Here is a 115,343-nt window from a genome sequence, read left to right on the forward strand (position 1 = left end):
TTGAAACAAACTGGCGAGAACATAAATGTTCTCTATTTTTAAAAAATCACATCATCCATTTGTTCAGTTTTCAAAGAACTTATTAACTTCTGCAAGCAAACACTTTCGTTTGTCACAAGAAATTTATTATATCATCCATTCGCTATCGATGTCAACTATTTTTTCGAGTTGATATGAAGCTTAGAATTGTGTAAGTCACTTGCTTGAAGCGACATTTAATAATTTAACATGATATTCGACATATTGCAAGCTTTTTTTCAAAAAAATATCTTCTACTTTTACACTTCATAATAGAGCCTTTGTCTATCCATTCCCTATCACTCCCCTTATAATGAAACAATATCGAACCTAACCTATAAAAGGAGGAGAATTCTTGAAAGACTGGCTAACCAGATTAACTAAGGGCTATGGGCGCAAGCTAGCTTCTATCCATTATTGGAACGCTTGGATTGTTGTTGTGTTATCACTTAGCGGTGTGATATTGCTTGGTGGATTCTGGAGAGAGCTGCTCGGCGAAGGTCGCGTGTGGCTTAAATGGCTTCATGTAGGTGTCGGCCTAATTCTCCTGATCCCCGTATTCTACTACCTTCTACTTATAAAGAAACATTGGAAACAACTCAAAGGAAAACCCTGGCAAAAATTCAATGTTGTATTTGTTCTTACACTACTAATCGGCTGGATTGGTTCAGGCGTCGTACTTTGGCAAATTAGAATGTTCGGACCTACATGGGCCAATTCCGCTCTTATTGTACATGATTTACTCACGTGGATTGGGTTACCGTATATTATCTATCACGCTATTACACGTACTGGGTGGCTCAAACAATCCGGAAAAAGATCTGTGAAAATTGGTGATGAACAGCACCATCAGACTCCTGGTTCCTATCAACCTCTTTACACACGCCGTGAATTCATTCGTTCCGCTATTGGAATTGGAATCGCTGTAACCGTTGGTCCTTCATTCTTAAAATGGGTAGGTCGCGGTCTAGGTGTAGGTCAAACTATGAATGATGTCATTAGCGCTAATCCCAATGAACTAGTTCCTGCACCACAGCCTGCCGTATCCTCTTTGCCTCCTATAGGTGGTGGTGCCAAAGGTGATTTCAGAGTATATAGTGTTACACCTATTCCGTCTTTCAATAACAGCAACTGGTCGTTTACGATTGATGGCTTAGTCGATCGTCCTATGACTTGGAATTGGGAGCAATTTGTTGCATTAAGTCGTACTGTCCAAGTTAGTGATTTCCATTGCGTTACCGGATGGTCCGTATACAACAATACTTGGGAAGGTATTCCCCTCAAGACTTTTTTGAAAGAAGCTGGCGTTAAGCCTGAAACTACCACAATGAAATTCTATTCTGGTGATGGCATATATACAGATTCACTCACCCTAAAACAAGCTCAGATGGATGATGTACTTGTCGCGGTTCTTCATGACGGTGAAGTTATTACAGCTGATTTAGGAGGACCTATTCGCCTGATCGTACCTCGCATGTATGCATATAAATCAGTTAAATGGTTGAATCGAATTGAGCTGATCCAAGGAGATCATATAGGGTATTGGGAAGAACGAGGTTACGACAAGGATGCTTGGGTGTCCAAATCGAATAGAACAGCCTATTGATACGTTCGTCATTATGTTATTAAAAAATGCAGTAGCCTCGTCTTCCAGAGGCTACTGCATTTATATTGTAAGATCAAATCTCCAATAATCGGATAAACTCATCCTCATCTTCGATGACTTGAATACCAAGCTTCTGTGCTTTGGCAAGTTTACTGCCTGCTTTCTCTCCGGCAATGACAATATCCGTCTTGGCAGATACACTACCTGTGACTTTTGCACCAAGTGCTACTAACTTGTCTGCTGCTTCATCACGACTTAACTTGTGTAATGTTCCTGTCAATACGATCGTCTTACCACTGAAGAAGGAGTCTGTACTCACAACTCGCGGAGCTTCCGGTGCTTTCGCTTGAACGCCCAACGTCAGCATTCGCTCAATCCCCGCTTGCATACGAGGATCTGCAAAGAAACTCACAATACTCTCAGCTACGATTCCACCAACGTCCGGTAAACCCACTAACTCCTCTACCGTCGCGGCCATAACAGCATTAAGATCACGATAATGATCGGCCAACATTCGGGTTGTCGCTTTGCCCGTATTCGGAATACCTAATGCAAAGAGGAATGAAGCAAGATCACGTTCTTTACTCTTCTCTAATGCTTGCAAGAGATTATTCGCCTTTTTCTCTCCGAAACGATCTAACTTAACGAGATCCTCAAAAGTTAAGGAGTACAGATCCGCAGGCTCGCGCACATCTAATTCTGTGTTCAATAGTTCAGCTGTCATCCCACTAAATGTATCAATATCCATCGCGTCTCTTGAGGCAAAATGAGTAATGCGTCCAATTAATTGCGGTTTACAATTAAGGCTATCATAACAGAATAAATGCGCACCCTTCTGTTCTAATGGAAATCCACATGAGGGACAGTGGGTTGGGAACACTATCTCTTCCCCGTCATTCTCATCGGGCACCTTGCCGAGAATCTCCGGAATAACGTCATTAGACCTGCGGATAAATACCCGCGCACCTAACGCGTGCTTCAAGTTCTTACGTTCAATATCTCCGATATTATTCAATGTGCAGTTCTGTACCGTCACGCCTGCAAGCTCAACAGCTTCTACCCGAGCTACAGGTGTGATTTTACCCGATAAACATATTTTTAATTGCAGACTTTTGTTTAAAACAGACATCTAGATTAAGGTTTTTTATTATACACGCAATTAAATATTTCGGCGTAGCAGAGCCGCGGGGTTAATGAGTGAGTGCCATAACTTTAGAGAGCTATCAATTGAAGGATGATACTCCGTCTACCAGTTTTACTATTGTTTCCGTCTGTACAGCGATGTGACAGCAAACTCCTATGCTCTTTAGAATTTTCATCTGTCCTAGCATTCACACTAACTTGATGTTTCCATCGGTCTTAAAGCCACGCATGTAGTTTTGGCGATTTGGCTAAGGTGCCCCTAACATTGTATCAACGCTCAGGAGATGTTTTTGCAAAAATAACCTGTCTGGATCCATGTCTGTCCCATTTCATTGTGTTGGATATAAATTTGGCGGTGATTACTTTTCCTCCGCCGATCTGAATATCGTAGTCGTTACGTTTGAACGATACGTCCATGCTCGCCATGAACAGTATGCTTCCTTCTTTCTTAATCGACTTTTTAACAACGCCTTTTGCAGTCGTCACATCTTTTTGAACGACCTTCCCCGGGTTATAGTCCATAACTTTAACGATGGCGGTTGATTCCGGCGTTAATATGGCGGTAGCTTGAAACATATTGACCCCTCCACTTTTTTATATGTTGATTCATTATATCTGTCTTGTGTTACCGTAGACTCTTGTACGTCTGTAATCTCTAAATTCGATTTGAAATCTCTAAACGATTGATTAACCCTCGCCATGAAGTACCCACCTCTATACAGAAATAACTTTAGGAGCCGTGTATGAATAAAATCCTCGTGAGAAGTTTTCCAACAAGGACTTTGCCGATGCTTTCGGATAACTTAATCTACGAATTTTATCTCACAGTGAACCCCACAGTGTACTCTTGTACAAATGTCGAAGCTTTTAGCGAGTATGTGTCCAATAATTCATCAATTTTCTTGGTGTCACTGAACGAGCCATGAGCTGCTAGTGCCTTAGCAAAACCGTGTACTTTTGACTTCAGCAACTCTAACTTTTCAGTGTTAATAATTCTAATATAGCGATTAGGAGATGAAGCGTACTCGAAAACTATATGTGGATGAATCATGACTGGTGTAAACCGACAAGAACTATCATACTTCTCTTCAAACCATTCAATTGAGCCATTCAACTGGTTACAGTCATGCTTATTTATAGTTGGAGCTGTAGCCCCATTCTTACATTCAATAACAAGGTACTCAAGGTTACCGACTTCCCATAATACATCTGGACCTTTTTTGAACTCAGCTTCTGGTCTTTGTGCAGAAAAGCCCAGATAGAATGCAAGTTCTTTACATGCTTCTTCAAATACTGGTGCCGATTCAGGCTTGAAAATCAGCTGCTCTAGCAACTTATTTATACCTAAGATGTACTTGTTCGAATTGTTGTTATACTTTTGCGTAAGGAAGCCTGATGCCTGTACAGCCTGACTACCAATGAATCGTTGTAATTTGGAATATTGGATGCCCTCCAAAGGATGAAGAACAAGGTGATTATCATTAACTGCGGATTTCAAGGTTACATGTGATTCTTGCTGATCATAGAAGTACAGATATTCAGCTAATTGTTGCTTCAGATAACCCCTGCTCTTTAATTCTGTAGTGGCATTTACCGTTTCGTTAATTAGTTGAACTGACTTGTGGTAGTCCCGTATTAGCGCAGCATTAAATGCCTCGCGCTGCTTCTTGATCACTGGGTTAACCTTAAAGGAAGCATCATATTTAAGATGCACTAGTACCCCTTTGCTTTTGGAGATCCAAGATGTGTTTCTCATTAAGCTATAATTTATTACATCTTTAAGATCCCCAATATTTACTCCCCTGACTTGTGCAGCTATCTGGTCGGAAAGCTTGATTTGAGCTTTAGTCGCAGGAGTAAATTTATCCATTGCTCCATCCACATAAAGATGATTAATAAGTGTTCGTCCCATTAAGAATACAACACAATAATCGTCCTTAGAACGAATACCTCTGCCCATTCCTTGTTCAATTCTCTGGATAACTTTTGATAGGCTATCATCTGTTCCAAATAGAATTCCTTGCTCAATTTTATCGATCTTCCTACGAACATCTGGTAACCCATCGATGACCAAAATCTCGCAGGCTTCCTTGGCTAAATCAATTCCATCATATTTATTTACCATAACAACAAGACCTACATGACCATTTTTCAGCTTAGTTATACCTTCTTGTAGGTTTGAAGCCGTGAGGAGTAAATCACAACTGTCTCTCCAGAAATTCGATCGGTATTTGGAAGGAACAATTACCACTACATTATGTTTTTTGGATTCTTCCTTCAAAAAGTCTTTGATATCCTCATCCTTAATATCAGGGTTTAATTCCTGAGGAATCAAAATCATTCTGTCGCCAATATCGTCTGAAGATTGAGGTGTGATTGCAGCCTTTATCTCATCAGCATTGATATTAAAATGAGAAACTAATATGCTGTCATCAGCCAGTGTAGCGCTCATAAAAATTTTCCTTTTACAATCTACAAAACTAGGTATTGAGTTGATAGGCACACACTTAGGAGAGATTTCTATTTTATCGCTCCCGAAAATACAACTGCACTGAGATAAGCAGTTTTTCAGTAACTGCCACGAAAATCTCAGTGAATCATAATTCTTGTCCGCTTTTCCTTTTCTAGAATTTTCCTCCTCAATTCTAAATGCCTCATACAAAATTCCTGTCACATCTTTGATGTTGTCTTGCCAAGACCAGAATGGAACTAACATATTAACAGTAGGGCTCTCGGCTTCTAATTCCAAAATACCTGTATCAGACTGCTCAGCTAAAGCGCTTTTGAAGGTTGTAAATAGTTTTTCATAGACTTCAGTTGAATAAGGTATTTCCATTGTGAACTGTGACTCAGTGATATCTAAGCAAGCATGGGCATCATCGATAATAATACTGCCGATCGGTATCTTGTTTTCGAGAACCCCAAATGCCGATTTGCCGTTAAAGAGCTTGTAAACATTAATAACTAATATTGCTTGCCCCTTCTTAAAACGAATACTTTCTTGATCATTCGTGACTTCAATACCCAATTTTTTTGCCTCATCAAAAACCTGAGATACTAAATAAGGGTCGGGTACAATATAAACAGCAGGACCTTTCCCTTCATTCAGACAACTTTTCAAGATTAGTAGACCAACAACGGTCTTTCCGCTTCCAGTGTTCATTTTGATTACGTTGTACTGATTAGTCCTGGCATCAAACCATTTATTCCATACTTCTGTCTGAACATCTCGTGGATAATTATAGATCGGGTCTTTTTTTGGCAGCACACTGAAAATCTCACGAGGATTTAGGACTGTATCGGCAGAGTTATCTCCGTCAAGCATATCGAAATTAATCTTCATTTTATTGACCTCCAAGTAAGTAATTTATCAAATTCAAGTGACATTACAACTAGAAACAATAGTAGCCAATAAAATAACTGCGGAAATCATCTGTATCAGTGTGTCATTTCTACATCGATCCTAACTGACTCTTCCGAACCTCTATTTCATGCTTACGCTCAGCCAATATCTGTTCAACAGTGGCATCCTTCTGAACAAGAGACAGCCCCTTTTGCTGTTTACGCTTTTTAGTTCCATCGATATCGAACAACTTGTACTGTTGTCTTTGCTCTGGATAGAGGACAAAGGCGACATGCTCTCCTGTTGATGCAAGTCCCATGCGGCTTAAGCGACTTTGTGTGAATAAATGGTCGGGAACCTCTTCAGGCAAATAGCGCTTTATAGATTCATCGGTCATAATTCTCCATTCCTTTCTGAACCGCATTGATATTCATCTTATCCAATATAGAATTGCACTTTATACTTTCCATATTACGAGGGAGCAATTTTATACTGACCTAAACTGAACTCTCGAACCTCAATCGCTGGATACCTTGCCGTCAATATACTGTAGGAATACCCTTGAGAGGTTAATCACAAGTCTCGCTTCACCTTCACCTAAAATCTCATCATTAGGGTGGGAATATGTCTTATTATTTCTAAGGTCATTGATTTTATCTATAACCTTTCCAATAGTACCTACTACTTGATTTATTGGAGTATGGTACTCTTTAACATCGACATTAAATTTAGGGTGATGCAACTTAATTTCACTCCAGTAATCTTGAATCTTAGGGTGCGACCCCAAGACTTCTAATTCAAAAGCCGTGCAGATCTCTTTCATGTACCCATGGAGTGCGGTATGCGCTCTATCCACTGCGCTCCCTAGAGAGTGATTTGAAATCAACGTCTGACATTGATCAAGACATTCTTCGACAAACTTAAAATTATAGATCAAACCTGGACTTTCAATTAGTCCGTTATCTCGTAGTAATTGATAATCAACAATGGTAAACCCGTCTTTACGCAATGACTCATATAATTTTGGATATTTGACTTGAAATGATTCAGATTCATCTGAATACTCACTAGCCCACTGCACCTTTTTTAACTCTTGATTTATTAAGTCAGTGATAACCTCTTTTACTAAAATGACACTAGTAGTGTGCTTAATTAAATACTCTGTGATGTTATTAATACGATCTCTAATTGAAGCTCCCGTAGCAACATCTTCAAGTTCATGTGTGAGGGCAAATTGATGAATCTCCTTATGCATTGTAAATGGGGCTAAATTCATCGTCTCTACTATAGTCGTTCTTGAAATCTGATATTGTGGATTCATAGAGCCTCCTGACACATTTGGTAACATTATCCTACAATCTTATCCCATTAGGTCAAAAGGCTCAATAGGAACTATGCGAATAGGTATTCACATATTCTACGGCAATAAAAAAGATTCGACTCTACGAAAGAGATCGAACCCTTTAATAATGGCTAAGCTTGCGGTCTTTGCGGGAACTTACTTACTTACTTACTGATGATACTTGCCGATTATTTTTGAGCGATACTGTCACATCTCATTTATTCTTTCAACACCATCAATATTAAGCACTCCACACGCATCAAGTACGTATACTTAACCTCCTACATAAATATTCAACATCTACGTATCAACCCTTAACACATACTTCTGCTTTACCGCTAGTTGTGGTACCGTTCAGCACGACTAATATAGATCTATTTTTCTTGTTCATACTAGTCCTTCAAGGAACTCAACAACATGGTTCTGTTTTATTAACAAGGTGGCCTCAAAGATTATTCCAATGCTCTCCGCCGCCGAAAAATTCACAAGATTATCATATAGAATAAATCGACTTTTTTCCGGAGCAATATGGACATTTTGAACCTTTCACCCTTCGTTCCATTGGAGCAAGCCAACTATGTCCTTTTTTGCATTTCCACCAGATTGTTTTACTGGAACCTTCTGAAATTGAATTTATATTTATCCCACCGTTTTTATCATGATCATATTCGATTAATAGTATTGGATACTTGTTGAATACTGAGTCTTCTTCTGATATTCTTACCCCTGAACAGTAAGGGCATAATTTTCTTATAGTCATTTTTCCAATAGCTTCTTCCCATTCATGCTTTCCGCAATTCCAATTAACCTCTATATTGCTATGTGGGAAAAAATTTTCCGGCTTTAAATTGCCATTCGCCTCATAATCCCAATAACTTGCCGCTCCCGGCTCTAATGCTTTAAAACTATTCTTATCAGGGATGACAGCAGTGTTATTACAGAATGGACACTTTCTTTTATAACTAACCCTTTCACATATACTGTTATTCCATTCATGTCCTTCTTTACATTGCCACCAGACTTTTTTGTTACTCTTTTCTTTAAATTCATAAGGTTTTAATTTACCATTATTTATAAGGTGCCATTCAGAAGCTAGGTCCTTATGTAAAGTTTCAAAGTCGTTTTCGCCCCTAATCGGTAATCTACCAGAACAGTATGGGCATCCACATCCGCTAGCCCTTGAGTATATTATGGCTTCCCATTCATGACCCTTGTCACATTTCCACCATACTTTTTTAGAAGATCCTCGCTTAGTCATCTGCGGTTTAAAATGCCCATTTTTTGTAGGATGCCATTCCTTTGCCAAAAGAAGGTCTGTGGTTGCAAAATCGTTTTCACCAACTATCGCTACATGGCCAGTACAATAGATACAACCACGATCACGAACTGTCCTATTTCTAACCAATTCTTGCCATTCGTGGCCTTTTTTGCATTTCCACCAAACGGGAACCGGATACCTTACATATATTTCTTTCAAAGGAACTGCATTCTTCTCTTTATTATACTCGTTGGATATATTCGGGTAATCATTTACTATATATTTTCTTGAACTCATGTTAGACTCCTATATACTTTTAATTCTGTTTATTAACTCATAACTTATTTTATCATCTTCAATATTAGGGAAGGTATCTTTTACTACCTCTATGATGTCAGCATCGATATCTGAAATCACCCTATCCTCAGTTAGTTCAACGCCATTATCTACAAAAACACCATTTTTCTTTAATATATTTTCAGCTTCCCTATCCCACAAAATATGTGTCAGATCGTCTTGCTGCTTCATTTTTATGGTTAATTCCTGTATCTTTTGTTTTTGTTCAACCAACATTTCTTTAGAAGCATCCATGCCTTTTTGATAATCAGTATATTTTTCTATAACTTCTTTATTCACTCTTCTTATTTCTGTATCTTTTTCTTGAACCCGAGTTTTTAATTTTAAATTTTCTTTAATAAGCTCTGTATTTGCATTTGACATATCTTCAAGCAAAACATTAAGGTTATATAACGCAACCTTCAAATCATCCTTTTTCATAGATAGATAACTGTTTATATCAATTTGCGTAAAAACAGATTTTGTAAATGATATTTTTTTATCAGACACCCCTGTTATTCTCGCATTCAGACCCTCTAAGTATTTTTTTGCTTCTGGATCCCTATTAATAACATAGTACTTGAAATTGGGTAATTCCAATTCATCATTCACGTATTTAGCTATTTTAGAGGCGTTTAATAAAATTGTTCCTCCCGTATAAGCCAAATAAGAATCAATTATGTTCTTTATTTCTTCGGTCACATAAGCTTTAGGTCTTCCCATTTTATTTATCATGTAGTGCCCCTCTCTACCAGTTCTTCAACATACGCATTTAGTAGATTTTCAACACTCGCCTTTAATTGATTTTTTAAAATCACATATTCATCCGTATTTCTATATTCCTTTTCAGAAGATATCCATCTTTTAAGCCTTTTCAATTTTTCTTCCACTTTTAGTTCCTGTTTTTTTATCAATTCTTTTCGGTTCTTATTACCTTGAAAATAATTGCAAATCTCACAAATGCCCGCAACCGCATAGCAATCTTCCATATTACCTTGAGTAAATAATGGTGAAAAGCATTTCCCTTGGTCAACTTCAACGGATTTTGTTAATTCGCCTCCACGTAGTATAAAATCCTGGCCGTTACCAGTTACTGATTCAAGAATAATTTCTTTTCTTTTTGACAACTCAAATAAGCTGTACGCCTTACATCTTATAAGGTTTTTCATGTTACCTGAATAGTGAAATATCATATCTACATTTTCGTGACCTGTAATTTCTTTTGCCATAAGAATATTTGCTCCGTTAAGAAGCATATTCTGCATTGCTATATGTCTAGAATCACCTAATGAAATTTTTACTATTTCATTGACTTTTAATTTATATACCTCTCCAACAAAATTTGTCTCTTTTAATTTATCTTTTGGAATTACTCTGTAGTTATAGTCTTTCTCGATAACATCACAATAAAAAACATCTAACAGTCTAGAAAAATGTTTTGTGTGAAAGAAACCATAATCTTTAAGCTTGTTATTTGCATTTACATATACTTCATTTACAAACAATGAATCTATGTTTGATTCTTTATAACCTTTTACCAGCTTTTTGTAATCCAAAATCATTGCTGCTATTTCATTCGAAACAGCATAATCATAAATCTTATAATCTTCATTTATCTTATAGGTTATATTTCTATTTCTACTAGCGTTACCTTTCATTTTTGATCTTCTTATTTTAAAATACTGGACCCCATTTTCGCCCACTACACATTCTTTTGGTGTTAAGGTAAACTCAGTCACTCGCACCGGAAGTATCATGGTGATATTCCACCATAAATAAATCGGGTAAAAGAATACTTTGTTATCGTTAGTCGCATTGCTCTTCCAATACTCTTCCAGTAATCTTCCAAATAAAAAATAACTCTGATACTCTGCTAATTCTCTTCTTTTTACATAATTATATTTATATCTTTCTTCCTCAAGGAGGATATCTTCCGAGGCAAAAGGCATTAATTCAATAAAATCTTGAATTCCTGTTTTAAATAGTAAATTGCGCTTTTTAGGGATTTTTGTTAAACATTCTGTATTGTATAACAACTCTTTAATGTTAAACACCAGTTCTTGCAAAGTGCCTATAATGTACTGCCCTAAACAAAAACTAATATAGCATTTAAAAACTTCTTTAAATTCTGTTACAGAATAATGATTCATATACTTTTTGACATACACTTCATCGAAACTAAAATCTAAAGTAACCAAATCCTTTTCATCAGATAGAATCCATGCATCATCGTTAAACTCAGTTTGTATAACACCATCATTTTGATAGATTTTAAATTTTTCCAAAGCTATATTCTTTTCTTCAGTGCCTATTGTCGAAACCACTTTATGCCGGTTAATATTTTTATTTTTAGTGATTAATGCTAACATCGCTTTTAATCCTCTCCCAAGAAAAGTCTTTGATATTCAGTTATATCCTGTTTATAGATATACTTCATTGACGCTAAAATTTCATAGGCAGCAGGATACAACTTGTTTTCCAGAATCGCCTTCCATTTCAATCTTTCAGCTTTTGTCTTCGCATTTCCAAATTTCATTCTATCCACTTTTATTTCATTATGAAGATCACTCAGGAATGTTTTTAAATACATTTCCGAACCACAACCTATACAATGTTCCCTATTAGGCATGTTACACTCTTCTCCAAATGCCTTCCTAATGCAATATACATCTTCATTCTTCCCTACGCATTTACCGTCAGCAATTTCCTTCAATGCATTTTCCACAATCTCTGTTGCATTTTCATCATTTATGTACATAATTATTTCCGATATTGTCTGTTTTGCTTTAAATTCGACTTTTTCGTCTGTTTGCAGAAGCAACTCTATTTCATGTGGTATCATCCCAAGCTCTTTTATGGTTTCTGTTTGTTTGTCTATATGTTTTTTTTCGAATTCATTATTATACAAAGCACTACAAAGTAAATAAGGGACAAAACTACAAACACCCCGTTCAAAAAGAATTCTCGTAATATCGTCAACAGAATACCCGTCCATCTTTGCTTTGAGATATTTTGATGTTACTTCTGGTAATGAGCGTAAGCCTCCCTTATGGCTTCTAGCATATGATGCTAATAAATAACCATTGTTATTATTTTTGTCTCCGCTTTCCATGATTCTTTCCATATATGCCTTATTTGCTTTTCTGTTTGATATTAATCTTCCGGCAAATAAACTATTATATTCTATTCCAAACAAGGCAACAGCGTACTTGACATTATTAGGGTGCCGGCATATTTGATTTCCCTTTCCTTCTAATATCGAATGTGCTTCGCATAATGCTAGAAGCATACCAATTGTTGATTTTAAACCTTCAGGAATATACATCTTTAAATTAGGTGAGTTCTGATACCTTTTTGTTTTTCGTGGTTTTTGATTTTCAAACCCCACTCTTACTACTAATTCATTAACATACGGAAACCAAGTTGTTTCATTATAATCATGATCTTTGACCATTCTAATTATTTCTTCCGGCTCAACGTTTAAAGTTATATGAGGAATGTTATTTACAATATCTGCTGAACGCCAAGCGCAAACATAATGCATCGCATGATATAACCACGTTGTTGCTACAGGTTTACTATCTGATGCTTTAATCAACATATCTTTTTCTTTCCAATATTCTTCGTTAAAAACTATATATGCTAATTTTAAATAAACAGCATCATCATATGCACTATTATCTCTTTTTACTGCACCTACATGTCCATCGAACTGGTTAATAATAGAGAAAGAGCATGTTTCCGTTTGGCTAATATTAAATATAAGTTTTGAGAATAATATGTTTGCATTCTTTGTAATATTATCTGCTGCAAACTCCATATATGTAGTGATTTCATCATCGTTAAATTGACTTATTTCTTTTTTACAAGTTAATCTTAAAAAATTTGCTAATTCATTAATGCCGTTCTCCATGTTGGCTGAGATATTCTTCGCAAGTTTGATCAATGCTGTCTTAGTTTTATGATTACTACAAAAGAAATCATCTTCTAGAGTAATTCTTAATTTCTCATCTTTTGTTTTATTATATAATTTTAATTTTAAAACTATGTTGCTTTTGAATTGTTCTTTATCGTCCTTATTTATATAAAATACTATTGGACTATATGTTTTTGAAATTAGTCTGTGTCTTACCTTAATCCCGAAATAATTCAACCCTGTAAAAAACGAATGAAGTTCACTGTATTTCGCTTGACTCTCTTCACTTGTAAAATCAACCGTTATGTCATCATTTTCGCTGATACATTCTGCTATAACATCCTTTAAGCCAATCATTGATTTATCTAATCTGTCGGCTTCTTCAAAATCCACTTTAGACATATAAGCCACATTCTGATACTTGATAATACTGATTCGCATTGCCTTCATATTACGCTTTAATGTTGCTGCAGAAATCCCAAAATGTGCCGATGACATATTTATTGAAATACAACCAGTTCCATCAATCATTTTATAATCCATAGAATTCTTCCTTATTAATAGCGTTTATAATATCATTTCCAACCTCTTCACTTGCTTTTTCATAAAGACGCATTACTTCCCCCTTATTTTGTAAATATGCATAAGCCGTTTCAAGAGAAGAATCACCACGCCAGAAAGCAATTCCGTTTATATCTTCACCATTTAATACGAGCTGTACTGTAAACCAATGCCTAAATGCGTGTAACCCCCAATTGCTCTCATTAAGCATCATGCCAAATACTTTTAGTTCAATATCGTCGGATCTAAGTAGTTCAGGAAGAACAATTTCTCGCATTATATTAACAATCTTTTTACAGTATGACTGTTTAGAAATAGCCATTCTTTTCCCTGTTTTTGCATTTATGCTATTATTAACAAACAACGGAGCTTCTGGCTCTAAGTATTTTCCATTTATCATTTTTAAGTGCTCTTCATATGCTTCTTGTATTACTTCAAGGAAAATCGGATAGATAGTTTGTTTGCGTTTAATTTTAATTTTACCAGTTTTCTTCCCATCACTTCTTAATACATATTCCTTACTTAAATCAACTTCATAACTTATAAATTCTCCATTTTCTTTTACATAGCGGATTCCATTAGGGTAAATACTATTCGCTCTACGAATATTTACTATTTCACCTTCTCTAATCCCTGCACAAAGCTGAAACAAAACGGCTAATACCAACTCCGGCTCTTCTCGTTTTACAGCTCTTAGAAGGATAGGTATCGCTTTCTGTGGAATATCTCTTAATAAACCTTTACTCGAATTCCCTAAATATTTTGCCGGTATCTCATATTCCCAAACAGCTCTGCTTCTCTTTTTACCTATCAATTTATTTGCATTAGTAGATTCTACTAAAACCTTTTTAACATAAAAGTGCTCATCATAATCAGATCTTTTTTCTTTTAGATTCTTCATGAAATGACAAATAGCATATCTCTCTTTTTCAACAGATTGTCTACTTGGGTAATCCCCCATGGAATTTTTCGTCTTAGAATATTCATTCAAATAATCTACAGCGGATTGAAACGTTATATCTGTAATCCTATTTGCGTTATATCTGCCATAATGTTTAAAAAGAGCATATGTAAGAAAATTGCATACTCTTCTGACAGAATCATTATCAATATAATAAGCGTGTTTAGACCCATTAACCGCACCAACATACTTATGATAATCGGTCAATCTAATCATTCTTCTATTAAGTTGTATTGAAATTAAGGACCATTCATATTTTGCTCCGTCTTCTTCTATCCAAGTGTATTGATAAGGAGTAAACTTCAAATGATCTGATATTTGGATCTTTTTCATCATATAAATCACTTTCCTCCCTCTATATACAGGGTTCCAAGCAGAATCACCTATTGATTGCCTTCCCTTATGGCCTACCTGCTTTGCAATGGCAGGATATCTTGAATGATCATTTCATCAAAAGCTTGTCTTCAACTCTTCTCCCCGTTTATTGAACAATCCTCCTATTCCCAACAGCTGAATCAAAATATTGGCATGCTTAACCACTTCATAGCAATCAATATAGCATTTATAATATCTCAAGGTAGTCTATTTCCATTCTGACAAATCTACAAAACAGTTGCAAGTATTTCCAGATGGAAATGACCTCTTCAAACAATTCAAACCCACGTCGCTGATACCTTTCCATAAGTACAAGTTCTATAATCATAACTTGATTTCGATTCTATCGTTTCATTAAAAGATAATCTTCTTATAGCATTTCTGATTAATTTGCGTTCCATAATTACTGTCCCTTTCGATAATTCGTTTTGTAGATCCCCTTGCAGTTCGGCTTCCGGCTCTTCCAAGTAACCTTTCAAAATATTATAGAGTCAATTTCGGAAATACTGCGTTCTAGGTTTTCAAAGAACAGAATAAGTTGAACGTGAAGTCTACACCATAATTCATAATTACTGAACTTGTTCTAAATGCATATAACATATTGGCTAATGTTTATGATAAAAAGAAGGAATGTAATACAAAGCAAGAACGTTACCTGTCATCGGAAAAACTCTTGATAGAAAAATAACTATAATAATTAAAAACAAAAAAGAGCCTACCCTATCATTAGAAAACCCATCCCAACTAGGACAAATATCAACAAAATAAACAATAAAGCATTCCACAGTCTTCCAAACTGTACCTTTCACGACTATCCTTCACGGAAAAGTTTGCGGCTATACAGGTAACACACTCCTACAGGATGATATAAGGGGTTCCGTTTATATTGTGGGAGTTGTTTAGCAGAAGTTGAAGAATATGCTCTAAGCAAAGAGTGACTAGACATAAAGACGCACCGCTGGGAGTAGCTCCTGCCGGTGCGTCTTTATCATAAAATTATACTAAATCAGTCATTTAACATCTGGGCTTTCAGGTCAATAGATAAACTTCTGGAGCCACCCATCCCCTTCAGGTATTTAAATGGGCCGTTAGCTGACCAGTCCATAGATACGCGTGTGACAAATTTATTAATAGCACTTAAATCAATTTGTTTCGTATTCTTAGAGATACATTTTAATAAGACCTCAGAACCTGCGATAGACAGCGCATCTAAACATACGATGTGTGTCAAACGATAGTTCTTGTAATCATCCCACTCCTGTTGAAATGAGTTCTTAATACTGTCAAAGTAGGTTATTGCGATCGCAAGTTTTTGTTCCTTTGACATACTCGATAACCGATAATCCGTCGTCAAAAGGTGAAGTGTTTTGTAGACATTTTGTAAGGTCACATGACGACCTTTAGTACGTTTTCCGATAATACTCCCTATACTGTAGAACGGGCTCTCTTTGCGGACCATAAGCTCTGTAGCGACCCAACTAATGTCATCTGAATCGCGACGTAAATACTTGCTCAGTGACGTCCCAATACCTTTAGCCTTAGTATTGATTGTGTCGAATAGCTTAATTTCTTCGTCTTCGTCTAAGTTATGAAAAGCTAGAAAAGGCACATTCAACTCAGAATTTGTTTCTTTAATATATTTTTCAATACCTCCCATACGGTGCTGGCCATCCATCAACGAGGCCCTTCTTTTACACAGAAGTCTACCAAATGAAGATCGTTCACGATCATAACTAATGAATTCCCAATTAGATCCGGCATTTAATAATATCGGTGTGAAGAGAGCATTCTCTCCATTGGATAAATACCTCGCAAAGTCATCACATCGTTTCATATCAACTGGCCTTTGGTATCCCTTTCCTAGCGGCAAATCATATGGTTTGACATAGATTAATTGAAGCCCTACAGAGGCAGGAAAATGACTTTGATATATCACTTTACCACGCATTTTGCATTGGATAACATTTTCAATTACCATCTGACTGGGAAGTGTATTCATGGTACCAACTCCTTAATTAGTGAATGCGACTAGAATAATATATATCTTATAAGATATATATTCAAATGGTTATATATGCTATGAGTATATGTAACTCTTCCAACCACTTACCTATTCTAAGTATAAGGTGGTGGTTTCTTGCTTAGTTTGGCATCTCATGTTGGAAGAAATATTAGTAGAGCACGTAAATTACGAGGAATAACTCAAGAACAATTAGGGGAGATGGTAGGACAGCCACAATCATATATCAGCAGAATCGAACGTGGAGAAAAAAACCTCTCTCTTGAGACACTTGAGAAAATTAGTAACTCTCTCGGTGTCGATCCAGATAGATTATTGATTCGATTTCAGCGAGAACCGAGCAAATTACAAGCCGAAAGAGAGGCACTTGTTGATAAGATTGTTGCTTCGCTTCGAGATCGAAAAACTAAAGAGTTAAAGATCATTGCTAATTTAGTGACCGATGTGCTTAAAGCAATTGATAGCAAAGACTAAAAGATCTATCTTTATTTGTTCTTAAGGACGTTTTCATCCATTCTACTCGTGTGCTAAGATTCGGGCACAGTAAATCAAATGCTCTTACAGTTGAAGATTTCCTTGTTGTTTTCAACACAAAAATCCCCGCCTAATGGACTGGCGGGGCAGGTATGGTATGGAGATCTAAATTTATTTCATCGCTTCAAATACGAGAGCACCTCGTCAAATGCGGTAAATACAATCTGATTATCCCCTTCTTCGATTATTAATTGATCCTGGTCAGAATTATACACAACTTCCATTCCCTCATTATTTTTGTTGACTTTCATTTAGTTATAGATATCAATGTAGAAAGAAAATAAAGTACTAGACTGGATATCTCAGTCCTAAGCGGATTTTTGAATTATAAAACCGTTAGTTCTCGTGAAAAAAGTATTAGACTTGCCCCAACTATAAAAACAGCGGTAGCCGTGGACGAGAACATAAAGTCCTAGACTACCACTGTTTTATTGTGCTAACGTGTCCCGTTAGTCTAATAAGTTTATTTTCTATCATTTACAAAACAACCTACTATTGAAATGATTAAACCAACAAATGAAATTCCAAGATCAAGCGCTATTTCTTCACTCAATATCATTGCAATGCCAAAAAGGATGATTGCAATTCCTAAAAGAATAATTTTCATAAACTGCCTCCTCTTTCATCAATCAAAACCGTTTTATTTTTATACTACTATATCAATTTGAATAATATTTGTAGAGTTTTATTTGTTAAATTATTCTGCCCGTTTGTTGAGCAAACGGCAGCCGATATTCGACTGCCGTTAAGTTCCTTTATATTGAGCTATCGTGTCCCGTTTGCTTAATCATCCGATCTCTCATCAAGTTATTTAACTATAATCTTCGCGTCATTGTACACGACCGTTTCCATCAGTGCAAAAGAGCTATCAGGTCCCGTATAGGTTGCTACGTGTACGAGTCACTTTTCTTATACTTCATATCTGTAAATCTTGGTCCTGCAACAAACCCAAGCCTTTGGTATAAGTGTTCTGCTGGATTTCCAATTAAAATATGTAGTTTTATAACCGGCGTAATCGAATATGCCGCTGTTATAGAGTATTTTATCATAGCTTGCGCAAGTCCTTTTCCACGGTATTCCGGTAGTACAAACACATCATTTATACCTGAAAAATTGTTAACTATCTCCGGATATACACCTGCAATACAGCCGCCTATAATTCTGCCTGTGCTTTTTTCCTTTGCTACCACTACTTGATTAAGTGTATTAGTTGCTGTGTACCATTCGAAACAATTTCTTATTGTTTTATTAATTTCTTCAATACTTTCTTCCCCAAAGACTTCATATGCTATTCCACCAAGAAATGAATTCCTGAGGGCTCTAGCCATTTCTGCTATATCGCTTTCTTTTGGCGTTTCGAGGAAATAGCAATCATCAAGTGAGTAGCTTAATTTGTCGGTCGGTCGGCACATAATTTGTCTCGGTCGCCAAATTTCTGCACCGAGACTCATTAATATATCAACATTTTCTGTAAGTATACCTTTTAATAGGATTTCCCCTTCTGAGCTCATAGCTTCTCCTTGCAGCAATAACAACTTCCAAAATAATCTTCTGTCACAAAAAGGTGCAATTAGAAAAGGAAACATGATTACATTAGGAGCAATAATCGCACCACCCACTTTTTCTCCATCACAATACAAAAAATAACAATCTTCAGACCATTTTGTATCATTTAGCCGAGCATTCCAGTCGTACCACATCTCGATATCTGCTTGTGAATATATGGTTTGATATACAGCAAACAAGTTCTTGTTTGCTTTTACAAAATAATGATTTTTCATTTACGATCCTCATTTCAAAAATATTTTTGCAAGTACATTATTCCATAAAAAAACAACCTCAGTATAATCTTTATCTGCAATTTCTCGTATCTTAATTTCCATACTCGCCCCCCCATTAATAGAAACATTCGAACAAAGGATTCGACAATTGATGAAGCAATCCTGCCTTAGCGCAACGCGGCTGCCGATCTATGCCGGCAGCCGCGTTTTAGTTATTTATTAAGCTATAGTTGCCCGTTAGTTGAAAGACAGGTGAAACAGGTTCATTGATACATGAATAATATATATATTTAATAAATAGGAGGCTCCTATTCTGTAGTATTGGAGCCTCCTATTGTTATACATTTGTTAAACCTATATACAATATTTGAAATAGAAAAAATGTTAAAAAATAGTCGGCACCATTCCCCCATCCATACGGATCGGAGAACCTTTAAATGCGGATGCATAAGGACTACATACAAATGTAGTTAGTCTACCTACTTCAATAGGCTTGATAAATCGCTGTATTTCAGATTGAGGTAGGTTTGTAGTCATAAATTCTTTCTCTTTTTCTGAAAAAGTCATATCTTCATTAGGATACAAACCCTCAATTATTTGATGTACATTTTCAGAGAGTGTTGGTCCTGGCATGATCGTATTAACTGTAACTTCTGTTCCTATTGTTAATTTAGATAAGCTTTTTGACAATGATAATAGCATTGATTTTGTCATACAATACTGAGGCATTTGTCCTGAAGGCATAATTGCTTCTTCACTCGCAATAAAGATAATGCGGCCATAATCATTTTTCAACATTTTAGGTAAATAAAATTTAGATAATCCATTTGCAGCAAGAACATTAGTACGGAAGTATTTTTCCCATACTTCATCGTCAACGTCCTCATATTTCATAATTTCATAGATACCCATATTGTTAACTAAAATATCAATATTGGGGTATTTTTCAAATAAAGCTTCTCTTTGCCCAATATCCACAATATCGGCTGTAGCATTTTGAGGAGAGGTAGCCGGGAAATCTGACTTAATCTCATTTACAATTCGTTCTACCTCTCCATAATTTCGTCCATTAATTAGTACATTAACACCTTCTTTAGCAAGTTCTATGGCGATTGCTTTACCTATACCTTTCGTTGATCCTGTAACTAAAGCTGTTTTATTGTTTAATCCCATATCCATAATAAATTTCTCCTTTTAATTTACTTATTCATTCATGGCAAGCTGATTAGGAGTCATTTTTAAAACAGTCTTGTGCTCCGGATAGTGATTATGTTACCTTATCTGGATTGTTCAGTAACTAGTACATTACGCCAAATCTCTTGTTTAACACGCCAAATAATAAAACTAAAGTCAAATACTAACTCTCTGTAGAATTGATTAGGTTGAGAAATCTATTAATGAAAAGTCGGCATTCCTAACCGTCCTTCGGATATCGAGTTTGTACCTAAATGTTCATTACGCCAATTTGAAGGAGTATCACCTTCCCAAAGGCGGAAGGCGCGGTAGAACGAGTTCTGGTCTTCATATCCAATCAAGAAAGCCACTTCTTTAATATCGAGCGAGGGGTCTGCCAAGTACTCTCGTGCCTGCTCATGTCTAGATTGTGTCAACAGATGATTGAAGCTCGTCTTCTCGTCAGTAAGCCGGCGCTGCAAGGTACGATCGCTCATACCCAACTCCTTCGCGACAGCCTGAATGTCGGGGCGCCCTCCTGTGAGGCTCCGTTTTATGATCCATTTGACCATCTCGGTATTTGAGCAGCTGCACTGCTGTTCATCCAACGATCGGTCCAGAACGGGAGTCAGGATCTCCAGCAACTCTTCGTTGTACGAGACAAAGGGACGGTCCAGATCTTTTCGATGTAGCGTCAACCGGTTACACTTTGCACCAATCCGGATACGGCAGCCGAAATATGCTTCAAGGGCTTGTACATCGCCCATTGAGTGCGAAAATTCGACTAACCGCGCCGTCAAAGGTTGACCTGTGCCCCGGCGCCCAAGCTCCAGAAGACATGCCAGCGTGATACCAACCAGCATCGGCGGACCGGATTGCTCGGTATCCAGCCATTCCAGTTCGATTGTACAGTGCTCGCCATCCTCGGTGATACGTAAGCTTTCGGGGGGGCACAATTGTTTGTACCGAGCCATTCGGCTTAGAGCGTCCCGGTAGTCCCGAGCGTGGTAAGTCGCTAAGATGGTCGGTGGGTACTGCGCTGTTTCAAAGACGGTCACAAGATTGATGATCCCTTTGGCAGTGTCACCAATGAGATCGGAATAAGCCTGCCAGATCGCGAAATATTGGGCGGTGGTGACTACTGGTTCAGTAATAATGGTGAGCGGCAGTTGTGCTTTACGAGCTACGTCGTGGGCGGCAATCCCTAATTGACGTAATCCTGCCCAAAATCCTGGCGGGATTTTAATACGGTTAGAGGTATGAGACTTCATACATATGGACCTCCTTTAGCTACTTACATATTCATTTGGTTGTGATTGGCTGCCCTTCCTTGTTGATGGGACAGCTATTATAATACCTCTCCAATGTCGCTCTGTAACTAGCAGAAGGTGACATTTCACTTGCCATTTACACCGAATCTTAAGTACACATAAGAATACACTTAAGTTCGTTAAGGTGTCTACATTAACGTAATAAGCTGCGAAGCATCATTAAAAAAATCATAACTAAAACTAAGTTTTTTGATCGTCCGTTCAGCCTAATCTGCCCATTAGTTATAACAAACAAACAGCCACAATAGCCGGCTGCCTCTATGTCAATATTAAGTTATTGTTTCTCGTTTGTATCGGAGTCCGAAAATTGAAAGCACTGTTACAAATAAGCAGACAATTAAGAATAATATCCGTAAGTCGTAAGCACTCATTATAAAAATTCCTAATTGTTCGAAGGTCCTGAATTAGGGCCCCTACTGTATGGGGGTAGACAGATAGTATGCGGTATCGGCAATTAAGATTGTTCCGATTAGTAGAGAGGAATTTAAAGTGGCACTTTCTTCATTTCGTATCTCCTCTATCAGTGCTTACTTCCTTAAGGCTAAAACAACTTACAATTCTTAGTCAGTGTTGCGTTATCCTGCCCGTTAGCTCAATCGAAGTCGAATTAGCATTCCATTATTTTTTTTCATATCCCTGAACTTTGCCTATAACATTACCAAAGGGAAGTAGACCATATATCTGACTGTCAATACTTCTCCACCAAGTATCACCCATGACAAATAGATGACTATCTGGTACTTTGAACTTCTCCATATCCATATTAAAGTAATCCTTCATGGTTTTCTGACATGATTCGTTGCATTCAGCTGCTCCTGGCTGATTGACTGTCTTAAAATACTCTTCTTCATCCTGTCCCCAACTTAAAGCCTTTCCATAAAACGTATTTAACTTTTTTTCATTCACAAAAATCTGACCTTTTTTTATTTGCACAACTTCACCAGCGAGAGCAATCACCCGCGAGATGTTTTGTTCAGGCGGATTTAAACGCGGATATTTACTCTTATCAATTGCGGGTGTTTTGTAATAAACCACTTCACCACGTTTAAATTCATTTTGAATGAAATAGTTGGGATCAACCACAAGCTTCCCTTTCTCCTGCGAGTCGTATTCTAGGTTACGACGGGACATTCCGTCGTTATTGTTCTGAACAAGAATTGAGTCCTGAATTTTTTCTACTATCGCTGGAGACTCCTGAGTAGAATGGTCAGTAATATTTTGCTCTTCGCAACCAACAATCAACAAAATGAAGAACACACTAAATATCATTTTTAACCACATTACTAATCCCCCTTCAAGTGTTCTTCTGCCATGATACTTGTTGTAGATATAAACGGATTAAACCCCACATAGTTGCACTAAACTGCCCGTTAGCTCAATGCTCCCCCAGTACAATCCCTTATTGTTTCACTTCCATTCTTTATATTTCCTTTGGAACTCAAATCTCTTTAGCACAATGATTCAGCGTACGCGGATTCTTGGTGCTACTCTTCGCTTATAAACATGATGAAGAGTAGCTTAGTGAATTAGTCTTGATGTTTATAAGCCAACTTCGAGCGACCTACACTTCTTCAAATACGTCCCGTTAAAAATCTTGGGGCCTTTCCCGGGTTCGCTTTAGATCTAGGGATGATGAACCGAGGGATTATATTCAATACGTTGTTTAAACCATCTAACTCAAGCCAAGCTTACATGTCTCATGTATGCTTGGCTAAAAAGGCAACCTACAGGGTCACCTGTACTTTTAGTACTATTATGTATTCAAACTAGTTATTGTAGTGTTATCAACCGATTTACATTCACAATATCCTCAAAGGGAACCCATACCAATCCATCTACAGTTCGAATTTTCACTCGAGTCGAATCAATGGACAGTTCAGCTACGCCTGTTAGCGTATCTCCATCCTGGAATGTTAAGACAACTCTCTGAGATACAATGCAGCTATATAATTCTTCGATCATGATCAGATCCACTCCTTAATTCCATTTAGTTTAAGAACCCTAAATCACTATGAATTTCTAAATGATTATCCTGTTATATTTGACACAGCTGCACACTATTCCTACTCTTTAAAAACGACTAATACATGTAGCCATCGTCTAGATATAATAAGAGCCACCGTTATATTACTTCTCTAATGAAACTACTTAGACGATTTCTTCCCTTTAATACTATAGTCATATACCGAATTGGTTACTTCATTGAAAAATTCTATGATCATCTTGCAAGATGCCTCCAATGTTTCTTTCATGGCTTTCTCTTCATGATCAGTTGTATCTTTTTTGAATGCCGGATTGCTAAATATTTGTTCTCCCGTCTCAAAACTAAGTTCACTAATTGGATTAATATGTTTACTGTGCTTATTCATATTATTTATGTCTCTAATATATGGGTAGATTGCTCTTTTATTCTTCCCTATCGTTCTCGTTATATTTTTCATGAAATGATTTGATACTATTTTTTTCCTAACCACTGCAAAATTCAAATTGTTAGGAAGGTGATCAGGAAATAAAGCTGTATGTAGAAAATGTGCATAGGTATCAAAGAAACTGTGAACTGTTCCATAGAAGTTTAACGTTATTTTGCTCATAAATAATTCCGCCGGTAGCTCCGTATAATAATAGTCTATTTTTAATACACTTGAAGGAATTTCAAATGGATTTCCCTCCTCGAATTCCTTTCGCCATATTCTATTTTTATGATTGAGTTCATTTTGTACATAGTAATAAGAATTTAAATCCATAATAGAAAAAAATACTTTTTCCTGTGCAGTTTTTAAATACTCGATTGTTTCAGAGGTCCATATTTGTTGCCACTCATCTAAAACTTTAAGAGAGAAACTGTATTGTTCATTCAATTTCTACATGCCCCTTTCTAGTTGGGTGTAAACTCAAATCGCCATTTGTTCCTACGATGTCAATGAAGAATTGTATCCAATGGCTTTTTACCGTAGCGAGCTTTCCGCAAGATTTCACAGCTGATAATCTCACGATCGTCTTCCATCCATAAATTCCTAGTTTTATTTCACCATAGAACGTAACTACCCTTAACTTCAACAAAAACAGCAGCCGTTTACAAACTATCCTGCACGTTAGCTTAATCAAGCAGCGGCAGTCTACTATTTTGTTTCCGAGTCTACTACTTTATTTTTGAGTCTAGAATTATATTTTATTCTGACACTCAACGCCCCAATTTTTAATATAATAAACCTTAATGCCAGGAGTTTTCTGGATCAGTATTTTATGATACAGAGCGCAAGTGTTATACTCCTTACAGTAGCCCGCTGTTGTCGTGGTGTTAAGCAATAATAATCCTCTCGTTTCTCCATCGATTGAATTTTTGCGTTCCGCATCCCTTATTTATTAAATTCGAACATTAAAATATTTTCGCCAATCTTGAATCGAAAAGAACCAGACAGCAAGAAAAATAAGTTCCCAACTAACTGGTTCTATTTTGTTATACTGCTTTTGCTTCATTATCGAGATTTTCTAAATTCTCATAGATTTTTTTCACTATTAAAGAATCAAATTCATACATCTCTTCCTCTTCATGAGTACCTTTATTGAGGTAATTCCATGCAGTTTGATTTGTTGTTTCAAGGCCAGTTAAGTAGTCGTATATTTCTATAATCCGATCAAACTTAACGCTCCCTTCCTTTTTCTTCAGATTTTTAATGAACTTCGAGAGCCCCTGAGAGGTGGACATAGTATCCGGCAAACCTTTAGGTTTTCGAATTTGTACTGTGATTTGTGCATTGTATGTCCTTCCCAGTCTACTCCATAATAAACTGTTAATATTCTCAAGTGCACCTCTACAATAGCGTAGACAGTCTCGTCTCTGTGACCGATCAAGAAAATGCTTCGCATTAGTCAAATAATGTGATGTTGAGATATTATCAGTCCTAAGTATTCTCTTCTCTGGAGGTAGAAACGTGATTCTTGTTATTAATTTATCATACTGCCGTTTTCCTACTTGGTTTTCCAAATCCTTAATAAATTCTTCGGCATGTGATGTAAGAATTATCTGTTTATTATTTAAAAGTTGACTATTTACAAGGACCTCTCTTATACCACCGCGATGGTCATCATCTATTGCATTGACTACATCATCAAAAATAATAATATTAATATTATCCCTTACGATCTTAGACAAAAGTAAAGACAACCCAAGACATCTTACATGCCCTTCACTTAATACGTGTAATGCATCAACAGCTTTGGTCGGATTATCTTTGAAATATGCTGTAATTCTATCCTCCGGTTTCGTTGGTAACTCAATCTTCTCAAGTAATTCAAAATCAGAATCATGCTTGTTGATTTCATTATAAAAATCTCTAGTAAGCTCATTCATGTTAGATATTAACTTACCTGGTAGTTCAAGGTTATATCTTTTAAGTTTAGCTAAAAGTGATTTATAAGCATCAACAAACTCCTTATTAATTGCAACCTGTTGTTTTTCTATTTCCACTTCGCGCAACAATGTTTCATTGCTCTTATCAAATTCCTGTAGCTTTACTTGTGCATCACTTATTAATTTCTTGTATGTACTTTCTTGAGTTTGTATGTTTTTAATTTTATCAGAAAGACCTTTTAAGTGTTTCTTTTCTTCATGAAGTGTATTTTTCTTCTCGGAAGAGTTTTTATACTCTAAATTTTTAAAATTGAGCAACTGCTCCAATACTTCGAGCGATTCATTATTTCGCTTCACTTCATTAATTAGTGCCTCTATATCAATGACTTTGTTCTTTATATTACTTTGCTTCAATTCTTGATATAGTAAATGTTGGGTAAAATCAAACTGCACTGACGCACTAAGCTCTTTTGCAAATTTAATCTTAACCCCAATATCACTTATAAGCCTTGTTGTTTTGGACACAATTTCCTCTGAAATTAATTCTATCCTTTCCTCCAATTGTGCTAATTTACCTAATTCAGATAGCTTTTCTGCTGCATGATTAAATGGATTTTTTACAACTAGATCAATGGGAGTTAGGCATGCTGGACATTTGTCTTCGGATATACTTTTCAGTTCTTTTAAAGCTGAGAATAGTTGCTTAAAGCTAATCTGATCTTTTGATTTATCCAAAACCTCTTTGAGTTGGTTGTACTCCTTTAAAGCAAGTAAAATCTCTTCATAATTTTCTGTAATATATTTCAGTCCATTACTTTCATAATGAACATGACTAATGTTTTGAATTTCTTCATCAATTTCGAATAACCGTCCATTTTTTTCGGAGGTACCATGAAGATACACATCAATTTCTTCAAAAGTCATTTCTAACTTACTTTCTTTTATAAAAAGATCTCTTTCACTTTGTAGTTTGATGACATTATTATTGTTTGTGTCAATACTTGCTCTATCTGCATCTATTTCTTTAGTTTTTTGAGCCAGCTCTTTATATTTAACCCCTTCTAATACGTTCGTATTAATATAATTTTCGATGTTTTCTGTAAATCCAGAGACATACTGATTAAGATCTTCTAGCCCTAGTAAAGTCGACAACATCTGCGTTTGATTTGAAGGTGTATTTGCAGATATTCTAGCGAATCCATCGATTCTGTTTTTTTCAATAAAGCAAAAATGATAGGAGTTTGGCGATGCTGATACTTCAATTTCGGCATCATTTTTATCTATTACTGTAAGCTTAGGTTTTTGCCCTTTACCAGTAGCAACGTTAACGATATATTTGTTTGAGTCATATCTTTTTGATTCCGCCTCACTTATATATCCTAACAATGAATATTCTAATGCCTCACAAAAACTAGTCTTTCCAGATCCGTTAGTTCCATAAATAAGTGTGTACTGTTTAGTAAAATCATGAAAAAATTGATTAGAAAAACCTCTAAAGTTTTCGATTTCAATTTTCTTTAGCTGCTTAATTGGAAAAGTTGCCCCCTCCCAGTTATTGCCTGTTATAACAAGCTCAGGCGATATATTTCCCCAGTAATTTGTGAGAAGGTCTTTAAACAACTTTGCTCGTCTATTCCCACCTGCTGTACCAACTTCAGCAATACTATCGAAATTCTTAATGATCAAATTTATTAATTTAATTTCATCAGGTGTATAAAGCTTGGAGTCATTACTAAGAGTGAAATTTTGAAAATCATTCTTTAGCTTAAGATTTTTACTCAACTGGTTCACGCTCCAATTCGGAAAATATTGTATTTATTTGTCATGCTTTCATTATACAACTGCTTTTAAGAAACATCTATCAATAAGAGAACAGGGAATCACGATGTTTAGTCCGGTCTGCACTTATCCCGTGCAGGATAATGCCCTTCGCTCTTAACAGCGTCTAACGCCCTTCCTATGGCTTTGTAGGCGCTGTTTGATTCTGGACTTCCCTCGACATCTGAATCTGCAAGGGAATACGCCCATCTGGGATTCACTGAAACTCTACTGCTTGTTTAGCGGCCATTGCCACTTGTAAAGCGTGAGGATTCGCCATACCAATGTCTTCTGCAGAATAGACAACACATGACTTACAATATACTTTATGTATACACCGCTATCCAGTAGCCTTGCTATATAAAGAAAATAAAGTACTAGACTGGTGCTATTGATTTAACACGGTTTATTGATTACAGAATCCCAGGTATTGAGTAATAAATACTAGACTGAATGTATAACTAATCAATTTTGGACATAGGAATCAGAAACAAGTGTTAGACTGTTCGAATCGGTGTCCCGATAGTAAAAAGCCCAGCTTTATCTGTAAGCACACCAAAAACGTGATCTCTAGCTGTTCAAGCCGTCCGCCGTCACGAGTGGCGGCGATCGATATAAGCTAAGCCAAGCAAGCTTGAGCTGCAGCTGCTAAAGCCGGCTGTTGTCACATGCCCGATCATTTTCGTGCCCGCTCATAATATTTGATGAAACTTATGCCACCTAATATAAAAGCAGCGACCCTTAGGGATTTCCCTTTAAGATCGCTGTCTATTCATTGCCATTAGTCGTAGTATGAACTCCACTTGTTAAATGCAAACATGATTTTATCCTCAAGTGACATTACCTTATTACAATCAATACCATCTGTATAGTTTCTTGCACCTTCAAATACAGGATGTAGATTAACCTTATCCCTATATATAGTAATATCTACATAATCGCAAGAAAATTCATCTTGATTTAAGTTACCGAAACTTAGCCTCTGTTCTGGTTTCTTTCCTATACTTCTGTCCTTATCATCCTTGTAAACAGAAACCCGATATGCGAACCTAGCTAAGTTTTTATTTCTACCACCAGTGATGTAGTCTATTACCCTTGACATTTCATAAATTTGCGAGAAATCCATGTTATACTCCTTCCGTATGGTTCATTTTCTTGTTTCATTACAGAGAAACATAAGCGGCATTTCAAGCATAATGTCTATTATAGAATTAAGATTTTTATACTTGTAAATACCCATAAAATTCTAAGGGGATGTGTTGTAAGTAGAACTTCAAAATGACTTTATCTCAACTCATCGTTTAAAGGTACAATGACTTCATCTAACATTTTTCTCCACTGACGCTTCATTTCCGGTCCATATTTTAATGGTTTAACATCTGGATGTAATGCTTTAAACTTATCGAATTGCTTGCTGTCAATGATTCCCCCGATATTCGGAATAGGCTCTGCTCCGATCACATATTGAATAGCAGATGAATGTAGCTCTCTTTCATCTACAAACCAAGTATTCGCAAATTCTTCAATCGCTTGATTATAGGATTCAGTGAAAAAGCGCCGTTTCACTACAAAAGTATCTTCCTCTGAATCTATTTCTTTGGTATCAATAGCGTTCAGGATCGCACGGTATACTTCTTTAACAATTTCCGACTTTTTTAGCTTTTGAAGTGCTTTTTCGATCTCGTCACGGATATTCTGATTATTGGCAGAGTATGTTTCTAATAATCGGTCAATATAGGTGGAGTCAATATCATAGATCTTAATTGCATTTTCTCCATAGAATTCAATATCCGAGAAATTTGGTCCTTCTGGATTGTCTCCTTCATCGACTAGCGATCCCTTGACCGTGTTGTACACGCCAATATATTCTTCTAAGATTTTCACCTGTTCCTGAAGTACTTTTGATTTCTCCATTTCATCGTTGTAATCATCATATGTAACTAATGCTTCATAGGAATTATTTAACTCTTGAAAGGCTTTCACAAATTCAATCCGAGTTTCGAGCGGAGAGTGCTCGTTAATGTCGGTTGGATTTGACAGCAGTTTTTCCAATGTTTTGTGAGCCTTTTGGAAGCGTTTCTTCGATTTATCATACGTTGGATACACAAGGTTGGATTCCTCTTGTGCTTGAGAATATAACTTTGTTGCTTTCTCTACATTTTGCTCTATTGTTAAAGGTTTTCGGAACGTTACAATTAATCCTTTTGTCTTTCCGGGATAGGTACGATTGGTCCGAGAAAAGGCTTGAATCAAATTGGCATAACTTAAATTCCGATCCACAAATAATGTTTGAATCGTGGGTGCATCGAATCCCGTCAATAAGCGATCTACGACAATGACCAGATCAATTTGTTTCCCGAATACTTTAAATTCAGCTTTTTTACGAGCTAAACGATTGTTGATATCACCATTATATCGTTCAATATCTTCTATCGACCAGGCCGTGTGATAATAATTGTTATAATCCTTGATAATGCCTTTCATCTCATCTTCAATTTGTGTGGAATTCTCTACGTTTTCTTGCATCGAATAGGTGACGGCAATCCGAGGGAAGTGCGGATCTTTAATCGTACGTCCCGTTCGAATCGGATGTCCAGCGAACACTCTCGCCAGCCATTCTGGATCTTTGGTCATTTCCTTAATTGCCTGATAGTAGCGTTTTGCCATATCAATGGAACTTGTTGTTAAGATAGCAGACTTTTGCGGGCGACCGTTTTGAAAATCAAATTTGATATAGGCGTTATCCGGTCGAAATATCTTATGGATGACTTTTTGAATATGATTATCACTTTCGAAAGTAGAGGGTTCAAGATAGGCTTCCTTCTTTATTCCATCCATTTGATCGATCATATCGTTAATTTCATCTGCAGTACAATTGGTGTATTTGTCATCTAGAAGAAGTTGATTGTGAATGTGATTATTTAATGATATGGTTTCAATCGTATTCTCATGCTCTACTTGGAATCCCAATACCGCCCCATCATCCAAGGCATTCTTAATGGTATAAGTATGCAAAGCTTCTCCATATTGATCACGAGTGGTGCGAGCTAATTGGCCTTTAGCTTGTTTCTTATTCTCATCACATATCGGAGTGCCTGTAAATCCAAACCATGTAGATTTCGGAAAAAAACCCTTGATCTCTTTCATTCCTTCAGCACTTAACGCTCGATGGCACTCATCTACAACAAAGACAATATGTTGGCCCAATAATTTCTTGAAACGTTGGGTGCCTTTTTGTCCCTCTTGCTTTTGGGCATAGCGCAAGGCAGCTTCTAATTTTTGACGAGTGGTAATAATCACTGTGTTGGAATTGGCTTCAGATAATAGAGTATTACTCAGCTCCTTTGCACTTCCGGTTCCGATAATCAAGCTGTTAGACTTGGCATTACCAGAAGAAATACCTGTATTAAACTCGGAAGCAAATTTGGTGAATTCTGTCGTGGTTTGATTATCTAAGTCTTTTCGGTCAATGATCATAATGGTACGATCTACACCTGGTTTGCGAGCCAATAACTTAGTAGAGACAAAGCTTGTCAAAGTTTTCCCTGAACCCGTCGCATGCCACACATGTCCGGATTCATGTTTCATGGCAGATGTAAACAAGGCTTCAATTGCATGAATTTGATAAGGCTGTAATACCATTAGGGTTCTGTTGTCCTGATCCTCACTAACGATCGTATAATTAGCAATCAAGCGATGTGCATCTGGAATATTTAAAACCTGTTTCACAAATTCATAAAGATTTTCTACTTTTCGATTGTCCGTTGTCCGCCAACTAAAGACAAGTTTCTTATGCATGTCTTTGGGCATCGTATTAGCAAAATAGCGTGTCGTTTGTTCGTTGGAAATGACAAATACCTGAAGAGCAGAAAAAATATTATTTCTGAACATCCCTTCTTCTGCATATTTCTTAATTTGATTGTAGGCTTGGAATACACCGTCTTTGGCACGGACTTGCTTCAATTCAATTTGAACAATGGGTAACCCATTGATTAAGAGTGTCACGTCGAAGCGGCGATCACGATCATCAACGTTTGCCTTTTTTTTCGCAATCTGATGAACAACTTCATATGTAGAGATTCCGCCACCAATGTCCTGATTGGAATATAGCACTAAAGATATCGAACCTAAAGATACATCTTCACGTTCAATCGTAATCCGGGCAATTCCATTCTCCCCTTTGAGCCATCGGGCGGCATCAAAGGGGGTCTTTGTTTTTAATAATAATTCTGTTTTAATCGTGTCAAACTCTTTATCAGAAATAGGAAGATCTCCGATTTCTGATAAGTTATTTTGCGTAATTTTTTGACGTAAGTTCTTCCATAGGTCTTCTTCTGATTTTAAATCCGGACGATAATTCCACTGATTACGACCTTCTCCTAACACTTCAATTAAGCGACGTTCCATTTCAGCTTCATCATCATGTGGTATCTTTGTCATGTTTCCACCTCTCTTCTATTCGCTTATACAAACATCTTTTGTAGGAATGCTTTTTTCGTTTCTTTTAAGGCTTCTAATTCGCGTTGATGAAGAGCTATAATGTCATCTAGTTGTTTGAGAAATCCTCCTATCTTCACTTGTTCATCTTTATTAGTAGGCAAAGATATAATTAAATCTTTTACTATAGAACCCGATAGATTTCCTTGTCCACCTTGTAAATAGGTATTAACAATTGTATTTTTTTGTTTCTTAAGCCATTGGGCAATAAAGAATGAATCATGACCGAATTTAGGTTTTATTACTAATATCGCTTGATTGATAGCACCATCGATTTTTGATATACCAATTTCTCCACTAGTAGCACCATACAATGCATACAGAATATCACCTTTTTTCACCATTTTTGCTGATGAGTTATTAAAGCCATCTTCTGTTATGCATAGTTCTGTGTGTTCTGAATTAATCTCTGCTGACCTGATAAAAGGAATGTTTCCATTATAATATAATTTATTTCCTACACTTGGTGTTCCACCTGAATAAGATTCAGTGATATCTCCCAACTTTTGCCGCTCCCATTCTCCGGTAAATTCCGGGAAACGAATCTCGGGCAAGAAATCCCCTTCTATTGGGAACATTTTTTGTAAGAATCCCAGTTTTGTTTGTTTGAGGATGGTTAGTTCTTGCTGATGAAGAGTGATCGTTTCGTCTAGTTTTTTGAAAAAGTTACTGATTTTTTCTTGTTCCACTTGTTGTTTGGGCAATGATGTTGGAGTATCTTTCGCTTGCTCAATGGTATAATGAGAGATTGTTCCAATATGCGTAATACTTGAAATATATTTACGTAATTGAGGTGTCACAAAATAAGAGTATAGGAAGTACCCATCAATTTTATTAGCACTTTTAAGCCATATCAAATCAGCATCTTTAAAATATAATGGCTCTAGATCTGCTACAAGGTAAGGAATCCCGATAGATCCTCCACCTGTTATTAAAATATCCCCTGGTTGCACAGTTCCAGATTTTTTAGAAAGCTCGTCGTATAAACTATATGAAATAAATGCTGGTGTATTTTTCTTTCCATTAAAGTTAGACACTACATCACTTGATCTAAAAAAACGTACACCAGATGTTGTCCATTCATTTTTGTGAACTCGAGCTGCAGAAGATATTTCAATTAGTTCTCCCAACTTACGCTCTTCCCAATCTCCAGTAAATCCCGCAAATCGAATCTCTGGTGTACGTTTATTTCCCACGATTAAACACCTCTAATGCACCAATAATCCATTCTGCGTTTTCTTCATCAAATTGCAGTGAAGACATCATCTCATATATGCTAGATTCTAGTTCTTCTTTTTCTTTTCGAATATCTTGAATGGTTGAGCCAATATCAGCCATATCCACAGTCGCCTCTTCCGCAAAGTTATCCACATATCGAGGGATGTTCAAATTGAATTCATTTTCTTTGATTTCATCAAAGGAAGCCAAATGGGCATATTTCTCAACTTTTTCACGCTTCATATACGTTTCGACTGTCTTATCAATATTTTCTTTGGAAAGTTTATTTTGGTTTTTTCCTTTAGTAAACTCCTTACTTGCATCAATAAATAACACATCACGAGTGGTACGATTCTTTTTCAAGATGATGACTGTTGTTGGAATGGATGTCCCAAAGAATAAGTTTGCTGGCATGCCAATTACGGCATATATACTGCCATCTTCTAATAATTTCTTCCGAATCACACCTTCAGCTGCTCCACGGAACAGCACTCCGTGCGGTAAGACGATCGCCATCGTTCCCGAATCCTTCAAATGATAGAACCCGTGTAAAAGAAAAGCAAAGTCTGCTTTGGATTGTGGCGCTAACCTCCCGTAACGATTGAACCGAGAATCATCTAAGAATGTATCGTCTGCAGACCATTTTGCAGAGTATGGTGGATTCATCAGAACCGAATCAAAGGTATAAGGCTCATCTGTCGGCCAATCTTTGTTCAAGGTATCCCCGTTGCGCAAACGTATATCTTCTTTATTAACACCATGCAAGATCAGGTTCATCTTCGCCAAATTATAGGTTGTTGTATTCAGTTCTTGTCCGTGATACTTTACACTATCTGGATGGTTAATATAGTTTCGAATATTCAACATCAAGGAACCTGAACCCATAGTGGAGTCAAATACGCTAAACAATTTTTTGTCTTCTTGACCGATTGCGGCAATACGCGCCATCATGTCAGAAACTTCATGAGGTGTATAGAATTCACCAGCTTTCTTCCCAGCCTCTGAAGCAAATTGACCAATCAAGAATTCGTAGGCATCTCCAATGATATCGCCATTATGACCAATGACATCGATATCATTTAATTTCTTCAGGACTTCTGTAATGGTAATGTTCCTCTGTGGGTCATCCGAACCCAATTTTTTGGATGTCAAATCTACATCATCAAATAATCCGTTAAATTGATCATATTTGGTAGATAAATAGTTAAAGGCTCTTATCAAGTCATTCAACTGAAACGTATTTTGTTTGGCTTGATTGGTTAATTCATTGAATAAATACTCTGGTCTAATATCATAGCCCAATGTATCCACTAACGTTTCAATTAAGTCTTTTTCCACATCTTTATCATCCAATAAATCCTTATATAATTGATTTTGTTTTTCTTGTGTGTTGTATTCTTCCAACGATTCATCGGCTATTTCAACTACTTTTTCTAATAACTTATCAGATAAATACTTGTAAAAGATCAATCCCAACAAGTAGTTTTTGTATTCCGATGCATCCATCTTGCTTCGTAAGTTGTCTGCGGCACTAAATAATTTCAAGTTTAATTCAGCCATGTTTCGTTCCTCACTCTTTCTATAATTGGTCTAATTGCTTCAATACCTCTAAGTAAAGTTGCTCTTCAAGTTCTGCTTGTTTCTTCGCCAAAGATTGACGCTTTCTCAAAAAGAAATACGCCTTTCCAATCATCCGTTGTTTTTCAATGCCTGGTAGCATGATTTCCAACTCTTTCAAAAGAGCCGGAGTTAATTTGGGTATAGTACTTCCCTGCATGGAAATTGCCATTTGTTTTTTCATTGAGTATGATTCATTTAGTGCATAGCATAAATATCTTCTATCCAATTGATCATGTTCAATAACGAGTTTCGCAAAATTTTGATTTATGATCTTTCCTTGGTTTGAGTCACTTACGATCCCAGCCTTAGAACTAACAAAGCTGAACACAACATCTCCAACACTGCTCAAATAGCCTTCTTGATGATTTGAATTTCCAATATAAGAGCTAGCTTGTGAGTCCAGAAATGAGCCATCCAAATCATTTATTAAATCCTCATATGAATAGGCAAGTAAAGTTAGATCATTTTTCTTACTTCCTCTGGACAGGTTTCTTCCGATTTTAACCGTTATAATATCTTCAAGTTTCATACACTGTCCTCTTCAAAGTATTTATTAAAATTCACTTCTATTCACCTGCTGTTGAAGCATATCACTCTGAAAAAAACCAGTCAATAATTCATATGTAATTTTCACGAATTACACGTAATGATATTAGATGACTATTATGTCCCGTTAATTTTAGGGCGTGTACTCAAATCCTACTTGAGCCAGACTCGATAGTTATAATGTATCAATTATTCACTAAATCCCACTTATATCCACTTGTATCCCCTTGCCCTTATATTCATTCTGTATCACAAATCAACTCGCATAATCCTCATTACGTATCATTCCGACCGGAGTGTGACCTACCCAGCTCTATGGCTCGAACGATGTAAATGCAGGCTCCTGTAAACTCTTCTGCAAAAAAGTAGCCTCTGCTTGTGATACGGTTCAGCTTATTACAATTAAACTAATCTACCCGTTAGTTTGAAACCCTCATTGCGCATATGTACGAAAAAGGACCGGGGATGCTTTCCCTCGGTCCTCACTTGCACGGTGCTTCCGCTACAGATCAATATTATAACTTTGTGGTAATGTTTTTCAACAACAATACTCACATTCCCACCAAGACTTTATTTCCGGCTTCGGTGCCAGCCCCGTTAGCATATTACTGTTGATCACTTATGCGCGCTTGAACGTCGGATCCCACTCAACATACCTCTTATCCGACAGGCTGCGGAGAGCGTGCCGTACTTGTCTGTCCCTCCCGCCTGCCGACCACCCTCGTAAGTATCGCCATGTCCAAGATCGCCGCATTCTCCCGGTTGTGTTCCATAGGATCCACAGCACCTTACGCCCATTATCATCTAGCACGAATGATCACCAGTTCCAGGGCCAGAACATTATCTATCAGGAAAGTAGGAAGCGTAGCAGTGCGCTTTGATCAGATTACCCTGGATGGATAGAACTCGGATAATGCGCTTGGTAATCTTCTTATCCGATCTACATATATCATGTTGATGGTGCGGCCGATGCATTTTTCGATTTGGTTCATCTAACCAACCCCAAAAAGGAACATCCATTCTCATTATAAACTTGAACAGGTTTGTTCCGACGGTCGTTCGCAATCGCATGCATCCTAGAAATTTTCGACCCGAATTCGCTGAATGCCATTGCCTGCAGGATGAATGCAGTCTATTGCGATTGTCCGCAGAAATTAAAGGCTGCCCTTTAAGGATGGTAGCCGTTGTTATCTCGCCGGCTAAGCACTTATTCAAGTAACGTTCCCTATATCACCAAAAAAGGTGTGTTTCCTTATGCAAACACACCAAGCTCTTGATTCCCGTATTTATTTACTGTACCATCTTGTTGAATTCTTCTTCGTCAATTATTTTAACGCCTAAATCCTCTGCTTTTGTTAATTTACTTCCTGCTTCTTCTCCCGCAAGGACAAATGACGTTTTCTTGGAAACGCTACCCGATACTTTGCCACCGTGCATTTGTATTAATCGCGCAGCTTCGTCTCTCTTTAGATTTGGCAGCGTTCCGGTAATAACAAATGTTTTCCCAGTAAATCTGTCGTCTTTGCTTTTATCTGATACTTTTGATTTGGTATTAACACCAGCCTTTTTCAGTTTATCAATTAAGGCTCCCGTGCTGTTAAGACTAAAGAAATTCAAAACACTATTGGCAACCGTCTCACCAAAATCCGGTAACATAATTAATTGATCGTAGGTAGCGTTATTAATTTCGTCTATATCTGCAAAATTAGAAGTCAACGCCCTTGCTGTTTGCTTTCCTACATTCTTTATTCCGAATCCTGTAATTAGCTGGTCCAAATCATTTTCTTTTGATTTATCAATAGCATTTAGAAGGTTATCAACCGACTTTTCCCGTCCAACTATCCCTTTCTCAATTAGCACATCCCGATATTCCTTGAGGTGATAAATATCTGCGATATTTTTTATATATCCTTCAGACATGAGAGAATCGACTGAACTTGGCCCAAACCCTTCTATATCCATCGCAACTTTGGAAGCAAAATATGTGATACCCCTGATCAATTGGGCTAAGCATTCGTTCCCACCACAACGAGTATCCGCACCATTGTCATCTCTCACGGTTGGAGAATTACATATTGGACATGTGTCGGGGATCATGTACTTGATTGCATTGGTTGGTCTTTTTTCAGGAACACTTCTGATTACCTCGGGAATGATGTCACCGGCCTTTTGAATGACAACGGTGTCACCAATTCTTATATCCTTAGCATCTATATAGTCTTGATTATGCAAGGATGCTTTTGAAACAGTAGTACCTGCCAATTTGACAGGCGTTAATATGGCTAAAGGAGCTAATCTGCCAGTACGCCCTACTTGTACTTTGATGTCTTCTACAACGGTCTCCTTTTGTTCTGGAGGATATTTAAAGGCAATTGCCCATCTGGGAACTTTGCTAGTGCTGCCTAATACTCTTCTATCGTCTAAATTATCAACCTTTACAACCGCTCCATCTATGCCAAATGGCAATTTCCATCTTTTTTCTCCAATTGCTGAAATACTTTCCCAAACCTCATCTGCATTTGAGCAAATTTCATAGTCAGGTACAACTGGGAACCCTAGTGAATTTAACCATTCAAATGATTCGGCATGGGAGGCAAACTCTCTACCTTCTGATATTTCAAGATTAAAGACAAAAATATCAAGGTTTCGTTCCCTAACAATATATGGGTCTAATTGCCTTAGGGATCCTGCCGCTAAATTCCTCGCTGTTTTGTAAGTTTTCCCGCCGATCTCTTGTTGATTTTGCATTATCTTTTCAAATGCTTCATTTGACATGTAGACCTCCCCTCGAACTTCTACATAGGGTAAGGCCGTAGGGATTGTTTCAGGTATGGATTTAATTTCCAATAAATTTTCATAAACCGATTCGCCTTCTTCACCATTGCCTCTGGTAATACCTTCTACTAACTTTCCTTCTCGGTATCTTATCAAAACCGACAAACCGTCAATTTTCAACTCAACTACAAATTTTGGATTAGGAATTTGGGACTTGACCTTCTCCACAAAGGCATAAATTTCATCTTTGGTAAATGCGTCCTGAAGACTTATAACCGGAACATCATGTCTTACTTTTCTAAGCTCACGCTTTACCGCGCCCCCCACTTTTTTTGTAGGGGAATCAGAACTATTGATTTCCGGATATTGTGCTTCAAGTTTTTTTAATTCATTAGAAAGTTGGTCATATTCATAATCAGTAATTTCTTGCTGATCCAAATCATAGTACTTTTCATTGTGGTATTTTACCTGTGATCTTAAATTCTCAATCTGTTCTTTCACATTCATAATAATCACACCCCCACTTTCTTAAACAAAAGTCATCGTAGAAAAGGTATATATTTCGTTCATTTCGTTTACTTCCACATTGTATTAAACAAAAGTATCAACTGCCTTTATTAACTATATTATTTCAATAATTACACGGTTAATAACTTTTGTTTGTTAAAATATACTTATTGCCGGTACGTCCTACTTCCCAAGAGACAGATTCCAACACCGTAGTTGTCTCTTCAGCTTCAAACTTGTATGCAACGGCCCAACGAGGAAATTTATCAGTGTACCCAAGCACACCTCTTGTTTCCATATCGACAACCTTGATAACCGCTCCATCAATGAGATAATCCAGACCCGAACGACTTTCCACAATCTTGGCCAACTCTTCCGTTACATCATCGAAATTCTCGAAATACGTAATAAATGGGTTGACCTTAAATTGATTCTTTCGTAAAAAGTCCATCATCTCCCGATGATTTGCAAACATGTTCGCATCGCTATAACCTACATTGTAGAAATACGCACTTAATCGACGTGAGGCAGTAGCCTTCGGGTTCAAGTTACGAAGCGCACCCGCTGCTGCGTTACGTGCATTCTTAAGCGGCTCTGCTGCCGTTAGATTGTAGTTACTCAAAACAGATAAATTCATAATCCCTTCACCTTGGACTTCAATCGTGCCTTCAGAGAATGGAATCGTAAGTGGTACAGACTTGATCGTCTTGACTTGAGCAAGGATACCTTCACCAACAACACCATTACCACGGGTCGCTGCCTGAACTAATCTTCCGTCCTGATAAGTCAGATTAAGCGTTAATCCGTCGAACTTCAGTTCAACCGCGTAACATGGATTAGGTAACGGATTATCTGGATTCTTACTGTTATAATCCGTAACTAATTTGATCACACGGTTATTCCAATTACGAAGTTGGTCGATATTCTGAGCTTTATCCAGACTCCAGAGCGGTGAGAGGTGACGATGAGGCTCAAAGCCTCGTAGCAACTCCCCTCCTACTCGCTGTGTTGGAGAATCAGGAAGCATTATGCCACTATCCTTCTCAAGTTGAACCAACTGATCGTACAGAAGGTCATACTCCTTATCGCTTACGAGAGGTGTGTCCATCGTATAGTAATGATAATTATACTTGTTAAGCTCAGCTACGAGCTGCTCCATGGTATGCATTGAATCCATGCGGGCGTATCCCTCCGTCATTCAATTGAAATTCGCTCTATTCTATTTACTCTACTTTGGTAATCGGTGCAAATCCCGCTAACAGGCGCTTCACTCCAACAGGTGCCGGGAAAGCTATTTGTAACTCCGTATCATTCCCACTACCTTTTATTGAAACGATGACACCAACGCCCCATTTACCATGGGAGACCTTATCCCCTGCTTTGAGAGAAGCTGGATCAGCAGCACTTCCTGCTGCTACGGTATTGGCCTTCATCGAAGTGGTTACTGTTACGCGACTCTGTGGAGATGACGCCGAAGCAGTAGATCCACCTTTGCCGAAATTACTACCTCCACTGCTACCTAAACTACGGCCTCCATACGAACCACCACTATTGCCATTTCGCTGATAGCGGTCACGATCGCGAGTCATCACGGTGTCTTCCTTAAGCTCGTCTGGAATCTCTTCTAGAAAACGAGATGGTTTATTCGCTGTCGTCCGTCCGAACAAGGTACGCATTTGAGCACAAGAAAGGAATAACTGTTTCTCTGCTCGTGTGATACCCACATAAGCAAGGCGACGTTCCTCTTCAAGTTCATCATTATCAGTAAACGAACGGCTATGCGGGAACACTCCTTCTTCCATCCCGATAATGAAAACAACTGGGAACTCCAATCCCTTGGCACTATGCATCGTCATGAGGATGACGTTATCCTCTTCTTCCTCTGGATCATCATTCACACTATCGATGTCAGCAATTAATGCTAGATCTGTTAAGAACGAAACTAATGTTTTATCTTCATTATTCTTCTCAAACTCCTGCGTTACAGACAAGAACTCATCTATATTCTCTAGACGGGAACGCGACTCAAGGGTCTTCTCATTGTCGAGTTCAATACGGTATTTAGATAATTCAAGGATTTGTTCCGTTAGTTCAGTTACGGATAAGTATTCCACCATGCGGTGTAAAGATTCGATCATATCGTAGAATCCTACAAGTGCATCACGTGTACGTCCCGCAAATCCTAGGTCATCCACGTACTGCAATACACGGAAGATCGAAGTGCCACGCTCTGAAGCAGCAGCTGCAAGCTTCGCAACCGTCGTATCACCAATAGCTCTCTTCGGTACGTTAATAATTCTAGTTAAACTGATATCATCATCAGGATTGGATAAGAGCTTCAAGTATCCCAGTAGATCTTTAATTTCTTTACGATCATAGAACTTAATACCGCCCACAATCTGATATGGAATATCTGATTTGATCAGAATTTCCTCTATGACCCGAGACTGTGCGTTCGTACGGTACAGGATGGCATGATTCTGGTAAGATTGACCTTCTTTTATATTCTTACTAATCTCTGAAGTAACAAAATAACCTTCATCATGTTCTGAATTCGCACGATATACTTTAATCTTCGCGCCTTCCCCTTTATCCGTCCACAACTTCTTAGGTTTACGTCCTGTATTCAGGTTAATCACTTCGTTCGCAGCATTCAGAATGTTCGACGTTGAGCGATAGTTCTGCTCTAGGAATATCGTCTGTGCTTCCGGATAATCCTTCTCAAAGTTCAAGATATTGCTGATATCCGCACCGCGCCAGCGATAGATCGATTGATCACTATCTCCAACTACACAAATACGCTGATGCCCCTCTGCCAACATGCGACATAACATATACTGTGCACGGTTGGTATCTTGATATTCGTCAACGTGGATATACTGGAACTTTTTCTGATAGAAATCAAGCACTTCAGGTACATCCCTAAACAATTGAATGGTAGTCATAATAAGATCATCGAAATCTAGTGAGTTATTGAACTTGAGACGTCTTTGGTACATTTTATAAACCTTGGCTGCCAACTCTTCGAAATAATCCGAGGCCTTCTGTTCGAATTGGTCCGGTAATAGAAGTTCGTTCTTAGCAGAACTAATGATTGCCTGGATGGCTTTCGGTTCAAATTTCTTCGTATCCATGTTCAATTCCTTCATACAACCACGGATAACCGACAATTGATCTGTAGAATCAAGAATAGAGAAGCTTGATGAGAATCCAATCCGTTCAATATCTTTACGTAAAATACGAACACACATGGAGTGGAAAGTTGATACCCAAATGTCTCGTCCTTCTCGCCCAACAAGCTTCGATACCCGCTCCTGCATCTCACGTGCTGCTTTGTTGGTAAAAGTAATCGCCAGAATAGCCCATGGTGGTGCTTTACGCTCAGCAATAAGGTATGCGATCCGATGCGTTAACACACGCGTCTTTCCACTCCCCGCTCCTGCCATAATCAATAGCGGTTTCTCTGTAGCCAGAACCGCTTGTTGTTGCGGTGGATTAAGTCGTTTGATTCCTTCATGTATGTCAATAGGTTGCATGCGCACATGCTCCTTTCAAATATCTATATTGTGGTGGTGATTCAGGTCAAGACATTATTAAGTCGTTCACTTCACAGCTAATACAGTCTGTAATGCTTGCTCCAAATCCTCATAAATAATATTGCCTACAACAATCGTATCACTAACCGATGCTGCTTGCTTAGCTGTATTAAGGTCTTTAATTCCTCCGCCGTAGATCAATTGAGCGCTCGTTAGCTTCTGGTGTACGCCTCTAACCGTCTCCATATCACCGAAAGTACCACTGTATTCCAAGTACACGACTGGCAATGACATTAACCTGTCCGCAACTTGCGCATATGCAATCGTGCCTGATGTATCAAGTAATGTATTCGCCCCCGTAAGACGCGCCACTGCGGAGTCTGGATTCAGCACGATATAACCTTCGGTAACGAGTAGTTCCCAAGGAATCATATAGCCATAACGGTCAATCGCCTGCTGTTGGTGCCCTACAATCCAAGAAGGATCAGAACTATTAAGTACCATCGGTATCATATAGAGATCGAATCCTGGCACAATAGCTTCCATATCAGATACTTCTTGCACACAGGGCAATTCATAACTTCTTATACGAGACAATAGATCTACCGTATTCTCATAAGTTACTCCTGTAGAGCCTCCCACCATTATAGCATCCGTACCAGACAGACATACCCTATTTAGACTCTGATCATCTAAATTACGATCTGGATCGAGCTTAAATATATGCCTCCAAGACTTCAACATTTCCTTCAACCTTCATACCTCCACGCATCATCTTAAAGCTATAAATCTAGTCTATGATAGTGAGGGGGTAGTGTCAATCTGTTCGCATTGAATACGAACAATATATTTATGTTCAATAAACACAAGAAATATGCCAAAACTCCTGAAAGAGTAGGCATATTTCTTCTAACATCTTGAATCATGTTTATTTCGAACCCAGTAGATACCACTTATTCGCAGAGTTCAGGACTAGCTCAGATAGATCGTCCGTATAGAAACCATAGATGCCCATCTTCTCATACTTCTTCATGTCTGCGATGTCGTTAATCGTATGTACATACGTAACTACGCCTACTTTGTTAAGTTCTGAGACGAAACTTTTGCTCGTGCGATTCTCTGGCATCGTAACACCGGTAATCTTCTTATTCTTCGCAACGAAATCAATCACTTCTTGATCCGTATCTTTGGACGCATATAAAGTATAAATAATAGACGGGAACTCATATACTCCCTGCACTGTCTTTAGCATCGGCTGATCGTAAATTTGTGGAATAATTCTCTGGAGTAGCTTAGGGTTACGACGTTGCTCTGCTTCTTTTACCATTAAATTCAATATCTCCACCTGTTGCTGTTCTTTCGTATCTGTCACGATATAGATATCTGGATATTCCTCCATGAGATCTAGGATGTCACCCCAATCTAGCGGTTTCAATTTCCCTAAGATATCACTTTCTTTGAATTCCTTATGAGTCAGCGGAACTGCTTGACGATCTTCAGGAAGTTCCTCCTCTTGCTGAAGCTCCTTGGTCATAGATTGTGTCCATTCATGTCGAGCTACCACTTGATTATCCTCTGTCAAAAGAAGGTCGACTTCAAATACTCTATTCCCTTGCTCATAATTCGCTACAAAAGCCTCGTATGAATTCGTATACGCTTGATTCTGAATGCTGCCCATGGCATGTGAGATGAGTTTATAATCTGTGAAGTTGGAATGACTACTATCAGTACTAATATTTCTGCTACTTCCACTAGAATCTTCCGTAAAGGCAAAATACATAAGTAGCGTGGCCATTCCTATTAATATGACTACTGCAATTATTTTCCTCAAGAATATCAACAACCTTTGTAGTTATTAGCTTGCTGTGTGCTACATACTAAATACCCCGTTTTGTCTAAGATAAAACGGGGTATTGGTCATTTTGAGATATAACAAAGAGGGGTGTCCCCAAAGCCAATAAAGAATAGCTAGATATATCCTTTTTCTGTAGGAGAAAAATAGATGGTGTGGGCGGACGCTCCGAGGATGGATCGTTCCTCCAATCGCTGCGGTCTCCACATTTCTGGAATGAAACCGCATGGCGGTTGAAATTCAGAAATTCAAAATAGCAGGTCAAGGATAACCTCCTCGACCTGCTATTTTAAGAGAATATTTCTCTTTTTAGAAAATGAGGTGTCTCATTAGAAGATTAATCTACTTTTGGGTCAGCCCTTTCTGTTCTATTCGTTTTGTTGTATTACGATTAGTTGTGTGTGACAACCGCACCAGAACCGCCATACATGTCCAATTCACCCTCAAGCTCTAGCTTAAGAACGGTAACCTGTTCATGTGCATCTTCAGCTGTCATATGAATCCATGTGGTTCCAGGAATATTGAACCATGGTACGCCGCCATGAATTTCATGTGTCAGTTTTTTACCGGAATGAAGCACTGTAATGTCTTTAATGTTGTTCGATAATCCTTTGAGGCATAGACACTCCTTAGGATCATCATATACGAAGAGGTACAACGTTTTCTTGTCTTTAGAGATCGTGCTCCCGCCTAAGAAATATCGTGGCAATATCCCTTCATCCGTTTCGAACACTGCTTCTTCATGCGTTCCAATCCATTTGCCTAGTCCTAACAGAATAGCTTCTTCTCTAGGATCTACGGTCCCATCTTCCATAGGTCCGATATCGAGCAACATATTGCCCCCCATGGTGATACAATCACAGAACATCCGGATGATCTGATTCAATGATTTGAATTTCGTGTCTGTTGGTACATATCCCCAAGAGCTATTGATGGTTGTACAGAATTCCCACGGACCCTCGGGTCTTGTGATTGGAATACCTTGCTCAGGTGTTTTGTAATCACCATGACCTTGGAGACGTGAGTTAATGATAATGTCTGGATTGAATGATTGTAAGTATTGCTTGAACTCCGGAAGATTCCACTGCTTCGCACTTCTCTCCCAATCCCCGTCGAACCATAAGAGATCTACTTTACCGTAATCGGTTAAAATCTCTTGTAATTGATTGTTGTTGAATTCCAGGAATCTATTCCATTTCTCTTCATCTTGAACACCGTCTGTAGGCTCAGAGAATTTGTTAACTTTGCTTAAATCGTCAGGGACAATGCCATCTTGATAGACACTTGGATAGTCTGGATGAGACCAGTCGATTAGAGAGTAGTACATGCCAAGGTGAATGCCTTTTTTCGTAATCGCTTCGGCATATTCTTTAATGATATCCCGTTTAACCGGGGTACTCTTCACGACATTTAAATCGCTAAATTGTGTATCCCACAGGGCTACACCATCATGATGTTTGGTTGTAAGAACAGCATATTTCGCACCAGACTTTTCAATGAGATCTGCCCATTTGTCTGCATCGAATTTCGAGGCTGTAAAGCCGTCTAATTGTTTCATATAATCTTCGTAAGAGATCCCGCCATTATAGAACGACCACGATTCAGATATCCCGTTCACTGCATAAATACCATAGTGAATAAAAATCCCCAACTTCGCTTTTTCAAACCACTTGTCCATTGTCATCCTTCTCCCTTACTATTAAAGTCCTTTATGCATGGTATCAAGCAACTGATGCGTCTTGTCGCAACCGTATTCCCAGAACATCATTCCGGCCAAATTGTGATTCTTCACATACTCACATTTGTGCTCAAGCGATTCTTCGTCATCATAAGATATGAAGCTAGTCCCATTAAAAAGGAACGGTGCCTTCGCTTCTTCATCCCAATAACGGGTATACCCGTTTTTATTGATGTAATTGGCACTAAGGTCCGTGAAGTCCGGTCCATATCCTCCTGTACTTCCAGCCATTTGATGGAGACCATGATTAATATCAGGAACCTGCTGCCATACACGGGAGTAGAATGCTACGCCGATCACGATTTTCTCTCTAGGAACGCCAGCACGGACAAACATATTGATGGACGATTCCGTACTAATACGGAATAGATCCCCTGGTGATGTATGCAAGTTCGTATGGTGTCCCGTCAGAACCTGAAAACCTCCACGCATGTCGTATGTCATCAATTGCACAAAATCCAAATACTGCTGTACTTGATCCATCTCCGTGCCGTCTACATAATACTGATCGGCTCCTGCAGCGATCGTAAGTAAGTAATGACGTTCGTCCTGTGCGCCTTGAAGATCCAGCGCCTCCCGCATGGTCTTCAATAGTAATGTGAAGTTCTTCTTATCATCAGGGCTTGATTCAATGCCCGCTTCACCATAACAAGGATATTCCCAATCCAGATCAATTCCGTCGAATGGATAGTCGATCAGTACACGAACAGCCGAATTAGCCATTGCGACTCTGCCCTCCTCGGAAGAAGCAGCTTCGGAGAATCCGCCAGCACTCCATCCCCCAACGGACAATATTAAGTTAAGTTCGGGATGTTCATCTTTTATCTTTTGCAGCATATCCATATGCTTTATATGATCCGTAATGATCACATCATCCTTGACATGTCCAAATGCAACATTCAGATGGGTCAATTTCTTCAGGTCCTCCTGAGTCAAATCGGGAATCTTAGCGTCTACGACATAACCCGCTACAATATATGTTTGTTTCATTGTATTATTTCACTCCTGTTCATATTATGGTTTCGTACGCCGGAAAGGACCTGAAGAGCTTCCTTAGCAATACCCAGCTTATACCCGGACTCTGTATATCGGATGCGATCTTGTTCGTCTAGCACATAGACGTGTGGGAAACTAACTTCCCTCTCCTCGAAGTGTGGCATAAAGCCCTGTAGTGACTCATAAACGGAATCCTTAATGATCATGCTACCGGACGGCAGACTCGGATAACCCGAAGGATCAAACGATGCGTTCCATTTATCATCACCGACCACAAGAATGATTGGGGCGCCAATTTCTGAGTACCGCTCAGCGAGCTCGCAGATTTCGCGGATCAAATGTTTAGATGGCTCTCGCTCTGGTTCGATCCAAGCGATCAAAGCTCCCTTGCCCTTCGTACCCACTAGTTCTCCTAGTGTCTTATCGGTTCCGTCCGAAAGGGAGAATTTACTGTTCCTATCAACTGAACCAAGCACTGGAATATCAAGTTGAACATTGCGGAATGTCAGAGTCACATTTGTTTGTTCTCCGGCATTCACCTTAAAATAAGTACTGCGAATCTGCACCGTTCCATCCTTCAGACGTATAGCCGTTATCATTCGGTAAGACCCCTGCATAACTTCGAATGGCTCATCGTACACATCCAATTTACCGCTCGGGTAGATCAACGTTGTGTAGATGCCATTGTCTAATCGTGCAAAGGTGAAATTCACCGAATACGAAGCAACTGGGGCTCCTGATCCCGCTTCGGCATCCCGAATCAATTGCACTGTCCCATTATTCTTCTTCTCCGTATCATGATCCAACGCTTGCCCCAATAACGCATCCGCCCAACTGTCGCCAGTCAGATATTGCGGCTTCTGTTCACTCGGATGCAATCGTGCTGGGATTCCTAGGCTGCGACAGATGCTCACAAACATGATAGCAATAGAAGAATGATCACCCTTCTTCAACTGATAGGTACCAAGAGGTGTTGTTCTGCCTTTTAAATGGGACAAATCTTCTCTGAACTCCCATTCTTCATTAATTCGACGAACCAACTCAGACGGGTTGGCTCTATATATAACCGATTCAGATATGGTGAATTCACCTTGGAATACCCGCTTATAGGGTCCAATCATTTCAAATTGTACGCGCGGACAAAGGATATACTGAATAAAGATATCTTTCTGGAACTCTCCTTGTTGAGAGATGGATCCAATCAGATGATCATCCAATGTAACACGGAAAGTATCTATTAAATCTTTCTCTCTCAAGCTTTCTAGTAGAAGGAGCGGCCACTCACCATATTCAAGAGAGCGTTCCTCTAGGAAAGCAGCAATTTCGCGACTATTGCCGCGCGCTTTACGAATAACATCCCATACGCGCTCCGGTTCTAGTTCTAATTTACTGGCAAGCTCACACGCTTCTGACTCATTTAGAAATGTGTCTTCGTAGTTTTTACGGATCAACATTCCATTCTCAAGGCGGTCGTTATGCCGTTGCATCTCTTCCTCAGAGATCGGATCTGTTGCTTCACCCTCTCGTTCCGGCGGAGGGACCAGATCATAGTCTACTGATCCTTCTAGCTGCTGTGTCTGGTTAAGAACAACCTCGAAATTAGTACTATCTGCAACTGTTATTTTCTTTTCTCCCCATCGACCTGCATATACCGCACGAATAACCAAGTCACCAAATCCTGTCTTGAATGAGACCTCGCCCTGTTCATTGGTTGGCAGCACGACAATCGGTGATAATTCTGCCATATTGTACAGCTCAAAGTATACTTTGGCGCCTATAATCGGCTGTCCGATCTCATCCTTTACAAGAATCGTGATTATCTTCGTAGGTGCATAACCATCCAGGAGATTGATTTCTGTGTACCACTCGTCGGCAAGCGTGATATCCTCCGGACCAGGATAGTTCGAAGGAACGCGCGTATTGATCAACATCGCTCTACGCGTAGGTGGACTAAACCATCCTTGATTCAGTCTAACTTCCGGTTCACATGCACCGATGTATTCCCATTGTCCGTCAGCCCATGCCTCCACCCATGCATGATTATCATCACAATGCGCCCAGCGTGGGGTATAACACTGGCGGGCAGGAATGCCAATGCTTCGTAACGCAGAGACTGCAAGTGTCGATTCTTCGCCGCAGCGCCCTCGCGCGTTCCTCATCAGCGTTAGCGGTGAGATCGTACGAAAATCACTTCCGATATATGTTGCTTTCTCATGGCACCAATAATTCGTCTCTAGAATAGCCTCGGCCATCGACAAATTCGCCGTACGTTCTGCCAATTCATTAAATAAGATGCGCCGACAATCGTCGATACTCTCACTATTCACCCGGTACGGTAACACAAAATGGAGAAATAGATGGTCAGGAACCCGGTCTCCCCAAGGAACCTCATTGCGGATTTCCAACGTCTGGCGGACATGACTCAAGAATAATGAACCCTCATAATCGGCCATATCATTAATAGGCATATACGCATATAAGAATTTGAGTGCCCACGTCTCTTCTTCGGTTAGTTCCTGCTGAAATATATTGAACAACTGGACACTTTTAGATTGAGCAATAAGCTCCTTCTCGCGGAACTTACGCTCGATAAGCTCCATAGTTGTAACGTCCAATGAGAACACACTGGTTTGAATAGTCATTAGTCATTACTCCTTCCATAACTTTCCGTCTTCTCTGATATATAGAGTTGCAGTACCGTCGGATGACGGCGCTGAAATCTGAAATAATCTGCTAGTTAACTCGATTGTTGGTGTTATAATCCACGACTCGTCTCCCATCAACATCTTCACATCTGTAGTAAATTCACCATGCTCTGCGAAGAAATTCCGCTCGCGATAATAAAGTCTGCGTAACTCCCACTTCATTCGCTCATCCGGTGAAGGCACAAACTGTTCAGGACCTTCCTTATCGGCAAACACGACATAACCCCATAACTCTGGGTAATGCATATTAATAATCCCCATTGGAGACCACACCCAGTTATCCTCTGGGAAAGGCTTACCCGTGTCTGGATTCAGAATCTTTGTGTATTCGCCGTCCTTAACTTCTGTGCGCCACTGAACGCGGGAGAAATTCACGCGCCAGAATTCATCTTTTACCGGTCGACGTCCATCGGGAGAACACTCTCTCAAGCTAGTCCATGGCATAGCCACCTCAACACTCCATTTTCGATTATCCGCATCTGGACGATTCAACTCACCATCAATATGTACTGCCGTCTTAAGTCCATTAATATCCCAAGCGTTAACTGGTGGCCCACCATCGCGATATGGCTTAACTAGCATTAAATCCCATACCGTGTTCAACGCATTGACTTCGAATTCGTAATATTGGTGCGTATCCCCATCAGGATCAATGAAAATTTCAAAATCGTTATCATAAAAAATAACCGATTCTCGTTCCGTCAACGTAGCCCAAATCTGATCTTCTACCAATTCCGCTGCAAAGTAAAAATACTCATCGTCCCACATCATTTTCACCCGAGTTTGCTTCGTAGGCCTAGGCCGAAGATCCCCTTCAATATCAACGAAATCGTCAGTCCAATCAGCTTCAGTCCAGAACGACTTATCCACACGACCATCCAGAACAAGCGACTCGGTGGCACGTCTACAAATATAATGTTTCGGTGCATATTCAATGTTCGGTTCCATTACACTACTTAAATTCACGTAATTCCCTCCGGTGGCAAAAGAGTTATGATTGTAAACTATTAGTCATCCTACTCGTATTTGGTTAATTTTCTTGTTATCATATACTTAAGAAATTCAACATTTATTGGAAACTTCAGGAGGCTACATAGATGAAAATGAATTACTTCAAGTCCAAACTATTCTTAAAATACATCTTGTCCTACTTGTTCATTCTATTAATTCCTTTAGTCCTTATAACCGTATTCATCTATGAAAACGCTGTCAGCAATCTCAGAGCAGAAATTGAAAACTCTCATCTCAATCAATTAACACAAACTAAAAATATCATTGACGCCCGGATGAATGAAATGAGTGACGTCGCTACACGTATCTCTTACGACGAGAGACTTACTTCATATCGCGTACACGATCCCTATTTTGGTAGAGAAGCTATTCAAGCACTGGATCAATATAAAGCACCAAATTCCATCATCAGTGAAATATTCTTATACTTTCATAACAATGAGCAGATTTACTCTTCACAAGGTATGTCGAGTCTAGACGTGTTTACAGATAAGTACCGTTTCGATAATTGGACTGATAAAGATCTCAACCAAGATTTGAACAACGCCAAATTCCCAACGATGCGCCCAGCCGATCTCCTTAACCGTAACTCTTTTGAACAAACAATTCTGGCTTATCTTGTTCCGATTACACCCAACAGCCCTACCCCACATGCAACAGTCATGTACTTCATCAAAGAAGCTGAGTTGACAGGTTTAATCGATTCGATTCTAGGAAATTACCAAGGGCTCTCTTATATTTTTGATAATAATGGTCAAATTCTAACTGATAACCGTAATGGTGAATCGCTAACGAAGGCCGATGCTAACTCCTTATTTGGGCTATCACCAGGAATCCATAGCAAAACGTTAAACGGTAAGCGGCATTCCATCGTATCTGTTAAATCTGAAAATAACGGATGGACATATGTGACATTGATGCCTAGCTCTCAATTCTTCAGCAGTGTTCTACATGTTCGTAGTTTCATTATCATGTTGTTCTCTATCATTGTGCTCGTCGGTGCCGCTATTGCGATCATGTTCGCACGAATCCAATACCAACCGATATCCACTTTAGCGGAGTTCGCTTATGCTAACGCCAAACCAAACCGATCAGCTAACGAAGCTAGCCTGCAAGGCAACGAGCTTGAGCGAATTCGAACAGCGCTTCTAGATTACAGCTCGCGAGTAGACCTTCAAGAGCCCTATGCACGAAATCACTTTCTCTTTATGCTGTTGAAATACGGTAACGCTCAGAGTCAGACGCCAGAACTCTTAGAAACATTCGACCTTAAATTTGATAGAAATCACCACTTTGTAATGGTGATCATGTGGGGTTCACTTGAAGACGACCACAACAATAAACAAGACAGACTAGAAATCTTACAACTTCTTGCCCAGATGGAGATCCCTGACCTGGATGCCTATGCCTACAGCGTTGAACTCCCTCAACCGGATCAGCTCGCTCTCATTATCAGCTTCAACCTACATAGCGAGCTACAGGAATTCGTCCATGTCCAACATATTGTCGAAGCGATACGTGAAAATATCCTCGAAATGGTCAATGTCATTCCATCGATTGGTGTTGGGACCTGTTATTTGAGTCCTGATCATATTAATCAGTCCTTTATTGAGGCCTGTTCAGCATCCGAATTACGCATGTCAACCGATCATGGCACCGTCACTTTTTTCGAGAAGCTATCCTATACGTCTGACCAAACATTCTGGATCCCGGATAGTGAACTACTGAAGCTCTCGCAAAGCTTGAAACAAGGAAGTTATGATGTTGCGGCGCAAATTATCAGTCCTGCATTCCGTAATTTACATACACTTTCTGCACTACTTATACGCTGTATCTGCTTTGATATTCTGAATACGATGCTGAAGACCGCATCTGAACTCGGCAACGATAATGCGATGCAGGAAATGGCCCCTAATCTAATGTTCAATTCATTGGATGAATTAGAGCATAGTTTCTTAAATCTTGCTTCTCGGATCTGCGCTCAGGTTGAGCGTAATCAAACAAAGAAGGATCATTCCCTGATGGATCAGGTTATTGTATATATTGACAATCACTATATGGACCAAACGCTCAGCCTAGAGTCGATCTCCTTCGAGTTCGACATCTCACCTTCGCATGTCAGTCGTTCTTTCAAGGATAAGATGGGCGTAAACTTCATCCCATACATTTGGCAAAAAAGAATGGAAGAAGTTATGCACCAACTAACGATGACAAATGACCCGTTAAAAGACATTATTATGCGTGTTGGTTATCTCGATACACCTAACTTCATCCGTAAATTCAAAAAGGAAACCGGGTATACGCCTGGCCAATACCGTAAACTTCACAAAGAGAATGAACTTATTGAATCGACACCTGACCTTATTGAAGAATAACCGTGATGCAATCTAACCGGTCATCATGTGAGATGATCCGGTTAGAATTACTAATTGCATCTCATGGTTGGAGAGGTTTATGGGTTACTTCTCATTCCAACGGTCGTATGCAGCCTGATAAATTTCTACAATACGCTTACCGCCCATTTTTTCAACTTGTGCCTTGTATTTATCCCAATTAGCGACAGATTCTTGGCCTGTTACAAATTTCGCTTCCATTTGTTTAACATACGCATCCAGATCGGATCGCAAAGCAGAAGTCTCCTCTTGCTCTTCATTTGTTAAATAAACACTTGGGAATGGCGATTTGGCGATTGGAACTAACTTCTCTGCATTTTCCTTATCAAGCCATAGATCGAAATCACTTCTTAATCCGTTATAAATATCGATTCGATTCATACCTGGAGGAACGATACCATTATTCGGTGTGATTTTCCCACGATATTCATCACGATCCCCGCCGTCTGGAACCGGAAGCCATTCTTTTACGTGGTTCTCTTTGTCTGTATATTTCCAAAGAATGTTCTCTGGACCTTGTCCGAACATAGAAGCACCATCGTAACTGTATTGGTAATCCACCCAACGCATCGAAGCTTCTGGAGCCGGATTACTGCTAGTAATGGCAAAAGTTCCGTTCGTAGAAAGACCTGGATGTTTACCGTAAACAGGAGAATCAGCGACTTCACTCTTCACAAGTGTCATCAATGGATGGCTATCATTAGGCTCGCCTCCCAATGTAAAGCTAGGAAACCAATCGTTGAACAGTGCCAGTTGATTATCTTTCCCTTTAGCCTTCTTCTGGTCATTCGTCTGTGAGAACGTCTCGTGGTCGAGTAGATCCTCATTCCACAAACGATTCAAGAATGTTACATAACCTTTATATCCCTCTTCCATATATGGGTAGTGCACTTTGTCTTGTTTATCGACGTAAATATCCTCGTTATACATCCCCCAGAAACCGAAGAAGTACATGCGTAAATCGTCTAGCTTCACGGATGAAAGCGGAATTTCATCTTGCTTACCATTACCGTTTGGATCCTCTTCCTTAACACGCTTCAAATAGGTATATAACTCTTCTGTTGTCTTAGGTTCTGTTACATTAAGTGCTTTCAAGAACTTTCCGTTATACCACATCGGACCGCGATACCATACGGCAGACAAGTCGATGTTCGGCAACGCATAGATATGACCATCAGGCGTCGTAATTGACTTACGGATATCCGGATTTTCATCGAGAATTTTTTTGAGGTTAGGCGCGTAATTATCAATCAAATCTTCGAGTGGAACAAGTACACCCTGACCTCCGTATGTCACTTGTTCTGAAGGTTTAAGATCCGCTGCATAGAATATGTCTGGCAAATTACCACTAGCAAACACGAGGTTCTTCTTCGTTAAGAAACTGTCTTGTGTCGCATTATTGAATTCCATCTTGATACCTGATAATTTCTCCATTTCTTGAAGCGCAGGCATTTGCGTCCAATCTTGAATACCTAAGTCCTGCGACATCATCTTCAAGGTAAGAGGTTTGCTAACAATCGGGAAGCCCTCTTTACTCACGTCTGCAGCTGTGTTGGAAGTACCCGCTTCTTTTGAACCCTCATTCGATGCGCCACAAGCTGCTAATACGGACATGGACAAGCTGAGACATAACAACATAGCTGACGCTTTACGGATTTTTTTCATAACCTAATTCTCCCCTTTTAATATCATTAGTAGATAAGTTTAAGATTAGCCCTTAACGGAACCAATCATGACACCTTGTACAAAATAACGTTGAAGGAACGGATAAATTGCGATAATTGGTACCGTTGCTACGATAATGACTGCATATTTAACTAGTGCTGCGACTTCTGCCTTATTATTAAGTGCTAACGCCGTCGTAGCATCCATGGATCCTCCTGGTTGTGCAGACATTTCTTGCAGAACTAGAATTTGTCGCAAGATCAATTGTAGTGGGAATTTAGATTCGTCGTTCAAATAAATTAGAGCCGAGAAATAGCTATTCCAATTCCCTACACCGTAGAACAATCCCATAACGGCAATGATCGGCATCGACAACGGAAGAACGATCTGGAAGAACAGGCGCATATTCGTACATCCGTCGATCTGTGCGGCCTCTTGTAATTCATTTGGAATCGTAGACTGAAAGAACGTCCGAGATACAATGATATTCCAGATCGAAGCTGCCGATGGGATCACGATCGCCCATATGGTATCTACCATACCTAGATTTTTAATAAGTAGATAGCTCGGTACAAGACCTCCTCCAAAGAACATGGTGACCATGAACATACCCATGAAAAAGTTACGTCCAACAAAGTCCTTGCGACTCAAAGCATATGCCGCTGGCAACGTAACGATCAGATTGATCAACGTCCCTAACACGGTATACAGGATGGTATTCCCGTATCCTCTCCATATACTTGCGTTCTCGAATACTCTCTTGTAACCATCAAATGTAATACCTTTCGGCCATAGCCACATTTCACCGGAACTAACAAGTTTAGGATCACTAATGGAAGCACTAAGCATGTACACCACAGGATAAGCTACGATAATAAAAGCTAGAAACACATAAATATAGATACCAATAGCGAATAGCTTGTCTCGCCCTGTTTCTTTAACGGTGACAACCATTTACCCCACCCCCTTCTCTACCATAGACTGTTCTCATTGGTACGACGCACGATCTGGTTCACTGTAATTAATAGGAACGCGTTAACAACGGAGTTAAACAATCCTACTGCAGTAGAGAAACTATATTGTGCATCCACTAGTCCCGAGCGATATACGAATGTTGAAATAACGTCCGATGCTCCCATGTTTAGCGGATTCTGCAATAGTAGTATTTTTTCAAAGCCTACGCCTAGCAAACTACCCACATTCAGAATCAATAGTATCGTCATCGTTGGAACAATTACTGGAATGTTGATATATCTGATGCGCTGAAAGCGCGATGCTCCATCAATTATAGCTGCTTCATGTTGCTGAGGATCCACGCCGGACAAAGCTGCTAAATAAATAATCGTCCCCCAACCTGCACTCTGCCAAACACCAGAGAATACATACATCGTCTTAAACCATTTGGGGTCCGTCAAGAACTGAGGTGCGTCAAATCCCAACCATTCAATCAAGTGAACGACCATACCTGATGAAGGAGATAAGAATGTTATGATCATACCGCCCATGACAACGACGGAAATAAAGTGAGGCGCGTATGTAACGGTCTGAGCCAACTTCTTAAATGACCCGTTCTTCACCTCATTAAATGCTAGCGCCAGGATAATCGGAATTGGAAACCCGACAGCCAATTCGTACAGACTAATACTAAGCGTGTTCCATAGTAAATCCCAAAAATAATAAGAGTTAAAAAAGCGAGTGAAGTGACCAAATCCAATCCACGAACTTTCCGTAATACCTTTGGTAGGAACAAAGTTCTTAAAAGCAATCTGGATACCATACATCGGTCCATAATGAAAAATAAGGAAATACAAGAACGCTGGTGCAATGAATATATATAGTTCCCAGTTCTGAACTATCTTGTTCCAGCTCTTCTTCTTTTCCTTCTTCCCCTTAACTTTCGGGATCACGCTACTCGTGATGTTACTTTTTGTTTCCTGCATAGTATCACCCCTTCCTGATTCGGTAAGTGTTCCTCTGGCTATGTTACCGACGCTAATCATTAATTGATGTTAGCGCTTTCATATACAATACCTAGCAACAGCTACATTCGTAAATATGTCATTTTATATTACCTAAAAACCTTATAGGACGGGCATTATACGCTTATTGGTAGTTCTATAAACTATAGAAAACATGTGTAATTCTTGCTAAAAAGATGCGATTTATTCCTCTGCGCAAGTTTCACCTATCGTCCTCAACACAATCTGACGGGTCATTTACTACAGATTATTACTGAGAGATCAATATTGACATGTAAACGCTTTTAAAAAAGCGACTTAGAAATGAAGTTGAGACGTTTGAATGACTCAGAGGCGGTCAAGTTGATGGCACGTGATGCACGTGAGTCAGATTAGGCATCCCTATGTGAAAATGAAACAGCCAACCTTTCTGTTGTCTATTTGTACTAACGCACAAAAAAAATGCTCCTCAAGCAATAAGCTCGAGGAACATTCTCATAATTTCAACTTAGTAGGCATTGTTATTCTTAAATCCATTCTTAATTGTCTTCATGATGATTTTGACATCTAAAAGGATAGTCCAGTTCTCAATATAGAAAATATCGTGGTTAATCCGTTCTACGATAGAAGTATCTCCACGTAATCCCTCACTCTGCGCCAGACCCGTAATACCTGGACGAACATGATGTTTAACCATATATTTGGGAATCTCATCACGAAACTGTTCTACATAATAAGGACGTTCCGGTCTTGGCCCTACAACACTCATATGTCCCATCAACACATTAAAAAATTGGGGAAGCTCATCTAAGCTAGTCGAGCGTAGAAACGTACCGAATCGGGTTCGTCTCGGATCATTCTCAGTTGTCCATCCTGTATCCACTGTGCCCTCAGACTGGAACTTCATCGAACGGAATTTATACATCATGAAGTTACGGCGATTGAGTCCGACTCTTTCTTGCTTGAATATAATAGGACCTGAGGAGGTACACTTCACACCTATAGCAACGGCCAGCAAGACTGGCGAAGCCACAATAATAGCAAATAGCGCGAATATAATATCAAATAATCTCTTGAATAATCGATTACCCGCTACATCAAGTGGAATATCCCTAACATTAATCATAGGCATGCCTGCAAAATTATCAAAATAAGGTCTTGCTGGTAGGTAATCGAAAAAGTCCGGTATGATAAGTGTTCTTACACCTGCCCTCTCACAAAGGACGATGATATTCGTATACATAGAATGCGCGTCAAGTGGTAGAGCTAGTATGACTTCGTCTATGAGTTCTTGGCTCAATATGCCTTCAAGATCATCCAAATTTCCGAGAATGGGCTTATAATGTGCTCCATCGATATTATCCCAAACCTGATGATCATCTAAGAATCCTACAACCTCATAACCTAATTCTGGATACTGCTTCAGATTATTATAGAAGCGTTTGCCTAACGTACCCGCGCCCACGATCAATACGAATTGCCTATTGTAGCCCTTCTCACGAAAATGCTTAAGGGATGCTTTAAGAAAATACCGGTAAAGTATAATGAGCACAATATTAAATCCCAAATTGAATGCTAGATATACACGCGAAATATCAATTTCCTTAATAACAAATAAAATACTAATCAACATGAATAAACTGATGAAATGTATCTGTATGACCTTAATAAATTCATCTGCAAATCTTTTCTTCCTCTTAGGGGAATAAAGTGACAACACAATACCCGTTATGATAGCAATCACACCATAGGTTAAACTCCAGAGCAAATACGTCTCTATTGGGAGCGGTCTCTCATATGGAACCCAGCCGCTTTCGAATTTAAGCCACCATGCGAGTAGAAATGCTACTTGCACCATAACAAAGTCCGTTAAAATATATAACTGAGTTAGTAATCCCTGACTTCTACGAATCATAAGTTCACCTCCACCTGATTGTCTGTGGACTCCAAAACAGGCTTCGATCTAGTCAGCTTGTTCTTTAGTAACTCCATCGTAAATTTCAATCCAATCCCAGTATATATAACCATATTGATACCCCAAAAGTATTGGTCCTTGTAATGTTTACGGTGAAAAACAAACATAGCACGATGAAACTCATAAATAATGCGAGTTGGTCTGCGGCGAGCACTTCCACCTTTGTAATGGACAATAGAAGTACGAGGGTAATAATAAATTCCCCAACCTGCTTGCTTGATGCGATAACACCAATCAATATCTTCGCCATACATGAAGAATGTCTCATCTAGACCCCCGACCTGCTCGATCGTCTCACTTCTAACCATCATAAAGGCACCCACCAAACAATCCACAGGATACTCCTCATCAGGATCTAGATGCCCTAGTTGGTACTGATTGAACTTCGGATAATCCGGGAACAGTCTTGATATCCCGAATGCATAGTAAAAAGACGCCGATGGCGTTGGAAACCCACGTTTACATGCCTTATCGAGCGTTCCATCGGGTAGAATAACCTTACAACCCGATGCTCCTATGATGGGATTGTCATCCATAAATGAGACCATCGTCTGAAACGTATCCTCACGTATAATCGTATCGGAGTTAAGCAGCAAAACATATCGTCCTTTAGCTATAGCCAACCCTTGATTATTTGCCTTAGCAAATCCAGTATTATCATCATTAGCTATCATTGTAACTTGGGGATATTCTATGGAGATACTCTCAACTGATGAATCAACAGAGTGATTATCTATAATAATCACTTCAAAGGTGTAGCCCATCTTCGAAGCAAATACGGACTGCAGGCAGTCCAACGTCAGCTTGCATGTATTGTAATTTACAATCAAAATACTTAAATCCATAGAAATAGCACTTCCTGACAAATATAGAATCTCTCAGCATTATTATAACCTATCTAGGATAAAGGGGGAGATTTAGATTGTTATAACTTACCCGCTATATATACCATTTTAAAAACGATATTATCTATTGTGGATTGCCTATAAAAAGGTGTTTTCAGCGTATAGGCAACTCGTTTAAAAAGGCTTTGTTGTTGTGTTTTTAAAATTTCATCAATGTCATCGCACTGTTTATTCGTCATAAAATGTATATATACTGACATAAATTCCTTAGCTTGGTTACTAAGAATATAATGATTCTGTCCATTCAAAAATCTCAGCGATCGCTTTCTCCATTTACTGATCCACCCATCTGATAATCCGCCCAGTGCATTGGATTGGTGCTGACGATAAAGGATGCTAGGTTCCGGATCAAATACAATTTCTCCAAAAGCCGACACGACTAAATAAATCCACCAATCGTGCATAATTACGTTTTTCAAATTGTACGGAAGATTACTCTTCACAAGATTCATAGCTTCTTGATTTATAAGCATTGTACAACCCACACATACATTTTCTATTAATGCGTTATAGGGAGATAATAAATGCTGAGGTGGGCTTGGCCATATGCTTAAGGGAGCTAAATGCTCATCAACCATCTGTGTCGTTGAACAATACATTAAAGGCTGACCTTGCTGCATCTGATTAATAAGGAGTATCCCACTGATTAACTTGTTATTATTCCATACATCATCTTGGTCACAAAATGCATAATAATCGTATCCTGCTGAGGATCTGCTTATCAAATCAAAAAAACTTCCAACAACTCCAATATTCTCTTTCTCATATATACAAATTAGATTTGGATACTCCTCTTTGTATTTCTTTAATTTCATCATTGTACCATCGGTTGATCCATCATCACGGATTACAATATGGAGTTCAATGTCTACCTGTGAAAGCAAGCTCTTCATTTGTTCATCTATATATTTCTCACCATTAAATGTAGATAATAACACTTGGACTTTGAAGCGTTCCAACGTTATACCTCCTTCGTATTCAAAGCAGCAATCAATGTCTTATTATACCATTACCCCCAAGGAGAATTAGATGATTCCATACAAAGAAACTCCCGATCAATTCGACAATTGATCGGGAAACTCTAATCATCGTATTTATTTGGCAGTAGTTTCTATGAGGAAATGCTTCAACCCTTCTCGCCAAGGCTGTAAATCCTGAAACCCATTCGTTCGGATGGATAGATGATCCATGACCGAATTAGTAGGGCGGTGAGCTGGACGAGGGAATTCATCTGTCGAACAAGGTTCGGGCTCAGCAATAATGCTGATTCCTAACTTACGAGCCTCTTCAAAGATAGCCTGCGTGAACTCATACCATGTACATGCACCACTGTTGGAAGCATGGTACACACCGTACTTTTCAGTTGGCATAAGTTCTAATAAGAAGTTAGTCAGATCAACCGTATAGGTTGGAGAGCCTTTCTGATCGTGCACAACTTTTAGAGAACTCTTGTCTTGACCGAGACGCAACATTGTTTTGACAAAATTATTCCCATGCGCACCATATACCCAAGATGTCCTAACGATAAAATACCTCGAAGATAAGCTCTGTACTAACACCTCTCCTGCACGTTTTGACTTCCCATAAATGCTCTTGGGATTCGTATTATCATACTCTTGATATGAATCTTCACTAGTGCCATCAAATACATAATCCGTACTAATATAGATCAGTTTTGATCCATTACTTTCTGCAGCTACCGCTATATTCCTTGTGCCTACGGTATTTACTTTATAAGCTCCATCTATATCTGTCTCGGCCGCATCGACTGCTGTATAAGCTGCACAGTGAATGACCACATCGGGTTGAAACTGACCAATCAATTGATGGCATTGTGCTATATCCGTAATATCTAACTCTTTACGACCACATGCAAGCACATCGTGACCCTTGCTACACAATATAGTAACGACATCCGTTCCTAATTGACCTGTCGCTCCTGTTACAAGTGCCTTCATAGAGAATCTCCCAACCGTTCTCCATACTGAGTGATCTGATATTGTTGGTACTCACCCGATTGAATACGAGTCCACCATTCTTTGTTATTCAAATACCATTGAATTGTCTCTTTAATGCCCGTCTCGAAATTATGCTTTGGCTTCCAGCCCAACTCTTGTGCAAGCTTCGTTGGATCTATCCCATAGCGGCGATCATGTCCTAAGCGATCTTCAACATAAGTAATAAGAGATTCAGGTTTATTCAACTCATGTAGAATGGTCTTCACAATATGAAGATTCGTACGTTCATTGTTACCACCGATATTGTATACTTCACCAACACGTCCTTGATGAATGACAAGATCAATCGCACTACAATGATCTTCAACATAAAGCCAGTCGCGAATATTTAAACCATCACCGTATATAGGTAAGGCCTGATCACTCAATGCACGAGATATAATTAATGGAATCAGCTTCTCAGGGAATTGATAGGGTCCATAGTTATTAGAACATCGAGTAATATTCACAGGCAGACCGAATGTTTCATGATAAGCACGAACTAACAGATCCCCACCAGCCTTACTAGCGGAATATGGACTATTTGGTTCTAATGGCGTACTCTCCATAAATAGACCCGTCTCTCCAAGTGAACCATATACCTCATCCGTTGATACTTGTACATATTTCGTCACACCATATCTCTTAGAAGCATCAAGCAGCACTTGTGTACCCAACACATTGGTCTTCACAAATACTTCCGGCTCAAGGATACTTCGATCCACATGCGATTCCGCTGCAAAGTTCACAACCATATCAATACCTTGTTGGAATATTTGATCGATGGCCTGACTATCTGTAATGTCCGTTTTAACAAAAGAGTAGTTCGGATGATTCTCGATAGACTTAAGATTCTCTAAATTGCCTGCGTAGGTCAACGAATCAATGTTCACAACTTGGTAACTAGGATGTTCTCGCAACATATATATAACGAAATTACTTCCGATAAATCCGGCACCGCCAGTAACTAGTAGTTTCATAAAAAGATATACCCCCTACTCAAAATTAAGTTCCGCATCTTGAAGTAGCGGATGCCGTTGATCTTTGTCCGATAGGATCGGACTTGCTGTAGGCCAATCTATAGCAAGAGCAGGGTCGTTCCATAGTATGCCACGATCATTCTCCGGTGAGTAATACTCGTCTACTTTGTAGAGAACCTGTGTGTTGGGAACAAGCGTACAGAATCCATGGGCAAAGCCTTTGGGAACTAAGAGCTGTCGATGATTGTGTTCACTCAAGATGACACCGACCCATTGGCCGAAAGTGGGTGAGTTACGCCGAATATCTACGATCACGTCATAAATCGCACCGGTAAGCACACGGATCAGCTTAGTCTGAGCTTTGGGATTGAGCTGATAGTGAAGTCCGCGTAGAACACCAGGTTCTGCTGAGAGGGATTGGTTATCTTGAATAAAAGCGTAGTTAATCCCCTGTTCATGTAGGCTGGCCTCATTATAGCTCTCCATAAAAAAGCCCCGAGTGTCGCCATGGACAATCGGTTCAAGCAAGCTCGCACCTGATAATATTAGAGAAGTGACTTTCATAGCTTAGAGTTCCTCCCTATGTTCACAATTTTAATTTGCCGAATGCTTCTTCAAATATCAAACCCTGAGATAACTCGTTGGCTCGTGCTAATGAAGCGTGTGTTCCTGCATCCGTCCACCAACCTTGAAGGATATCAAATGAAAGTTCATTACGATTAATATAGGCATTATTAACATCTGTGATTTCCAATTCACCTCGACTAGAAGGTTTCAAGGTCTTAACGATATCAAACACCTTATGATCGAACATATAAATACCTGTAACTGCATAATCAGACTTCGGCTGTTCCGGCTTCTCTTCAATAGAAAGAATTCGCTCTCCTGCAATTTCAGCTACTCCAAATCGATTAGGATCTTGAACTTCTTGTATTAAGATCTTGGCGCCCTTCTTCTGCTCTTGAAATTTATGCACGTACGGAGTGATATCATCTTCAAAAACATTATCTCCTAGAATAACTACCATTTGATCTTCCCCAACAAAATGTTCTGCTAAATCCAGTGCTTGGGCAATACCTCCAGCTTCATCCTGCACTTTATAGGTAAAAGAAACGCCCATATCTCGACCACTACCAAGTAAGTTAACGACGTCACCCATATGTTCTTTACCAGTAACAATGAGAATGTCCTTAATGCTAGCTTGCTTAAGCTTATAGATTGAGTGAAAGATCATTGGATATTTACCGACGGGAAGAAGATGCTTATTAGTAACTTTGGTTAAAGGATAAAGGCGAGAGCCTGTACCACCTGCTAGGATTATACCTTTCATTATGACACCTCCATATCTTATTTGAATAACCTTTTTACTAATTGCCTAATTAAATATTATAACAAGTATATTCGTGATTACTTTTGCAACTATGAGATCAGTGAGTGTAGAAATAACAAGACCTCTACTCAGTACATGAGCCTTTAAATTAAGAGTTGAATTTTTATATTTGTCCACTCTTTGAATATGTTTCTTACATGGAGTTAAGCATATTTTGATGTGCTTTTTATCGATTAGGCATTCCGGTTTTCATGATAAGAGCAACCGGCACTACTATGCCTTACAGATACAAATATAGTTTCTGAAATCGTTCATTTGTACATTCGATTATCAGAAATTACCCATCGCATATTATGAAATATTCTGATTTACTTTTCCCAAAGTTTTTGTTCTGTTAATCCCCATATTATTTCCGTATATATTTGAAGATTCTCCAAGAGAGAAGTCTTCCCGTTCTTTCGTTAGATTCGGATTATACGCAGGGTCATTATTAAGAATGCTTGTCCAACGTCGTTTTACCCAATCGATTTCCTTCATGAAACGTTCCTGCTTCTCTGGAGTATCCTCATACCCTCTACTCTTCGATTCATGGTGATAAAGCTTTACATGAGGGAGCCAAACATTGTTATATCCTCTACTCCATACTTTAAGACAAAAATCAACATCATTAAATGCCACTTGTAACTCTTCTTCCAAACCACCAACCTCAATAAATACCTCTTTGCGAATCATTAAACATGCAGCAGTGACTGCTGTATAGTTAGAGACCACCTTTAACCTTCGGAAGTATCCCGGGTTTTCTCTTGGAAAATGTTTGTGGCTATGACCTGCAACACCCCCGAGGCCTAATACAACTCCACCATGCTGTAAAGAATTATCAGGGTAATACAAGCAAGCTCCTACTGCTCCGACCTCTGGACGAGTAGCTTGACCAACCATATCAGTCAACCAATTTTCAGATATTACTTCTACATCGTTGTTAAGAAGTAATAATAATTCACCATCCGCTTTAGTAACACCAAAGTTATTCAACTTAGAATAATTAAAAGGGATGTTTAAAGAGAATACTTTAAACCTTGTCTTCTCCATCTTCTCCCAATAACGATAAGCATCAAATGTGGCAGGATCATCACTATCGTTATCAATAATTATTATTTCAAAATTTCCATATGTTGTTTTTTCGAAGATTGATTTTAAACACTTTTGTAGAATCGACACCATATTTTTTGTTGGTATTATAATTGAAACCTTAGGATTCCCTACTGGTAAATACCTTGTTAAATAAATATTAGAATGGTCTTCTATCGATTCCACTGAAGCATTATTCCCCCTTCTTTCAATAGCATCCTTCAAAGCCTTAAGGCCCGAAACATGTGTATAATCTTTCGATGCCGTATCAGATGCGGTAGAGTTAGGAATTGCTCTCCAGTGATACAGTATTTTAGGAATATGATAAATATTATTAGTTAATTCAGAAACCCTTAACATTAAGTCATAATCCTGACTACCTTCGTAACCTATACGAAATCCCCCGAGTTGATCTACTATCGTTTTACGATACACTGTTAAGTGACATATGTACATTTGAGACATCAATAAATCCGGAGACCAATCCGGTTTGAAAAACGGAGAAAAACGCTCGCCCTCAATAGAGATTTTATCTTCATCACTATAAATAACATCAGCATCGGGACTTTTGTTTAACAAAAGTACATTTTCATATAAAGCATAACTTGTTAACTCGTCATCGTGATCTAATAGTGCAATAAATTCTCCGTTTGCAATTTCTATTGCAGAATTTGAGTTTTCAGAAATATGACCATTCGTTTTTCTGAAAACAACCTTTATACGAGAGTCGCTTTCAGCATACTCTATTAACACCTTGCTAATATGAGGTTTAGTTGAAGCATCATCAGATATACAAAGTTCCCAATTCCAATAAACCTGTGTTATAACTGAATCGATGCATTTCCTTAACCATACTTCATCGACATTATAAACAGGGAGGATAACTGATATTAACGGTTTATATTCAAATGACTCCATACTTTCCTTAGCTACTCTTATACTATTACTATTAATTCCATTTCGGGTCAGCCATTCATCATAACTATGAATAATATTTGTGTTTGTGGTTCCGCCCTGGACAGCCTCTATTTTTTGTCTCAACCCTTTTAAACCTTGAGATTTGTAAACACTAATAGCTTTGCGCATAAGTGTTCTTAATGTTCGGAAGTTAAATCCACGTTGTTTAACTGTATTTAGGAGTGATTCTAATAAAATATAATGTTTTGTAGTTTTCTTCATTTTTACATTTTCCAGTCTAAATTCAGCTTCCATTTCCCCAGGATCTAATCGCAGCTTCTTAATACCCACTGGGATATGAAATGTTGTTGAATACTTACTTTCTCCAGTAGAAATCGAAGCTAGATTCATACTTCTCTCTTCAGAAAACCCAGCGCCCTCGTCCCAATATAATTTAACTGGAATATTATTTGTACTATTTGAGTCCCATGATATCGTGTTCCATCCACCAAAAAATCTTCCTTCCAATACAAATGCGGGATCGACTCCAGTTGAAATCCATTTACCCTTCGCCTTCGTCAGATCTGATACTGGGATAATGTTCAGATTTGATTTAAAACCAAATAAACCAGCGAGCGCTGTATTAATTCGAATAAGTATGTCTACGATCTTCAATAGAATCCTCCTCACGGCTTATCTAGTTAGAGTTACTTACCTAGCATCTTCCTCATTCTAACGACAAATTTCCAAGCTTTTGAATCATAAATTTCTTTTATCTCAAGTTCTTTCGCCAACAACACAGTAGTTAACCTTTGCTGTTCATTTTCAGCAACTTTAATTCTTTCAGTTAAATACTCTACTGTAGCTTCCATTCCATTATTTATTACTCTTAAATGTTCCATCTCACTATGCAATTCTTCTAACCTCATTAATTGTTTCTTATAATCTTGATCAATAGCAATATTCTCATTTTCCTTACTTAATAACATATTAATAACCTGCTTAACAACCTCATCTTCAGAAAATTTAGATACGTCCAACTCTAATCTTGATATATATAATTCAGAACCTAGATTTAATATAATATTAGGGTCATCCTTCTCAAATAGATAAATATTAGATGCCTCATAATTGAAATTTCCTATTACTTCATATTCAATCAATTCATTACTAGTAGCTTCGAATAACTTAAGGTTTTCCACTTTATAGATACCACTATAATTAGAAGGATCTATTCTAATATTTTGAATTCCATTAATATTACGGAGGTCAATTGAAATATGCGTCGTTAATTCTTTATCTTTGAATTTATAACTCTGACTCTCCGATTCATTAAAACCTTGCCCAGAATCTAAAAATATTTGAATTTGGTCTTCACTAATTAAATTTCCCTCAATAATCTTATCCATCATTGAATATAAATTATAAAAAGTGCGTTCCATCATTTCGAGCTTTTTCAATATCGTTATAGGAACTTCTTTTGATACTTTTTCTTCTAACACATTGAGATTCCCGTTTTTATGCAATATAACTATTTTCCTATAAGATTCTTCCATGTAATCATAATCAAATAGATAAGAATTATAGAATTTGTCTATTTCTTGACGATAAAGCCCAAGCCTTGGATTATTTGCTGCAAAGAAGTGTATCCCCATTAACCTTTCCCAAATATCTAAACTCCCATGACCGATCATCTTATAACTTATATTTTTTGAATCAAGATAACTTGTAAGAATATCAGGTTTGGGGAGACCATTATCCATATGCTCTTCAAGCCATATAAAATTCTTATTAAATAGACTTTTATAGACTGTATTCACTCTTGATTCCGCATCTACCGTTTGTTGAGAATGAAATGGTGCAGTTATCACACAGATTTGAGAGCTTACACGGTATAACTCATCAATAAACTGATTTCTCTTCTCCTCTGGAATGTGTTCAAATACATCCAAGGCAACAATTACATCATACTCGTTATCTGAGAAACTCATATTAGTAGCGTCACCTAGAATATAATTTGGATCATCTATTAACTCTTCTGGTAGTTGAATATCTAAATAAGTAATGTTATCCAGAGGTAAGAACTTCTCTAAATTACGATGTTCATTTGCTCCTACCTCCAGAATACGAAATGTTTCACCATCTACTCTTAACTCATTGATAATATTCCGGACATTGTTATACCTTTGATATTGATCAAAGAGCGTATTAATCATTCCAGCACTTCCCATCTATGTTTCATATATACTAATCCTTCTGATATATATTTATTCGTAATATTAAAGTCCACAACATTCTCTTTGTAGTGAAGACATACTATGCCTTCATTATTAAATAAACCCACATCGATGCAGAAAGTTCCACTAAGCAATGGTAGGCTAGAAATAATATACTTCATTCTATGTCTACCTAATCTATTAGGAATATCAATCTTCTCTAAGTGAGTATTAGGTCCAAATATATATTTGCGGTCTGGCGTATAAATTGCGACACCTAATAATAAATCATCTATTAGATCATCATAAACTTCATATTCCACCTCAACTTCTAGTTCATCAAAGGTCCTAAAGCTATTCTTATTTAGTTTCACCTTTGTAATTGATGCTACTGTTTCGGGGTTACTTGGTTTCACAAAATCAGCTGATTGTGAGATTTCCGGTAGGTCTAGTTTAGTAGAAATATCAGTATTCACAGTATGCTCAGTATTATATTTCATGAAATCCTCATATAAATCAGCAATTTCAGATGATTCACCCGAGGCTTGCACTACACCATCCTTAAGCCATACTGCCTTATTACAGAACCTCTTCACCTGTTCAGTTGCATGGGATACAAACAATATTGTGGTTCCTTTACTTTTTAATTCCTTCATTTTATCAATACATTTTGTTTGAAAGCGTACATCTCCAACAGCGAGAGCCTCATCTACAATCAATATTTCTGGCTCTACATTAATAGAAACGGCAAAAGCCAACCTAGCAAACATACCACTAGAGTAAATTTTGACAGGTTGCTCAATAAATTCACCAATATCGGCAAATTCAATAATATTGTTCATTTTATTATCGATTTCTTCACGTGTAAATCCCATCATCAGACCATTTAGGTACACATTCTCTTTGCCACTATACTCCGGATTAAACCCTGCACCTAGTTCCAATATAGCTGATATTTTACCCTTAACTTGTATGCTTCCGCTTGAGGGAGATAAGACTCCTGTTATCAATTTTAATAATGTTGATTTCCCTGATCCATTCTTCCCTAGAATGCCAAGTGCATCACCTTTCTCAACATTAAATGAAATGCCATTTAGAGCTATAAACTCCTTATGATACATTTTATGAGTAGGAGAGATTGCTTCTTTTAGACGGTCTAAGGGTTTATCGTACAATTTATAGGATTTTACAACATCTTTTATTTCAATTATATCAACCAAGCTCTACCCCCCCTTTTTTCACCTCTTAAATGACATCTGCAAAATGAGGCTTCAACTTCTTAAAGCTTTTCACTCCAATTACAAGTGCAGTCGCACAAAACATCCAAAAGTAGAGCGTATAATAAGGATGATTCACAAAAGTCACCTGTTTAATGAAGGTATCTCTATACCCTTCCACAATATAGAACATTGGATTGAGTTTGAAAATATTAATCCAGAATCCAGAAATCATAGTGTATGACCACCCAATCGGTGTGAACCAAAATCCTATTTGCAATATTATTATTATTATTTGATTTAAATCTTTGAAAAATAGCACAACAGAAGATGTTAATAACGATACTGAAAAAACAAGCGCAATTGTACAAATCAAATAATAAATCAGTTGAACATTATAAATGTTCGGATAGTATCCGTACCCCGTATACATTACAAATATAAATACGATAAAGAACAAATGTACGAATAAGACCGATGTAATCTTAACCACAGGTAACAACTCAATCTTAAATACTACCTTCTTCACAAGATAACTATATTCTGAATACACATTTGTAGCACCCGATAAGGCTTCCGAAAAGAAAAACCATGGGATAATAGCAACTATAAACCATAAAATAAATGGAACTTCCGATACATTACCACTGCGTAATCCGATCTGAAATACAAACCAGTATGTAATAATAGTAAGCAAAGGCTGAATAAAACCCCAGACTACCCCCAAGTAGGAAGAAGCATATTTGGTTTTGAAATCATTTTTAGCTAGGCTGACAATCAGACTTCTTCCTCTATATATCTCTTTCAAAAATTTGTATACATCTTTGATCGAATTGATAATATACAAACTTACTAAAGTAGTTATAATACTAGAAAATGAAATCCAGATCGTATTAAACAAGCTATTACCCTGTATTGCTACTTTTAGATCGGGTTGAATATTTAAGATAACATATGGATCTTTATCAGCTACTCCTAACTCCAGTTCATCTTCTACCAGACTAATTGTCTTCACTTCATGTTGTTTAGTCATGATTTCATGGAGAGAAATGCCTACAGTGGAGTTTCCTATTAATTGTCCATCCCGGACTTTAACTATCGCATTCTGACTACCCAGATCCAACCTAAGAGAATATACGTCCTTAGGTAAATTATATTTAAAGGTTTTCCAAGTTCCGGACATATCATAAGCTTGGTGAATCGATTGCTCCTCTGTCCACTCCTGACCTTCCCCCGTAATATAAAATAACTGGTAGTCATCTAATTGATCCGAAATTAATTTGAATTGAAAACTTAAATTGGATTCACTCTTTTGATAGGACATAAAAATGTTAAAAAATAAACATACTAACATGAGTCCTATTACAGTAAGTATTGCTTTTTTAAATTTCATTACACGTACTCCTTCAATCCTAGTAACTTCATTTGGAGCTTCCATATACGTATTAGTGTTCTGTCTTATTTTGGTTCACTATGATAAAATATTGTTCATAATTACATATAAAGGAGATTATAAACTTGTCTAAACAAGTATACGGGAAACATTCCAAAGGGTCGAGTGTCGGCGTGAAGACACCTGTAATTTATTGGGTGTTAGTAGTCTCTATCATTCTATATTTAGCTTGGTCTCCATTTCAAGTGGCGTTATTCAATGGACAGATGCTTCAATTTGAGAAACCCTTGTTCTGGGCTGCTGCAATGGCGGCTGTAATTCTACTAATCTGTGGTACCAACTACTATAAGACTATCACATTGGAAGATCAAAGAGATTGGCTTGCTGTGTGGGTATTATTATTACCTATTACTTATATACTCGCACTCTTTGGTGCCGCTTCTCATTCAATGGCAATGAATATGGTCATTATTCAGTCGACTTATGCCGTGATGTTCATTGTAGGTTTATTCCTACTGAGAGATAAGTTTGCAAATGGAGTGATTCAGCTAGCAATTATGGCTATAGCCTATATTATTGTTGGTTTTGGACTACTGAATTGGTTCGGACAATGGAAATTCGCAGGAAAATTAATAGCCTGGTTCTCTAGCGGAATTGTGAATGGTAAGTATATAGATGCGGTAATGTCAGACTCTAACGGTCTACGTCTGACTTCAGTGTTTCAATATGCCAATACATACGCAGCATTTCTAATGGCATTCTTGTTCGCAGCAGTGTTCTTTCTCATTAAATCTCATAAGTGGTATGGCCAAATCATACACGGATTCATGTTAGTCCCCATTATCCTATCCATTCTCTTGACACTTTCACGTGGAGGATTGGTTATGCTTCCCGTGGTATTTGTTCTTCTACTATTATTCTTAAAACCTGCTAAACAGATTCTCTGGGTGGCCTACATCGGCATAGCCGGGATAGCTTCTCTAGCTATTTCGAAGAACGTGACTGATCTCGGATTACAATTGAATACGACATATGAAGGTGCGGCTGCTGCTAAGGGATGGGGATATTTACTTATTACATCTGCCATTGTTGCGTTACTATTATGGGCTATTCAAAAATTTATCGCTTCTCATCTAGAACGAGGTCTTACTTCTTGGTCTACTCGTAAAATGGCTAGCCTATGGATTCCAGTAGGATCCGTCGTTGTTGTCGGTTTGATTGCATTTCTCTTCATCGGAACCAGTGCTCGTAATATTCTCCCCGATAATGTAAGTACACGTCTAGGAAATATCAACTTCCAACAGCATAGTGTACTGGAACGTTTAACTTTTTATAAAGATGCTATGAAAGTTGTTAAAGATTATCCCGTCATGGGTGCAGGTGGTGGTGCTTGGGCAGTACTCTATGAGAAATATCAGAATAACCCGTATACTAGCCGTCAAGCGCATAACTTCTTCCTTCAATACCTGGTAGAGGTCGGTATCCTTGGATTTATCATCTTCATGTCATTTCTCATCTTTATATTCTATAAATATATTCGTGGTTATATAAGAGAGAATGAAGAAGGACGCGAATCTCATTTCTTATATCTTATTCTGACCTTATCTATTCTGTTGCATAGTATCTTGGATTTCAATATGAGTTATGTATTCATGGGTATTCTCGTATATCTTGGTCTTGGAGGTATGGCCGCTGTTATGGAGAGTAAGCCACTACGTTTCCAACATCTCCGCTTACGTGGGAGTGGCGTTAGTGCTCTTTATAGCTTAGTAGTCGGCATAGGTGCCATTGTAGTCTTGATTACTTCCATCCGATATGTTCAGGCAAGTGATGCTGGACTTGAGGCAAGAAAATTAGTCCAGACTAGTACATCCTTCGAAGAGATTAAGGAACCACTTGATAAAGACCTTAGCATCCGTAAGAGTCATCCAGATTCGACACTCCTGCTATCTTCTCTCTATCAACAAGTCTACTCGCAGACACAGAATGAGGACTTCTATCTTACAGGATACCAAATGATTGTTAAAGCACATGAAGATGAACCCTATAACAAGAATATCATCAACCATTTAATCAAGTTCCATTCATTAAAAGGCGAACAAGCACAAGCCTTCGATCTATTAGTAAATAATTCCAAGAACTTTAACTGGGATATAGAATGGTATGAACGGATTATCTCACAAGGGTTTGAATTGGGTACCGAGGCCCTAGGAAAAAAGGATATCGCCTCTAAAGACAAATTTTTCAATGCAGGTATTGAAGCATTCGATAAGGTACAAGCTGGACTTGTACATATAGCTACTCTACCGGAAGGGCAAATGGCTGGACGAGCATTCGCTAATACCCCTGCAATGATTCTAGACACGGGTAAAATGCAATATCTACTAAATCAACCAGATAAGGCCGCTGAAACACTGAAAATTGGACTACTGGAAGACTTAAGTGACCCCGTTAACCGTGAAATTGCAAGATGGTATATTGCTGCTCTCATAAAACAAGGCACAACGGATCAAGCCGTTTTTGATCGTCTAATCCTCCTTGATCCAACGGAGAAACAACAAGTCGATGCAATCGTACAAATGAACTTTTAAATATCATATTATTGAATTAAAACGGCTCCCCCCTTTACTGGATGGTAGCCGTTTTATGTAAATTCGAAAGAAGACGATCTCTCCCATGAGAGATCGTCTTCTTTGTGTAAGAATAATTAATCCTATGAATGTTCAATTTGATGAATCGTTTGCTTCATATACTGAAGTAATTTCTCTCTTAAATCATGATGCTGCAATGCATAATGGATCGTAGTCTCGATATACCCTAACTTCTCCCCTACGTCATGCCTTTGACCTTCAAAGTGATATGCGAGTACTCTTTCAATCTCACCTAGTCTAGCAATAGCATCCGTCAGCTGAATCTCACCGTTCACACCAGCATGTTGTTCGCCAAGCAATTCAAATATATGTGGTGTTAGTATATATCTCCCCATGATCGCTAAATTAGAGGGAGCATTGTCTTCTGTCGGTTTCTCTACCAATCTATTAGCTTGATATACCCGTTCTTCTATGGAAACTCCATCTACAATCCCGTATCTAGATACTTCATTCCATGGAACAGGTTGCACACCAACAACTGAGGACTGGTACTGTTCATATATATCAATCATTTGCTTAAGACAAGGTTGTCTCGATTCTACAATATCATCCCCAAGCAGGACAGCAAAAGGTTCATTTCCAATAAACTTACGGGCACACCAGATAGCATGGCCCAATCCCTTTGGTTCTTTCTGGCGAATATAGTGAATATCAGCTATTTCTGAAGACTTACGGACTTCACTTAGTAAATCCCACTTTTCCTGTGATTCGAGATTGTGCTCCAGTTCGAATGAATAGTCGAAATGATCCTCGATCGCCCGTTTCCCTTTCCCAGTGACGATAATGATATCCTCAATTCCGGAGGCAACTGCTTCCTCAACAATATACTGAATTGTCGGTTTATCCACAATCGGTAACATTTCTTTGGGCATCGCTTTCGTTGCAGGAAGGAATCTTGTTCCTAATCCCGCTGCTGGAATAATTGCTTTTCGGATTTTCATTAGCTCGAGTCTCCTAATCTAGCATTTATTAGAATGTCTATTATATTCCACTCACTTTGCAATAATTGTAACAAATAACGACATTGTCAGATAGTCTCTCATTTACGTTGTTAAGATCATCACATTATGATATGAATCGGCCAGATACTAAATTTAATAGTATTTCTGTACATTATCCTTATATTCCGTAAAAAAAGACAGCCCACCGTAGATAAACCTCGGTAAGCTGTCCTATTTTATAATGTCATCGTCTAATGAACGATTATCTATTTAACTAACTGTCCACGTGTTACGCCAAGTTGATTGGTTGCTTTCAGCGTACGCCATACTTGCGATCCGCTGATGTCTCCACGGAGTGCACGCTTATAGAGGTCAATGACTTCATGCACTTGCTCTGGCGTCTCTTCAAGAAACTCGATACGATACTGCGATACACCAAGCTCCATAAAGTTATCTAGATACTCAGCACCGGATTGCTCAACAGCATTGTAGACTGTATTGCGGCATCCTTCATCTACACGCACCGGATGAGACATTCCAATTCGATCTTGTAGCGATACGCTGTGATCTTCGCATGGACGTCCACAGTTCGTGAAGTCTGTCCCTTCACTTAGGAAGGTACAATACACACAGTGTTCCGTATGGAACATTGGCATATGCTGATGGATAACAATCTCCATCTTAGACGTGTTAGCACGTCCAAGCATGTCGACCATTTGCTGAATGTTCAGATCATACGATGGTGTGATGATATCACATCCAGCTTCGATGAACAGGTCAGCTGCCTTATGGTTGGCGATATTCAATGAGAAGTCACCAATAAGCTTCGGATGCACAGCATCAGGATGTTCTTGACGATAACGTAGATAGAAGTATAACGCACCTGTGTTGCGCACTAGCACAGCATCAGGCTGTAGGCGCAAAATGTTGTTGTGATAGCCATTCTCGCCAGGCATATGAATACGTGGCGTTGCTAGCGCAATCTTTTTACCTGCTGCACGAACAGCTTCCACTGCTGCTGGGAACTGCTTAATGAACTCAAAGTCCGCATAGATCATGCCAACGCCTGCATCTAGAGCAGCCTGAACCTGCGGCAGGCTGCGGCATAACGCTGTGAGCTCTGCTTCATCACGAGCCACAGGCTTCGATGCGCTTCGCGAAGCATCGCCGTACACCTCAATCGCCCGTTTCACGTATACGGGCGGCTTAGGACGTTCGCCAGCGAGCAATTCCACCGCACGGCGGCGGATGCTGTTCAGCTCACGCATAGGTACGATGACGTCGCCTTGTAGCTCGACATCAAGCTTCTCAAGCTGGAACACGGTTCCGCCTAGGCGTCCGAATTGTTCTTCCAGCAGAGCATAATCCATAGGACGCTTCTTCGCCGTTTCCAATTCCATCTCAGAATCGACCTGAACGATTGTCCCCTTCTGTACATCTGTCCACCATGTTGTGAGCAATCCACCTACATGACCTACGACCTTCACTTCTACAGGAAATACTCTGTATGGTTTCTCTGTCTCGTACGTCTGACGTAAACGCTTGTCGAGTGCAGGGTCATTCGTCTTCCAAATACGGTCTCCAACATTTAATCTTTGTAGATTAACGTCGTTACGTCCGGCTACGATATCGATAACCCAACCTTCTCCTGCTTCGCCTTCGATCTTCACACCTTTACGGCGGATATCATAGACGCGTCCGCCTTCTTCCTTCTTCGTCGGATCTCCAGCGTCGAACACAATCCCGTCACCACGCTTCAGCGGTGCATCAATTCGGCAGACTACGCCATCACGTAGAATTTGTTCCACTTTACCAAGATATACCCCACGGCTCTTAGGATACGTACCTTCCACTAGCTTCTTATTGTTCGTTCCATCTAAGAAACCATGTGTAAGACCACGCGAGAAACTTTGAGCAAGTTCACGAATTTCTTCCTTACTTGGTGGCGTAGAATCGCCTTCGAAGTAACGATCAATTGCTTTACGGTACTTACTAACTACGTTAGCTACATATTCAGGAGTCTTAAGACGTCCTTCTATTTTAAATGAAGTCACGCCCGCTTCGATCAATTCCGGCATGATATCAATAGCAGCTAGATCCTTAGGTGATAACAAGTAAGAAATATCCCCCATTGGCTTCTGGACACCATCAACCATCAAGTCATATGGTAGACGACAAGCTTGCGCACATTCCCCACGGTTCGCCGAACGTCCTCCCCACACTTCAGAAGTTAGACATTGTCCAGAATAAGAAACACAAAGTGCTCCATGCACGAATACTTCCATAGGTAGCTTCGCTTGCTCCCCAATCTTCTTAATCTGCTTCAGGTTATTTTCACGGCCTAATACAACACGTTCCATATCCCAAGGCTTCGTAAATTCAACCGCTTCTGGTGATGTAATCGTCATCTGAGTGGATCCATGAATCGGAAAGTCAGGTGATATCTCACGAATCATCTTCACTAGACCTAAATCTTGCACGATCGTGGCATCCACACCTGCATCCACACAAGCATCTATAAGTTCCTTAGCATCTGCTAACTCATTCTCAAATACTAGAATATTAAACGTTAGAAATCCCTTAACCCCATAACTGTGTAGAAACGCCATAATCTCCGGTAGCTCTTCCATACGGAAATTATTTGCGCGTGCACGTGCATTAAACTTTTCCACTCCGAAAAAGACTGCATCTGCTCCATTGGCTACCGCTGCTCTCATACAATCCCAATCACCGGCTGGCGCTAGTAACTCAACGTCTCCTCTTTGTATCCCTTGATTCTGCATCTATATCCTCCTAAACTGGCCTTAACGCCAGTTAACTTCTTCATTATGACTATGATGAAATGACCTTCAACTACAATACCTTAACAGCTATTATATCTTTAACTTATCTATTGTACCAAATATCACACTAACCTTCTACCTTTCCCATTCATTTCAAAAAAAAGAGCACCTCTTAAGGTTGCTCTCTTTCATAACTATTAATTTAGCTTCGTGAATGCGAAAGACTTCAATGCTTTCTCCAGTGCATCTTTCTGCACCTGTGTAGCATTAGCATCATTCAATGCGGTTGTCACCGTATACGTTATACCACTATTACTAAATAGTATCTGGGTACCCTCGTATGGGATACCATTTTTAACCTGATGCAACTTAAACACGGTTGCATTTACGCCTGCAAATGTCGTGTTCTCAATGCCTCGAATAATTAAATCTTTAGATTTCTTAGTGGCCTCATTATAATAGGCTCTTAACTGACTGACCGCCTCTTCGACAGAAGTATCTGGTTCAGCTGTTATCATAAAACGCCCACCGGTATATTGGTACTCTATTGGGGAACTCTCGAATCGATCTTTAATAGGTGTCCAGAATTGTGGTACATTCAATTTGAATTTATAAGCCTTTGAGGACTTCGTAATGATCTTTGATTTATCGATCAGATAAGTGTCTTCTTCCATTCTTCCGAATGTGTCGGAGACCACTTCATACTCAATATCAATGGACTTCATAATATCCTTGAAGTGAGCTAAGTCCGCCTTCTGATCCTCTGGCACTCCATACTCTGCATAGTATCGGAATCCATTCTTCTCTAACATCACTTCATATTCCGTTGTCCATCCATCACCATAATTGTATTGAACTTCATTAACGAGTGCCGAACTACCCGATATTATGATCGAATATGTATCCACTACTTTGTACGATTCGTTGACAAAAGATTCTCCTAGCCATTTCTTCATTTGTCCGCTCCATTGTTCCAAGCTTGATCCTTTAGGAGCTGAAGTTACATTTAGCTTAAGATAACTTCCATCTTCACTTTCGTAATACATATTCTCATTATCCATATCCCATCCAGCCGGTACATCTAGGGAAATACCATAATCCCCGTTATAGACGTTTCGCATACCATTTACTACACTAGACAAATCCTTGACTGCCTTGTCTTGCTTGTTGAAGTTTGTTCTAAATGAATTTAACAACGTTGAATATTTACTTACGTCTTTATAATTCTCCGCCATGAAGTCGGCAAGATATACTTCGTACAACTGTTCGTGATCATAATACCCCCGAACCTCCCAGATCGTACCATCGGAATCTTTTGTTACAATACGGGCATAAGGAACGGAAACTAATGCAAAAGATTCACGATCTAATACAACTTCCCCTGAATCCTTTGCATCTTCCACCAATTGTTGTAGGATATCATCTGCTTGAAGCTCCACTTCTTGTTTATTAGCATGAACTTCGATGTAATAGGATTCCTCAGCATCGTTGAACGCAGCGATGCTCTCATACCCTCCACCTTCCCCAATGATTAGACCCGCTGGGTAGTTCATCGTCCAATTGTAGTAACTATTCCCAAGCTTGGTCTTGCCTACATCACTATCAATATTCGTGTCATCCTCTACTACCTTATCCTCAGAAGATACTAATGAAATTACGATTTCTCCAACAGAACCCGTGCTAATCTTAGCCCCTATACCCTGGGCTACAAACCGTAACGGAACCATTAATGTATCTGATTTCATCGTAGGTGCTACATCTAATTTCACCTTTTTACCATCCACCCAAGCCAAATGACTATCCATAGTCATACTTAACGTGTGTGCCCCATACGTCACCTTCACTTGGTTTGATTTCTCAAGGCGAACTTGACTTTCAAAAGCCTTCTTAAACACACCTAATGGCACCATTGTCGTCAAATGATCTATGTAAGGTTTAGCAATAGCCACTTGTTGTCCATTAATGACCGCAACCGTACTCCCTACTTTGAGCTTTAATTCCAATGTAGTTGTATTCTCAGTATCTGCGAACACAGGAATTGTACCTGTTAGAAACATGAACAAACACATTGAGATGCACGCCCAGTAGCGGATTCGCATCTTCTTCATCTCTATCAAATCTCTTATCCCAAATATCATAGTTCGTAAGCCTCGCTTTCCTCATCAAGGATTAGACCTTGGCGACTCAGTACTAACTTACGGATAACAATATCCCCATCACTTTGCATTAATAGTTTAACAGTCTGACCGGGTAAGTACGCCTTGAACAACTCGTTAATATCCACTACAGAAGTCACCTTTATCCCGTTAATACTGTAGAGCACATCATTCTCATGTATGCCAGCTTTTTCAGCTTCTTTAGAAAGGATCTTAGTTACCGTCAATGGATCATCTGTAGGAAGACCGACAATAGCTGACCAACTTTCCTCAAGCGTAAGTCCGAGGCTTGGACGTTTCACTTCTCCATACTTCATCAATTGATTAATCACATATTGCACCGTATCCGCTGGAATAGAGAATCCCATATTCTCGACTCCAACTGCAGCGAATTTCATCGTATTAATACCCAATACTTCACCTTTCATATTGACTAGCGGTCCACCACTATTCCCGGGATTAATTGCAGTATCACTCTGGATTAAGCGGTACGATGCATTTACGCCTCGATTAAGTCCACTCACAACGCCTACCGTTGCCGAATTACGTAACGAGAACGAGACCGGAGTCCCGATTGCGATAACCTTCTCCCCAACTTCTGTATCTTGAATAGATTTAGCGAACTTCACCGGTACTAGACCGTTTGCCGTAATCTTCACTAGCGCGAGATCGCTTGTCTCATCCGTAAATATTTCTTTTATTTTGTAACTGTTTCCATCTGTTGTAACGACCGTAGCATTCTTTAGACCTTTAACGACATGAGCATTCGTTACAATCCATCCATTCGAACGAATGATTACACCTGTTCCATGTACTAGGTTATATCGGTCTGAATTACTATTCACCTGACTGACATCGCCTTTACCAATAATTCCAACGACCGATGGTGATACTTCCTTTACGATTTGAGGAACCAGATCTGTGCTTACTTTATTCGATACCTTGGCCGTACCTTGCTTGGCACTATGGGTTATCCCCTTTTGTTGCGCCTGGGCAGTGCCCACACCACTCATCAGTATAAGGCCACATAACAGCGCTATTGCACCGTTCTTCCCCACCCTATTCATGCTCTCCTCACCTAACCCTCTCATATCTATATAGATAGAACTAAAAACGAACCCTCATATACATGATTTTCTTTAGAAATGATCGAACTTGCAAGCGCAAGCTTTAGTTCAATCTATCTAGCTCTCTGTCTCCCCTAAAGGTCTCTCTAGTTGTTATATCATCATATTCATTTATGTAAGGAATATCCCAAATGTATCATACTATTTCAGCCCTAACAATTGCTAGAAGTCCTATATTTATTCAGTACTGTCCCCTTTAACTATAACAACACTTCACTAAATATACTGTCTTGGAAAATAGATTACACCTCCTCTTGAACACTACAAAAAAAGACGCCTTGATCCTGCATCGCAGTAAGGTGTCTTCGTTGGTGTTGCTTTCTTCTAAGTATTCTTGTGATCCTAGCCAATCCATCCTAATACCATAGCATAATCCGAGTATAGGAAGACCAATAAACTAACTACGCTAAACCCAATAGCGAATAGATTCTTTACAGGCTGTGTTACCAAACGGATAACCCCAATTAAAATTAAGATTGTAAAAATAATCATAAATATATCGAACGTATGGAACTTGGATACCACCTCAGCACCTTCTGCCAACAACATACAGTGTACCTCCCTCTATGAAACATAACGTCAATTTTTACCTATAATTATATGTTATCCTGCCGATCTATCTTATGCAAGCCCCGATTTAAGAAAAAAATGAATTTGTCACGGAATATTCTCTAAAAAGGAGGATTACTACCCTCCCTATATGATTTTATTCATTGTTTAGATGAACTCAAATTCATTTTCCCCACACAGGCTCCCGTAATCGTCAAATAGTCTCCACCTTGTTATAAGGCGGAGACTATTTAACACTTTAACACTTACCAAGCTTCTAGAGCATCGTGATCAACTACCTAAATATTTAATCGCTAGGCTTTATTCCTGCGCTAGGATAAATCAACATTAACTATATACTTCCATAGCTTTACTACGTGCTATATCACGTTCAAGCACAGGCTTTAAATACTTACCGGTATAAGATCCCTCTACTTTTATAAGCTGCTCTGGTGTACCTGTAGCTAGAATCGTACCCCCACCGCTACCGCCTTCCGGTCCTAGATCAATGAGGTAATCTGCCGTCTTAATGACGTCGAGATTGTGTTCAATGACAAGCACGGTCTCTCCAGAGTCAACTAATCGATGAAGAACAGTCAACAGTCGAGCGATATCATCTACATGAAGACCCGTCGTTGGTTCATCAAGAATATACAAAGTCTTACCCGTACTTCGACGGTATAGTTCTGAAGCTAGCTTGACACGTTGTGCCTCACCACCCGACAGTGTCGTTGCTGGTTGCCCCATCTTCACATAGCCAAGTCCAACGTCCAATATCGTCTGTAACTTGCGGTGAATACGTGGAATGTTCTTAAAGAATTCAGTAGCATCTTCAATGGTCATATCTAGCACTTCAGCAATGCTCTTATTCTTATATTTAACTTCCAAGGTTTCGCGGTTATAACGTTTACCCTTACATACCTCACAAGGTACATATACATCAGGTAGAAAGTGCATCTCTATCTTGATAATTCCATCACCACGACACGCTTCGCAGCGCCCGCCCTTCACATTAAAGCTGAATCGGCCTTTCTTATAGCCACGCATCTTCGCTTCGTTGGTCTGAGCATAAATATCACGGATGTCATCAAATACGCCCGTATACGTAGCTGGGTTAGATCTTGGTGTACGCCCGATAGGAGATTGGTCAATATCAACAACCTTCTCCAGATGTTCTAACCCCTTGATCTCCTTATGCTGACCAGGACGTACTTTGACCGCCCGATTCAATTCACGAGCTAGCTTCTTATAGAGAATTTCGTTGATAAGCGTAGACTTACCTGAACCTGATACACCCGTTACAGCAGTGAACACCCCTAGAGGTATCTTCACATTAAGGTTCTTCAGATTATTCTCTTTGGCACCCTTAATTTCCAACCAGCGGTCTTCAGGCTTACGCCGATTACTACTCACCGGTATAAATTTACGTCCACTTAAGTATTGTCCCGTCAGCGAGTCTGGATGGTCCATAATCTCTTGTGGTGTACCTTGAGCAATCACTTGACCCCCGTGAATTCCTGCACCTGGTCCGATATCAATAATATGATCTGCTGCCATCATCGTATCTTCATCATGCTCAACCACAATAAGTGTATTTCCCAAATCTCTCATATGCAAAAGCGTCGTTATTAATCGATCGTTATCACGTTGATGCAGACCTATACTTGGCTCATCTAGAATATAGAGGACACCCATCAAGCTAGAGCCAATCTGAGTAGCTAGACGAATACGCTGCGCTTCACCACCAGATAATGTTCCTGCTGCACGGCTCAAGGACAAATAGTCTAAGCCGACATTGACGAGGAACCCAAGTCTACTATCGATCTCCTTCAAGATCATCGTAGCAATGGCCGTCTCCTTTTCACTCAATACTAGACTATCGAATAGCTTCATCGCATCCCCGATCGAGAGACTGGTTACATCTGCGATGTTATGACTGTCTACTGTCACTGCCAATATTTCTTTCTTCAATCGATGACCTTTGCATACCTCACATGGCTTGGCACTCATGAATCCTTCAATGAACTCACGAATTCCTTCCGATGCTGTCTCACGATATCGACGTTCCAGATTCGGAATGATTCCTTCAAAGATCACTAGTGCTTCTTTACGATGTCCAAAGTCATTCTCGTATTTGAAGCGAACCTTTTGCTCTCCTGTCCCATGTAACAACTTGTCCATCTGATCTGGCTTCAGTTCACTGACTGGTACATCCTGTGGGATAGTGAAGTGTTCACACACCGATTTCAGAAATTGTGGATAATAGTTAGATGTACTTCCTGTCCAAGCTAAGAAGGCGCCATCCTCAATCGATTTATTCATATCTGGAATCAATAAGTCCTGATCGACAATCATCTTCACGCCAAGGCCATCACACTCCGTACAAGCCCCAAATGGACTATTGAACGAGAACATTCTTGGGGACAGCTCTTCCATACTGAATCCACAAATAGGACATGCGAAGTTCGAACTGAATCGCAGTTCTTCCTCGCCCATAACATCAACTAATAATTGTCCCCCTGATAATTTCAGTGCTGTCTCAATGGAATCCGCAAGTCTCGACTCCACATCCTCCTTGATGACAATACGGTCAACCACGACTTCAATCGTATGCTTCTTATTCTTCTCAAGTTCGATATCCTCCGACAAGTCTCGGAGTTCTCCATTCACACGCACGCGAACGAATCCCTGCTTACTAATGTCCGTAAACAGCGATTTATGTTCGCCTTTACGCCCAGAAATAACAGGTGCTAGAAGTTGTAACCTCGTCTTCTCAGGATATTGCATGATCCGATCCACCATCTGCTCCACAGTCTGAGATGTTATCTCAATGCCGTGAGTTGGGCAGTGAGGATGACCCACACGTGCAAATAACAACCGCAAATAATCATAAATCTCAGTCACTGTTCCCACGGTAGATCGAGGATTGCGACTCGTCGTCTTCTGATCGATCGAAATGGCAGGCGATAGACCTTCAATAGAATCTACATCTGGTTTCTCCATCTGACCTAGAAATTGACGTGCGTAAGCAGAAAGGGACTCTACATAACGCCGTTGGCCTTCCGCATAGATCGTGTCGAACGCCAAAGATGACTTTCCTGAGCCACTTAGTCCTGTCAACACGACAAAACGATTCCTCGGAATCGTAATATCAATATTCTTCAGATTATGGGCTCTAGCGCCCTTTATAATAATGTTCTCATTTGCCAACGGTTATCATCTCCTTATACTCTTACACATTTGAAAAGTGAACGATCATTATTACATCATTCATCTTATATCTATTTACTCTGCTTTCAGTTCTAATAAAGCATCACGCAGCTCCGCAGCTCTTTCGAACTGTAAGTTCTTCGCTGCTTCTTTCATCTCTATTTCAAGCCGCTGAATAACCGATTGACGGTCCTTCTTCGACATCTTCGATACATTTCCTGTGAGATAATCCGCTTTGGAGTCAGCTACCTTCGTAGCTTCAATGACATCTCTTACTCTCTTAACGATTGTCTGAGGTGTAATGCCATGTTGCTCATTATAAGCGATCTGAATCGTACGTCGACGCGACGTCTCATCAATGGCCTTACGCATGGAATCCGTAATCTTATCGCCATACATAATAACATAACCTTCTGAGTTACGCGCAGCTCTACCACTCGTCTGTATAAGCGATCTCTCCGAACGAAGGAACCCTTCTTTATCTGCATCCAATATCGCCACAAGCGATACCTCTGGTAAATCTAGACCTTCTCGTAATAAGTTAATACCTATTAATACATGAAAAGTACCTAGACGTAAATCTCGAAGAATAGACAAACGTTCCAACGTCTTTATATCGGAATGTAGATACCTGACCTTGATACCAATCTCCTTCAAATAATCCGTTAAATCCTCAGACATCTTCTTCGTAAGTGTCGTTACTAGCACTCGTTCATTACGTTCTATACGAAGTCTGATCTCCTCAATGAGGTTATCGATCTGCCCCTTGGTTGGTCTCACTTCAATAATAGGGTCTAGAAGACCTGTTGGACGAATAATTTGCTGTACCATCGTCGGGCAATGTTCAAGCTCATAAGGTCCCGGTGTAGCCGATACATATACGATCTGGCTAATCTTTTCTTCGAACTCCTCGAAGCGTAGCGGACGATTATCCAAAGCTGAAGGTAGTCGGAATCCGTGATCTACAAGCATGGTCTTCCGCGCACGGTCACCGTTATACATCCCCCGGATTTGAGGCAATGTGACATGCGACTCATCAATAACGACCAGCATATCTTCAGGGAAGTAATCCATTAATGTATACGGCGTAGCACCTGGTTCACGGAATGTTAGTGGTCCCGAATAGTTCTCAATCCCAGAACAGAAACCTACTTCATTCATCATCTCTATATCATAACGCGTGCGTTGCTCTAGTCGTTGTGCCTCCAATAGCTTTCCTTCCGACTTCAACACTGTCAGACGTTCTTCAAGCTCCCGTTCAATGTTAACGAGGGCAATCTTCATCGTTTCTTCTTTGGTTACAAAGTGAGAAGCTGGGAAGATTGCAATGTGATCTCTCTCGCCAACCAATTCACCTGTCAGCACATCAATCTCCGTTATACGTTCAATCTCATCGCCGAATAATTCAACTCGAAGCGCTTGCTCCCCTTTAGAAGCCGGGAAGATCTCGATGACATCCCCCCGTACACGGAAAGTACCACGCACAAAGTTCAGATCATTACGTTGATACTGAATATCCACAAGTCGACTCAAAATCTCTTGGCGAGACTTCTCCATTCCAACACGTAAGGAGAGCAGTAAGTCAGAATACTCACGTGGTGATCCAAGACCATAAATACACGAGACACTCGCTACAATAATCACATCGCGACGTTCGAACAATGAGCTCGTCGCTGAATGTCGAAGCTTATCAATTTCTTCATTTATGCTTGAATCCTTCTCAATGTACGTATCCGTTGAAGGTATATAGGCTTCAGGTTGAAAGTAATCGTAATAACTAACGAAATAATCAACCGAATTATTAGGGAAGAACTCCTTGAACTCAGCCGCAAGCTGTGCAGCCAAAGTCTTATTATGTGCAATCACAAGCGTTGGGCGGTTTACTTTATTGATCATCTGAGCAATGGTAAATGTCTTGCCGGTACCCGTTGCACCTAGCAAAGTTTGTTCTTTCTTACCATTCCTGATCCCCTCTACCAATTCCTTTATGGCTGTGGGCTGATCGCCTTGCGGAGAGTATTCCGATTCAAGCTCGAACTGCTTGTTACTAATCACAATATCACTCATTGCCCAATACCACCCTTATCATCTAAAATAGTTAAAGAATATGTCGAGAATTCCCGATATATAATACAAGGAATATTAACCTATATAAGAATATCTGTTCCCATTATTATACTCGGATCAGATAGGGTATGCAAATCCTAACATTTAGATCGGAGAGGAACACATCAATGGATATCGTTACAATATTAGGTATACTAGCCGGTCTTGCTGCACTCGTTGGAGGCTTCCTATGGGAAGGCGGACAAATCACAGGATTATTCCAATCGACCGCAGCACTTATCGTATTCGGTGGAACAGTTGCAGCTGTAGTCGTTAGTTATCCAGCTGCAAGGCTGAAGACAGTTCCCCAAGCCATACGTTATGCCTTTGTTCGACCAGACAATGACATGGAAGAATTAGTCGACGATATTGTCCAGATGGCAAATACTGCGCGGCGTAGTGGGGTACTCGCTCTCGAGCGAAAGGCACAACACCACTCCAATCTATTCCTCAGCGAAGGTATGCAGATGGTCGTAGATGGAACAGAACCTGCTCTTGTCAGACAAATTATGGAGATTGAAATAGATCGAGCTGAAATGAAACATGATGGGTATGCCAAAATATTCGAGTCTGCTGGTGGTTATGCACCTACGATGGGAATTATCGGTACAGTCATGGGACTCGTTCATGTCCTTGGTAGCCTATCAGATCCAACTGAATTGGGTCCTGCTATTGCTGTCGCTTTTATCGCTACACTTTACGGTGTCGCTAGTGCTAATCTTATCTTTTTGCCCATTGCATCCAAAATTAAATCGCGAAGTGCCGACGAAATTCAGAATATGGAACTTCTACTCCAAGGCATTCTTGCGATTCAGAACGGAGAACATCCTCACATTGTCCGCAAAAAGATTTCTTTCGACATGATGAGGACAACGGATATAATGCCTACTCCTTCCAAGAAGAAGGGGGTTCTTGATGAGACAACTGACTAGGAGGCCATCTCAGCGTCGAGGAAATAAGGCTGAACATAGCAGTCGGGATCGTTGGCTCATAACCTATGCAGATTTAATTACACTACTGCTAATATTCTTCGTTATGATGTATGCGATGAGCACCCTTGATAAGAATAAATATGATGATGTTACCGAGTCACTTCAACTTACATTCAAATCTGGTAATTCTATTCTAGAAGAAGGTTCTGGAATAACAGGTACCGCTGATAAATATACACATAAGAATCCTGACACTACAACCACGCTACCTGAGAAGGAATTAGCGCCTGATACACAGGTACAGACACAAGAACCACAAGCATTAACGGAACGTGAACTAGCCTTCAGACAGCAAGAACAAGAGCTGCAGGGTTTGATGTCGGTCATCTCGAAATATGTATCTGATAATCAATTGGATGATCAAATTTTCGTGGCAGATAAACCACAAGGAATCTCTATTACGCTTAGTGATCAATTCGTGTTCGATGCTGGTAGAGCAGACCTAAAGTCAGCTTCAGGTCCTGTACTAGCTAAGCTCGCAAGTCTTTTCAAGAATCTAGGCACTACGGTCAGTATCGAAGGTCACACGGATAATGTTCCAATTACGAACTCCTCTAAATATCAAGATAACTGGGAATTATCTGGGGCTCGCGCCTTATCTATTCTTCGATTCTTCCTAGAAAAAGAGAACCTTAATCCGGATGGATTCCAATATGCGGGTTATGCTGATACTCGTCCTGCAGGAGATAACTCAACAGCTCTGGGCCGTCAGAGTAATCGTCGTGTGCAAATTATTGTTCTTCGTCAACTGCAAGAGTAGTAAACAAAAATAGGGACAGCCATTAAATGGCTGTCCTTATCTTTATTCATGCAAACCTCCTTACACCCCAACCCCCGTATCACTTGGCCGTAGGATCGCAGATCCAATCGCGAGCAGGATGACTGCCATCAACCCTAAGATAGACAACGGTAGCCAGATATCCGCCAACTGCCCGCCCGAAGCTATTCTCTCAACGGATTCAATCACCCACTTTTGCGGTACGAAATTAGCTGCCTTTTGCATGTAATCCGGCATGAAGGATATTGGCCAGAAACATCCCCCTATCATGCAAGTTGGCGTAATAATCATATTATTAATCATACTGGCATTATTAGGATTGCGTACTATACCGGCCACAGTGCTGGCAATACCCATAGCCACCAACATGAAGGATCCTAAGATCAGGAAGTGTGTAAGGAATGGAATATTATATTCATATCCCAATACCCAACGACTCAAGGTCAGAATAATAATGATTTGTATAATCCCCACAATGAAACTTCCTATCATATGACCCATTGTGATTTGGTAAGACCTCACAGGTGCACTATATATACGGGCCATGGTTCTATTACGACGATCATCCAATATCATCCGAACGACACTCGTTACTAGTCCCATCATAAACATGATTGTAAATCCAGTCACATTCGTGAGTCCCGGCTTAGCATACAGATTATAATCTGTTTTCTCTGACTCAATAAGATGTTTACTTGCTTCTTGCAGACTCTTGCTAAAGACATCTAATTGAACGCCGGAGTCTAGCTTCATTACGCCTAGTCTCTCAGTTGTTCGTAACATTCTTTCAACGATAGTATTCATATTCATTGTGACCATAATCCCGGTTTCACCAGCCATTAGTTCATACATACGAATATCTTTCACATTTCCTTGAAGTAATTGTTCACTGAATCCTGACGGAATTAATATCCCCAGTGTTCCTTTTTTATTTAAAATAGCGTCCCTAAGTTCTTCCTCACCATTCAATGGTTTCAGAGCATAATTATCATTTCTAGATAATTCTTCGATAATATGTTGACCTGCAGGACCTGTATCTTGATTCACGTAAGGAATATTCACCTTAGCGTTACTATTCTGACCTAATAATGCTATCGCAGCCGTAACTACAACACATGGTAGAATGATAAACGCTATGAATCCTTTTCGGGTACCAATAATTCTTCTGACCATATTCAAAGCAATCGTTAAGCTATGCATGATATCCCACCTTTCGATAAACAATAGCTGTAAGCGCTAAAAGAGTAGCACAGATACCTGCCAACATACCGATACTTGAGATGATCTCAGATATATTCCCATGTAACATGATTTGAAGAATACTCTTCATTCCCCAATGATTCAACGTAAACTCTCCGATATTCTGAATAAATCCAACGGGAATAGGTATAAATCCTCCACTAAAAAAGGTCATGGTCACAATTAACACCTGCATGAAGTTATTAGCACTTGAACTCGATTTAGAAAGCAAGGATACGATTGCTGCGAAAGTCATAGAAGCAAATATCATTAACATGCAAGTTACCGCTAACAAGACTGGCTGTTGACCCCAATTTGTTCCGTATAGTACATAGGATACCGTAATAATAACAAGCGTCTGAGCCATAGCTACAATGCTACTTCCGATCATCTTACCTATTAGTATCTGAACGTGTGATATAGGCATAGACTGTAAGCGGTATAATGTGTGATTATCCCTCTCACTCAATAGACTATCACTAGCCGTGCCACCCGAATATAACAAGAACATGATCAACATCGCCACTGCAAAATACTGTGCCGCAGAATATGAAGTTGCTGTATCATTCAACTTACCTACTGAGACATATGAATGGGGATCGCTAGGTGAAGCAGAACTCACTGACACATCTTGCCTTAATCCCATCGAACTCGCGACAAACGTAACCGCTCGCCCGTGATTGATGTCATCTAGAAAGCTATCAAATACCGTTCCTGCAACCATATTAGCCGTTCTGTTACTCCCCAGCATCAACTGGAGCTTCGCTTCCTTTCCGCTCATCACTTGATGATCGAAATCAACAGGAACTGTAACGACAAAATCCACCTTTTGGGAACGCAACAGCCTCTCTGCTTCTTTCGATGTAGGTACATCTTGCACGATAATCATTTTCGCAATATCTGGGCTTTCTAAGAAGGTGTATAACTGAGAGGTCACCACCCCTCTATTCCCAACACTTTCTACCATCGCGACCTTCACAGGATCAAGCTCGGGAATCTTATCTCCGGAATTGAAGAAGGACGACAGAGCTGTGCCTAATATAAAGATCAATATCAGCGGCAACAAAAATAGGCTTATTATAACTGTACGTGCTCGAAGCATTCTCCTAAGTTCAAAGCACGCAATGATCCAAACGTTCATCTACTTTCACCCCCTAATCACGTAACTTGCGACCCGTTAGATTTAGAAACAGAGACTCAAGATCAGGCTCTTCACAAGCTAGCGACTGTAAAATCACATTATGCTTGGCACAGATGAATAGGATATCTTGCAATTCTTGCTGAGAAGAATCTACATACAACTCCATTACATCTTCATTAGACGATACTCTAGAAATTCTCGGATGAAGTCTCAACTCATCGATAACCGCATCAGTAATCTGGGTTGCTTTAATCACAATTTTCTCCACACTTGATACCCTTTCACGAAGTTCCTGCTGGGAACCACAAGCAATCACATGTCCTTGATCCATTATGGCGACCCGATCACTGATGGCAGCCACTTCTTCCATGTAATGACTCGTATAAATAATCGTCGATCCCATTTTATTCAGGGTTCTTACGGATTCAAGAATATGATTTCTCGATTGTGGATCAATACCTACCGTTGGTTCATCCATAATAATTAACTTCGGGTGATGCATGATCGCGCACGCAATGTTCAACCTTCTTTTCATCCCACCAGAGAATTTAGAAGGCATTTCCTTAGCACGATCTTGTAAGCCGACGAACTCCAATGCCTCCTCCACTCGCTCCTTCAACAACCTTCCTCGTAGTCCGTGTAACTTAGCAAAGAAAGCCACATTATCTGCCGCAGGCATCGTCTCATATAACGCTAGGTCTTGTGGAACAAGACCTATACGCTTCTTCACTTCGAGTGGTCGATCATTTACTGATATCCCGTCGACAGAAATACTACCGTGGTCTAATTTCATTAATCCACACATCATATTGATTGTTGTACTCTTCCCAGCCCCGTTAGGACCTAACAGACCAAATATTTCGCCTTCATGGATACTTAGATTTAAATGATCAACCGAAAGATTAGAACCGTATCGTTTCACTACATCTTTTATTTCTACAAATGCCATATGCATCACTCCCTCTAACTGCTTCTTGTTCCCTATTGTACTGAAGTCCAGCATACTTGAGAGGTACTAAAGGTCATAAGGTATAGGTGACAAAAGTCATCTCCTTCAGCCTCCTAGTCCTATGCTATAATTAATCCATATTATCCCATCAAACCTCTTAAAGGATGTTGTGTATCTTGTTCTCCTATCTAACTATTCTTCGCTATGGATTCATCTTCATCGCCAGTTTCAGCTCCATTTACATATACCGTTATGATAATTACGCTCAATTTATTGTAACTCTGTTACTCTATATGTTCCTTGTTGTATTAGATCGATTCATTCATAACCTCTCGGCCAAAAAGTTATTATTATGTATAGACATCATCTTCTCTGTCTGGCTCTGCTACACCTATGGTTATTTGATGTTATTTGTCTCGCTCTCTTCCCTGTTCGTTTATGTTTTCTTACCTCATCGTGGGACCCGTTGGCTCATGTTAAGTATCCATTTAATACTTCTAAATGCCTCGTTTCACCACGAGCAAGCTTTATGGATTATCTGCATCAATTCCACATTCATTCTAACTGCAGTTTTGTTATCATTACTGCAGTATTCTACGAAAAGTCATGGGGATCTCATCACACTCTATGACGAGCTTCGTAAGGAGCATTACGAACTAGATGAAACACGTAAACGGCTAGTAGAGTTTACTCATCAAGTCGAAGCTACTGCGCAATCAGGCGAGCGTGAGCGAATAGCTCGACACCTTCATGATCATATTGGTCATCGTCTAATTCGAGTCAAAATGATGATGGAGGCAGCCATTCAGATCATGCCTTCTAATTATCCAAGAGGCATGGACTTGATGAACCAAATTCGAGACCAACTGTCAGGTAGCATGGATGATATGCGTAACACTGTGAACAAGATGCGCCCTGCCACTTCTTTAACAGAAGAATACGCCATCGATCGTTTACTCGAGGAAACAGGACGTACAACAGGAATTCACACCAATCTTAAGATCAGAGGCATCCCAATTCCGTTGTATCCGAGCTTACAGATTGTATTATTCAAAAATGCCAAAGAAGCGGTTACGAATGCTCTACGGCATGGTAACGCTACATCTGTGGAAGTCATCCTCACCTATGACGATGGGGAAGTATGTATGGATGTAAGTAATACCGGCGAAATATCTCCGCTTTCGTCTGTGAATACGAGACAACAAGGAATGGGGCTAAGTGGCATGGAGGAACGTGTTAAGCTAGTTGGAGGACATATGCGTATTCAGTGGGAGTATCCATTTACTATTGTAACCACGCTCCCAGTGTACAATAAGAACGAAGTAGTATAGACCAAGGGGGATTTCAAAATTGATTTCTTTACTAATTGTTGATGATGATGAATTCATACGTGAAAGTCTAAGAGTATTGATGGCCATGGATGCTGAAATCGAAGTTGTAGGTTGTGCAACGCATGGTGCGGATGCAGTATATTTAATGCAATCGGGGTTACATGTCGACGTCGTGCTCATGGATATACGAATGCCAGTATGTGATGGTGTAGAAGGAACTAAACGGATTAAGGAGCAATTTCCTGATACTCGAGTGCTCATGCTGACGACCTTCGATGATGACGAATTTATTATTCAAGCGTTACAGAATGGAGCAAGTGGGTACTTACTCAAGAACATCCCTCCCGATCGTATTATTCATGGAATCAAAACCGTATACGATGGTGATATATTAATCCATCCAGATATCGCACGTAAACTCACAACTCTCCTTCGACCTGCGGCTCCTTCTCCTATACAGCGGTCCGAGAAGTCGTGTATTCATAAGTTAGAACAATACGGGCTAACCCCTATGGAACTAACGATTATCCGTCATATTTCAGAAGGTCTATCAAATAAAGAAATCGCCCAGACATGTTTCCTGAGCGAAGGTACGGTAAAGAATTATATTACAGACATCTTAAGTAAGTTGCAACTACGCGATAGAACACAAATTGCGATTCTATATCTTACTGATTCCATGAAATAAGAATATAAAAGATCAATACGCTATTTATCCCATGGATAACGTATAACTGGATCAGGAATATCCATATCTGTTGTTGCAGCTGTTTCAGCTAATGCAATCACTGCCTGCTTCGCCGGTTCAGGAGAAGCTACTTCGTTCCTTAATGAAGTCCGTTTAGTTGTGTTGAGTCTCATACGAATAATTTGATAAATGCTAATAGATCTCATGCTCGCCGTTACGGTAACTTTCTGATCAGGCGCTAGAATAACACCTAGTTGATGATGATCTCCGGCATAAATAGGACGTTGAAAATACTTACTCTCACCTGCTAAGTTCTGTACTTCTAACTTACAAAATGCAGGGTTCATACGTAAGCAGCTATGTAGCTGTTCTGTACTATTGATGAAGATTCCATTCACCTTCAACAAAGTCTCTCCAGGTACAATACCAAGTTCCTCCGCTGGGCTGTTAGGCACAACAGCAAGTACACGCATTCCTTTAGAAGGATGCACAAACACCGCATTTCGCTGTTGCTCTTCTAAGCGACTGAACCAGATCAATCCCTCATGCAACAAGCAGCTCGCAAGTGCTGCGACAATCATAAGTGGACTCCACCAAGCAGATACCAAGCTGAGTGCAAGAAGTACCACACTGTACAATAGGAGTCTCTTACATGTAATACTTGCTTTCTGATGTGGTAATAAGCTCTGCGTCATTTCACCAAATCCAATGACGACAGGGAGGGCTAACAGACTGAATCCTCCGCTCCAACCAGCGCCTCCTAGTAATGGCGTCCAAGGCAATACACTACCAGTCGTCTGGGCTGGGATGAGTAAGAACAGTGGTAGCACCCAGAAGGCTTGCATCTGATATCCGCCGACTATTTTCCCACGTTTACTTTCCACGAACAGTGGCATCGCAAATGAGGCTCCTTGCTTCTTCACCAGAATAGCCTCTGCTACATGTAGCACAGCTACCAGCGCAAGAAGAGATGGAATATCCATATCCCTTACAGTTCCAACAATGGTCCCCATGAACGATCCCGGCTGCCATTTTGGAAAGAAATCTACGATAAATTGTACTACACCTAATAACCCAATCGCATAAGCGAAACAAAAGTATCTCACGCGTAAGAATAGCAATGCCAGCGTCACAACCCAGATACATACAATCGCTTCTCGTGTTAATGATATCCCTAGAAAAGCAATCACTAGTGAAACACCAACGCCTGCCACTAGCCCTCCTATAAATGTACGCCAAGCTTGAAGTCCCCAACTATGTAACCTTACACTGAATAACTTCCGCTCCATAAGCACTTGTTGGCGATAAAATAACATAATAAACAGGATTGAAATATAATAAAAGGGCTGAATCAACAGCTGTAATAAACCATCAGTCACATTCCACAACAATTCTAAAGCTACATCCAAAGTTTCTTCACACTCCTCCAAGGCTAGACACAATATATACCGACCAATGCCTTAATGCCCAACTTCATTGATATATACATAGACAGAACCAGTTGGTGTCCTTTATGAAGCATACGCTTCTCCATATTCAGAAAAAAAAGAAGGCTAACGTTCAGCCTTCTACTTCTTCGACGCCATTGCCTTTATTTCCTTCTGTACTTCCGCAATCCCTTGTTTCAATTGCGTATCATTTAACGGATCTTGGATGTGTTTAATGAGCTCACTTTCCAAAGCTACCGCTGTCTTAGCATCAATAATCCCATTTGCCTTAAGCTTATTACTTGTCTGGAAGCTCTTGACGGATTTCTCAGTCGCTTGGTCAAAATACCCATCCGTTCGTCCCGGATTAAATCCAAGTCCGTTCAGCATGACTTGAGCACTCTTAACATCTTCACTGTTCATATTGTATTGTAGACTTTTTTCTTTGTTAATCGGAGCTACAGAGAAGAAAGCGGGCTGAGATACAGCAATATCTGGCTTAATGCCCTTCTCATGAATCCAAGTACCCTTAGGTGTAAGCCACTTAGCAATTGTAATCTTCAGTAAACTGCCATCACCCAATTGTTTATCAAAGCTCGTCTGAACTGTTCCCTTACCGAATGAATTCTCACCCATTAAGATCACACCAGCCGATTCCTGTAACGCTCCTGCCAATATCTCAGATGCGCTAGCAGACCCTTTATTCATTAGTAGCGTTATCGGATACGACTTACTCGATCCTTTGGATAAGCTCTTATCTCGCTTACCTTCTTTATTCTCCACCTGAACGATGAGTTCGCCTTGGGGTACGAATTGTTGCGCAATATCAATAACGACGGAGAGCACACCACCTGGATTATTCCGAACGTCTATAACAAGACCCTTCATCCCTTGCTTCTCCAATTTAGACAATTCCGCTTTGAAACGGTCGGCTGTATTTAAGGAGAATTGAGTGATCTCAATAATACCTACGCCATCTTTGTCCATACGAGCATTTACCGTTTCTAAATCTACATCATCTCGAACAATAGCGAATTCAATTGGCTCGGCCACACCTTCACGTTTGACTTTCACTTTAGCTGTTGTCCCTTTGACACCTCTAATCTTAGAAACAGCAACATTCAAGTCAAGACCTTCAAGAGACTCCCCATTTACGGAAAGGATCATATCCTGAGACCGGATACCAGCTTTCTCTGCAGGAGAACCCTTAATCGGTGATACGACGGTAACATTTCCTTCTTTCAAAGAGACTTCTGCACCAATCCCACTAAAAGACCCTTCAATCGACTCTTCAAATTGCTGAGCTGATTCTTGTCCCATATAAGTGGAATAAGGATCCGAAAGTGATTGCATCATTCCGTTAATCGCACCATCTACTAAGACGCTACGATCAATATCCTTATAATAATTCCCTTTGATAAGGTCGAGTGCCGTCCCAATTTTCTGAGCTTCTTCTTTCTTCAGACCTGCACTGGTTGTTATGCTTGCAAGTAAGCCTTCGCCGCTCACTGCCTGTCCTGCATAACTATTCCCATTACTCAAGAAAAACGTCAGTAGACTGCCACAAATCATGGCAGCGACCATCAGTAGTACGGCCGTACGTTTCTTTAACATCGCTAATGCTCACCGCCTTATTCTTGTCAGACTATTAGAAGCCTACCCAACCTAGTATATGTACGAATGGGTTGGAATATTTATAATCATAGCATGATTTAGATGTTATAGGTAAGGCATAGGATCAACCCTACTGCCATTGATACGCACTTCAAAATGTAAATGGGGTCCTGTGCTCTGGCCTGTGCTTCCAGACTCTGCAATTTTTTCCCCTTTGCTAACTCGGTCACCTACTTTTACATTGGTACCTCCATTACGAAGATGTCCATATAACGTCCACATGCCACCCCCATGATCAACGATAACAGCATTCCCATAACCACTGTACCACTCTGCCAAAATCACGGTTCCTGCTTCCGCTGAATGAACTGATGTTCCCTGCCCTACGGCAAAATCAACACCTGTATGCATCTTACCTACTTCACCCGTCACTGGATGTGTTCGTCTACCGAAACCTGAAGAAATACGTGCACTTCCTACTGGCATCAATAACGGACCTCCACTACCACTAAAGGATGCTACTGCATTACTAGTTACATTGGAAGACTTCTTAGCTGCCGCTGCCGCTTTTGCCGCCGCTGCTGCACGCTTCTTAGCAGCAGCCTTCGCTGCCTTAACGCGTGCCGTTTCCTCAGCTACTAACTTGTTCTTCTGCTGTAGTAGAGCTGATCGATTGCTCGCAAGCGCCACGAGCTTCTGCTCCTGATCTTCTGTTAACTCATCGGAGTGCTGAATTTCTTCATCATACATAGCAATCAAAGATTTCTTCTCCGCTTCTTTCGCGCTCAATATGCTCTTCTGTGACTCCATTTCAGAATAGAGACTTTCAGCCTTCGCATATTGTAATTCTAATTCACTCTGCTTCTCAACGACAGTCTCTTTGTCCTTCTTGTGTTCAACAAGTAAGTTCTGATCCTGATCAACAATCATCTTTAGAGAATCAGCTCGAACAAGGAAGTCACTAAAGCTACTGGAAGACATCAACACCTCAAGATAAGAAATAGACCCGTCCGTGTACATAAGTCTTACGCGAGATCCCAGCATAACTTCCCGAGAGGCAATCCGTTCTTCCGCAGCATCTAGTTCTGTCGCCGCTAATGTTAAACTTTCCTTGGTGTTGTGAAGTTGCTTCGAAATATCCGAAAGCTTACTCTTAACGGTATCTACTTGCATCATTACAGTCTGCAAATATTCTGTTGTTTTATTCTTATAGTGCTCCGCTTCCTTCTTGTCTGAAGAGGCTTTTTCCTGTTCTACTCTAGCAGCTTTCGCCTGTTGTTGTAACACTTTCAATTCATGTTCGATATCACTCACTGTTTTCTTCTTGGCATAACCATCCACAGGTTGAAATATGAAGGTCGCTACCATAATAACAGCTATTATAAGACTAAATTTTTTCAAATTGGGTTCGCCATCCTTTACTAAACTCTATTACGTATATATGTCGTCAACGTAGGCCATCAAAGAAGCTCGTGATTCTCAGCTATACCTTCAAAAATTTACGAATGGAAACGGTACTTCCCCAGATGCCAATCAAAATACCGATGGCTAATAACAAAACACTTAGATACATCCATATATCTGATAACGGAAGCAATACTATACCTAGTGTAATATCCCCGCTAAATGCCTTGAATAACTGATCGTAACCAAAGAGCAATAGCCCCACAGTGGTTAATGACCCAATCCCTCCGATAAGTGCACCTTCTATAAAGAAAGGCCAGCGGATGAAATAATTCGTCGCCCCCACTAATTTCATAATTCCAATCTCACGACGGCGCGCCAATATGGTGACTCTAATCGTATTCGATATTAAGAACATCGACATGATTCCAAGACCTATAACAAATATAAATCCTATGTTCCGTACAGCACGCGTAATCTTGAATAACTTCTCAACAGCGCCCTCACCGTACTTCACCTTCATGATCGGCTTTTCAGGATGACTCTCGTTAAGTCCAGTGACTTTGTCCGCAACATGGGCTACTGTTGTTGCCTCGACAACTTCCACCGACAATGTATCTGGTAGCGGATTATGATCTTTATCGAAACCTTCCAGTAATGCCTTACCATCTTCACCTAGGCTCTCACTGAATTCTTTCAATCCTTGCTCTTTAGATATAAAGGTAATCTTGCTAACCTCAGGCATAAGTCCAATCTCTGTCTGGATCTTTCCACGCATTTGCTCATTTACATCGAGATTCAAATATACCTTAATCTCAACTTGACTATCCACTTCATCCGCTAACTGATTCACATTTACAACCAACAAAATAAATACACCTAGCACGAAAAGAGAGACCACAATGGATGTAATGGAAGCAATGGACATCCAACCATTACGGAATACGTTCTTGCACCCTTCGCGCAGATGCCGCAAGAAGGTGTTAAAACTCATATCCATATTCCCCTCTCAACTGGTCTCTCACAATGTTCCCTTGCTCGATTGCAATAACACGTTTACGCATTTTATTCACGATATCTTTGTTATGAGTAGCCATCACGATGGTAGTCCCACGAAAGTTAATCTCGTCAAGTAACTGCATAATGCCCCATGAAGTCTCAGGATCTAAATTACCTGTAGGCTCGTCCGCAATAATAACAGCAGGGTTATTCACAATGGCTCTAGCGATCGCTATCCGTTGCTGTTCCCCACCTGAGAGTTGATCTGGCTCACGTCCAGCTTTATTCTTGAGTCCCACGAGATCCAATACTTCCATTACCCGCTTCTTGATTACTTTCTTCGGCGTTTCAATAACTTCCATAGCGAACGCAACATTCTCATAAGCTGTCATACGAGGAAGGAGTCTGAAATCCTGAAAAATAACACCGATATTACGGCGAACATAAGGAATTTTACGTGGCTTAAGCTTACCAATGTTAAATCCGTTTACTGATATTTGGCCTTTGGTGGGAACTTCTTCTCTATAGATAAGCTTCATAAACGTCGATTTACCTGCCCCAGAGGGACCAACAACATATACAAACTCATTACGGTCAATCTTTACGGTGACACCCTGTAGGGCATTCGTTCCATTCTTATATGTCTTCCATACATCTTGCATTTCTATCACATTATCACTTCCCAATTCCATAATCAGACAATATTATTTCGACATGTTCTAGCCATTTCCTTTAAAAAACTTTAAATTTCACCACTAATATTTATTGTAACAAATTTGTTACCTTTTGAGTACCCGAAATTATTCCATTTCCCTTACATATACATAGACAAGTGTAGTAATAACGACTAATAAGAAGTTAGAAAAGGTGTGACCTATGAAAAAAAATCAACTTAAACTAATCTTATCCATTATTCTACTGACTGTGTCCGTTTTATTTGGCTTATGTCATCTATATGTGAGCCAAAACACACTACCCCAAGGAGTAAAAATATCCGGTTGGGCTGTTGGAGGTATGAAAACGGATGTCGTACTGAAAGAACTCGAACTTAAGTTTCAACAGCTTGAACAGACACCACTTTATATCTCCGTGGAGAATCAAAAGTTATTAGATAAGGGATGGACACTCACTAACGCTGGTGTGCGATACGAGGCAGATACATTTCGTCTTGCTATCAGCAATTTAAAAGAAGGCAACTTATTTGCGCGTGTATCCTACCGTTGGCATTTCGAAAAGAGTTTTGCTATCACTCCACACTGGAATCCTACTCCTATGAAATTAAAATTTAATAAGTTGTGGGAGAAAGAGCGATTCGGTGTCCCTATCAATGCGACACGGCGAATTACAGCCGATGATCAAATTGTATATACACCTGAAGTGTCAGCATTGCGTCTAGACTGGGAGACCCTTACCAAACGTATGGTTTCTTTGATACCACAAGATTTCAAAGAAATAGTACATCCTGCAAGCCTTCCTCTTAAGATACAACTTCCTGTGATGATGGCGCATCCTGAAATTAGTGTTATCGATTTGAAAGCGGAAGGCATAGAACGCAAAATCATGGAATTCTCGACTTCTCTAGATTCCAGTAGTGAGGGCAGACTATTTAATGTGACTTCAGCAGCACAAGCGACCGATGGATTACTATTGAAACCTGGAGATGTGTTTGATTACGGCAAAATCATTGCCTTAGCGGAGGACAAATACGGATTCAAAGAAGCCCCTGTCATTCTTAATGGCAAACTGGTGCCAGGGATTGGCGGAGGTATATGCCAAGTATCCAGCACAATTTATAGTGCAGCGATTCGTACGGGGATGGATATTGTGGAACGCCGAAACCATTCTCTACCTGTTCGTTATTTGCCAAAAGGCCAAGATGCGACTTTCGCTACAGGATCGATCAATTTCCGTTTCAAGAATAATACCGGTAAATATCTGTTGATTCATGTTGCTGTTCAAGGCAGGATCCTCACAGTAAAGTTCTTTGGTACTTTCCCTGATCATATTACATATGACATTGAATCAATCACGGTAGAGACACTTACGCCCTCTCAGAAATATGTTCATAATTCAACACTTCCGGTTGGAAATCAAGAAGTCATCCAAATCGGAAAATCAGGTTATATCGTTGATACTTATCGGATTAAAAAAGTTGATGGTGTCGTCAAAGAACGTAAGCGAATCTCTCATGACACCTATCTCCCACAGAAGACGCTAATTGGCATCCATCCCGATAACCAGATGGATCAAGACACACCCCTCGTTCCTAAGGAAAAGTCTATTATTGAGGATGGTGTGAGTGGACCGAATTTTTAAACGATGTGGGAGATGCGTTGTATCCCCTTCCACCGCTGTTAAAACCGGGAAATAGGATTCGATTGGAGATGAAGGGAATTTCCCGGTTTTAAAGGCGTTCGCCTATCGGCGCTCCAGTGGACACAACACACCTTGGTAAGAGAAAAAATAAAAGGCAAGGTCAAGGGCAAGGTCAATGTCAAAGTAAAGAACAAATCCTATATAATGGTCGTTAATTGCACTGGAAAGACAAAAAACGGCGCTCCTACTCGGATCGTCGTCGTTTATCTTTATATGAGAGTATGAACATCTCTTAGCAAATGATTCCGAGCTGCTTGGCTTGCTGTTCGGTCAATATGAACTCCTCCGTAGGCCAAAATTCAGCCTCCTTATCTAAACCGAATAGGATGATGATATCATCCCAGATGCCTTTTTCTATAGCTTCCATTTGGGATATGATTACTTTCATAGCGTAAGCCTCTCCTTCGCTTGTTAATAACATCTTCACACAACTAAGTTATCTCACAACTCAGATGATCTATACATAATATGAAATTAACTTATTTCCGGTTTATCGACCCAATGGGTTCGGGCAAGTAGTACTCTATATTCTATTATATTGAACGACTACCGCTCCTTGATCTTGTTTGTATTCGTTCTTGTATTCAACAAGGCCAATCTCACAACCAGAACCAATATAGACATTACGTCCACGAACCACTGCAGCTTTTGTATTCTCTAAGTGAATCTCATCGCCTTCAATACTATCTGCCTGCATAGCACCATATGCACCAGGAGAGTATTTTCCGATAAAGGGAATTGTCATTGCTTTGGTAATTGTGATCTTGCCTCCACCAATCTCACGTGCACGACTAGGTCCGTACAGCTTTATTTCAACAACTTCCCCGTTCAACATGTTTGCAACATCTAATGAGCCGCGTATAATTACTTCTTCTCCCTGACAATCGCCTGATATGTTCAAGCTACCTTGTCCTTTTAACTTCTCAGCATTCAGATGACCTTCTACTCGGATTTCCCCATTCACCTTCAATGTCTGGACAGACACATCCCCTATCACGTCTAACTCTCCTTGAATTGAAACTTCTTGCCCCTGCAACCCTTGAAGGACCTTCATATTCCCTTGACAGCCAACGTTACCTGACTCGAGAAATCCCTCTACAGACACCGTGCCCGTACATTTGAAAAGATTACATTTAACATCTCCATGAATAACGCTATCTCCTAATATTTTAACCTTGTCGTACTGACCTCCACCTGAACTCCCATTCCCTGTGATTCTTAGATCTTTCAATTGTGTTGAATCCGATCTAAATCCGCTCATCTTCACTTAACTTCCCCCTTATCCAAGTTTGTCGTTATATTTGTATTTATACACATTCCATGTTGGAGATTATATTCGTACACAAGACCCTACTTTTGATTCAGGATCTAGATGAATGGTATTCTTATATTCCACTAGCCGAATGGTGCAACCTGGACCAATACTCACATCGTTACCGCGAACGGTATCTACCTCCGCGTACTCCAGATCGATATGATTTCCTTCAATATTATGTGCTTTTAGTCGAATTGAGAAACCGTGCTGAATTTGTTCCCAGAACCTTGGGCTCTTCCATTTCCTCACGACGATGTGTTCTCCTCCAATCTCTTGTGCGGAACACGGCAAATTCAGCTTAATATCTACATGATCAGCATTCAATAATCCACCGATCGTGAAATGTCCTTTAACCGAAAAGGTCTCACACTGCACATCCCCTTTCGCCTTCAATATGCCTCCCACTTCCACCTTATCGCTCTTCAGACTCTCTCCAAAGGTCACTCTTCCATTAATGACGACAGAGCGACAATAGACGTTATCATCAAATGTAGACATTCCACCAATGACCATCTTATCCAAAGTAGCCGTTCCTTCCACTTTAGCCGTCCCATTAATGTTCATCGATTCTGCTTGTAACGAGCCTTCGACCCCTACGGTACCGTTACTTGTGAACGCTAAGCAATCGATGTCTCCACCAATCTTACCCATGCCATCAATCTTAACGTCCTTAAATACCCCGCCGCCCATTCGTCCAATACCAGATATGTTCAGATCATTCCTAGGTTGCTGTTTCTGCTCCATCTACTATTCCTCTCTTTCATTCATTTTTAATTTCAATTCTTCAATACTAGTAGCAAGTGGTAACCGAATAACCCACTTCACGCCTGTATCGAAATACATTTGATCCGCTGATTCCGTAAGAAACAATGTCGATACGCCCATTTTACGTATAAGTACCAATTCACCGTTCTTTCCAGCCAATTTACCGTAGTGTTCTTCCATCGTTCTAACGAGCATTACGCCCTCATCACGTGATAGTTCCCCACTCTTAAGTAATTTCTCTAGTATGTATATACAAAGAATGTTATCGAATGTGAAGTCATCCTGCTTCCCTTGAATTTCAACGTATAAATCCAACGTCATTGACGACACAATGTTACGTTCTATTAGTTCTGTTGAGCGAAGTGACGTCTCTCCTGCGTTGGGTGAGAAGACATCTGCAAGTTCATCTAAGGAAAGATCATCTTTCATGTTAATAATTTTATCTACACGGGCAATGATTTTATGCCTTGGAAAAAATGTTTCCTGTCCTGTATAAGAAGATTTACGGATAAACCAATCCTCTGGGATAAGGATTTTACGTTTCCAGCGATACAGTTGCCCATAAGAGATTCCGGTGATTTCTAACAGTTCTTTTTTAGATATTAAATCGTCGTCCATAGTCATCTCCTCCTTCACTCGTAGTGTAACATAACATTGTTACGTTGTAAATTCGTTTTAGTAGCATTGATCTTTACTCATATCTATATGCACATATCAAAGAACCTTCAAAAGCACGATACATCCGTGAAATTGAAGGCTCTTGGGTAATCCCTTATTAAGCTTAAAGTACAACAACCTGATGTGTATTAAAATGTTATTTCATTAGGCTAGATACGACTCTTCGTCGTGTTGCTCTACCCATTTCTTCGCAGACTGAAGTGCTGCTTCACTACGTTCAATAGCAGCTACAACTTGTACCGTTGCTGTGCCACCATATACGTTACGGGCGTTCACTACCGCTTCCGGTTGAAGCACATCGTAGATTCGGTCATCGAACAATTCTGAGAATTGTTGGAATTCCTCAAGTGTGAGATCTAACAAATACTTACTGTTCTGAATACAGTAAAGTACTGTCTTACCAATAACCTCATGCGCTTGACGGAATGGTAACCCTTTGTTAACCAAGAAATCAGCGATATCTGTTGCATTAGAGAAGTCCTTGTTCACAGCTTCACGCATACGACCTTTGTTTACTTTCATAGTCGCAATCATTGGGGCAAACAATTGAAGTGCACCCTCAAGTGTAGCCACCGTATCGAACATACCCTCTTTGTCTTCTTGCATATCTTTGTTATAAGCCAAAGGAAGTGACTTCAATACTGTAAGAAGTCCGATCAAATTCCCGTATACACGACCCGTCTTACCGCGCACTAATTCTGGCACGTCTGGATTCTTCTTCTGTGGCATAATGCTACTACCTGTACAGAATGCATCATCCAACTCAACGAAGCTGAACTCTGTGCTACTCCACAGAACAAGTTCCTCACTTAGTCGGGACAGATGCGTCATGATAAGTGAAGCATTCGCGAGAAATTCAACGATGAAATCGCGATCACTTACTGCATCTAGACTGTTCTCGTACACACCATCGAACCCAAGTTGCTCTGCTACGAAATGGCGATCAATTGGAAACGTCGTGCCTGCTAGTGCACCCGCTCCGAGTGGAAGAATGTTAATCCGTTTATAGCTATCCATTAGTCGTTCTGCATCGCGTCCGAACATCGATACATACGCCATTAGATGATGAGCGAATAGAATAGGCTGTGCCCGTTGCAAATGCGTATATCCAGGAACGATAGTATCCACGTTGTCTTTCGCCTGTGTAATCAGCGAAGCTTGTAGTTCCTGTAGCATTGCCGTAAGCGCTACAACACGCTTGCGTAAGTACAAGTGCATATCTGTAGCCACTTGGTCATTACGGCTGCGTCCTGTATGTAACTTTCCACCTACAGGTCCGATCTCATCAATAAGATTCTTCTCAATATTCATATGAATATCTTCATCCGAGACAGAGAACTCGATCTCACCCGAACGAATTCTATCTAATACTTTCTTCAGCCCCTGACGAATTGTCTCTGCATCTTCCTCTGGAACGATACCACACTTACCTAGCATCGTTACATGAGCTAAGCTACCTTGAATATCTTCTTCTGCAAGCGCCTTGTCGAACCCGATGGAAGCTGTATATTCCTCTACCAAATGGTTGGTCTGCTTCGTAAAGCGCCCTCCCCATAATTTACTCATGATCATGCTCTCCCTTCTTATGACAACAGAGGGCCGCTCCTTCTCGTGAACGGACAAGGAACGGCCAATTACTGCCTAATAGCTCAATTTATTATTGCATTTTTAATTATTTGTTTTGTTGTACGCCAGCTGCTACTTTAAGGCGCAAAGCATTCAGGTGAATGAATCCTGTTGCATCCCCTTGATCATATGCTTGCGTTGGATCAGCTTCCATCGTTGCGATTTCTGGGTTATATAAACTCACTGGGCTCTTCACACCAGCACTAATCACATTTCCTTTGTACAGCTTAACTCGTACAGTACCGGTTACGTTGTTCTGGCTCTCTTTTACAAGCGCCTGAAGTGTAAGACGTTCTGGTGCGAACCAGAAACCATTATAGACAAGTGTACTATAACGAGTGATCAAGCTATCACGTAGGTTCATCACTTCACGGTCCATCGTGATGGACTCCATTTTGCGATGAGCAGTGAATAGAATGGTTCCACCTGGTGTCTCATAGATCCCGCGGCTCTTCATCCCTACGAAACGGTTCTCTACCATATCTACACGACCAATACCATGCTTACCACCAAGCTCATTTAATTGCTCCATCACTTGAAGTGGTGTTAATTTATTACCATTCAGAGCCACACAATCTCCCTGTACAAATTCAAGCTCTAAGTATTCTGCCTCATCCGGTGCATCCTCAGGGGATGCGCTGAGTAAGAACATGTCTTTATTCTCAGGTGTGCTAGCATCGAACCAAGGATCTTCAAGCACGCCACTCTCATAACTAATATGTAGCAAGTTACGATCCATGGAATAGGACTTCGCCGCAGAAGCGGTTACTGGAATACCATGTTTCTCCGCATAAGCGATCATTTCAGCACGTCCTGGGAACTCATTACGGAACTCTTCTAGGCGCCATGGCGCGATCACGTTGATCTCTGGTGCAAGTGCAGCCACGCCAAGTTCGAAGCGAACTTGGTCATTCCCTTTACCTGTTGCTCCGTGAGCAATCATAGTTGCGCCTTCTGCACGTGCGATATCCACCATACGTTTAGCGATCAACGGACGAGCAATACTCGTACCTAATAGGTATTGACCTTCGTATAGAGCGCCCGATTGGAACATCGGATAGATGAAGTCATTAGCGAACTCATCACGCAAATCATCAATATATACTTTGGAAGCGCCAGTAGCTAGAGCTTTTTCCTCCAAGCCATCTAACTCTTCTTTTTGACCAATATCCGCTGTGAAAGCGATAATCTCTGCATCGTATGTTTCTTTAAGCCACTTCAGAATGATTGATGTATCAAGTCCTCCGGAGTATGCGAGTACTATTTTTTCTTTTGCCATAACCTATAACTTCCTTCCCCTAAATCCTTATATGAACTTCTATACTGAATATTAATTCAATCTATGAATTAATCATACTATGAATCATTTATCCCATCAATGCAGCCATCAAGGCCTTTTGTGCATGTAGACGGTTCTCTGCTTGATCAAAGATAACTGAATTGCTTCCGTCAATGACGCCTTCACTCACTTCTTCACCACGATGTGCTGGTAGACAGTGCATGAAGAGATAGTCACTCTTAGCCCCTTGAACAAGCTGTTCATCCACTTGATAGTCTTTAAAAGCAGCTTCACGAATCTTCTGTTCTTCCTCAAAGCCCATACTTGCCCAAACATCTGTATAAATAACATCTGCGTCTTTAACAGCTTCCTGGGGACTGCGTGTTACTACGATCTGAGAACCTGTCTCACGAGCAATCTCAAGGCATTCTTTCACAACAGATGCATCAGGCTCGTAGCCTTCTGGTGTTGCTACCGATACATGAACGCCAAGCTTAGCGCCACCAATCATAAGGGAGTGTGCCATGTTATTACCATCGCCGATATAGGCAAGCTTCAATCCTTTTAACTTCCCTTTGTGTTCATACACCGTCTGATAATCAGCCAACACTTGGCAAGGATGCGCTAGATCACTGAGTCCATTAATTACAGGTACCGTAGCATAACGCGCTAAGTCAATGACATTCTCATGTCCGAACGTTCGGATCATCATACCGTCCAAATAACGAGATAACACTTGTGCTGTATCACTAATGATCTCTCCACGACCCAGCTGTATATCATTCTTGCTCAGGAAGAGTGCATGAGCCCCCAATTGAAAGGCTCCCACTTCAAAAGATACACGCGTACGTGTTGAGGATTTCTCAAAAATAAGTCCAATCGTCTTGCCTTTAAGAGGTTGATATACCTCTCCACTCTTCTGTTTGTGCTTTATTTCAATCGCCAAATCGATTAAATATTGAATCTCATCTGGTGTGAAATCATCCAACTCGATGAAATCCCGCCCTTTTAAGTTATTCGCGTGGTTCTGCTCAATCTGCGTCTGTGTCATTCTTCGTATCCTCCTTTAATGCGTAATATCTAATTAGACATTCTTAGCTGCTATATGATCGTGAATCAGGTCTACTACAATCGCTACGGCTTGATCAATCTCTTGCTCAGTTACATATAAGTTCGGCAACAGGCGAATCACGTTCGGACCTGCATTTACAAATAACAGTCCCCGTTTCTGCCCTTCTAACACGATGTTGCCTACGGATTCCTCGCACTCAATACCTACCAGTAACCCTAATCCTCTTATTCCTTTGACAAAAGAAAGTCCCGCCAGCTTCTCATTCAACTGCTTAAATAAGTACTCACTCATCTTCGCCGCACGCTCAGGAATATTATCTTCTATCATCGTCTCAATTGTTGCAATGATCGCTGCTGTTGCTAGTGGCGTTCCACCAAACGTTGTTGCATGACTACCCGCTGTAAATGTATCACGCAAGAATTCCTTACCCAACATCGCACCCGCTGGGAATCCGCTCGCTAGCCCCTTGGCAACTGTGAATATATCAGGTTCAACACCGTAATGTTCATGAGCAAACCATTTACCCGTACGTCCCATTCCTGTCTGAACTTCATCAAAGATAAGCAATAATCCTTCTTGCTTACATAATTCAGCAACGGCCTTCAAGAATTCAGGTTCAACAGGATGAACGCCGCCTTCGGCAAGTACCATTTCTATCATTACCGCTGCGGTCTGATCACTTATAGCTGCCTTCAACGCTTCTAGATCATGTAATGGAACCGTCTTGAATCCGGCTGGAAGGGGTAGATAACCTTCCTTCACTTTATCCTGACCTGTTGCCGTTAGTGTAGCCAACGTCCGTCCATGAAAGGATTGATTGAACGTAATCACTTCATAACGTCCAGTTCCTTTGGTCTTCTGATGATAACGACGGGCCAGCTTAATTGCAGCTTCATTCGCTTCTGCACCACTGTTACAAAAGAAAACCGCATCTCCGCATGAAATGGATGTCAACAAAGAAGCTGCCTTCTCCTGATTCGGAATCTGGAACAAGTTAGATACATGCCATAACTCATCAAGTTGTTGCTTCAACTTTTCTTTTACTTTTATCGGCGCATGACCCAGATTCGTGACCGCTAATCCGCTCATGAAATCTAAATATTTGTTGCCCTGATCATCCCACAACCAGCTACCTTCGCCTTTAACCAAGCTAATTGGGTATCGAGCATATGTCGGAAATAACGAACTCGTCGTTTGACTCTTTGCTCCTACTGTTGCTGAATCGACTACTCCTGTATTCCCAACATCACTCTGTTTCTCCTGTATTCCCATCACTCATCTTCACTCCAATCTATTTATATGTTTAAAGTTTAACGTCTCTATCCTCGAGCAATGCGAGTCCCGATGATCTCACCTTGCATAACGCGGCTAAGCACCTGCGGTTCGCTTCCGTCTACAATTACGACTTCTTGAACCTCGCCATGAATACAACTCATCGCCGCCCGTACTTTCGGAATCATTCCACCATAGATTTCGCCAGTCTCAATCATGTCATCAATTTCTTGCACGGTAACGGAGGACAGTACTACTTTCTCGCCATTCACTGACTTCATAATCCCTGGAACGTCTGTTACGACAATCATACGTCTAACGCCTAAATGCGAAGCCACTGCTCCTGCCGCCGTATCCGCATTAATGTTATAGCGTTGACCGGATAGATCAATACCGATCGGTGCGATCACTGGGATATACCCCATGTCTTGCACGCCTTGTATTATGTTCGCTTCAACATGAGTAACTTCTCCAACAAAGCCAACCTCTGCGCTATTGGCAACTGGCTTAGCTTGAATGAGAGACCCATCTACACCGGAAAGACCCCATGCACGACCACCCACGTTCTGAATTCGACGAACAATCTGTTTGTTGATGCTACCCGATAGCACCATCTCCACGACATCAAGAACATCTTCCGTCGTCTTACGTAATCCATGAACAAATTCACTCTCAATACCAAGTTTCGCAAGATTATCCGAGATAGCTGGCCCACCACCATGAACGATGACAGGTTGCATCCCACTCTGCTGCAATTGTCTTAAGTCATGGAAGAAGGAATCCGGCAAAGCCGCAAGCGTACTCCCACCACATTTCATCACAAAACTCTCTTGGACAGTATCCGCTTGAAGCTCCCCTGCCTCATGACTCTCCAGTATCGTTCTCATAATAAGTATGATTTCCCCTCTCATACCAACAAGTTGAGACGACATTACTGTGTCGCCCTTTCAACTTTGTTGAACATTCACTCTTTAAGTCCGATATGCCGCATTAATTCGTACATAATCATATGTTAAATCGCAGCCCCATGCGGTTGCTTGCCCAGTACCACCATGCAGGTCTACAAATATACGTACAGTATCACCTTTCAAATATATCAATGCTTCTTCTTCATCAAATGCTACAGGAGCCGATCCCTTGAGCACCGTAATATGTCCTAATTGAATGTCTACTTGCTCTGGGTTTACAGGTTCTCCCGCACGCCCTATGGCAGCGATAATGCGTCCCCAGTTGGCATCCGCGCCAAATATCGCAGTCTTCACTAGACTTGAACCAACTATCGTCTTAGCAATAGCTCTTGCGGAGTTGTCACTCACTGCTCCTTGGACAACGACTTCAACCAATCTTGTCGCGCCTTCACCATCACGCGCAATCGCCATAGCAAGCTTCTGACATACATAAGTAAAAGCATCAGCAAATGCAGACCAGTCTGGGTGAGCACTATTCATCGCCTCATTGCCAGCCAACCCGCTTGCCATCGTAATGAGCATATCATTCGTACTCGTGTCACCATCTACGGTAATCATGTTGAATGTAAGATCTGTAGCTTGACGCATCAATTGTTGCAATGCATCTTGATCGATACGGACATCTGTCGTCATGAAAGCCAACATCGTAGCCATATTCGGATGAATCATCCCTGACCCCTTCGCCGCTCCAGCAATGATAACTTCCTTGCCATCGACTAAGACAGATACACAAGCTTCCTTCTTCACCAAATCTGTGGTGAGGATCGCTTGTGAGAAGTCCTCCGCGCCGACCGCTTCATTACTAAGACGTGATGGTAATACTTCGATGCCTGCGTGTACGCAGTCCATCTTAAGTAGCTCCCCGATTACGCCTGTCGAAGCGACAGCCACATCTTGCTCCGCTACGCCAAGTTGCTTCGCCATCGCTGCGCGCATCGCATAGGCATCTGCTTCGCCCTGCTGCCCTGTGCAAGCATTGGCGTTGCCGCTATTGACCACGACGGCCTTCAGCTTGCCGTCTACAAGACTCTCGCGCGTCACCTTCAGTGGCGCCGCTTGGAACACGCTTGTGGTGTACACAGCCGCTGCTGTGGCCACTACCTCACATACAATCACGCCGATATCATGGCGCTCTGTCTTCTTCAATCCGCAGTGCACGCCGCCTGCGGAGAAACCCTTCGGCGATATAATAGAACCGCCATCTATGATATTAAAGTTCTCTTTTCCCATAATTGATTGCCCCAACTTATGGATACACAGGTGTGTAACCTAAACCGAGATCTTCCTCCCATCCCATCATCAGGTTCAAATTCTGAATCGCTTGGCCAGATGCACCCTTCACGATGTTATCAATGACTGAAATAATCGTAATTCTACCCGTTCTATCATCTACCAAAAGTCCCATGTCACAGAAATTAGAACCCGTTACTTCTTTCGTTGCTGGCCATTCACCCGTGTCTCTTACTCTCACAAAAGGACGACCCTCATAATACTGACGGTATAAGTCAACAAAATCAGCCTGACTATGTCCCCCTATTACTTTGGCATACATTGTACTCATAATGCCTCGTGTCATCGGTGTAAGATGCGTCGTGAACGTTACTGTAACCTTCTCACCTGTCAGTTCAGTTAACACTTGTTCAATCTCAGGTATATGTTGATGCCTATTTACTTTATATGCTCGTAGATTCTCATTAATCTCTGCATAATGTACCGTCAAGCTCGTTCCACGTCCCGAACCAGATACACCAGATTTAGCGTCAATAATAATGGTAGATGGATCGATCCATCCTGCTATGATTGCTGGTACAAGTCCAAGGAGTGTAGCTGTTGGGAAACACCCCGGATTTGATATAAAATCCTTGCCTACTACGTCTTCACCGAATACTTCACTAAGCCCGTATACTGCCTGTTCAATATAGACAGGATCAGCTGCTGGATGTTTATACCACTGTTCGTATGTTGCGCCGTCTTTTATACGGAAATCGCCTGATAGATCAATCACCTTAAGACCTGCCTGAAGTAACTGAGGAACAAGCGGCGTACTAATGCCAGATGGTGTAGCTGTAAATACAACGTCTGCCTTCTGCGCAATACTATGAATATCGAGACCATCCAAATCCTGAGTAATAATATTTGTTAAATGTGGGAACCCCTTAGAAATCGGTACTCCTGCACTTGAAGTTGAAATGACTGAGGTAATCTCCACACGAGGATGCCCCTGTAACAAGCGAATTAATTCCACACCACCATATCCTGTAGAACCCACAATGGCTACTCTAATCTTAGAATCTACTGTCATTATCCCCTGTTCCCCTCTCAGACCTTACTTGATCAACACCCTTTTATAATTATGTATTATTATACGTCCGAGTTAATATAAATACAATGGTTTCTGACTATTTATTGAATTAAAATTTACCCTCACAAGCTCAATCATTCATGAAAAAATGATGAATCGGAGGGTTGGTCATTACCTTAATCTAGCTATTAATACGACTCTTCTGCTCTCTTCCCACATTCTACCGGTGTAACTTGAATCCTTCCCCAAGAACTTCATGTGCATTACTAATGATGACAAAAGCACCCGGATCAACCGATTGAACCAACGTCTTCAATCGTGTCACTTCATTCTGCCCTACTACAACCATCAGCACTGTCCGCTCATCGCCTGTATATCCACCCTGAGCATGAAGCTTAGTCAATCCCCGATCTAGATCTCTCAGAATGACATCGGTAAGAGAATCCGTATGATCCGAAATAATATATGCGACCTTCGTATAATTAAATCCTAATTCTACGGTATCTATTACTTTTCCAGTCACGTAAAGAGCCACTAGCGCATACAAAGCTTGTTCCATAGACATGACGAACGCCGCTAGAATAATAACCGTACCATCTAGTAATACCACGCATAGCGAGAAGCTCAGACCACTTAACTTCTGAATCACCTGTGCGAGTATCGTCAGCCCTCCCGTTGATCCCCTTCCACGAAATACAAGCCCAATACCGAGACCAACACATATCCCCCCATAAATAGAAGCAAGCAACGGATTAGCTGTTGGGATCGGCCAGTCTTTCGTCATAAGAACAAATAACGGTAAGATCATACTCCCGAGTAATGACCGAATACCATAGTTCGTACCTAACAACAGGAACCCCAATACAAATAAGGGGATATTCAAAGCCCATTGCGTAAATGCAGGTTCTAATCCAAGCCACGATTTGGCTAGAACCGATAGTCCCGATACGCCGCCAGAAGCAATCCCATTAGGTAGAAAAAATAGATTAAATCCTATGGAGATAATCAAGGAACCAATAATAATAAATATGCTGTCTAAAATATGCCTCACAGGGCCATTCAAAGGTATCGGTTTGCGAAATCTCCGATCACGAGTTAATTGCGCCATTCTATGTTGTTCCCCTCTCATTCTTAACATCTACTTTGCTATGTTACTTAATATTTCTCTTCTTTTCCAGAAAAAATTCCCACACGCATATACCGTGTAGGAATTCTAAATTCATTATTCTTCACTATCTGCAACTTTAAGTTGACTACGTAAATATCCATCGATAAAAGCATTCACATCGCCGTCCATCACTGCACCAATGTTCCCCGTCTCCACGGAAGTACGGTGATCCTTTACCATACTATAGGGATGGAACACATAGGAGCGAATCTGGCTTCCCCATGCAATTTCCGATTGTTCTCCTCGGATTTCCGCCAACTCTTTGCGTTGTTCTTCGAGCTTCTGCTCTACTAACTTGGAACGCAGTGCGGTCATCGCCCAGTTCCTATTCTTAATCTGCGAACGTTCGGCCTGACTCGTCACGACTACACCTGAGGGAATGTGCGTAATACGTACCGCGGAATCTGTTGTATTGATATGCTGTCCCCCCGCACCTGTTGCACGGTAAGTATCAATTTTCAAATCTTCTGTACGAATTTCCACTTCAGCATCTTCTGTAATCTCAGGTACCACATCACAAGAGACGAATGAGGTGTGTCTTCTACCTGATGAGTCAAAGGGTGATATGCGCACCAGACGGTGAACACCTTTCTCAGCCTTCAGGTACCCATAAGCATTGAATCCTTTGATGAGCAAAGTAACACTCTTAATACCTGCCTCATCACCGGCTTGATAATCCATCGTTTCGACTTTGAAGCCACGCTTCTCTGCCCAACGCGTATACATTCTAAGTAGCATTTCTCCCCAGTCCTGCGACTCGGTACCACCCGCACCCGGGTGAAGCTCTAGAATGGCATTCATTTTATCGTAAGGTTCACTAAGAAGTAACCCTAATTCAAAATCATCTAACTTCTTCTTCAGACTCATCGTAGACGCCACGATCTCTGCGAATAACTCTTCATCTTCTTCTTCATCAGCAAGTTCAGCCATCATTTCAACATCATCGAACTCACGTTGAAGTTTCTCGTATTCATCTATGGAAGACTTCACACCATTAAGCTCGGCAATCAGGCTCTGTGCCTTCTCGCTGTCATCCCAGAAATCAGGTGCAGACATCTTTTCCTCAAAGTTCGAAATCATCTCTTGCTTAAGATCTAAGTCAAAGAGACCCCCTAAGGTTGGTAAGTTTCGTACTCATTTCACGTAAATCATGTCTTATACTTGGATCGATCATAATTTTCTCGTCACCTCTTCATCAAGTAGAACAACTCTATTTCAGCTTATAATATCACAAACTCCCTCAAACCAGAAAGAACTTCAGTTCATAAGATCCACCTCTCACACGGAGAGTGACTTTAACTGTAGAACCTCCTTAGCTTAAGGGAGTTACTTGTGCACATTACCCATTACATTGGGTAAGTCCACCTATCTTATGCTTCTTGTCCGTGACACTGTTTGAACTTCTTACCACTACCACATGGGCATGGATCATTTCGCCCAATCTGTTGGCCAACGTGGATCGGATTGTGTACAGCAGGCTCACCATTCGTTGATACCTTATTCTCTTCAACGACA

87 protein-coding genes and 2 pseudogenes (1 of these 89 running past the window's edge) are annotated in these 115,343 nt (G+C 40.0%); 9 read left to right on the plus strand and 80 right to left on the minus strand.

What is annotated here, in order from left to right:
• Nucleotides 1–373: 373 nt before the first annotated feature.
• Nucleotides 374–1,624, plus strand: coding sequence for a molybdopterin-dependent oxidoreductase (locus PBAT_RS20500; protein WP_068652426.1), 1,251 nt, complete (start codon nucleotides 374–376; stop codon nucleotides 1,622–1,624).
• Nucleotides 1,625–1,697: 73 nt separating this feature from the next.
• Here the strand turns inward: PBAT_RS20500 and ligA (PBAT_RS20505) are convergent.
• The 12 genes and pseudogenes from ligA (PBAT_RS20505) to PBAT_RS20555 all read right to left on the minus strand — a co-directional run.
• A pseudogene (ligA, locus tag PBAT_RS20505) lies at nucleotides 1,698–2,750 on the minus strand (NAD-dependent DNA ligase LigA); the annotation flags it as partial.
• Between the two features lie 287 nt (nucleotides 2,751–3,037).
• Nucleotides 3,038–3,343, minus strand: a complete 306-nt coding sequence (locus tag PBAT_RS20510) for a hypothetical protein (protein ID WP_068652428.1) — start codon at nucleotides 3,341–3,343, stop codon at nucleotides 3,038–3,040.
• A gap of 241 nt (nucleotides 3,344–3,584) precedes the next feature.
• Nucleotides 3,585–6,110 carry a DEAD/DEAH box helicase family protein gene (locus PBAT_RS20515; RefSeq protein WP_068652430.1) on the minus strand — a complete coding sequence of 842 codons (2,526 nt, stop codon included), beginning with the start codon at nucleotides 6,108–6,110 and terminating at the stop codon, nucleotides 3,585–3,587.
• A 109-nt stretch (nucleotides 6,111–6,219) separates the two neighbouring features.
• Nucleotides 6,220–6,534, minus strand: coding sequence for a hypothetical protein (locus PBAT_RS20520; RefSeq protein ID WP_068652432.1), 315 nt, complete (start codon nucleotides 6,532–6,534; stop codon nucleotides 6,220–6,222).
• A 93-nt stretch (nucleotides 6,535–6,627) separates the two neighbouring features.
• Entirely contained in the window at nucleotides 6,628–7,431 is an 804-nt protein-coding gene (locus tag PBAT_RS20525) for an abortive infection family protein (protein WP_068652434.1), read from the minus strand.
• 514 nt (nucleotides 7,432–7,945) lie between these two features.
• Nucleotides 7,946–9,007, minus strand: a complete 1,062-nt coding sequence (locus tag PBAT_RS20530) for a zinc-ribbon domain-containing protein (protein WP_068652436.1) — start codon at nucleotides 9,005–9,007, stop codon at nucleotides 7,946–7,948.
• A gap of 9 nt (nucleotides 9,008–9,016) precedes the next feature.
• Nucleotides 9,017–9,781 carry a hypothetical protein gene (locus tag PBAT_RS20535; RefSeq protein WP_068652439.1) on the minus strand — a complete coding sequence of 255 codons (765 nt, stop codon included), beginning with the start codon at nucleotides 9,779–9,781 and terminating at the stop codon, nucleotides 9,017–9,019.
• Nucleotides 9,778–11,415: a hypothetical protein gene (locus PBAT_RS20540; RefSeq protein ID WP_068652441.1), complete on the minus strand. Its 1,638-nt coding sequence runs from the start codon at nucleotides 11,413–11,415 to the stop codon at nucleotides 9,778–9,780. The genes PBAT_RS20535 and PBAT_RS20540 overlap by 4 nt, the downstream gene beginning before the upstream one ends.
• A gap of 5 nt (nucleotides 11,416–11,420) precedes the next feature.
• Nucleotides 11,421–13,505 carry a hypothetical protein gene (locus PBAT_RS20545; RefSeq protein WP_068652443.1) on the minus strand — a complete coding sequence of 695 codons (2,085 nt, stop codon included), beginning with the start codon at nucleotides 13,503–13,505 and terminating at the stop codon, nucleotides 11,421–11,423.
• The gene (locus tag PBAT_RS20550) at nucleotides 13,495–14,820 is read right to left on the minus strand and encodes a hypothetical protein (protein ID WP_068652445.1); all 1,326 of its coding nucleotides are present in this window, start codon (nucleotides 14,818–14,820) and stop codon (nucleotides 13,495–13,497) included. The genes PBAT_RS20545 and PBAT_RS20550 overlap by 11 nt, the downstream gene beginning before the upstream one ends.
• Before the next feature lie 317 nt (nucleotides 14,821–15,137).
• Nucleotides 15,138–15,260, minus strand: coding sequence for a DUF7695 domain-containing protein (locus tag PBAT_RS26430; RefSeq protein ID WP_420848812.1), 123 nt, complete (start codon nucleotides 15,258–15,260; stop codon nucleotides 15,138–15,140).
• A gap of 605 nt (nucleotides 15,261–15,865) precedes the next feature.
• On the minus strand, nucleotides 15,866–16,858 hold the full coding sequence (locus PBAT_RS20555; protein WP_068652447.1) for a DGQHR domain-containing protein: 993 nt from the start codon (nucleotides 16,856–16,858) through the stop codon (nucleotides 15,866–15,868).
• A 138-nt stretch (nucleotides 16,859–16,996) separates the two neighbouring features.
• On the opposite strand from PBAT_RS20555, the gene PBAT_RS20560 reads away from it, so the two are divergent.
• Entirely contained in the window at nucleotides 16,997–17,353 is a 357-nt protein-coding gene (locus PBAT_RS20560; protein ID WP_068652449.1) for a helix-turn-helix domain-containing protein, read from the plus strand.
• Between the two features lie 523 nt (nucleotides 17,354–17,876).
• Here the strand turns inward: PBAT_RS20560 and PBAT_RS25390 are convergent.
• From PBAT_RS25390 to PBAT_RS20665, 25 genes and pseudogenes are all read right to left on the minus strand, one after another.
• Entirely contained in the window at nucleotides 17,877–18,020 is a 144-nt protein-coding gene (locus PBAT_RS25390; RefSeq protein WP_157091340.1) for a hypothetical protein, read from the minus strand.
• A gap of 280 nt (nucleotides 18,021–18,300) precedes the next feature.
• Complete coding sequence (locus PBAT_RS20565) at nucleotides 18,301–19,194, minus strand: GNAT family N-acetyltransferase (protein ID WP_068652451.1); 894 nt, start codon at nucleotides 19,192–19,194, stop codon at nucleotides 18,301–18,303.
• Nucleotides 19,195–19,578: 384 nt separating this feature from the next.
• Complete coding sequence (locus PBAT_RS20570) at nucleotides 19,579–20,373, minus strand: SDR family NAD(P)-dependent oxidoreductase (protein WP_068652453.1); 795 nt, start codon at nucleotides 20,371–20,373, stop codon at nucleotides 19,579–19,581.
• Between the two features lie 215 nt (nucleotides 20,374–20,588).
• Nucleotides 20,589–21,638, minus strand: coding sequence for an AraC family transcriptional regulator (locus PBAT_RS20575; RefSeq protein WP_068652455.1), 1,050 nt, complete (start codon nucleotides 21,636–21,638; stop codon nucleotides 20,589–20,591).
• 678 nt (nucleotides 21,639–22,316) lie between these two features.
• A complete protein-coding gene (gene lepB / locus PBAT_RS20580; protein WP_068652458.1) occupies nucleotides 22,317–22,979 on the minus strand; it encodes a signal peptidase I in 663 nt (220 codons plus the stop codon).
• Between the two features lie 489 nt (nucleotides 22,980–23,468).
• On the minus strand, nucleotides 23,469–23,660 hold the full coding sequence (locus PBAT_RS20585; protein WP_068652460.1) for a hypothetical protein: 192 nt from the start codon (nucleotides 23,658–23,660) through the stop codon (nucleotides 23,469–23,471).
• 182 nt (nucleotides 23,661–23,842) lie between these two features.
• A complete protein-coding gene (locus tag PBAT_RS20590) occupies nucleotides 23,843–24,556 on the minus strand; it encodes a hypothetical protein (RefSeq protein ID WP_068652462.1) in 714 nt (237 codons plus the stop codon).
• Nucleotides 24,549–24,758 carry a hypothetical protein gene (locus PBAT_RS25395; RefSeq protein ID WP_149466286.1) on the minus strand — a complete coding sequence of 70 codons (210 nt, stop codon included), beginning with the start codon at nucleotides 24,756–24,758 and terminating at the stop codon, nucleotides 24,549–24,551. The genes PBAT_RS20590 and PBAT_RS25395 overlap by 8 nt, the downstream gene beginning before the upstream one ends.
• A gap of 397 nt (nucleotides 24,759–25,155) precedes the next feature.
• The gene (locus PBAT_RS20595; RefSeq protein WP_068652464.1) at nucleotides 25,156–27,831 is read right to left on the minus strand and encodes an AAA family ATPase; all 2,676 of its coding nucleotides are present in this window, start codon (nucleotides 27,829–27,831) and stop codon (nucleotides 25,156–25,158) included.
• 253 nt (nucleotides 27,832–28,084) lie between these two features.
• Nucleotides 28,085–28,201: an AAA family ATPase gene (locus PBAT_RS26435; RefSeq protein ID WP_149466421.1), complete on the minus strand. Its 117-nt coding sequence runs from the start codon at nucleotides 28,199–28,201 to the stop codon at nucleotides 28,085–28,087.
• 447 nt (nucleotides 28,202–28,648) lie between these two features.
• Nucleotides 28,649–28,993: a hypothetical protein gene (locus PBAT_RS20600; RefSeq protein WP_068652465.1), complete on the minus strand. Its 345-nt coding sequence runs from the start codon at nucleotides 28,991–28,993 to the stop codon at nucleotides 28,649–28,651.
• A gap of 158 nt (nucleotides 28,994–29,151) precedes the next feature.
• Nucleotides 29,152–32,307: a type I restriction endonuclease subunit R gene (locus tag PBAT_RS20605; protein WP_068652467.1), complete on the minus strand. Its 3,156-nt coding sequence runs from the start codon at nucleotides 32,305–32,307 to the stop codon at nucleotides 29,152–29,154.
• 23 nt (nucleotides 32,308–32,330) lie between these two features.
• Nucleotides 32,331–33,560 carry a restriction endonuclease subunit S gene (locus tag PBAT_RS20610; RefSeq protein WP_068652469.1) on the minus strand — a complete coding sequence of 410 codons (1,230 nt, stop codon included), beginning with the start codon at nucleotides 33,558–33,560 and terminating at the stop codon, nucleotides 32,331–32,333.
• The gene (locus PBAT_RS20615) at nucleotides 33,550–35,142 is read right to left on the minus strand and encodes a type I restriction-modification system subunit M (RefSeq protein WP_068652471.1); all 1,593 of its coding nucleotides are present in this window, start codon (nucleotides 35,140–35,142) and stop codon (nucleotides 33,550–33,552) included. The genes PBAT_RS20610 and PBAT_RS20615 overlap by 11 nt, the downstream gene beginning before the upstream one ends.
• Before the next feature lie 19 nt (nucleotides 35,143–35,161).
• Nucleotides 35,162–35,731, minus strand: a complete 570-nt coding sequence (locus PBAT_RS20620; protein ID WP_068652473.1) for a restriction endonuclease subunit S — start codon at nucleotides 35,729–35,731, stop codon at nucleotides 35,162–35,164.
• A 632-nt stretch (nucleotides 35,732–36,363) separates the two neighbouring features.
• Entirely contained in the window at nucleotides 36,364–36,552 is a 189-nt protein-coding gene (locus PBAT_RS25405) for a hypothetical protein (protein WP_169810150.1), read from the minus strand.
• Nucleotides 36,553–37,038: 486 nt separating this feature from the next.
• Entirely contained in the window at nucleotides 37,039–39,030 is a 1,992-nt protein-coding gene (ligA, locus tag PBAT_RS20625; protein ID WP_068652475.1) for an NAD-dependent DNA ligase LigA, read from the minus strand.
• A 172-nt stretch (nucleotides 39,031–39,202) separates the two neighbouring features.
• Nucleotides 39,203–40,207: pseudogene (locus tag PBAT_RS20630) on the minus strand (NAD-dependent DNA ligase LigA); the annotation flags it as partial.
• A 46-nt stretch (nucleotides 40,208–40,253) separates the two neighbouring features.
• Nucleotides 40,254–42,566 (minus strand): DNA helicase PcrA, encoded by a 2,313-nt coding sequence (pcrA, locus tag PBAT_RS20635; RefSeq protein WP_068652477.1) that lies wholly within the window; start codon nucleotides 42,564–42,566, stop codon nucleotides 40,254–40,256.
• A gap of 66 nt (nucleotides 42,567–42,632) precedes the next feature.
• Complete coding sequence (gene pcrB / locus PBAT_RS20640; protein ID WP_420848813.1) at nucleotides 42,633–43,310, minus strand: heptaprenylglyceryl phosphate synthase; 678 nt, start codon at nucleotides 43,308–43,310, stop codon at nucleotides 42,633–42,635.
• 184 nt (nucleotides 43,311–43,494) lie between these two features.
• A complete protein-coding gene (locus tag PBAT_RS20645) occupies nucleotides 43,495–44,397 on the minus strand; it encodes a phosphatidylinositol-specific phospholipase C/glycerophosphodiester phosphodiesterase family protein (RefSeq protein WP_068652481.1) in 903 nt (300 codons plus the stop codon).
• A gap of 412 nt (nucleotides 44,398–44,809) precedes the next feature.
• Nucleotides 44,810–46,096 (minus strand): alpha-L-fucosidase, encoded by a 1,287-nt coding sequence (locus PBAT_RS20650; protein ID WP_068652483.1) that lies wholly within the window; start codon nucleotides 46,094–46,096, stop codon nucleotides 44,810–44,812.
• 21 nt (nucleotides 46,097–46,117) lie between these two features.
• Nucleotides 46,118–47,146: a glycoside hydrolase family 18 protein gene (locus tag PBAT_RS20655; protein WP_068652485.1), complete on the minus strand. Its 1,029-nt coding sequence runs from the start codon at nucleotides 47,144–47,146 to the stop codon at nucleotides 46,118–46,120.
• Nucleotides 47,143–49,794, minus strand: a complete 2,652-nt coding sequence (locus tag PBAT_RS20660; protein WP_068652487.1) for a transglutaminase-like domain-containing protein — start codon at nucleotides 49,792–49,794, stop codon at nucleotides 47,143–47,145. The genes PBAT_RS20655 and PBAT_RS20660 overlap by 4 nt, the downstream gene beginning before the upstream one ends.
• A gap of 6 nt (nucleotides 49,795–49,800) precedes the next feature.
• The gene (locus PBAT_RS20665) at nucleotides 49,801–50,823 is read right to left on the minus strand and encodes a carbohydrate-binding family 9-like protein (RefSeq protein ID WP_068652489.1); all 1,023 of its coding nucleotides are present in this window, start codon (nucleotides 50,821–50,823) and stop codon (nucleotides 49,801–49,803) included.
• A 131-nt stretch (nucleotides 50,824–50,954) separates the two neighbouring features.
• Here PBAT_RS20665 and PBAT_RS20670 point away from each other — a divergent pair, with 131 nt between their 5' ends.
• Nucleotides 50,955–53,243, plus strand: a complete 2,289-nt coding sequence (locus tag PBAT_RS20670; protein WP_068652491.1) for a helix-turn-helix domain-containing protein — start codon at nucleotides 50,955–50,957, stop codon at nucleotides 53,241–53,243.
• Between the two features lie 84 nt (nucleotides 53,244–53,327).
• On the opposite strand, the gene PBAT_RS20675 is transcribed toward PBAT_RS20670, so the two are convergent.
• The 14 genes from PBAT_RS20675 to PBAT_RS20740 form a co-directional block, all read right to left on the minus strand.
• Nucleotides 53,328–54,926, minus strand: coding sequence for a type 2 periplasmic-binding domain-containing protein (locus PBAT_RS20675; RefSeq protein ID WP_068652493.1), 1,599 nt, complete (start codon nucleotides 54,924–54,926; stop codon nucleotides 53,328–53,330).
• A 45-nt stretch (nucleotides 54,927–54,971) separates the two neighbouring features.
• Nucleotides 54,972–55,880 carry a carbohydrate ABC transporter permease gene (locus PBAT_RS20680; protein WP_068652495.1) on the minus strand — a complete coding sequence of 303 codons (909 nt, stop codon included), beginning with the start codon at nucleotides 55,878–55,880 and terminating at the stop codon, nucleotides 54,972–54,974.
• 17 nt (nucleotides 55,881–55,897) lie between these two features.
• Complete coding sequence (locus PBAT_RS20685) at nucleotides 55,898–56,866, minus strand: ABC transporter permease (RefSeq protein ID WP_068652497.1); 969 nt, start codon at nucleotides 56,864–56,866, stop codon at nucleotides 55,898–55,900.
• Between the two features lie 526 nt (nucleotides 56,867–57,392).
• On the minus strand, nucleotides 57,393–58,799 hold the full coding sequence (locus PBAT_RS20690; RefSeq protein WP_068652499.1) for an undecaprenyl-phosphate glucose phosphotransferase: 1,407 nt from the start codon (nucleotides 58,797–58,799) through the stop codon (nucleotides 57,393–57,395).
• Nucleotides 58,796–59,704: a glycosyltransferase family 2 protein gene (locus PBAT_RS20695; protein WP_068652501.1), complete on the minus strand. Its 909-nt coding sequence runs from the start codon at nucleotides 59,702–59,704 to the stop codon at nucleotides 58,796–58,798. The genes PBAT_RS20690 and PBAT_RS20695 overlap by 4 nt, the downstream gene beginning before the upstream one ends.
• 80 nt (nucleotides 59,705–59,784) lie before the next feature.
• Nucleotides 59,785–60,723 (minus strand): glycosyltransferase family 2 protein, encoded by a 939-nt coding sequence (locus PBAT_RS20700; protein ID WP_084403287.1) that lies wholly within the window; start codon nucleotides 60,721–60,723, stop codon nucleotides 59,785–59,787.
• 135 nt (nucleotides 60,724–60,858) lie between these two features.
• Nucleotides 60,859–61,722 carry a dTDP-4-dehydrorhamnose reductase gene (gene rfbD / locus PBAT_RS20705; RefSeq protein ID WP_068652503.1) on the minus strand — a complete coding sequence of 288 codons (864 nt, stop codon included), beginning with the start codon at nucleotides 61,720–61,722 and terminating at the stop codon, nucleotides 60,859–60,861.
• Nucleotides 61,719–62,741 carry a dTDP-glucose 4,6-dehydratase gene (gene rfbB, locus PBAT_RS20710; RefSeq protein WP_068652505.1) on the minus strand — a complete coding sequence of 341 codons (1,023 nt, stop codon included), beginning with the start codon at nucleotides 62,739–62,741 and terminating at the stop codon, nucleotides 61,719–61,721. The genes rfbD and rfbB overlap by 4 nt, the downstream gene beginning before the upstream one ends.
• Nucleotides 62,742–62,756: 15 nt before the next feature.
• Nucleotides 62,757–63,305: a dTDP-4-dehydrorhamnose 3,5-epimerase gene (gene rfbC / locus PBAT_RS20715; RefSeq protein ID WP_068652507.1), complete on the minus strand. Its 549-nt coding sequence runs from the start codon at nucleotides 63,303–63,305 to the stop codon at nucleotides 62,757–62,759.
• A gap of 22 nt (nucleotides 63,306–63,327) precedes the next feature.
• Nucleotides 63,328–64,071: a sugar phosphate nucleotidyltransferase gene (locus PBAT_RS20720; RefSeq protein ID WP_068652509.1), complete on the minus strand. Its 744-nt coding sequence runs from the start codon at nucleotides 64,069–64,071 to the stop codon at nucleotides 63,328–63,330.
• 351 nt (nucleotides 64,072–64,422) lie between these two features.
• A complete protein-coding gene (locus PBAT_RS20725; protein WP_248912446.1) occupies nucleotides 64,423–66,624 on the minus strand; it encodes a glycosyltransferase family 2 protein in 2,202 nt (733 codons plus the stop codon).
• 179 nt (nucleotides 66,625–66,803) lie between these two features.
• Nucleotides 66,804–68,312 (minus strand): class I SAM-dependent methyltransferase, encoded by a 1,509-nt coding sequence (locus PBAT_RS20730; RefSeq protein ID WP_068652513.1) that lies wholly within the window; start codon nucleotides 68,310–68,312, stop codon nucleotides 66,804–66,806.
• A complete protein-coding gene (locus tag PBAT_RS20735; RefSeq protein ID WP_068652515.1) occupies nucleotides 68,309–69,532 on the minus strand; it encodes an ABC transporter ATP-binding protein in 1,224 nt (407 codons plus the stop codon). The genes PBAT_RS20730 and PBAT_RS20735 overlap by 4 nt, the downstream gene beginning before the upstream one ends.
• Before the next feature lie 25 nt (nucleotides 69,533–69,557).
• Complete coding sequence (locus PBAT_RS20740; protein WP_068652517.1) at nucleotides 69,558–70,922, minus strand: ABC transporter permease; 1,365 nt, start codon at nucleotides 70,920–70,922, stop codon at nucleotides 69,558–69,560.
• Nucleotides 70,923–71,047: 125 nt separating this feature from the next.
• On the opposite strand from PBAT_RS20740, the gene PBAT_RS20745 reads away from it, so the two are divergent.
• On the plus strand, nucleotides 71,048–73,513 hold the full coding sequence (locus PBAT_RS20745) for an O-antigen ligase family protein (protein ID WP_068652519.1): 2,466 nt from the start codon (nucleotides 71,048–71,050) through the stop codon (nucleotides 73,511–73,513).
• Between the two features lie 122 nt (nucleotides 73,514–73,635).
• On the opposite strand, the gene galU is transcribed toward PBAT_RS20745, so the two are convergent.
• The 7 genes from galU to uvrB form a co-directional block, all read right to left on the minus strand.
• Nucleotides 73,636–74,514, minus strand: coding sequence for a UTP--glucose-1-phosphate uridylyltransferase GalU (gene galU / locus PBAT_RS20750; RefSeq protein WP_068652521.1), 879 nt, complete (start codon nucleotides 74,512–74,514; stop codon nucleotides 73,636–73,638).
• 266 nt (nucleotides 74,515–74,780) lie between these two features.
• On the minus strand, nucleotides 74,781–77,297 hold the full coding sequence (locus PBAT_RS20755; protein WP_068652523.1) for a U32 family peptidase: 2,517 nt from the start codon (nucleotides 77,295–77,297) through the stop codon (nucleotides 74,781–74,783).
• Nucleotides 77,298–77,494: 197 nt separating this feature from the next.
• A complete protein-coding gene (locus PBAT_RS20760; RefSeq protein ID WP_068652586.1) occupies nucleotides 77,495–79,405 on the minus strand; it encodes a stalk domain-containing protein in 1,911 nt (636 codons plus the stop codon).
• Nucleotides 79,406–79,431: 26 nt separating this feature from the next.
• Nucleotides 79,432–80,520 (minus strand): S1C family serine protease, encoded by a 1,089-nt coding sequence (locus PBAT_RS20765; RefSeq protein WP_084403289.1) that lies wholly within the window; start codon nucleotides 80,518–80,520, stop codon nucleotides 79,432–79,434.
• Between the two features lie 402 nt (nucleotides 80,521–80,922).
• Nucleotides 80,923–81,129 carry a hypothetical protein gene (locus tag PBAT_RS20770; protein ID WP_068652527.1) on the minus strand — a complete coding sequence of 69 codons (207 nt, stop codon included), beginning with the start codon at nucleotides 81,127–81,129 and terminating at the stop codon, nucleotides 80,923–80,925.
• A 348-nt stretch (nucleotides 81,130–81,477) separates the two neighbouring features.
• Entirely contained in the window at nucleotides 81,478–84,339 is a 2,862-nt protein-coding gene (gene uvrA / locus PBAT_RS20775) for an excinuclease ABC subunit UvrA (protein ID WP_068652529.1), read from the minus strand.
• A gap of 75 nt (nucleotides 84,340–84,414) precedes the next feature.
• Nucleotides 84,415–86,406 carry an excinuclease ABC subunit UvrB gene (gene uvrB / locus PBAT_RS20780; protein ID WP_068652531.1) on the minus strand — a complete coding sequence of 664 codons (1,992 nt, stop codon included), beginning with the start codon at nucleotides 86,404–86,406 and terminating at the stop codon, nucleotides 84,415–84,417.
• A gap of 167 nt (nucleotides 86,407–86,573) precedes the next feature.
• On the opposite strand from uvrB, the gene PBAT_RS20785 reads away from it, so the two are divergent.
• Together PBAT_RS20785 and PBAT_RS20790 are read left to right on the plus strand one after the other, a co-directional pair.
• The gene (locus PBAT_RS20785; RefSeq protein WP_068652533.1) at nucleotides 86,574–87,377 is read left to right on the plus strand and encodes a flagellar motor protein; all 804 of its coding nucleotides are present in this window, start codon (nucleotides 86,574–86,576) and stop codon (nucleotides 87,375–87,377) included.
• The gene (locus PBAT_RS20790; protein WP_068652535.1) at nucleotides 87,361–88,197 is read left to right on the plus strand and encodes a flagellar motor protein MotB; all 837 of its coding nucleotides are present in this window, start codon (nucleotides 87,361–87,363) and stop codon (nucleotides 88,195–88,197) included. The genes PBAT_RS20785 and PBAT_RS20790 overlap by 17 nt, the downstream gene beginning before the upstream one ends.
• A gap of 60 nt (nucleotides 88,198–88,257) precedes the next feature.
• Here the strand turns inward: PBAT_RS20790 and PBAT_RS20795 are convergent, their stop codons facing one another.
• The 3 genes from PBAT_RS20795 to PBAT_RS20805 are packed head-to-tail and all read right to left on the minus strand — an operon-like array spanning nucleotide 88,258 to nucleotide 91,544.
• A complete protein-coding gene (locus PBAT_RS20795; protein ID WP_068652537.1) occupies nucleotides 88,258–89,415 on the minus strand; it encodes an ABC transporter permease in 1,158 nt (385 codons plus the stop codon).
• Nucleotides 89,408–90,595, minus strand: a complete 1,188-nt coding sequence (locus PBAT_RS20800) for an ABC transporter permease (protein WP_068652539.1) — start codon at nucleotides 90,593–90,595, stop codon at nucleotides 89,408–89,410. The genes PBAT_RS20795 and PBAT_RS20800 overlap by 8 nt, the downstream gene beginning before the upstream one ends.
• A gap of 13 nt (nucleotides 90,596–90,608) precedes the next feature.
• On the minus strand, nucleotides 90,609–91,544 hold the full coding sequence (locus tag PBAT_RS20805) for an ABC transporter ATP-binding protein (protein WP_068652541.1): 936 nt from the start codon (nucleotides 91,542–91,544) through the stop codon (nucleotides 90,609–90,611).
• A gap of 176 nt (nucleotides 91,545–91,720) precedes the next feature.
• Between PBAT_RS20805 and PBAT_RS20810 the strand changes: the two genes are divergently transcribed.
• Nucleotides 91,721–92,875 (plus strand): sensor histidine kinase, encoded by a 1,155-nt coding sequence (locus PBAT_RS20810; RefSeq protein WP_169810151.1) that lies wholly within the window; start codon nucleotides 91,721–91,723, stop codon nucleotides 92,873–92,875.
• Nucleotides 92,876–92,894: 19 nt separating this feature from the next.
• Complete coding sequence (locus PBAT_RS20815; protein WP_068652543.1) at nucleotides 92,895–93,563, plus strand: response regulator transcription factor; 669 nt, start codon at nucleotides 92,895–92,897, stop codon at nucleotides 93,561–93,563.
• 20 nt (nucleotides 93,564–93,583) lie between these two features.
• Here the strand turns inward: PBAT_RS20815 and PBAT_RS20820 are convergent, their stop codons facing one another.
• From PBAT_RS20820 to ftsE, 5 genes are all read right to left on the minus strand, one after another.
• A complete protein-coding gene (locus tag PBAT_RS20820) occupies nucleotides 93,584–94,972 on the minus strand; it encodes a PDZ domain-containing protein (RefSeq protein ID WP_068652545.1) in 1,389 nt (462 codons plus the stop codon).
• Nucleotides 94,973–95,131: 159 nt separating this feature from the next.
• Nucleotides 95,132–96,604: a S41 family peptidase gene (locus tag PBAT_RS20825; protein WP_068652547.1), complete on the minus strand. Its 1,473-nt coding sequence runs from the start codon at nucleotides 96,602–96,604 to the stop codon at nucleotides 95,132–95,134.
• Nucleotides 96,605–96,709: 105 nt separating this feature from the next.
• The gene (locus PBAT_RS20830; protein ID WP_068652549.1) at nucleotides 96,710–98,005 is read right to left on the minus strand and encodes a murein hydrolase activator EnvC family protein; all 1,296 of its coding nucleotides are present in this window, start codon (nucleotides 98,003–98,005) and stop codon (nucleotides 96,710–96,712) included.
• Between the two features lie 82 nt (nucleotides 98,006–98,087).
• Nucleotides 98,088–99,002 (minus strand): permease-like cell division protein FtsX, encoded by a 915-nt coding sequence (ftsX, locus tag PBAT_RS20835; protein WP_068652551.1) that lies wholly within the window; start codon nucleotides 99,000–99,002, stop codon nucleotides 98,088–98,090.
• Nucleotides 98,992–99,678 (minus strand): cell division ATP-binding protein FtsE, encoded by a 687-nt coding sequence (gene ftsE / locus PBAT_RS20840; protein WP_068584449.1) that lies wholly within the window; start codon nucleotides 99,676–99,678, stop codon nucleotides 98,992–98,994. The genes ftsX and ftsE overlap by 11 nt, the downstream gene beginning before the upstream one ends.
• Before the next feature lie 205 nt (nucleotides 99,679–99,883).
• Between ftsE and PBAT_RS20845 the strand changes: the two genes are divergently transcribed.
• Entirely contained in the window at nucleotides 99,884–101,323 is a 1,440-nt protein-coding gene (locus PBAT_RS20845) for a VanW family protein (protein ID WP_068652553.1), read from the plus strand.
• Between the two features lie 292 nt (nucleotides 101,324–101,615).
• Here the strand turns inward: PBAT_RS20845 and PBAT_RS25675 are convergent, their stop codons facing one another.
• From PBAT_RS25675 to secA, 14 genes are all read right to left on the minus strand, one after another.
• The gene (locus tag PBAT_RS25675) at nucleotides 101,616–101,771 is read right to left on the minus strand and encodes a hypothetical protein (protein WP_169810152.1); all 156 of its coding nucleotides are present in this window, start codon (nucleotides 101,769–101,771) and stop codon (nucleotides 101,616–101,618) included.
• A gap of 135 nt (nucleotides 101,772–101,906) precedes the next feature.
• On the minus strand, nucleotides 101,907–102,650 hold the full coding sequence (locus tag PBAT_RS20850) for a hypothetical protein (RefSeq protein WP_084403291.1): 744 nt from the start codon (nucleotides 102,648–102,650) through the stop codon (nucleotides 101,907–101,909).
• 63 nt (nucleotides 102,651–102,713) lie between these two features.
• Nucleotides 102,714–103,442, minus strand: a complete 729-nt coding sequence (locus tag PBAT_RS20855; protein ID WP_068652555.1) for a bactofilin family protein — start codon at nucleotides 103,440–103,442, stop codon at nucleotides 102,714–102,716.
• Between the two features lie 3 nt (nucleotides 103,443–103,445).
• On the minus strand, nucleotides 103,446–104,081 hold the full coding sequence (locus PBAT_RS20860) for a YhbD family protein (RefSeq protein ID WP_068652557.1): 636 nt from the start codon (nucleotides 104,079–104,081) through the stop codon (nucleotides 103,446–103,448).
• A gap of 204 nt (nucleotides 104,082–104,285) precedes the next feature.
• A complete protein-coding gene (gene argH / locus PBAT_RS20865) occupies nucleotides 104,286–105,707 on the minus strand; it encodes an argininosuccinate lyase (RefSeq protein ID WP_068652559.1) in 1,422 nt (473 codons plus the stop codon).
• A gap of 106 nt (nucleotides 105,708–105,813) precedes the next feature.
• Nucleotides 105,814–107,046, minus strand: a complete 1,233-nt coding sequence (locus PBAT_RS20870) for an argininosuccinate synthase (protein WP_068652561.1) — start codon at nucleotides 107,044–107,046, stop codon at nucleotides 105,814–105,816.
• Between the two features lie 88 nt (nucleotides 107,047–107,134).
• Nucleotides 107,135–108,097 carry an ornithine carbamoyltransferase gene (gene argF / locus PBAT_RS20875; RefSeq protein WP_068652563.1) on the minus strand — a complete coding sequence of 321 codons (963 nt, stop codon included), beginning with the start codon at nucleotides 108,095–108,097 and terminating at the stop codon, nucleotides 107,135–107,137.
• A 33-nt stretch (nucleotides 108,098–108,130) separates the two neighbouring features.
• Nucleotides 108,131–109,390: an acetylornithine transaminase gene (locus PBAT_RS20880; protein WP_084403292.1), complete on the minus strand. Its 1,260-nt coding sequence runs from the start codon at nucleotides 109,388–109,390 to the stop codon at nucleotides 108,131–108,133.
• A 47-nt stretch (nucleotides 109,391–109,437) separates the two neighbouring features.
• A complete protein-coding gene (gene argB / locus PBAT_RS20885) occupies nucleotides 109,438–110,277 on the minus strand; it encodes an acetylglutamate kinase (RefSeq protein ID WP_068652592.1) in 840 nt (279 codons plus the stop codon).
• A gap of 84 nt (nucleotides 110,278–110,361) precedes the next feature.
• Complete coding sequence (gene argJ / locus PBAT_RS20890) at nucleotides 110,362–111,588, minus strand: bifunctional glutamate N-acetyltransferase/amino-acid acetyltransferase ArgJ (RefSeq protein WP_068652566.1); 1,227 nt, start codon at nucleotides 111,586–111,588, stop codon at nucleotides 110,362–110,364.
• A gap of 16 nt (nucleotides 111,589–111,604) precedes the next feature.
• A complete protein-coding gene (argC, locus tag PBAT_RS20895; RefSeq protein WP_068652568.1) occupies nucleotides 111,605–112,660 on the minus strand; it encodes an N-acetyl-gamma-glutamyl-phosphate reductase in 1,056 nt (351 codons plus the stop codon).
• A 220-nt stretch (nucleotides 112,661–112,880) separates the two neighbouring features.
• Nucleotides 112,881–113,768, minus strand: coding sequence for a YitT family protein (locus PBAT_RS20900; RefSeq protein WP_068652571.1), 888 nt, complete (start codon nucleotides 113,766–113,768; stop codon nucleotides 112,881–112,883).
• A 114-nt stretch (nucleotides 113,769–113,882) separates the two neighbouring features.
• Nucleotides 113,883–115,002 (minus strand): peptide chain release factor 2 gene (gene prfB / locus PBAT_RS20905; RefSeq protein ID WP_246168355.1). Its coding sequence is split into 2 segments (ribosomal slippage): nucleotides 113,883–114,929 and nucleotides 114,931–115,002, totalling 1,119 coding nucleotides; the frame shifts between segments, so codons are not numbered across the junction.
• Nucleotides 115,003–115,198: 196 nt separating this feature from the next.
• Nucleotides 115,199–115,343, minus strand: the 3' portion of a protein-coding gene (gene secA / locus PBAT_RS20910; RefSeq protein ID WP_068652575.1) for a preprotein translocase subunit SecA. It continues 2,363 nt past the right edge of the window; 145 of the gene's 2,508 nt are visible here — the last part of the coding sequence; the start codon falls outside the window, past its right edge; the stop codon is at nucleotides 115,199–115,201.

The organism is Paenibacillus antarcticus (assembly GCF_001637225.1).
Lineage (GTDB): Bacteria > Bacillota > Bacilli > Paenibacillales > Paenibacillaceae > Paenibacillus_AQ > Paenibacillus_AQ antarcticus.

What these genes read in the sequence shown, in the direction of transcription:
- PBAT_RS20555 (WP_068652447.1), bottom strand. Translation starts at nt 16,858, where the DNA reads ATGAATACACTTCCCAGTCAGATGGTAATTGAAAATGTTATCCAATGC.
- PBAT_RS20755 (WP_068652523.1), bottom strand. Translation starts at nt 77,297, where the DNA reads ATGCAGAATCAAGGGATACAAAGAGGAGACGTTGAGTTACTAGCGCCA.
- PBAT_RS20565 (WP_068652451.1), bottom strand. Translation starts at nt 19,194, where the DNA reads ATGAAAAATCATTATTTTGTAAAAGCAAACAAGAACTTGTTTGCTGTA.
- PBAT_RS20530 (WP_068652436.1), bottom strand. Translation starts at nt 9,007, where the DNA reads ATGAGTTCAAGAAAATATATAGTAAATGATTACCCGAATATATCCAAC.
- PBAT_RS20570 (WP_068652453.1), bottom strand. Translation starts at nt 20,373, where the DNA reads ATGGATATGGGATTAAACAATAAAACAGCTTTAGTTACAGGATCAACG.
- PBAT_RS20575 (WP_068652455.1), bottom strand. Translation starts at nt 21,638, where the DNA reads ATGAAGTCTCATACCTCTAACCGTATTAAAATCCCGCCAGGATTTTGG.
- PBAT_RS20540 (WP_068652441.1), bottom strand. Translation starts at nt 11,415, where the DNA reads ATGTTAGCATTAATCACTAAAAATAAAAATATTAACCGGCATAAAGTG.
- PBAT_RS20720 (WP_068652509.1), bottom strand. Translation starts at nt 64,071, where the DNA reads ATGAAAGGTATAATCCTAGCAGGTGGTACAGGCTCTCGCCTTTATCCT.
- PBAT_RS20785 (WP_068652533.1), top strand. Translation starts at nt 86,574, where the DNA reads ATGGATATCGTTACAATATTAGGTATACTAGCCGGTCTTGCTGCACTC.
- PBAT_RS20605 (WP_068652467.1), bottom strand. Translation starts at nt 32,307, where the DNA reads ATGACAAAGATACCACATGATGATGAAGCTGAAATGGAACGTCGCTTA.
- ligA (WP_068652475.1), bottom strand. Translation starts at nt 39,030, where the DNA reads ATGAATGTGAAAGAACAGATTGAGAATTTAAGATCACAGGTAAAATAC.
- PBAT_RS20660 (WP_068652487.1), bottom strand. Translation starts at nt 49,794, where the DNA reads ATGACTATTCAAACCAGTGTGTTCTCATTGGACGTTACAACTATGGAG.
- PBAT_RS20800 (WP_068652539.1), bottom strand. Translation starts at nt 90,595, where the DNA reads ATGAACGTTTGGATCATTGCGTGCTTTGAACTTAGGAGAATGCTTCGA.
- PBAT_RS20695 (WP_068652501.1), bottom strand. Translation starts at nt 59,704, where the DNA reads ATGGATTTAAGTATTTTGATTGTAAATTACAATACATGCAAGCTGACG.
- PBAT_RS20535 (WP_068652439.1), bottom strand. Translation starts at nt 9,781, where the DNA reads ATGATAAATAAAATGGGAAGACCTAAAGCTTATGTGACCGAAGAAATA.
- PBAT_RS20770 (WP_068652527.1), bottom strand. Translation starts at nt 81,129, where the DNA reads ATGTTGTTGGCAGAAGGTGCTGAGGTGGTATCCAAGTTCCATACGTTC.
- argH (WP_068652559.1), bottom strand. Translation starts at nt 105,707, where the DNA reads ATGAGTAAATTATGGGGAGGGCGCTTTACGAAGCAGACCAACCATTTG.
- PBAT_RS20670 (WP_068652491.1), top strand. Translation starts at nt 50,955, where the DNA reads ATGAAAATGAATTACTTCAAGTCCAAACTATTCTTAAAATACATCTTG.
- PBAT_RS20585 (WP_068652460.1), bottom strand. Translation starts at nt 23,660, where the DNA reads ATGATCGAAGAATTATATAGCTGCATTGTATCTCAGAGAGTTGTCTTA.
- PBAT_RS25675 (WP_169810152.1), bottom strand. Translation starts at nt 101,771, where the DNA reads ATGAAAGTAATCATATCCCAAATGGAAGCTATAGAAAAAGGCATCTGG.
- rfbB (WP_068652505.1), bottom strand. Translation starts at nt 62,741, where the DNA reads ATGAAACTACTAGTTACTGGCGGTGCCGGATTTATCGGAAGTAATTTC.
- PBAT_RS20545 (WP_068652443.1), bottom strand. Translation starts at nt 13,505, where the DNA reads ATGGATTATAAAATGATTGATGGAACTGGTTGTATTTCAATAAATATG.
- PBAT_RS20855 (WP_068652555.1), bottom strand. Translation starts at nt 103,442, where the DNA reads ATGGAGCAGAAACAGCAACCTAGGAATGATCTGAACATATCTGGTATT.
- PBAT_RS20620 (WP_068652473.1), bottom strand. Translation starts at nt 35,731, where the DNA reads ATGAAACTTGAAGATATTATAACGGTTAAAATCGGAAGAAACCTGTCC.
- PBAT_RS20790 (WP_068652535.1), top strand. Translation starts at nt 87,361, where the DNA reads ATGAGACAACTGACTAGGAGGCCATCTCAGCGTCGAGGAAATAAGGCT.
- argJ (WP_068652566.1), bottom strand. Translation starts at nt 111,588, where the DNA reads ATGGGAAAAGAGAACTTTAATATCATAGATGGCGGTTCTATTATATCG.
- PBAT_RS20685 (WP_068652497.1), bottom strand. Translation starts at nt 56,866, where the DNA reads ATGCAGGAAACAAAAAGTAACATCACGAGTAGCGTGATCCCGAAAGTT.
- PBAT_RS20515 (WP_068652430.1), bottom strand. Translation starts at nt 6,110, where the DNA reads ATGAAGATTAATTTCGATATGCTTGACGGAGATAACTCTGCCGATACA.
- argF (WP_068652563.1), bottom strand. Translation starts at nt 108,097, where the DNA reads ATGACACAGACGCAGATTGAGCAGAACCACGCGAATAACTTAAAAGGG.
- pcrA (WP_068652477.1), bottom strand. Translation starts at nt 42,566, where the DNA reads ATGCAACCTATTGACATACATGAAGGAATCAAACGACTTAATCCACCG.
- PBAT_RS20600 (WP_068652465.1), bottom strand. Translation starts at nt 28,993, where the DNA reads ATGGATTTCTCGCAAATTTATGAAATGTCAAGGGTAATAGACTACATC.
- PBAT_RS20740 (WP_068652517.1), bottom strand. Translation starts at nt 70,922, where the DNA reads ATGAAATTTAAAAAAGCAATACTTACTGTAATAGGACTCATGTTAGTA.
- PBAT_RS20510 (WP_068652428.1), bottom strand. Translation starts at nt 3,343, where the DNA reads ATGTTTCAAGCTACCGCCATATTAACGCCGGAATCAACCGCCATCGTT.
- PBAT_RS20870 (WP_068652561.1), bottom strand. Translation starts at nt 107,046, where the DNA reads ATGGCAAAAGAAAAAATAGTACTCGCATACTCCGGAGGACTTGATACA.
- PBAT_RS20760 (WP_068652586.1), bottom strand. Translation starts at nt 79,405, where the DNA reads ATGAAGAAGATGCGAATCCGCTACTGGGCGTGCATCTCAATGTGTTTG.
- PBAT_RS20900 (WP_068652571.1), bottom strand. Translation starts at nt 113,768, where the DNA reads ATGGCGCAATTAACTCGTGATCGGAGATTTCGCAAACCGATACCTTTG.
- PBAT_RS20525 (WP_068652434.1), bottom strand. Translation starts at nt 7,431, where the DNA reads ATGAATCCACAATATCAGATTTCAAGAACGACTATAGTAGAGACGATG.
- PBAT_RS26430 (WP_420848812.1), bottom strand. Translation starts at nt 15,260, where the DNA reads ATGGAACGCAAATTAATCAGAAATGCTATAAGAAGATTATCTTTTAAT.
- PBAT_RS20845 (WP_068652553.1), top strand. Translation starts at nt 99,884, where the DNA reads ATGAAAAAAAATCAACTTAAACTAATCTTATCCATTATTCTACTGACT.
- PBAT_RS20520 (WP_068652432.1), bottom strand. Translation starts at nt 6,534, where the DNA reads ATGCGGTTCAGAAAGGAATGGAGAATTATGACCGATGAATCTATAAAG.
- PBAT_RS20880 (WP_084403292.1), bottom strand. Translation starts at nt 109,390, where the DNA reads ATGGGAATACAGGAGAAACAGAGTGATGTTGGGAATACAGGAGTAGTC.
- PBAT_RS20550 (WP_068652445.1), bottom strand. Translation starts at nt 14,820, where the DNA reads ATGATGAAAAAGATCCAAATATCAGATCATTTGAAGTTTACTCCTTAT.
- pcrB (WP_420848813.1), bottom strand. Translation starts at nt 43,310, where the DNA reads ATGTTGAAGTCTTGGAGGCATATATTTAAGCTCGATCCAGATCGTAAT.
- PBAT_RS20655 (WP_068652485.1), bottom strand. Translation starts at nt 47,146, where the DNA reads ATGAAACAAACATATATTGTAGCGGGTTATGTCGTAGACGCTAAGATT.
- argB (WP_068652592.1), bottom strand. Translation starts at nt 110,277, where the DNA reads ATGAGAACGATACTGGAGAGTCATGAGGCAGGGGAGCTTCAAGCGGAT.
- PBAT_RS25405 (WP_169810150.1), bottom strand. Translation starts at nt 36,552, where the DNA reads ATGATAATGGGCGTAAGGTGCTGTGGATCCTATGGAACACAACCGGGA.
- rfbC (WP_068652507.1), bottom strand. Translation starts at nt 63,305, where the DNA reads ATGAAAGTCACTTCTCTAATATTATCAGGTGCGAGCTTGCTTGAACCG.
- PBAT_RS20795 (WP_068652537.1), bottom strand. Translation starts at nt 89,415, where the DNA reads ATGCATAGCTTAACGATTGCTTTGAATATGGTCAGAAGAATTATTGGT.
- PBAT_RS20860 (WP_068652557.1), bottom strand. Translation starts at nt 104,081, where the DNA reads ATGGACGACGATTTAATATCTAAAAAAGAACTGTTAGAAATCACCGGA.
- PBAT_RS25390 (WP_157091340.1), bottom strand. Translation starts at nt 18,020, where the DNA reads ATGAAAATTATTCTTTTAGGAATTGCAATCATCCTTTTTGGCATTGCA.
- rfbD (WP_068652503.1), bottom strand. Translation starts at nt 61,722, where the DNA reads ATGAAGGCACTTGTAACAGGAGCGACAGGTCAATTAGGAACGGATGTC.
- lepB (WP_068652458.1), bottom strand. Translation starts at nt 22,979, where the DNA reads ATGTGGTTAAAAATGATATTTAGTGTGTTCTTCATTTTGTTGATTGTT.
- PBAT_RS20765 (WP_084403289.1), bottom strand. Translation starts at nt 80,520, where the DNA reads ATGAATAGGGTGGGGAAGAACGGTGCAATAGCGCTGTTATGTGGCCTT.
- PBAT_RS20615 (WP_068652471.1), bottom strand. Translation starts at nt 35,142, where the DNA reads ATGGCTGAATTAAACTTGAAATTATTTAGTGCCGCAGACAACTTACGA.
- uvrB (WP_068652531.1), bottom strand. Translation starts at nt 86,406, where the DNA reads ATGAGTGATATTGTGATTAGTAACAAGCAGTTCGAGCTTGAATCGGAA.
- PBAT_RS20825 (WP_068652547.1), bottom strand. Translation starts at nt 96,604, where the DNA reads ATGTTAAAGAAACGTACGGCCGTACTACTGATGGTCGCTGCCATGATT.
- PBAT_RS20675 (WP_068652493.1), bottom strand. Translation starts at nt 54,926, where the DNA reads ATGAAAAAAATCCGTAAAGCGTCAGCTATGTTGTTATGTCTCAGCTTG.
- PBAT_RS20805 (WP_068652541.1), bottom strand. Translation starts at nt 91,544, where the DNA reads ATGGCATTTGTAGAAATAAAAGATGTAGTGAAACGATACGGTTCTAAT.
- PBAT_RS20690 (WP_068652499.1), bottom strand. Translation starts at nt 58,799, where the DNA reads ATGATTCGTAGAAGTCAGGGATTACTAACTCAGTTATATATTTTAACG.
- ftsX (WP_068652551.1), bottom strand. Translation starts at nt 99,002, where the DNA reads ATGAGTTTTAACACCTTCTTGCGGCATCTGCGCGAAGGGTGCAAGAAC.
- galU (WP_068652521.1), bottom strand. Translation starts at nt 74,514, where the DNA reads ATGAAAATCCGAAAAGCAATTATTCCAGCAGCGGGATTAGGAACAAGA.
- PBAT_RS20730 (WP_068652513.1), bottom strand. Translation starts at nt 68,312, where the DNA reads ATGATTAATACGCTCTTTGATCAATATCAAAGGTATAACAATGTCCGG.
- PBAT_RS20680 (WP_068652495.1), bottom strand. Translation starts at nt 55,880, where the DNA reads ATGGTTGTCACCGTTAAAGAAACAGGGCGAGACAAGCTATTCGCTATT.
- argC (WP_068652568.1), bottom strand. Translation starts at nt 112,660, where the DNA reads ATGACAGTAGATTCTAAGATTAGAGTAGCCATTGTGGGTTCTACAGGA.
- PBAT_RS20650 (WP_068652483.1), bottom strand. Translation starts at nt 46,096, where the DNA reads ATGGACAAGTGGTTTGAAAAAGCGAAGTTGGGGATTTTTATTCACTAT.